Origin of the sequence: Bacillus sp. JJ1562, assembly GCF_036962705.1 — a bacterium.
Lineage (GTDB): Bacteria > Bacillota > Bacilli > Bacillales > Bacillaceae_L > Ferdinandcohnia.
Window position 1 is genome coordinate 1 of sequence record NZ_JBALOQ010000046.1, and the last position, 109982, is coordinate 109982.

General features: G+C 36.6%; 92 protein-coding genes, 4 pseudogenes and 1 riboswitch. Of the genes and pseudogenes, 73 read left to right on the plus strand and 23 right to left on the minus strand.

The window, feature by feature from the left end; translation table 11 throughout:
• Window positions 1-170: 170 nt before the first annotated feature.
• Both V7097_RS21705 and V7097_RS21710 read left to right on the plus strand, forming a co-directional pair.
• Window positions 171-1223, plus strand: a complete 1053-nt coding sequence (locus tag V7097_RS21705; RefSeq protein ID WP_335705723.1) for a DmpA family aminopeptidase — start codon at window positions 171-173, stop codon at window positions 1221-1223.
• An 11-nt stretch (window positions 1224-1234) separates the two neighbouring features.
• Window positions 1235-1936 carry a gamma-glutamyl-gamma-aminobutyrate hydrolase family protein gene (locus tag V7097_RS21710; RefSeq protein ID WP_335705724.1) on the plus strand — a complete coding sequence of 234 codons (702 nt, stop codon included), beginning with the start codon at window positions 1235-1237 and terminating at the stop codon, window positions 1934-1936.
• Between the two features lie 26 nt (window positions 1937-1962).
• Here the strand turns inward: V7097_RS21710 and V7097_RS21715 are convergent, their stop codons facing one another.
• The 3 genes from V7097_RS21715 to V7097_RS21725 form a co-directional block, all read right to left on the minus strand.
• Entirely contained in the window at window positions 1963-2286 is a 324-nt protein-coding gene (locus tag V7097_RS21715) for a hypothetical protein (protein ID WP_335705725.1), read from the minus strand.
• A gap of 135 nt (window positions 2287-2421) precedes the next feature.
• A complete protein-coding gene (locus tag V7097_RS21720; protein ID WP_335705726.1) occupies window positions 2422-3420 on the minus strand; it encodes an HAAS signaling domain-containing protein in 999 nt (332 codons plus the stop codon).
• Window positions 3407-3754 (minus strand): PadR family transcriptional regulator, encoded by a 348-nt coding sequence (locus tag V7097_RS21725; RefSeq protein WP_335705727.1) that lies wholly within the window; start codon window positions 3752-3754, stop codon window positions 3407-3409. The genes V7097_RS21720 and V7097_RS21725 overlap by 14 nt, the downstream gene beginning before the upstream one ends.
• Window positions 3755-3975: 221 nt before the next feature.
• Window positions 3976-4087, plus strand: a riboswitch (TPP riboswitch).
• Window positions 4088-4271: 184 nt separating this feature from the next.
• Between V7097_RS21725 and thiM the strand changes: the two genes are divergently transcribed.
• From thiM to thiD, 3 genes are read left to right on the plus strand one after another with little or no spacing between them, the layout of a single operon-like run.
• Entirely contained in the window at window positions 4272-5096 is an 825-nt protein-coding gene (gene thiM, locus V7097_RS21730; RefSeq protein WP_335705728.1) for a hydroxyethylthiazole kinase, read from the plus strand.
• Window positions 5083-5736 carry a thiamine phosphate synthase gene (gene thiE / locus V7097_RS21735; RefSeq protein ID WP_335705729.1) on the plus strand — a complete coding sequence of 218 codons (654 nt, stop codon included), beginning with the start codon at window positions 5083-5085 and terminating at the stop codon, window positions 5734-5736. The genes thiM and thiE overlap by 14 nt, the downstream gene beginning before the upstream one ends.
• Complete coding sequence (gene thiD / locus V7097_RS21740) at window positions 5736-6521, plus strand: bifunctional hydroxymethylpyrimidine kinase/phosphomethylpyrimidine kinase (protein WP_335705730.1); 786 nt, start codon at window positions 5736-5738, stop codon at window positions 6519-6521. Before thiE ends, thiD begins: the two co-directional genes overlap by 1 nt.
• 32 nt (window positions 6522-6553) lie before the next feature.
• Here thiD and V7097_RS21745 read toward each other — a convergent pair whose 3' ends face one another.
• Both V7097_RS21745 and V7097_RS21750 read right to left on the minus strand, forming a co-directional pair.
• Window positions 6554-7627 carry an NAD(P)H-dependent flavin oxidoreductase gene (locus tag V7097_RS21745; RefSeq protein ID WP_335705731.1) on the minus strand — a complete coding sequence of 358 codons (1074 nt, stop codon included), beginning with the start codon at window positions 7625-7627 and terminating at the stop codon, window positions 6554-6556.
• Between the two features lie 55 nt (window positions 7628-7682).
• Window positions 7683-8453 carry a class I SAM-dependent methyltransferase gene (locus V7097_RS21750; protein WP_335705732.1) on the minus strand — a complete coding sequence of 257 codons (771 nt, stop codon included), beginning with the start codon at window positions 8451-8453 and terminating at the stop codon, window positions 7683-7685.
• 356 nt (window positions 8454-8809) lie between these two features.
• Between V7097_RS21750 and V7097_RS21755 the strand changes: the two genes are divergently transcribed.
• On the plus strand, window positions 8810-9727 hold the full coding sequence (locus V7097_RS21755; RefSeq protein ID WP_335705733.1) for a ParA family protein: 918 nt from the start codon (window positions 8810-8812) through the stop codon (window positions 9725-9727).
• A 16-nt stretch (window positions 9728-9743) separates the two neighbouring features.
• Complete coding sequence (locus V7097_RS21760) at window positions 9744-10235, plus strand: hypothetical protein (protein WP_335705734.1); 492 nt, start codon at window positions 9744-9746, stop codon at window positions 10233-10235.
• A gap of 13 nt (window positions 10236-10248) precedes the next feature.
• Here the strand turns inward: V7097_RS21760 and V7097_RS21765 are convergent, their stop codons facing one another.
• On the minus strand, window positions 10249-11511 hold the full coding sequence (locus V7097_RS21765) for a HAMP domain-containing sensor histidine kinase (protein ID WP_335705735.1): 1263 nt from the start codon (window positions 11509-11511) through the stop codon (window positions 10249-10251).
• 321 nt (window positions 11512-11832) lie between these two features.
• On the opposite strand from V7097_RS21765, the gene V7097_RS21770 reads away from it, so the two are divergent.
• Entirely contained in the window at window positions 11833-12495 is a 663-nt protein-coding gene (locus V7097_RS21770) for an oxidoreductase (protein ID WP_335705736.1), read from the plus strand.
• Window positions 12496-12535: 40 nt separating this feature from the next.
• On the opposite strand, the gene trhO is transcribed toward V7097_RS21770, so the two are convergent.
• Both trhO and V7097_RS21780 read right to left on the minus strand, forming a co-directional pair.
• Window positions 12536-13459 carry an oxygen-dependent tRNA uridine(34) hydroxylase TrhO gene (trhO, locus tag V7097_RS21775; RefSeq protein ID WP_335705737.1) on the minus strand — a complete coding sequence of 308 codons (924 nt, stop codon included), beginning with the start codon at window positions 13457-13459 and terminating at the stop codon, window positions 12536-12538.
• 81 nt (window positions 13460-13540) lie between these two features.
• On the minus strand, window positions 13541-14782 hold the full coding sequence (locus V7097_RS21780) for a helix-turn-helix transcriptional regulator (protein ID WP_335705738.1): 1242 nt from the start codon (window positions 14780-14782) through the stop codon (window positions 13541-13543).
• A gap of 129 nt (window positions 14783-14911) precedes the next feature.
• Here V7097_RS21780 and V7097_RS21785 point away from each other — a divergent pair, with 129 nt between their 5' ends.
• The 6 genes from V7097_RS21785 (at window position 14912) to V7097_RS21810 (ending at window position 22422) form a co-directional block, all read left to right on the plus strand.
• Complete coding sequence (locus tag V7097_RS21785) at window positions 14912-16213, plus strand: MFS transporter (RefSeq protein WP_335705739.1); 1302 nt, start codon at window positions 14912-14914, stop codon at window positions 16211-16213.
• 261 nt (window positions 16214-16474) lie between these two features.
• Window positions 16475-17191, plus strand: coding sequence for a GTP pyrophosphokinase (locus tag V7097_RS21790; protein WP_335705740.1), 717 nt, complete (start codon window positions 16475-16477; stop codon window positions 17189-17191).
• Window positions 17192-17213: 22 nt separating this feature from the next.
• Window positions 17214-17816: a TetR/AcrR family transcriptional regulator gene (locus V7097_RS21795; RefSeq protein WP_335705741.1), complete on the plus strand. Its 603-nt coding sequence runs from the start codon at window positions 17214-17216 to the stop codon at window positions 17814-17816.
• Between the two features lie 111 nt (window positions 17817-17927).
• The gene (locus V7097_RS21800) at window positions 17928-18851 is read left to right on the plus strand and encodes a DMT family transporter (protein WP_335705742.1); all 924 of its coding nucleotides are present in this window, start codon (window positions 17928-17930) and stop codon (window positions 18849-18851) included.
• 236 nt (window positions 18852-19087) lie between these two features.
• Window positions 19088-19873, plus strand: a complete 786-nt coding sequence (locus tag V7097_RS21805; protein ID WP_335705743.1) for an SDR family oxidoreductase — start codon at window positions 19088-19090, stop codon at window positions 19871-19873.
• A gap of 326 nt (window positions 19874-20199) precedes the next feature.
• Window positions 20200-22422, plus strand: a complete 2223-nt coding sequence (locus V7097_RS21810) for a glycoside hydrolase family 3 protein (RefSeq protein WP_335705744.1) — start codon at window positions 20200-20202, stop codon at window positions 22420-22422.
• Window positions 22423-22597: 175 nt separating this feature from the next.
• Here V7097_RS21810 and V7097_RS21815 read toward each other — a convergent pair whose 3' ends face one another.
• The gene (locus V7097_RS21815) at window positions 22598-23359 is read right to left on the minus strand and encodes a SurA N-terminal domain-containing protein (protein ID WP_335705745.1); all 762 of its coding nucleotides are present in this window, start codon (window positions 23357-23359) and stop codon (window positions 22598-22600) included.
• Window positions 23360-23678: 319 nt separating this feature from the next.
• Between V7097_RS21815 and V7097_RS21820 the strand changes: the two genes are divergently transcribed.
• The 9 genes from V7097_RS21820 (at window position 23679) to V7097_RS21860 (ending at window position 31539) form a co-directional block, all read left to right on the plus strand.
• A complete protein-coding gene (locus tag V7097_RS21820) occupies window positions 23679-24347 on the plus strand; it encodes a DUF3995 domain-containing protein (RefSeq protein ID WP_335705746.1) in 669 nt (222 codons plus the stop codon).
• A 101-nt stretch (window positions 24348-24448) separates the two neighbouring features.
• The gene (locus V7097_RS21825) at window positions 24449-25123 is read left to right on the plus strand and encodes a response regulator transcription factor (RefSeq protein ID WP_335705747.1); all 675 of its coding nucleotides are present in this window, start codon (window positions 24449-24451) and stop codon (window positions 25121-25123) included.
• Window positions 25120-26478, plus strand: coding sequence for a sensor histidine kinase (locus V7097_RS21830; RefSeq protein WP_335705748.1), 1359 nt, complete (start codon window positions 25120-25122; stop codon window positions 26476-26478). The genes V7097_RS21825 and V7097_RS21830 overlap by 4 nt, the downstream gene beginning before the upstream one ends.
• 86 nt (window positions 26479-26564) lie before the next feature.
• Window positions 26565-27671 carry a hypothetical protein gene (locus V7097_RS21835; protein WP_335705749.1) on the plus strand — a complete coding sequence of 369 codons (1107 nt, stop codon included), beginning with the start codon at window positions 26565-26567 and terminating at the stop codon, window positions 27669-27671.
• Window positions 27672-27753: 82 nt separating this feature from the next.
• Window positions 27754-28065, plus strand: a complete 312-nt coding sequence (locus V7097_RS21840) for a hypothetical protein (protein ID WP_335705750.1) — start codon at window positions 27754-27756, stop codon at window positions 28063-28065.
• A gap of 172 nt (window positions 28066-28237) precedes the next feature.
• Complete coding sequence (locus tag V7097_RS21845; RefSeq protein WP_335705751.1) at window positions 28238-28807, plus strand: RNA polymerase sigma factor; 570 nt, start codon at window positions 28238-28240, stop codon at window positions 28805-28807.
• Window positions 28782-29585 (plus strand): hypothetical protein, encoded by an 804-nt coding sequence (locus V7097_RS21850; RefSeq protein WP_335705752.1) that lies wholly within the window; start codon window positions 28782-28784, stop codon window positions 29583-29585. The genes V7097_RS21845 and V7097_RS21850 overlap by 26 nt, the downstream gene beginning before the upstream one ends.
• On the plus strand, window positions 29569-30441 hold the full coding sequence (locus V7097_RS21855) for an ABC transporter ATP-binding protein (RefSeq protein WP_335705753.1): 873 nt from the start codon (window positions 29569-29571) through the stop codon (window positions 30439-30441). The genes V7097_RS21850 and V7097_RS21855 overlap by 17 nt, the downstream gene beginning before the upstream one ends.
• Entirely contained in the window at window positions 30442-31539 is a 1098-nt protein-coding gene (locus tag V7097_RS21860; protein ID WP_335705754.1) for a hypothetical protein, read from the plus strand.
• 85 nt (window positions 31540-31624) lie between these two features.
• Here V7097_RS21860 and V7097_RS21865 read toward each other — a convergent pair whose 3' ends face one another.
• A complete protein-coding gene (locus V7097_RS21865) occupies window positions 31625-32278 on the minus strand; it encodes a carboxymuconolactone decarboxylase family protein (protein WP_335705755.1) in 654 nt (217 codons plus the stop codon).
• 727 nt (window positions 32279-33005) lie between these two features.
• Between V7097_RS21865 and V7097_RS21870 the strand changes: the two genes are divergently transcribed.
• Window positions 33006-34571 carry an FAD-dependent oxidoreductase gene (locus V7097_RS21870; RefSeq protein ID WP_335705756.1) on the plus strand — a complete coding sequence of 522 codons (1566 nt, stop codon included), beginning with the start codon at window positions 33006-33008 and terminating at the stop codon, window positions 34569-34571.
• 512 nt (window positions 34572-35083) lie between these two features.
• Entirely contained in the window at window positions 35084-36721 is a 1638-nt protein-coding gene (locus tag V7097_RS21875; RefSeq protein WP_335705757.1) for a S8 family serine peptidase, read from the plus strand.
• 87 nt (window positions 36722-36808) lie between these two features.
• On the opposite strand, the gene V7097_RS21880 is transcribed toward V7097_RS21875, so the two are convergent.
• A complete protein-coding gene (locus V7097_RS21880) occupies window positions 36809-37705 on the minus strand; it encodes a M23 family metallopeptidase (protein ID WP_335705758.1) in 897 nt (298 codons plus the stop codon).
• A 370-nt stretch (window positions 37706-38075) separates the two neighbouring features.
• On the opposite strand from V7097_RS21880, the gene V7097_RS21885 reads away from it, so the two are divergent.
• From V7097_RS21885 to V7097_RS21895, 3 genes and pseudogenes are all read left to right on the plus strand, one after another.
• Window positions 38076-38276: a cold-shock protein gene (locus V7097_RS21885; RefSeq protein ID WP_335705759.1), complete on the plus strand. Its 201-nt coding sequence runs from the start codon at window positions 38076-38078 to the stop codon at window positions 38274-38276.
• A gap of 144 nt (window positions 38277-38420) precedes the next feature.
• A pseudogene (locus V7097_RS21890) lies at window positions 38421-39120 on the plus strand (polysaccharide deacetylase family protein).
• A 67-nt stretch (window positions 39121-39187) separates the two neighbouring features.
• Complete coding sequence (locus V7097_RS21895) at window positions 39188-39634, plus strand: DUF6376 family protein (protein WP_335705760.1); 447 nt, start codon at window positions 39188-39190, stop codon at window positions 39632-39634.
• A gap of 46 nt (window positions 39635-39680) precedes the next feature.
• On the opposite strand, the gene V7097_RS21900 is transcribed toward V7097_RS21895, so the two are convergent.
• Complete coding sequence (locus tag V7097_RS21900; RefSeq protein WP_438824270.1) at window positions 39681-41165, minus strand: aldehyde dehydrogenase family protein; 1485 nt, start codon at window positions 41163-41165, stop codon at window positions 39681-39683.
• A gap of 386 nt (window positions 41166-41551) precedes the next feature.
• On the opposite strand from V7097_RS21900, the gene V7097_RS21905 reads away from it, so the two are divergent.
• From V7097_RS21905 to V7097_RS21950, 10 genes are all read left to right on the plus strand, one after another.
• Window positions 41552-43681: a BglG family transcription antiterminator gene (locus V7097_RS21905; protein WP_335705761.1), complete on the plus strand. Its 2130-nt coding sequence runs from the start codon at window positions 41552-41554 to the stop codon at window positions 43679-43681.
• 26 nt (window positions 43682-43707) lie between these two features.
• Window positions 43708-44145 (plus strand): PTS sugar transporter subunit IIA, encoded by a 438-nt coding sequence (locus V7097_RS21910; protein WP_335705762.1) that lies wholly within the window; start codon window positions 43708-43710, stop codon window positions 44143-44145.
• A 1-nt stretch (window position 44146) separates the two neighbouring features.
• Complete coding sequence (locus tag V7097_RS21915) at window positions 44147-44413, plus strand: PTS sugar transporter subunit IIB (RefSeq protein ID WP_335705763.1); 267 nt, start codon at window positions 44147-44149, stop codon at window positions 44411-44413.
• Between the two features lie 24 nt (window positions 44414-44437).
• Window positions 44438-45733, plus strand: coding sequence for a PTS ascorbate transporter subunit IIC (locus V7097_RS21920; protein WP_335705764.1), 1296 nt, complete (start codon window positions 44438-44440; stop codon window positions 45731-45733).
• Between the two features lie 99 nt (window positions 45734-45832).
• The gene (locus V7097_RS21925; RefSeq protein WP_335705765.1) at window positions 45833-46825 is read left to right on the plus strand and encodes a phosphotriesterase family protein; all 993 of its coding nucleotides are present in this window, start codon (window positions 45833-45835) and stop codon (window positions 46823-46825) included.
• 13 nt (window positions 46826-46838) lie between these two features.
• Entirely contained in the window at window positions 46839-47588 is a 750-nt protein-coding gene (locus V7097_RS21930) for a creatininase family protein (RefSeq protein ID WP_335705766.1), read from the plus strand.
• A complete protein-coding gene (locus V7097_RS21935; protein ID WP_335705767.1) occupies window positions 47557-48282 on the plus strand; it encodes a KDGP aldolase in 726 nt (241 codons plus the stop codon). Before V7097_RS21930 ends, V7097_RS21935 begins: the two co-directional genes overlap by 32 nt.
• The gene (locus V7097_RS21940) at window positions 48283-49017 is read left to right on the plus strand and encodes an SIS domain-containing protein (RefSeq protein ID WP_335705768.1); all 735 of its coding nucleotides are present in this window, start codon (window positions 48283-48285) and stop codon (window positions 49015-49017) included.
• A 177-nt stretch (window positions 49018-49194) separates the two neighbouring features.
• Window positions 49195-49941, plus strand: a complete 747-nt coding sequence (locus tag V7097_RS21945; RefSeq protein WP_335705769.1) for a copper homeostasis protein CutC — start codon at window positions 49195-49197, stop codon at window positions 49939-49941.
• A 198-nt stretch (window positions 49942-50139) separates the two neighbouring features.
• Window positions 50140-50892 (plus strand): DUF6904 family protein, encoded by a 753-nt coding sequence (locus tag V7097_RS21950; RefSeq protein WP_335705770.1) that lies wholly within the window; start codon window positions 50140-50142, stop codon window positions 50890-50892.
• Window positions 50893-51010: 118 nt separating this feature from the next.
• Here the strand turns inward: V7097_RS21950 and V7097_RS21955 are convergent, their stop codons facing one another.
• Together V7097_RS21955 and V7097_RS21960 are read right to left on the minus strand one after the other, a co-directional pair.
• On the minus strand, window positions 51011-51895 hold the full coding sequence (locus V7097_RS21955; protein ID WP_335705771.1) for a hydroxymethylglutaryl-CoA lyase: 885 nt from the start codon (window positions 51893-51895) through the stop codon (window positions 51011-51013).
• On the minus strand, window positions 51888-52562 hold the full coding sequence (locus V7097_RS21960; protein WP_335705772.1) for a GntR family transcriptional regulator: 675 nt from the start codon (window positions 52560-52562) through the stop codon (window positions 51888-51890). Before V7097_RS21960 ends, V7097_RS21955 begins: the two co-directional genes overlap by 8 nt.
• 209 nt (window positions 52563-52771) lie before the next feature.
• Between V7097_RS21960 and V7097_RS21965 the strand changes: the two genes are divergently transcribed.
• The 6 genes from V7097_RS21965 (at window position 52772) to V7097_RS21990 (ending at window position 60142) form a co-directional block, all read left to right on the plus strand.
• Window positions 52772-53407 carry an isochorismatase family protein gene (locus V7097_RS21965; protein ID WP_335705773.1) on the plus strand — a complete coding sequence of 212 codons (636 nt, stop codon included), beginning with the start codon at window positions 52772-52774 and terminating at the stop codon, window positions 53405-53407.
• The gene (locus V7097_RS21970; protein WP_335705774.1) at window positions 53400-55448 is read left to right on the plus strand and encodes a hydantoinase/oxoprolinase family protein; all 2049 of its coding nucleotides are present in this window, start codon (window positions 53400-53402) and stop codon (window positions 55446-55448) included. Before V7097_RS21965 ends, V7097_RS21970 begins: the two co-directional genes overlap by 8 nt.
• A gap of 4 nt (window positions 55449-55452) precedes the next feature.
• Window positions 55453-57222 (plus strand): hydantoinase B/oxoprolinase family protein, encoded by a 1770-nt coding sequence (locus tag V7097_RS21975; RefSeq protein ID WP_335705775.1) that lies wholly within the window; start codon window positions 55453-55455, stop codon window positions 57220-57222.
• Between the two features lie 201 nt (window positions 57223-57423).
• Entirely contained in the window at window positions 57424-58632 is a 1209-nt protein-coding gene (locus tag V7097_RS21980; protein ID WP_335705776.1) for a CaiB/BaiF CoA transferase family protein, read from the plus strand.
• 322 nt (window positions 58633-58954) lie between these two features.
• Window positions 58955-59371: a nuclear transport factor 2 family protein gene (locus V7097_RS21985; protein WP_335705777.1), complete on the plus strand. Its 417-nt coding sequence runs from the start codon at window positions 58955-58957 to the stop codon at window positions 59369-59371.
• 15 nt (window positions 59372-59386) lie between these two features.
• Entirely contained in the window at window positions 59387-60142 is a 756-nt protein-coding gene (locus tag V7097_RS21990; RefSeq protein ID WP_335705778.1) for an aspartate/glutamate racemase family protein, read from the plus strand.
• Window positions 60143-60380: 238 nt separating this feature from the next.
• On the opposite strand, the gene V7097_RS21995 is transcribed toward V7097_RS21990, so the two are convergent.
• The gene (locus V7097_RS21995) at window positions 60381-61274 is read right to left on the minus strand and encodes a DUF4349 domain-containing protein (RefSeq protein WP_335705779.1); all 894 of its coding nucleotides are present in this window, start codon (window positions 61272-61274) and stop codon (window positions 60381-60383) included.
• A gap of 218 nt (window positions 61275-61492) precedes the next feature.
• Window positions 61493-61873, minus strand: coding sequence for a TIGR00366 family protein (locus V7097_RS22000; protein ID WP_335705780.1), 381 nt, complete (start codon window positions 61871-61873; stop codon window positions 61493-61495).
• Window positions 61874-61938: 65 nt separating this feature from the next.
• Here V7097_RS22000 and V7097_RS22005 point away from each other — a divergent pair, with 65 nt between their 5' ends.
• Both V7097_RS22005 and V7097_RS22010 read left to right on the plus strand, forming a co-directional pair.
• Window positions 61939-63324 carry an Nramp family divalent metal transporter gene (locus V7097_RS22005; RefSeq protein ID WP_335705781.1) on the plus strand — a complete coding sequence of 462 codons (1386 nt, stop codon included), beginning with the start codon at window positions 61939-61941 and terminating at the stop codon, window positions 63322-63324.
• A 41-nt stretch (window positions 63325-63365) separates the two neighbouring features.
• The gene (locus V7097_RS22010; protein WP_335705782.1) at window positions 63366-64613 is read left to right on the plus strand and encodes a lactate racemase domain-containing protein; all 1248 of its coding nucleotides are present in this window, start codon (window positions 63366-63368) and stop codon (window positions 64611-64613) included.
• A gap of 178 nt (window positions 64614-64791) precedes the next feature.
• Here V7097_RS22010 and V7097_RS22015 read toward each other — a convergent pair whose 3' ends face one another.
• The gene (locus V7097_RS22015) at window positions 64792-66108 is read right to left on the minus strand and encodes a short-chain fatty acid transporter (RefSeq protein ID WP_335705783.1); all 1317 of its coding nucleotides are present in this window, start codon (window positions 66106-66108) and stop codon (window positions 64792-64794) included.
• A 122-nt stretch (window positions 66109-66230) separates the two neighbouring features.
• On the opposite strand from V7097_RS22015, the pseudogene V7097_RS22020 reads away from it, so the two are divergent.
• Window positions 66231-66458: pseudogene (locus V7097_RS22020) on the plus strand (cupredoxin domain-containing protein); the annotation flags it as partial.
• 90 nt (window positions 66459-66548) lie between these two features.
• Here V7097_RS22020 and V7097_RS22025 read toward each other — a convergent pair.
• Complete coding sequence (locus V7097_RS22025; RefSeq protein ID WP_335705784.1) at window positions 66549-67949, minus strand: M28 family peptidase; 1401 nt, start codon at window positions 67947-67949, stop codon at window positions 66549-66551.
• Between the two features lie 257 nt (window positions 67950-68206).
• A complete protein-coding gene (locus V7097_RS22030; protein WP_335705785.1) occupies window positions 68207-68671 on the minus strand; it encodes a DUF2663 family protein in 465 nt (154 codons plus the stop codon).
• A 315-nt stretch (window positions 68672-68986) separates the two neighbouring features.
• Here V7097_RS22030 and V7097_RS22035 point away from each other — a divergent pair, with 315 nt between their 5' ends.
• The 9 genes from V7097_RS22035 to V7097_RS22075 all read left to right on the plus strand — a co-directional run bounded on the left by V7097_RS22035 (window position 68987) and on the right by V7097_RS22075 (window position 83038).
• Window positions 68987-69385, plus strand: coding sequence for a (deoxy)nucleoside triphosphate pyrophosphohydrolase (locus tag V7097_RS22035; RefSeq protein WP_335705786.1), 399 nt, complete (start codon window positions 68987-68989; stop codon window positions 69383-69385).
• A gap of 334 nt (window positions 69386-69719) precedes the next feature.
• On the plus strand, window positions 69720-70886 hold the full coding sequence (locus V7097_RS22040) for an iron-containing alcohol dehydrogenase (RefSeq protein WP_335705816.1): 1167 nt from the start codon (window positions 69720-69722) through the stop codon (window positions 70884-70886).
• 147 nt (window positions 70887-71033) lie between these two features.
• A complete protein-coding gene (locus V7097_RS22045; RefSeq protein WP_335705787.1) occupies window positions 71034-74189 on the plus strand; it encodes a DEAD/DEAH box helicase in 3156 nt (1051 codons plus the stop codon).
• A 335-nt stretch (window positions 74190-74524) separates the two neighbouring features.
• Window positions 74525-75217, plus strand: a complete 693-nt coding sequence (locus V7097_RS22050; protein WP_335705788.1) for a hypothetical protein — start codon at window positions 74525-74527, stop codon at window positions 75215-75217.
• A gap of 421 nt (window positions 75218-75638) precedes the next feature.
• Complete coding sequence (gene dpdA / locus V7097_RS22055) at window positions 75639-77708, plus strand: tRNA-guanine transglycosylase DpdA (RefSeq protein WP_335705789.1); 2070 nt, start codon at window positions 75639-75641, stop codon at window positions 77706-77708.
• 69 nt (window positions 77709-77777) lie between these two features.
• Window positions 77778-78584: a hypothetical protein gene (locus V7097_RS22060; protein WP_335705790.1), complete on the plus strand. Its 807-nt coding sequence runs from the start codon at window positions 77778-77780 to the stop codon at window positions 78582-78584.
• Between the two features lie 87 nt (window positions 78585-78671).
• Complete coding sequence (locus V7097_RS22065) at window positions 78672-79565, plus strand: tRNA-guanine transglycosylase (RefSeq protein ID WP_335705791.1); 894 nt, start codon at window positions 78672-78674, stop codon at window positions 79563-79565.
• Window positions 79566-80306 (plus strand): hypothetical protein, encoded by a 741-nt coding sequence (locus V7097_RS22070; RefSeq protein ID WP_335705792.1) that lies wholly within the window; start codon window positions 79566-79568, stop codon window positions 80304-80306. It begins immediately after the preceding gene.
• Window positions 80303-83038 (plus strand): hypothetical protein, encoded by a 2736-nt coding sequence (locus tag V7097_RS22075; RefSeq protein WP_335705793.1) that lies wholly within the window; start codon window positions 80303-80305, stop codon window positions 83036-83038. Before V7097_RS22070 ends, V7097_RS22075 begins: the two co-directional genes overlap by 4 nt.
• A 223-nt stretch (window positions 83039-83261) precedes the next feature.
• Here the strand turns inward: V7097_RS22075 and V7097_RS22080 are convergent.
• Window positions 83262-83815 (minus strand): annotated as a pseudogene (locus tag V7097_RS22080) (transposase); the annotation flags it as partial.
• 281 nt (window positions 83816-84096) lie between these two features.
• Between V7097_RS22080 and V7097_RS22085 the strand changes: the two are divergent.
• The 14 genes and pseudogenes from V7097_RS22085 (at window position 84097) to V7097_RS22150 (ending at window position 106455) form a co-directional block, all read left to right on the plus strand.
• Window positions 84097-87414 (plus strand): SNF2-related protein, encoded by a 3318-nt coding sequence (locus V7097_RS22085; RefSeq protein ID WP_335705794.1) that lies wholly within the window; start codon window positions 84097-84099, stop codon window positions 87412-87414.
• Entirely contained in the window at window positions 87407-89992 is a 2586-nt protein-coding gene (gene dpdF, locus V7097_RS22090; RefSeq protein ID WP_335705795.1) for a protein DpdF, read from the plus strand. Before V7097_RS22085 ends, dpdF begins: the two co-directional genes overlap by 8 nt.
• Window positions 89993-90178: 186 nt before the next feature.
• Complete coding sequence (locus V7097_RS22095) at window positions 90179-90892, plus strand: hypothetical protein (protein ID WP_335705796.1); 714 nt, start codon at window positions 90179-90181, stop codon at window positions 90890-90892.
• Window positions 90893-90897: 5 nt separating this feature from the next.
• A complete protein-coding gene (locus V7097_RS22100) occupies window positions 90898-94113 on the plus strand; it encodes a hypothetical protein (RefSeq protein ID WP_335705797.1) in 3216 nt (1071 codons plus the stop codon).
• Window positions 94100-94756: a hypothetical protein gene (locus V7097_RS22105; RefSeq protein WP_335705798.1), complete on the plus strand. Its 657-nt coding sequence runs from the start codon at window positions 94100-94102 to the stop codon at window positions 94754-94756. The genes V7097_RS22100 and V7097_RS22105 overlap by 14 nt, the downstream gene beginning before the upstream one ends.
• A 14-nt stretch (window positions 94757-94770) precedes the next feature.
• Window positions 94771-99237: a protein DpdJ gene (dpdJ, locus tag V7097_RS22110; protein WP_335705799.1), complete on the plus strand. Its 4467-nt coding sequence runs from the start codon at window positions 94771-94773 to the stop codon at window positions 99235-99237.
• Complete coding sequence (dpdK, locus tag V7097_RS22115; protein ID WP_335705800.1) at window positions 99230-99736, plus strand: phospholipase D-like domain-containing protein DpdK; 507 nt, start codon at window positions 99230-99232, stop codon at window positions 99734-99736. Before dpdJ ends, dpdK begins: the two co-directional genes overlap by 8 nt.
• Entirely contained in the window at window positions 99733-101982 is a 2250-nt protein-coding gene (gene dpdD, locus V7097_RS22120) for a protein DpdD (RefSeq protein WP_335705801.1), read from the plus strand. The genes dpdK and dpdD overlap by 4 nt, the downstream gene beginning before the upstream one ends.
• A 179-nt stretch (window positions 101983-102161) precedes the next feature.
• Window positions 102162-102830, plus strand: coding sequence for a 7-cyano-7-deazaguanine synthase QueC (queC, locus tag V7097_RS22125; RefSeq protein ID WP_335705802.1), 669 nt, complete (start codon window positions 102162-102164; stop codon window positions 102828-102830).
• Window positions 102830-103318: a 6-carboxytetrahydropterin synthase QueD gene (gene queD, locus V7097_RS22130; RefSeq protein WP_335705803.1), complete on the plus strand. Its 489-nt coding sequence runs from the start codon at window positions 102830-102832 to the stop codon at window positions 103316-103318. The genes queC and queD overlap by 1 nt, the downstream gene beginning before the upstream one ends.
• Window positions 103311-104039 (plus strand): 7-carboxy-7-deazaguanine synthase QueE, encoded by a 729-nt coding sequence (gene queE / locus V7097_RS22135; protein WP_335705804.1) that lies wholly within the window; start codon window positions 103311-103313, stop codon window positions 104037-104039. Before queD ends, queE begins: the two co-directional genes overlap by 8 nt.
• Before the next feature lie 45 nt (window positions 104040-104084).
• Window positions 104085-104651, plus strand: coding sequence for a GTP cyclohydrolase I FolE (gene folE, locus V7097_RS22140; RefSeq protein WP_335705805.1), 567 nt, complete (start codon window positions 104085-104087; stop codon window positions 104649-104651).
• 241 nt (window positions 104652-104892) lie between these two features.
• The gene (locus V7097_RS22145) at window positions 104893-105432 is read left to right on the plus strand and encodes a VUT family protein (protein ID WP_335705806.1); all 540 of its coding nucleotides are present in this window, start codon (window positions 104893-104895) and stop codon (window positions 105430-105432) included.
• 150 nt (window positions 105433-105582) lie between these two features.
• Window positions 105583-106455: pseudogene (locus tag V7097_RS22150) on the plus strand (phosphorothioated DNA-binding restriction endonuclease).
• Window positions 106456-106643: 188 nt separating this feature from the next.
• Here the strand turns inward: V7097_RS22150 and V7097_RS22155 are convergent.
• From V7097_RS22155 to V7097_RS22165, 3 genes are all read right to left on the minus strand, one after another.
• A complete protein-coding gene (locus V7097_RS22155) occupies window positions 106644-107630 on the minus strand; it encodes a DnaD domain protein (RefSeq protein ID WP_335705808.1) in 987 nt (328 codons plus the stop codon).
• Window positions 107631-107673: 43 nt separating this feature from the next.
• Entirely contained in the window at window positions 107674-108177 is a 504-nt protein-coding gene (locus V7097_RS22160) for a competence protein ComK (RefSeq protein ID WP_335705810.1), read from the minus strand.
• A 118-nt stretch (window positions 108178-108295) separates the two neighbouring features.
• On the minus strand, window positions 108296-108643 hold the full coding sequence (locus V7097_RS22165; RefSeq protein ID WP_335705811.1) for a helix-turn-helix domain-containing protein: 348 nt from the start codon (window positions 108641-108643) through the stop codon (window positions 108296-108298).
• 443 nt (window positions 108644-109086) lie between these two features.
• On the opposite strand from V7097_RS22165, the gene V7097_RS22170 reads away from it, so the two are divergent.
• The 3 genes from V7097_RS22170 (at window position 109087) to V7097_RS22180 (ending at window position 109805) form a co-directional block, all read left to right on the plus strand.
• Window positions 109087-109317, plus strand: a complete 231-nt coding sequence (locus tag V7097_RS22170) for a DUF1659 domain-containing protein (RefSeq protein ID WP_335705812.1) — start codon at window positions 109087-109089, stop codon at window positions 109315-109317.
• 36 nt (window positions 109318-109353) lie between these two features.
• A complete protein-coding gene (locus tag V7097_RS22175) occupies window positions 109354-109569 on the plus strand; it encodes a DUF2922 domain-containing protein (protein ID WP_335705813.1) in 216 nt (71 codons plus the stop codon).
• A gap of 65 nt (window positions 109570-109634) precedes the next feature.
• Window positions 109635-109805 (plus strand): YvrJ family protein, encoded by a 171-nt coding sequence (locus tag V7097_RS22180; RefSeq protein ID WP_335705814.1) that lies wholly within the window; start codon window positions 109635-109637, stop codon window positions 109803-109805.
• Window positions 109806-109982: the final 177 nt, after the last annotated feature.

The following is a 109982-nucleotide window of genomic DNA, read 5'->3' on the forward strand; positions in this document are numbered from 1 at the left end:
GGAAAAAGGGTAATGCAAAATGGTGATTTGTGCCTGATTGCTAGATTAAGGCGAAAAAAGGGTAAGGCAAAGTTGTGATGCGTATAAAAAAACATCCCCACCCCCATACTTTCTCCGCACATCTAGCCTATACTAATTATAAACACTAAATCGGAAAGGGTTTTTCAAACATGCAAAAAAGATTACGAGATTACGGGATAAAAATCGGTACCTTACCAACAGGGCCTTTCAACAAAATCACAGATGTAAAAGGTGTCAAAGTCGGCCACTCCACGATATCAAAAGGTGAAATCCAAACCGGTGTGACAGCAATCATCCCGCATGAACAAAATGTTTTTAACAATAAAGTGGTCGCTGCTTCATATGCTATGAATGGGTTCGGTAAGACGATGGGGACTCTTCAAATGGATGAGCTTGGTACGATTGAAACGCCGATTTTGCTGACAAATACTTTGAGTGTGGGAGTGGCTGCTGATCATCTTATCAGCTATATGCTCGAGCAAAATAAAGAAATCGGCGACACCACAGGAACTGTAAATCCTGTAATCGGCGAATGCAATGATATGTTTTTAAATAATATCCGTAAACAGTCCATCACGAGAAATCATGTTCGAGAAGCCCTAGCAAACGTGAATACCCATTTTGAGGAGGGGAGCATTGGCGCAGGGATGGGAATGAAGTGCTTTGGCCTTAAAGGAGGCATTGGCTCATCTTCTAGGATTCTTACATATCCGCATGGTAACTACACGCTAGGAGTATTGGTGCTCTCAAACTTTGGGGAAATTGATCAGTTTCGATTAAATGGAGTTCATGTAGGGCCAGTAATTAAATCCAAGCTTTCTGCAACAAGTCCAGATGGTGACAAAGGCTCCATCATGATTATTATCGCAACTGATTTACCCGTGACATCACGCCAATTAAAGCGAATTATCAAGCGTGCTTCAGTGGGACTTAGCAGAACAGGCTCTTTTATTGGAAATGGGAGTGGAGATATTTTCGTTGGCTTTTCAACCGCAAACAAAATCAGCCACGAAAACAACAATACATTACAGACATTCAAAGCAGTCCATGAAGATGACCTAGATCAAGCCTTCTTAGCAACGGCTGATGCAACAGAGGAAGCTATTTTACAGTCATTACTTACAGCAAAAACAACTACAGGTCGTAATGGAAACACACTTTATTCATTAGCTGATTTTATGGATGAGATTATTTTAAAATAAGGAGGATCCATATGAATAAACCGATTATTGGTGTTACGTCGCATGTTGAGTTGGATTATAAACATACTTTGTCGAATGATTATGTTCAAGCCGTCATTCAAGCCGGTGGAATTCCTGTTATTTTGCCAATTGGGATTGACGAGGATGTTTCACAGCTTGTTAGTAAAATAGATGGACTGCTTTTAACAGGAGGAGGAGATATTGATCCTTTTCTTTTCGGGGAGGAACCACATCCAAAGTTAGGGACGATTTCACCTGGACGGGATCACTTGGAACCCGCGATTATTCAAGAGATGCTTGCCGCGAATAAGCCAATCCTTGCGATTTGTCGGGGGATTCAGATCTTGAATATCGCAGTTGGTGGAGATATGTATCAGGATATTTATTCGCAGCATGAGACTACATTGCTTCAGCATTCTCAAAATGCAACAAGGCATTATCTTGCCCATTTTGTTAAAGCGAAGGAAGGAAGTTTACTTGCATCTATTGCCGGGACTACCGAGTTTAAGGTGAATACGTATCACCATCAGGCTGTTCGCAACGTGCCATACCCACTTGATGTGTCTGGAGTAGCTTCAGATGGAATAATCGAGGCAATTGAAAGTACTGGGCATTCTTTTGTGTTAGGGGTTCAATGGCATCCGGAAGGCTTGGCGGTTAATGGCGATGAGATTGCGAAGCGTATTTTTACTAGATTTGTAGAGAGTTGTTAAAAAAGGAGTTTAGCCTGGCTAAACTCCTATTTCCAGTACTCCAAATACTCAAAGTTGTCGGTAGGAACTTTTTTAATTACTTTGTTCGCTTCATTACGATAAACCTCATACTCACGGTAGATTTCGACTTTATTTCCGTTGACAACCTCTGTGTCAACGAACTGCATTTCCAATTCTGGAATTAGTCCCTCGATCACGTTTTTCTCTTCTGCATTTATAGTTACTTCTTCATCAGAAGAAAGACCAGAAACAGAAATGGCATTTTTGTATTCGAAGACATCATCCGCTTCAATAACACCGGTAACGAATATGATAAAAGCAATACCAATCGCAGCCAAAAATTTATTCAAAGTTACCAAACTCCTTTGTCCCATATCTACTACTCATCTATATGCACCCTGAAAAAAGATTAGGACAACTAATCATTAAGAAGGTTGTGGTAAAAATGAAGAACCAAGGGAACCGTCCCCTTGGTCCCTTGGTTCCTATCGAATGTTGGCTTTGCGAATCCCATCAAATATCGTGATGGCTGCTGAAACAATTATTGAAATGAGTACTGTAGCAATGAGCCATATTGTAAATTGATTATCAGTGATGCCAAATAAATCTGTCATATACGAGGTGAAATCTTGGTTTAAGATGTTAGGATTTATGAAGATTACGATGAATAAAATGGTTGAAAACACCTGAATGGTAGTATTGTAGATCACCATTCTTTTCGTCCATTGTCCTATGATTAGTTTATATAGGGCTAATGCTACTTCCAAACCGATTACAACTAGAACGATGGGCCAAAATGAAAGTAAAACCTCTTGATTTAAAGCGGGTGTTACAAATTCGAGACCATCATTTCCCCCTTCATAGATACCTAGAAGTTGGTTGGCATAAAAATAAAGGGTTGCCCAAATTGCTGTCCACAATAAAGCACCAAATACTTCACATTTTGAGATCTTCTTTTTCTTAGGGATATAGGCGATATATTTCAAATCATCAGGAGTCCATTTTTGTAGGCTGGTTGTTAGTGGCTGGTTATCTTTTCCTTTATCGATTCTTTCTATCATGGCAAACACAAGCGTGAACCAAAAGAAAGTTTGAATCGAAACCTCAATTATTTTCCAAATACCGAAGCCTATCAAGTCCAAAACTACATTAATGATGGCTTCCTCACCTTGATACCCGATAAAATATTCAGCAAACGTCGAGATGAGTGCAACTACTGCGGCAATCGGTAAAATCATTTTTAATAAGCTTACATACACGTCGAAATAACGTGGACCAATTAGATACATTGGCCGGTCTCGATAATTATTAGCCAATTTTACTGGGCTCCCTAATTTCTCTAGTGCAGTTTTTACATCTGCTTCATTATAGTCATCTGGCAACATATCCTCGATGGTTGAACGTAATTCAAGTGCGATATCGTCACGCATTTTTTCAGGTAGTCTTCTTGTAACCTCCTGAATGTAGATATCAATCAGATTCATAATCTTCCTCTCCCTCTAATAGTCTGTAAAGCTCTTTTGAATTTTGAATCCATTCCTTTTTTAGCTGTAAAAAGATTTCGAGCCCGTATTCACTTAACACATAGTACTTACGGGGTCTGCTTTCAGATGTGTCCCAGCTGCTCGTCACCAATTCCTGCTTTTCCAGGCGGCGAAGCAAGGGGTATAAGGTACTTTGGTCAATCGCAATTCCTGAACCCTCTAATAATTGAACAAGTGAATATCCATATTGAGGGGTTCGTAATTGACTTAATACCGCTAGTGTTAACGTTCCTCTTCTAAGCTCTGTCATTAATGAGTTTAATAAGTTACTCATTCACCCACCTCATTTTTTATTACTATATGTCATACAGTATTTGATTTATACTATGTATCGTACACTATTGTTGTGACGAAAGCAATAAAACTTTTTTGAACCGAGGGGGACGGTTCCCGCGGTACCTAAAAATGTGGGACCACCAGAACCGTCCCCTTGGTCCCACTAAACTTTTCAAAAAGAATGACAGATAAATTTGATGTGCTATAATAAAGTGAATTGAATAGTAACAGGGGGGCTCACACAATGTGGGCTGAGAGTAGGCGAAATGTAGCTTTGACCCTTAACCTGATTTGGATAATGCCAACGTAGGGAATGTGCGTAAGTATGAGTATTCATGCGGTATATCTTAATCAGGTATACCGCATTTTTTATTCAACAGGGCTTAAACCCTGTTGAATAAAAAAATGCCTCCGGCGGATGCCACAGATTTTTAAAGGAAAGTTTTCGAGGCAGGCTCGAAAAAATCTGGGCGCAAATCCGCCAAGGCGCATTTGATTATTTAGGAGGCTAATAGATGTTTGAGCAAATCATATCAAATGTAAGAAATAACACACCGCTTGTACATAATATTACAAATTATGTGACGGTGAATGACGTTGCAAATATTGTTCTTGCTTGTGGGGGATCCCCGATTATGGCGGATGATCCAAAGGAAGTGGAGGATATTACAAGCATTTGTAGCGCGCTTGTGATTAACATCGGGACATTAAATGAAAGAACGATCGAATCCATGATTTTAGCAGGAAAAGCTGCAAATAGATTGGGGCATCCTGTTGTTTTAGATCCAGTTGGAGCTGGTGCATCTAGATTAAGAACTGATACGGTTTATCGCCTTTTAAAAGAGGTTCAGTTTGCAGTTATTAGAGGTAATTTATCAGAAATAAAAACCGTACATGCCGGTAGTGGAAATACAAAAGGTGTTGATGCAGCAGCTGAAGATGTCATCAATGAAGGAAATCTCGATGAAATGGTTCAATTTGCGAAAGTGGTAAGTAAGCAAACAGGAGCTGTTATTGCGATCACGGGTGCCATTGATATCGTTGCAGATACGGAAGAAGCTTATGCAATCAGAAATGGTCATCAAATGATGTCCAAAATAACGGGGACAGGCTGCATGCTTTCATCCGTTGTTGCTGCTTTTTGTGGGGCAAATCCTCAGGAAATTTTAAAAAGTACGGCCGCTGCAGTGAGCGCGATGGGATATTGCGGTGAATTAGCTCATCAAAAAGTAGAAGAATTAAATGGTGGAACTTCATCATTTCGAACGTATTTGATTGATTCCATGAGCAAACTAGACTTTACATTACTTCAGGGTGGGATGAACATTGAAAATCGATAAAAATGCAATGCTATTATACGCAGTAACCGATCGTGCCTGGACAGGCAATCAATCTTTAGTTGAGCAAGTAGAAGCTGCACTAAAGGGTGGAATTACTTTTTTACAGCTCAGAGAAAAAAGTCTCGGATATGATGAATTTTTACAGGAAGCAATTGAATTAAAAAGGCTAACTGATTTCTATCATGTTCCATTTGTTATTAATGACAATGTCGAGATTGCGCGGGCTTGTGATGCAGATGGCGTGCATGTTGGTCAAGAGGACATGCCGGTTGAAAAAGTCCGAGAGTTGATTGGACCAGATAAAATTCTCGGTGTGTCTGCTCAAAATGTGGAGCAAGCTATTGCTGCTGAAAAAGCGGGAGCTGATTATCTCGGGATTGGTTCTGTATTTCCAACGAGCACCAAGTCCGATGCAGAGCCGATGACATTTGAAACAGTCCAAGAAATTTGCAGAAGCGTATCGATTCCAATTGTTGCAATCGGTGGAATTAATAAAGGGAATATTTTAGAGTTAGCCGGAAGTGGCGTAGACGGAGTAGCTGTTGTATCGGCGATCTTTGCACAGTCAGACATCACCGCTGCAACAACAAAATTAAAAGAACTTTCAACTGAAATGGTTAACAATAGGAGTGAAGGATAATGAAAAAGGTACTGACGATTGCTGGCTCTGACTGTAGTGGGGGAGCGGGGATTCAAGCGGATATTAAAACAATCACTGCCCATAAAATGTATGCAATGAGTGCTATCACGGCTCTCACTGCACAAAACACAACAGGTGTTTACGGGGTGCTTGATTCTTCGCCGGAATTTGTTGGCCAACAGCTTGATTGCATTATGACTGATATTTTTCCTGACAGTGTAAAAATAGGGATGGTGTCCTCACCAGAAATTATTCATAAAATCGTTGAGAAGCTAGAAGAATTTCAACCTCAAAATATTGTCTTGGACCCAGTTATGATTTCTACAAGTGGAAGTAGACTATTGACTGAATCGGCGATGGATGCTCTTATTACTAGATTATTTCCGCTTGCTACTATTATTACACCAAATCTTCACGAGGCCGAGGCGCTTTGTGGAATGGAGATTCACACGAAGGAAGACATGCAAGTGGCCGCCCAAAAATTGTCCGAAATGTATAAGGGGGGCATTTTAATCAAAGGAGGTCATCTTGAGGATACCGCGGATGATCTCTTATATAGCAATGGGGAATTCACATGGTTCCCAGGATCACGTATTGATAACCCGAATTCTCATGGCACAGGTTGTACGCTATCGTCAGCGATTGCTTGTAATTTAGCAGCAGGCTTGGATATAAAAACAAGTATTCAAGAAGCAAAACGATATATTACAGGAGCATTAGAAGCGGGACTTGACCTTGGAAAGGGAAGTGGACCGCTGAACCATTGCCATGCTTTAAAGAACTGAAAAAAAACGAAGCAGTGGATTTCAACAGAAATTCACTGCTTTAAATTTTTCGCTTCTAAAATGATCGATTCTATCAATGTTTTTGCACTTTGATTTTTCGATAACCTCGGACTTTGTCCAGACCAAAGGGACATGAAATCCTTGTTATTTTGTGAACCTGAAGCTATTCGGATATCCTGAGTAAGAGAGTTTTGAATCGGAAAATCCGGCAAATCTTTTTCATATTGCTGCATGTTAAAAATAAAGGGGTTGGCGAGTCCGCGTGCCCACTTACCAGAGAATGAACGGGTTATAACCGTTTCGTCTTCTGAAGCATTAAGGATCGCAAGTTTATGTACTTGATGTGCTCCACTTTCAATACAAGCTAAGAAAGCTGTTCCCATTTGAACAGCCTGTGCTCCTAAGCAAATGGAAGCCATTAATCCTCTAGCATCCATAATTCCACCAGCAGCAATAACTGGAATACTTACATTGTCAGCAACTTGTGGGATAAGTGACATTAACCCGACTAAGTTTTCCTGTTCTCCTTTGATAAAGCTTCCGCGATGACCACCAGCTTCACTGCCTTGAACGACTACCATATCCAGGCCTGCTTTTTCAACTTCGCTTGCTTCTTTAACGGTTGTTGCTGTTCCCATTAAAACGATATTATGTTGTTTTAATTCCGCGATTACGTTTTTGGAAGGAAGTCCAAATGTAAAGGAACAAATAGGGACCTTTTCTTCAACGACAACTTTGATTTGCTCAACATATTTTTCAAGAGCATGATGAAATGAGGGGATTTCATCATAATCTTTTGGAGATAAATTCAATTTTTCTCGAATCGGGTTAAGTAATTGATTAGCTGATTTAACTTCATCTTCTTTTGCCTCAAATTCAACTGGAACAAATAGATTGACCCCGAAAGGTTTGGTTGTTAATTGCTTGATTTCCCTAATTTGTTCTCGTAATTGGGTAGAAGTCATATAGCCTGCACCAATCATTCCTAAACCACCGGAATTTGAAACAGCAGCCACCAATTCTGAAGTTGTAACACCACCTGCCATTGGGGCTTGGATTATTGGATATTCGATTTTTATCAACTTTGTTACTTCATCCTTAAACAAAACTATCACCTCCTAATTGATATGAAAAAAGTGGAGGAATCCCTTCACTTTAATCCTAAAGTTTTGTTGCCTTTAGCACAACCGCTTCCCCTTGGAAGGATTTAAGTTTATTATTCTCGATTTGAATTCGAAACTTTTGTTTGATTTTTTCGGAAGCGTTTAGCATGTATTCGGTTAGTTCGTCCTTCTCGTGATCTGTCAAATGCATGCGGTCACACCAACTCTCAAATTCAAATGTTTTATCAAATCGATAGAGTTCTTGGATTTCAAAGTCCTCATTTTCTAACATTTGAAACCACTCGGACTTTTTCCAAGCACGAAAATGACTATAGTCTCTCTTTTTTTCAACTGTATTATAAAACTCATCAAATTCATCGTTCTCAGGAACCACATTATCATCTAACAAGAACTGTCCGCCTGTTTTTAAAACACGTGATACTTCACTTACAAATCTGTTAATATTAGGAAAATGGTGAGGTGCAATCCGGCAAGACACGATATCGAATGCTTTATCTGAGAATGGTAGTTTTTCAGCATCCCCTTCAACAAATTCAACGTTGGAATGACCATTACCTTTAATAAACTTTTCCGCAGCAGCTAACATTTCCGGTGTTAAATCGAAAGCTGTAACCTTTTTTACAAGGGGAGCGAGGGCATTCGCAGTATGACCACCACCAGTAGCAATGTCAAGTGCCAGTTCCGTTCCTTTAGCGTCAGCCAATGCAACTAATGTTTGTAAATCTCCACCTTTCCGATGACCTTCGCTAGTTACGTAGTTGTGAGCACTACGACCAAATTGCTTTTTAACATCATTTTTAATGTCCATCCTTTAACCCCCATTATGATTGATTACTTTTATCATATAGTAATATTTGATATTAGAAAATTATAAAAATTTTATAAATTTACATAAGCAAAAGTTATGACTCCTGAAATAAGAATATTTTCCGATTTCTCTAATAAATTTAACTATATTCAGCAGAAGTCCCTTACTTTTATAAGTGTTAATGAATGTAAAAAGAGTATACATTGAGTGGTGGATTAAAGCCTTGACTGAATATAGTTAAAGCCACCGGCGGAGACATGCGATTTTTAACTGAAATTTTTCGAGCAAGCCCGAAAAAATTTGGGCGCAAGTACGCCAAGGCGCATTTGATTGAATACTTCTGAGGGGGTCAGCATGTGGCTGAAGGAAAAAAGATTTTTGTTGGGAATTACAAAGGAGGAGTGGGCAAGACTACGAGTATTTATCAGATTGCTCTTCATCTAGCAGAGGCAAAAAAGAGGGTGCTCTTAATTGATTTAGATCCACAATGTTCGCTGAGTGAAATTTGTCTGACAAGAATTGATAGAAACCTTGAACAGCTTGAATTCAATGAAAGTCTAAATTTTGTCTATGATTTGTGGGAGCAATGTAAAGAATACCCATATTTAAAATATTCGATTGATACGACAAGTTTGATCAAACAAACTCCAGAACAAATCCACTTCATTCCATCTAATCTTTTTTATACAAATGGTGGCCTTGATCATATCGCTTCAAGATTAAGAGATGATTTTGAAGACCTTATTGTGCTCCAGCAATTTTTCCAGAGTACGGGGCTTGAATGTAAATATGACTATATATTATTTGATTGTCCACCAAGTAATAATGTGATAACCCAAGGGGCATTCCTTCTCTCGGATTACTATTTGATCCCGTCGATTATTCAAACAATGAGTACTCGCGGGGTAGTCCATTACACTAAATCGGTTGAACAGATTTATAACACTTATTGTATTGAACATAAAAAAGCACAGCTTGCTAAATTTTTATTTGGACCAAAACCAAAATTAATCGGGATATTTGAGACGCTGAAAAAAGCCAATGTCAACAATGTTCGAGCGATAATGGATTTAAAAGTGGAATTAAAAGAAGCTGATATTGATTCGGTACTCTCAGATTTGGAAGAAGGGAATTACTTTTTCAAAACGGTGATCAAACACATTGAGGGGATTGCACGCGATACAGCAGATGGTAAAAAACGTTCGGAATACGCAGAATTAACGGATGAAATTTTATTTTGTGTAGAACCAAATATTTTTAATAGTCTCTTATAAGTGGAGGATGAAATAGATGAGTACATTAACCTATAAAAAGGTCGCAGTTCATTTAGAAAAATTGAAAACAATCTATGAAACCCTTCAACTACCGAGAAAGGATTTAATAGAAATTGATAAAGCAATTGATATTTTTCATCTTCACGGTGATGTCTCAATTGAGGAAATAGGGATAAAAACTATGTCAGAAAAACCCTCCAATAATAAATCAAAACCAAAGTTTTCCGATATTGTTGATTCTTTATTTCAAGAAAATTACAGCGGTTTGGTCGGAACGAAATTAAATTTTGCTGAGTTTAGATCTGGAGAGATGATCATCGCTTATATTGATGATACCTCTAAAACAAAAGTTATGAAGGATGCTTCCGCAATAGATTTAAAGCTCCTGTATTGCCTACTTACCGAAGATAAACTTGAATTAAAAGGAACAAAAGATGAAGTTTACGAAGCCATTAAGCGGGATATTCGTGCTAAAAAGCGAGGAAAGGCATTTTTAGATTTTACATAAAATAACCCCACGTTTACGCGTGGGGCTCATTTATGGAAAGGACGGAAGGAAATTGAAAGGTGAATTCGGTTCCTTCTCCAATTGTACTTGTTACACGAATTGTGCCATTCATTGCTTTTACAATACTGTAGACGACCATCATGCCGAGACCGGTTCCTTTTGCTCCTTTTGTGGAGTAATAGGGCTCACCAAGCCGGTCAATCTGTTCCATCGTCATCCCCACACCTGTGTCTCTAATAACAATTGATACATCGGAACGGTCATATCTGGTTTCGACAAATAATTGACCCCCACCCGGCATGGCCTCAATTGCATTTTTTATGACATTAATAAAGCATTGGTGAAACTTCTGTCGGTCTCCTTCCATCGAGCCAATTAACGCAAAATTCGTAATCACTTCCACGGAGTGCTGATTCGCAGTTGGCCTTAAAATGGAAATGACCTGCTGCAATTCTCGCTTGATCTGAAGCGTTTCAACCGATTCTAATGACGGTTTTGAAAACGTCAAATAATCTTTAATAACCCTTTCAGCAGAACCTAATTCTTCTTTAATAATTAATAGGTACTCCTTTTGTTTATGGCGCGGGAGGGTATTTGACATTAACAACTGTACAAATCCCATTGCTGCTGTTAAAGGATTTCTAATTTCATGAGAAATCGCTGCTCCCAACTGTTCGACCGCATGAAGTTTTTCTGATTTTACAATTGTTTGTCGCATTTGGATATTATTGCGGACAAATTCGGTTAAGTAAGCTAATATACCTAAGCCAATCGGTGGAATAGTTAGGTAAGCAAACCAAGCATCAAAAGGATTGTCCGGTGGGTTTGAAATTTGTAGTGCAGCAGCTGTAAGAACGGATAAAATAAATGTGAAAAGTACCGATACACATATCCGTTTATTAGAACTTAACTTCCAAAAACACGGATAAACTTTCCATAAAATAACGGAAAGAGGAAGGTATAATAAGATTGTTGCAAAAAATCCCAGGTTTATCCCATAAAATCCTCTTATAACAATTACGGTCAAACATAAAATGGGACCAAGTCCTAGATAAAGACCTCCAATTAAAACTGGAATAAGACGAAGGTCAAAGTAGTAGGTTGGGGTTGGTTGATAGGAAAATATAAAGCAAACCAAAATAAGCATAACTAATCCTATGTACGCTTCACCTTTTGAAAGGGTAAGGTTTCTTTTTCGTTCAAACCATATTAAACCGATAAATAAAAGAATGATTAATAACGAAAGGTTAAACAAAATGTGCTTTGTAATTTCCATAATTCACCTTCGACAATGTAGTAGTAAGTTTTATAATTTATCAAATAGTTCGACAATATATGTTTCTATTATAATATAAATTCGACAACTTTGCTTATAATAAGTGAAAATTTTGGTAAGAAACTGAAAAATTAAAAAACTAAAGTGATTCTTATTTCCTATTTTTTGATTTCGAGCTTTTACCACCAAATGTACTATAAAAGATAAAAACGCATTTTAAAAGATAAAGTACATTTAGAGCAAGGGAATGCCAATTTTTAAAATAGAAGATATAATTGAGGGAAATAGATTAGTTTTTGTACGTGAAAGGAAGTAGGTAAAGTGGAAGGGAAATCAGCCTTAATAGCAGGGGCGACTGGGTTAATTGGGAATGAACTGCTTCATTTAATGTTAGAGGCACCTGAATATAAAAAGGTGTACGCCTTAGTTCGAAGACCACTTGGGTTGAATCATTCGAAGTTAACAGAGGTAGTCGTCGATTTTGATGGTCTTGATAAATATGAACATTATTTTGTTGTTGATGATGTGTTCGTATGTCTAGGTACTACCATCAAAAAGGCGAAGACACAGGAAGTGATGTATAAAATAGATGTGGATTATCCAGTTGAGATAGGTCGAATTGCGAGGGAAAGTGGTGCGAAGCATTATTTAGTGGTTAGTTCCATGAACGCGGATATAAATTCTAAAATCTTTTACTCAAGGATGAAAGGGGAACTCGAGGAAAAAGTTCAGAAACTCGGCTTCGAAAAACTTTCCATCTTCCGGCCATCCCTCCTTCTTGGGGACAGAAATGAATTTCGCCTAGGGGAAGAAATGGCTGCTATATTATTTAAAGTCTTAAAATATATATTCGTGGGGCCTTTTCGAAAATATAGAGCAAATGAAGGAAAAATAGTTGCAAAAGCAATGTACAAAGTGGCTCAGGAAAAAGTACAGGGGAAAGTAGTTTATGTCTCTGAGGAAATAGAAGAAATTGCAAGATAATGATAAAAAACTGCTCAGGTTTCGCTGAGCAGTTTGCCATTTACACTAACTGAAGTTCTTTTACATAACGGTTGTGAGGGTGATCTTTGCATTCTTGGCTGCAGGATCTGTAATGTTCGTGTTCACAGTCCTCGCAAAGTAGAAGATGCTTGTTGCACTCAGGGTTTCCACATTTCACATAACGTTCTTCTGGTTTTCCACAGTGATAACATTTTCCAACCACCGTTTCTTCACCAGTTCGATTGACCGGTACCGAAATTCGTTCATCAAATACATAGCATTTTCCATCCCATAGAGCACCTTTCGCCTCTGGGTCATATCCGTATGTGATAATCCCACCTTCAAGCTGCGAAACATCTTTAAATCCTTCATTCACAAGGAATCCTGAGAATTTTTCACAACGAATGCCGCCTGTACAATAGGTTAATATTTTCTTATCCTTGTGCTGACTTAAGTTTTCCTCCACCCATTTTGGCAGCTCACGAAAGGTCTCGATGTCTGGTCGAATCGCCCCTTTAAAATGGCCAAGATCGTATTCATACGTATTACGCGCATCGAGGATGATGACATCCTCTTGTTGCATCGTTTCTAGGAATTCCTTTGGAGAGAGATGTTTACCAGTGATTTCATTTGGGTTTAAATCCTTTTCAAGACTTAAATTAACAATCTCTGGTTTTACCTTAATTTTTAACTTTTTAAAAGCATGTCCTTCACTTTTTTCAATCTTAAATACCATATCCGAAAAACGAGTGTCGCTTCGCATATACTCGATGTATTTTTCTGTCTGCTCCACAGTACCTGAAACCGTACCATTAATTCCTTCAGTTGCAACAAGGATTCTACCGTTTAATCCAAGCCCAGAACATAATTCAAAATGGGCATCTCTAAAGGAAAGCGGGTCATTGATTTCGATGTATTTGTAATAAAGTAAAACTTGATAATCCAATTTTTTCACCTGTTTCATTAATGCTTTTTCATTAAGTATGATAACAAAAATTATGGTTAATGTTAAAGTGCTTTTTATTTCCTGAGATGAATCAGTGTATCAATCATGATTTTCAACGTTCAAAGCCTGGATTGCATGATAGGTTTCCTTACTCAATTCTTTAAAAGGAGAGTCAGGGAGATGATCAAATAAATCTACCGCTTTTTTTGCTGACGAAAGAGCTTCGTCTATTTTTCCGAGTTCAACTAAACATTGAGCCATATACGTTTCCTTTAAATAAAATTGTGACAAGTCAAAGGGATGGTGATGGTAGGAAGGAATTACCACTTTTTTAAAATAGCGAATTGCTTCCTCATAACGCTTTAGTCCTTTTAATGCCTTTCCTTTTTCAAGAGAAAACCATTCAATTAATTGATGTTGAGTAAACTCTGACTCATTTAAAAACTGATCAATGATCGTAAGGGCTGCGTGATAATCGTGCTTTATAACATTTAGAGATTCAATGTAAAAGAGTTTTGCTGTGATTTTTGATAATTTATCATCTGAAAACTCCGCATACTGCTCTAATTTGTTGAGGTAATAATCATATTGTTCCCATTCCTCTGCCATCATCGAATATGCAGCAGCAAGCCGATACAAATCATCAATTCGATAAAATGTTTTATTTTTTTGCGAGAAGGAAATGGCATCTTCCATGACTTTCTTAGCTGCTTCGGTATCACCTACAGCAAAATATATAATGGCCTCATTATAATCAAGGTCTAATCTTGAAAGTGGATCAATATATACATGATTTTTTTCAATTTCTTCTCGTTCCTGCAAAATGGTTTCCAATGATTTTTCATAGTCATGGTCAATAAAATAGGCCAGGCAGCGAAACGAGGCGATGCTAACTCTTTTTGTTGTGACATTCATTTGATCGTACAGGTTCGCTGCTTGCTTTAATGGTTGTTTCCAGTCACCTTTTTTTTCGAAATAAAGACTGTACCCGTATAGCTCCAGGAATCTTGCAGTTTCATACCCCTGGTTTAATTGGGGAACCACTGGCTCGATGAGAGTAAACAGCTTATGAAATTTTTCAGGGTGTTCTTCATAATCAAGTGAAAATAACCTTTCTGCCTCATCCAATACTTTCCTTAATTCATCATAATTCACTTCATTCAAAAGCTGCGACAACTCAATCTCTAGTCTTTCTGCAATATAAGTTAAACTCTCCATTGATGGATTTGCTTTGTTATTTTCAATTAGGCTCAGCATGCCCTTTGTTAGCTTTGTTCCTGCAAGCTCTTCTAGTGTTAATTTCTTTTGTTTGCGTAATTTACGGATGCGTTCACCAAGCATGTGAAATAGGCACTCTCCCTATTTTTAGTATTTTGTTTAATTATATTAAACTTTTTGTTGAAAAGGAAGTATAATGATGATATGATTTGTTTAATTAAATTAAACTTTCCCGATATTGGAGGAATTATCATGAATGAACAACAAAAGCTTAAAAGAGCGACGTATCATTTATTTACATTCACAATCAGTAAAATCATTTCCTCATTTGGCGCACAAGTATACGCATTTGCAATTAGCTTTTATATTCTTCAACTAACAGGCTCTGCAACGAGTTTCGCAACAAATCTGATTTGTAATTTATTGCCGAGGGCACTTGTCACACCGCTGGCTGGTTATGCAGCAGACAAATATTCTCGGAAAAAGATCGTCATTATCTCACAGCTTGTGACAACGCTAGCAATCGTTGGGCTTCTTGTAGTGAGCATGACGTACGGTCTATCACTGATTGCGATTTACACGACAACGGTTGTATTATCCATTGCATCTTCATTTACAGGTGTAACCTTTACGTCATCAGTTACTGGCTTGGTTGATGAAGATCGAATCCAAAGAGCGATGTCACTCAATCAGATTTCAATGTCGTTTGCAGCAATCGGTAGCCCAGCAGTTGGAGGACTATTATATGGGACTGTTTCAATGGAATTATTTTTAGGAATGTATATCGTAGCTTCTGTGATTGCAGTTATCTTGGAATCAACAATGAACTTCAATCTGTTCTCAAAACGCAAGGCCAAAGACGAACAAGAGCAGAAAGAAACAATGTGGCAAAGCATAAAAGCGGGAATTGGTTATCTAAAAACAAAACAGATTTTAATGACGATGATCTGGATTTCATTAATCATTAACTTCTTATTTGGCGCATTTGAGGTTGGTTACTCCTTCATCTTAATTGAAAAATTAAAACTAGCTTCACAACATTTCGGATTCACACAAGGGGCATTTGCGGTTGGAATGCTATTATTCTCGATTTATTTCTCGATTCGAAAAGAAGTGAAGTTTCCATTCCTTGTTTCAAAACGTGGAATCATTGGTTTAGGTGTAATCATGGGAGCGATGTCTGTACCATTAATGATCTCATTATCCTATTGGTCGGTGTTTGCATACTATTTTGTAGCGATGTTTACGTTCGGTTCGATGATTATCGTTGTCAATACACCAATTCAAGTTATGATGCAAAAAATGATTGATGATGACTTTAAAGGTCGAGTATTCTCTATTTTGGAATCTATGGCGGTTGCTTTAATGCCACTTGGGATGATTATTTTCGGATTGTTGTATGATATTCTTCCAGGTCAATACATTCTAATAGTATCAGCTATCGCTTTAATTGCAGTAACTCTCGTTTTAGCAAGACCGAGTGTCATGAGAAAAGCACACCCAGAATTAAATGAAAAGAAATCTGTTGTAGAGAAAACAAGCACTGCTATATAAAATCATTGGGCCTTTCTCAAAAAAATGGGGAAGGCTTTTGTGTGAACATAATGTGACAATGTGTCATAGATAATTGACTTGTGACACCGTGTCATTTAGAATTTAAATAGTGAGGTGACACGAGGTCATGTTAAAAGTTGAATCTAAAAGTGAACAAAACAAACTGAAACTACGCAAGCTTGCAAAAAAACTGCAAGAACTAGGTGTCAAGGCTTCAATCATCAAGAAACCGATAACTTCACAGTAAAAAGGAGACGAATGATGTCTGTAGGTATAAGAATTGATCAGCTAAAAGATATGAAGGTGGAGCTACTACGATTTATGATGTCGTATAAGTTTGCACTTGAAGAAATGATGACGAAAATCAATATTTTGAAGCAGGAATTTAAGTATATGCATGATTACAACCCAATCGAACACGTTTCATCTCGATTAAAATCGCCTGAAAGTATTTTAAATAAAGTCAACCGCAAAGGATATGACTATTCGATTGAGTCAATTAAAGAAAACATTCGTGATATTGCGGGAATTCGCATCACTTGCTCATACATCTCGGATATTTATAAAATCAGTGAAATGCTGCAACAACAAAAGGATATTACCGTAATTGAGTGCAGGGATTATATTAAAAACCCAAAGCCAAACGGGTATAAAAGCTTGCATCTAATAGTGCAAATCCCAATCTTCATGTCCGACCGTGAGGACCATGTCTGCGTTGAAATTCAAATCCGAACCATCGCAATGGATTTCTGGGCTAGCTTGGAACACAAAATTTACTACAAATACAATAAAGAAATCCCTCAGCATATGAAGGATGAATTAAAAGAAGCAGCCATAACAGCATCTCAATTAGATAAAAAAATGGAAAAGCTTCAGCAAGAAATGAACAAACTAAAAGAATCAGCGAAAGCAGACGACCACTATCAAAATGATGATAAAATCCTTCTTCCATACGATTTTCTATCATTAGTCAAATAGCAACGAAAAGGGAAGGGTGGAAATGCCTAAACTTACATTTTTTAATTTACCTGAGGATAAAAAACAAACTTTAATTGATGCGGCTAAAAAGGAATTTTCAAGTGTCCCTTTGTTTGACGCTTCGATTTCGAACATCATCAAAACTGCCGGAATCTCCCGCGGCAGCTTTTATCAATATTTTGAGGACAAGGAGGATGCCTTTTTCTTTTTATTAGGTGAGTTTGCCAAAGAAAAGAAGGAAGCGTTTCTTTACATGCTCGAAAAGGATGAAGGTGATATGTTTCAAACATTTATCGACTTTTTCGAACTGTTCTTAGAGGAAGATGAAAACCTGACATTCTTAAAAAATGCATTGCTTAACATGACCCATAAAATTGAGCAAACATTTGACAAAATGACGAGTGAACATGAAATCAATGAAAATTTTAAAGTGCTCTGCTCTCGGATTAACATGAGCAAACTGAATGTCTCAGACGAATTGGAGTTATTTCATGCTTTGCAAATCATTACATCGGTCATGCTACGCAATTTAATCCATACATTTGCTCATGATTTGCCTCGTGATATTGCATTGAAAAACTTTATGACGGAAATGAATTTATTGAAAAAAGGATTTGTCCGGTAGGAGACACGCGTTGTGCTCCTCCGGCCTTTTTCTTTTTTTGAGCCTTTTTTCAATAGAAATGAAGTATAATAGAATGCATTAAAGTATCGACATCAGATTGGATGGATGTGTGTGCAGAAACATTTTTTATACGGCATTTTGTTATTTGTGATGATGGCATGGGGGCTCAATATTGTCGCAATCAAAATATTGGTTGAAAACTTTCCTCCGTTTACCATTACCGGTCTACGAATTCTTGCAGCTGGCCTCGTGATATTTGTCTTTTTGTATGTAAAAAAGGACCTGCAAAAAATGAGCCTACATGAATTCGGGTATGTCGCACTGAGTGCCTTAACGGGAATATTTGGCCACCAAGCTCTACTATCCATCGGCTTGGTCAACACAAGTGCCACAAACGGCGCATCCATTCTAGCCTTAATACCGCTTGTTACCAATGTTTTAGCGGTACTATTCTTAAAAGCTAAAATGACTCTTTTAAAAATGTGTGGAGTGTTCTTTGGAATAACTGGCATTTACTTTATTTTGGTTCTTGGTGGAGGATCTTTTACGAAGCTATCAAGTGGTGATTTTTACATATTTTTATCGGTCATTGCGCAAGCACTAAGCTTCATTTTTATCCGAAAAGCATCCTATACATTGAGCCCTAAGACGATTACCTGTTATGCGTTATTAATGGGTGCTGGCTTTTTGGTCATGTTAAGCTTTGCCATAGAGAGTCAATCAATCCATAAAATTGGAGCTGCTCCTTCTTATGTGTGGGTGGTTTTCATTGCATCGGCCATTATCTCGACTGGAATCGGAAATCTGTGCTATAACTTTGCCATTTCGCAGCTTGGAGCAGGTGAGACTGCTATTTTCTTAAACCTCTCACCATTCTTTTCACTAATTGGATCTGTGTTATTTTTAAATGAAGCTTTCAAATTGATTCAGTTAGTTGGATTCATTTTAATTGTCATTGGTGTTTTATTAGGAACGCAAATTTTTGAACGAAAACCACGGGTTGATAAGCAAGTCGGGGTTTCCGTGTCGAAATAGATGAGTAGGGTCAGCTCTTTTTATTGGGGATGGCCTTTTTTCTGTAGGGCACAATTATTTTGAGTTAGGGCAGAATTACATGTACTTAGGTCGCAATTATTCGAGGTTAGGGAACAATTATTGGAGGATAGGGCACATATCTCCAGAGTTAGGGAACAATTATCCAAAGATTAACACAAAACGATAAAAGTGAGCTAATATTAAAGAATAGTCTCAATCTAAGGAGTGATATACCTATGGATTTAAATTTAAATGGAAAAACAGCCATTGTAGTGGCATCTAGTCAAGGACTCGGAAAAGCAATCGCGACCCAGCTTGTTAATGAAGGCGCAAATGTCATGCTCGCAAGTCGTAGTGAAGACAAATTAATAGCTGTCCAGGAAGAACTTATGGCAATCAACAAGGGCAAAGTTTCTTACCTTCAAACAGATATCACGAAAAACGAAGACATTGAAGCTTTAATAAAAAATACAGTAGATACGTTTGGAACAATTGATATTCTTATCAACAATGCAGGGGGGCCCCCAGCAGGAACATTTGATCAGTTAGATGATGAAGCTTGGCAGGGTGCATTTGAATTAAATCTATTAAGTTATATTCGAATGATTCGAGGAACTCTACCATATATGCAAAAAAATGGCGGAAAAATCATCAATATTGCATCTTCCTCTATCAAAATGCCACTTCCTGGTTTGATTCTTTCTAATACTTTTCGCCTAGGAATTGTAGGTTTATCAAAAACATTAGCTGATGAATTAGCACAACATAATATCCTAATTAATACAGTCGCACCTGGACGAATTGCAACAGACCGGGTGGCTCATTTGGATCAAGTGAATGCGGAAAAACTTGGAAAGCCGATTGAAGAAGTTGAACACATGTTCAAAGAAACAATCCCGTTAAAACGCTATGGTACACCTGAAGAATTCGCAAACTTCGTTACATTTTTAGTATCTGATGCTAACACCTATATGACCGGACAAGCCTACTTAGTTGACGGTGGAATGGTGAAGGCAATCTAAAAATTATGGCCTGTTTCCCAACGATAAAAGGGAGACAGGCTATTTTTTTGTTAAGCTAGCATGACTAAAGATATAGTGCTAAAGGACGGGTTGTTTTACTTGGATTTTGTCGAAATGGTCAAGAAGTATGAATTGTAAAAATAATCAGAAAGTATGATTTACTATATTTTTTCCCGGTGCTATTCTATTATCATTAAAGTATACTAATATATTTCACTAGCTACATAGTAAATACTTTAATTTGAAAGGGGTTACATCATAGAAAAAGGGGGATAGATGTCGAAACAGATTAATGATCATTTTTTGTAGAAGAAAGGGAGAGTATGATGGCGAAATCGTCCAAATGGAAAAAGATTATGATTGTATTCCTAGCTGTACTATTTTTCGTTCCTCTTGTCATTCCTCAGGTTAGTGCAAAAGGGAATGAAGCAGGAAAGAAAAATGAAATCATTAAGGAAGTAGAAACAAAAGCAAAAGAAATTTTAACGGTAGATGGCAAAGAATTTAAAGATTTAAATTCGAATGGACAACTAGATACATATGAAGACTGGAGACTACCAGTAGAAGATAGAGTAGAAGATTTACTAGAGCAAATGACGGTTGAAGAAAAAGCAGGTTTAATGCTAATATCCTCCCAGTTTATGCAAGGTGGTGGCTTTGGCGGAAGTAGATGCCCTGCGGAAGAGGGTACATTACTTTGTGAAACAGATACATGGAGTGAAACAAATATGTGGGCACAACCTGGTGACCCGAATTATGAATTTGATGCACCTGTATTAGACGCATCTGCAGCGACAAAAGGGATTCTTGAGCGAAATTTACGCTATTTCATCATTCGCGATAATCCAAAGGCTGATGTATTAGCACAATGGACCAATGAACTCCAAGAAGTAGCAGAAGGCTCAAGATTAGGAATTCCGGTTGTGATGACGTCTAATCCACGAAACCATATCAACAATAACTTGGCATTTGGGTTTGCGGAAGCAAGTGGAGTATTTTCAGTATGGCCGGGTGAACTTGGTTTAGCAGCTACAAGAGATGCTAAGTTGGTTAAGGAATTCGGTCAAATTGCTGCTAAAGAATGGAGAGCTTCTGGAATCCAGAAGGGCTACATGTACATGGCTGATATCATTACAGACCCAATCTGGGGAAGAACAAATGGAACATTTGGTGAACACCCAGAGCTTGCGGCAGATATGATTTATGCGATTGTGAAAGGCTATCAAGGAGATCAATTAAGCTCAACTAGTGTATCTTTAACAACAAAGCATTTCCCAGGTGGCGGAGCACGTGATGACGGTAAGGACCCACACTACTTAGATGGGAACTTTAATCCATATCCAACAGAGGGTAGCTTACTTAAGTACCATATCCCTCCGTTCAAAGCTGCTATTGAAGCAGGTACTACATCAATCATGCCTTATTATGCTTACCCAAGCAATGCAAATAGTGCAGCAGATCAACTAGGCACTGGTGAACCATTTGAAGAGGTTGGTTTTGCTTATAATAAAGCGATTATTGGCGACCTATTACGTGAACAGCTTGGATTCAAAGGTTATGTGAACACCGATACTGGAATCACAACAGCAATGCCTTGGGGTGTTGAAGACTTAACACGTGCTGAAAGATTTGGGTATGCATTAAAAGCAGGAGTTAATATATTCTCTGGCGAAGCGGATCCAACTTACTTAATCGATGCAATCAATGCAGATTCAGAATTAATCACATTTGTGGATGATTCAGTTAGATTTTTAGTCAAAGAAATGATGCAATTAGGCTTATTTGAAGACCCTTATGTGGATCCTGAAAATGCAGTTAAGGTTGCGTCTAACCCTGAATCTCAAAAGATTGCAGATGAAGCACATCGTAAATCAGTCGTTCTTTTACGTAATGACGAAAAACTACTTCCAATAAATAATGGTCAAATCAAGAAGGTTAAGCTTTATGTTGAAGTATTCACAAGAAATAATGCTGCAGGCAGTACTGATGCTTTAAGAGAAAAGATTGCAAACTATGATAAATCGATTCAGGTTGTAGATAATCTTGAAGATGCAACACATGCATTAGTTTGGGTACATCCAAACAATACAACTGCAAATCCTTCTATTAAATTAGGACCTGAAACAGGAATTGCAGATGTGAATCGCATCGTAGACATTCAAAAAACAGTTCCTACCATTACAGCGATTCACATGACTAATCCATGGTTAATTGATGAAATCGAGCCAAATGCAGCAGCTGTTATTAGCACATTTGGAGTAAAGGCTGAAGCTTTAGTAGATGTGATTCGTGGTAAATTTAATCCAACAGGAAAGCTTCCATTTACAGTTCCTGCTGACGAAGAGGCAGTGGCGAATGAAAATGGTGACATTCCTGGATATGAAGAAGACCCATCCTATGTATATAAAAACAAAGCTGGACATGAATACTGGTTTGGATTTGGACTTTCCTACAATCAAGGGAAAGCACCAGATCATTCAAAAGAAACAGGGAAACCTGACCATGCAGATGAAACTGGAAAACCAAATCATGCTGGGAAGAAAAATTAAAGAAATATAGAAAAAGAGGAAGGGTGACAGTTAACGAGTTCCAATACCTGTCGCAAACATAAAAAATGTAATGTAAAAAGACCATCAAATTATATCTGAATTTGATGGTCTTTTGTTATTAGTCAGGGACATCTGGCAACGACCCCATGAGCTGTTCATTTTTGTGTGTAACATCTTAAATCTTAATATCAATCTTCGCATTTTTCTTTAACTCTTCAACCTGCTGAGCGAGTTTTTCCTGCTGTTTTTCCTGTTGAAGAGATTGTTCGATTTGCGGTTTTATTTCTTCAAGCTTGGGAATTTCTTGTCCAGTACTCTTCCCCTGTTCCGCATATTGATCATACATTTTTTGAATTTCTTCATCGGTTATTTCACCAACCGGCATTTCTTTCTCAACGTACTGTCTAAGTTTAATATCGTCAGCTATTTGAGTTTCAAGTATTTGCATATCCATATTGGATTTTTCAAGAGCTGATTCGAATTCTTTTTCTGTTTTAAATTGTTTTTTTATTTCGTCCAGCTGCTTTTTAATATCTGCCTCTGAAGCTTTATAGTTTTTTTTATCTGCCTCTTGAAGAAGAAGAGTTTGTACGACTAAGCTGTCAATAGTTTGGTCTTTGATTTGCTTTGCAGCTTCTTTAGATGTGGGGTCTTGTCCCATTTCCTGCATTTGTACTTGTATAGTTGGTAAAGTGCTATTATAGGTGCTTCCTAGAATTTCTTTATCATTCACTATAGCAACAGTTTTCTTTTCATCTATTTGCTGTGCTTCTAATTTCTTTTGCATTTCTTCCATTTGCTTTTGCTGATCCTTCTGCTGATCGGTTTCCGTTGTTTTTGCTTTATCATTATTTTTAGCTTCTTCATTTCCTCCGCATGCTACTAAAACAACGGCCATTAGAGCGGTTATTAGTGTAAACATCATCATTTTTTTCATGGTCGATCTCCTTCCTTAAGCTAGAAGTATAATTTTCCCCTAAGAAAAATCATCTAGTGTGCATTATAAAGTTAATCGTACGAAAAAGAAACATTATGCGCTCTTTTTAATATTTATAACAGGATTGAAATATTTATAATATTAATGGCTGATTGTAAAAAGAAAACTCAAAAAAACATATAAAAAATTTAAACAGAACTTAAAGATGACCTCACTTTCATTTAACTTTCGATCATTAAAATGAATGTGAGGTTATTTGGGTTTAAAGAGAAAAGTGAAACCAAACAAAAATAGTACGGAAATGGTGGGATAAGCAGATATGCAAGAAGTAAATTTCAGTAAAAAACCTATTTTTGAACGTTTTGAACGCTTTACAAAATCGTCTGTATGGCCAGCATACATTGGCTGTTTTATTGCTTTTATATATGCGGTTTTCGTCCGATTTTATCATGCTGCTGGCGGCACGATTGGTATGACGGGGAAAATAAAAGATCCTGCACTATTTTACAAGGGAAGTTATATGGCAGGTCTTACCATCATGTTTTGTGGATTTGCTTTGATTGCGCTTATAAAGCCTTGGAGTAGGATTGTTCCGATAAAGATACCGTTGATTGGAGGCAGAAAAATTCATCCGCTTATTTTATTGACTCCCACTCTTTTAGGTACAGCCTTTTTACTTGCGCATGGAGTAAGTGGAATAATGACAAAAGTACTTCTGCTGGCAGGTTTCATTACAATGGATTTCCCTGGATTTGTTGAAGTAGATGTTCGTTCCCTAGCTTTATGGGACTTATTAGTCTATGAACCTATATTTTGCTTTTTAGGTATAATGGCTGGCTTGACTGCTGCTCATTATGCACAAGCCTCTGGGGTACAACAATCCACTTTTAGACGGGGTGCTATCCTTTATTTAAGCATAGTCTTTCTATTAACAACACTTTTCGCATCGTCTATCATTTTTGATTTCACTGATAAAATTAGTTTTTAAATGTCGATTGATTTAAAATAGTTTGATAAATTATTAGGATAGCATGGTAAAATTAGGTGGAATTTTCCTTTTTTTATCTAATGAGAGGAGTGACCTAGTATATGAAGTTAACGGTTTTGCATATAGAAGATGATCAAGAAATTGGATCATGGGTAAGTGAATTTTTAACAGAATGTGGATATGAAGTTATTTGGATAACATCTGGTCATGAGGCAATGAAGCATATGGAGCGGGTGGATCTCGTTATTTTGGATATTATGCTTCCTGGTTTAGATGGATATACAATCGGTCAGCGTCTAAAGCAGAAGTACCCGAATACGCCAGTCTTGATGTTATCGGCAAGAACTTCAATGGAAGATAAGTTACATGGACTCACTTTCGCGGATGATTATATAACAAAGCCCTACCATCCTGATGAGTTAGCGGCACGCATTCAAGTTTTAGTAAGGCGATTAGGAGTCGTTTCCCCAGAAATTATTCAGGTCATGCACTTGCATATAGATCAGAAGGCAAACCGTATTTTGAATACAAATACGAATGCAGACATCGTTTTGACGGGGAAACAATTTCATATATTTATGTATTTACTAGACCACATGAATCATATATTGACGAAAAAACAAATCTACGAAGCGGTTTGGGGTGATCCATATATTGAAGGGGATAAAACATTAATGGTCCACATCCGCCACTTGCGGGAAAAAATTGAGTTGGACGCAAGCAATCCGCAAATTATCGAAACAATCCGGGGGATTGGTTATAGGATGAGATCATGAATATCATTCAATCTTTAATGACAAGGTATTTGATTCTTATTTTATTTGCTTTAGTTCTTATTCCACTTATTCCAGCCATTTATTATTCTCCGCTCCTGTTCAATAAAGAATTGTACAATCCAGAAGAAATTGAAGAGATATGGAAACGAGAGGCAGCTGAATTAGATGGACATGAAGAGGAGGTCATTCATCACCGTCTTCAGTCTATAAAAAAGAAATATCCAAAGGCCGAGGTTTTCTGGATAAATGGAAGAGGCGAATCTAGATTTATCGGAAATCAGTCTTCCGCAATTCCTGAAAATTGGACATTTATCGATTCCCTTGTATTTATGGAGGAAAGTAAATTTCATGTGGATACTTTTTTACAGAACAAGGACCCTCAAAAAATATATACCATTACGGCGTTAATTGGAAATGATCCTAGGCAAGGGGTTATGGTTTTTCAAGTTCCGATCACTGATACAAATCTAGGCAGTATTTCTCTATACGAAGACTTTCCATTCTTGATATTTTTTATCTCCATTAGTGGAGCATTTCTATTAATCTCTTGGTTTTTCTTTTTTAATATACGCAAAAGGCTTGTTAAGCTTCAAATGGCGATGACCGAAACGGGTAATGAAGGCATTCCTGATGAAGTAGTGATTAGAAAAGTGGACGAGATTGGAAGGCTGGAAGGTTCTTTTAACGAAATGATTAACCAGTTGAAGAGTAGCCGAGAGAGGGAGAATGAGGAAGAAAATCTCAGAAAACAGCTGATCGCCAATATATCTCATGACCTACGAACACCTTTAACAGTCATGAGACAGCATGTATATTCCGTAAAGAAGTATCGAGCATCATCTGCAGAAATAGAATCACTTCAAATTGTTGAAAACAAACTAGATGATATGGATAAAATGATCAATAATCTACTTTCCTATAATCTGCTTTCAGCTGGTAAACACCCCATCGATATGCGCGATACGGATATATTGGATGAGGTTAGGAAAGTTATAGCGGAATGGTATCCTATATTTGAACAGTTAAGTTTTGAAATAGATATTGATTTACCGGAAAAATCGCTGATATGGAAGGTAGACCCTATTTGGTTTAAAAGTATTTTGGATAACTTAATACAAAATGTCATTCGACATGCTCGATCAGGGCATTATATTGGAATGCAAACAGTGGAACAGCATGGAGCAACCTTTATTGTTGTAAAGGACAAGGGTGCAGGCCTAGATAAAGAATCTGAAGATAAAGGGGCTGGAATTGGATTATCGATTGTTTCACTCATGGTTAAGGAAATGAACCTAGAGTGGGAGACTTCCACTTCTACAGAGGGAACCAGCCATTATTTGAGTATGAAAACTTAAACAATTCTTAAACTTGAAGTCACCTTAATGAACAGCTTTAAAGTTTATCCTTTTTATGAGTAACAAATAGAAAGGATTGTGTTCATATGGAGATTAGTACTCAAAAGGTAGATAATAATCGCGGGAGACTCATGACAAAATGGTATTCCTGGGTAGGTTATGCAGCGTGTTTTTGGTCAGTTCTTTATGGAATGATGCATTTTTACTGGTTACAAGGAGGCGAAGGCTATCCCTTTCATCATGAGCCAGAAATTGGAGTCTTTTCAGCCTTATTTACTTATCTGCCAATTCAAGCAGGCAGTTTGTTTTTTTGTGTTCTTTGTTTTCTCGGATTAATTGTTAGTTTAGCTATGAATCGTCCTTGGGGAAAAATGATTCCAAAATGGTTTATCATTATTTTTTCTTGGGCGTTTGCAGTTTTCTTGCTCCTTTTTATACCTGATTTCAGATTGATTGCGTCTATTGCTTATACATTTTTATTTATGTTTCCATTTAACTGGGAGGTATTGAATCAAATTATTTGCATAATTGGTGCATTATTGTGGATTTTTGCAGCTGTTTCTTATCAACGAAAGGTACGAAATGCATGCATGCACTGTGGAGGAAAAGAAAGTAGTCAGCCGTTTGTTTTAATCAGATGGGCAAAGTGGCTCACAATCATAGCTGCACTTGCTCCATTGCCATATGCAGTATCAAGAATTACCTGGGCATTAGGAATTCCTCTTGGTGTGGGGGATCAATTCTTAGAAGAAATGGTAAAAATGAACCCGATGGCTACTTTAACAGAATGGGTCTTTGCAGGGTTATGTTTTGGAGGAGGACTTTTAACATTAGGATTAATTCAAAAGTGGGGAGAAGTATTTCCACGATGGATTCCTTTTATTGGGGGCAAGAGTGTACCAGTTCTAATGGCTGTTATTCCGGCATCTATTATGGCGATCGCTTTGACATCAGCTGGTTTTATTTTTACCTTGGGCTTTTTCGCGCTAAAGTTACAATTCGTCCCAGCTGGAGGAATCCTGTTAAGTGAACTAGGAGGGACAATTGGACCGATGCTGACATGGATACCTTGGGGAGTAGCTCTAGGACTTGCTACTATTTCCTACTATTATCGTCGTCGTGGGCAATGTAAATATTGCATGAGAGATGAAAAACATGTCCGGCTCGGACTAAATGATAAAAAAGCTGAATAGTATGATACAAAGTATTCCGAAACTTTTCTCATTCTAATTCGTATGTAATGGTATGAGCAGTTTGGGGAAGGGGGGATGAACAGTGGTACGACACATAGCATTTGCGCTTCTGATTACTGTCGTTGAGGTAGTAATCCTGTTTGGGATTTCCCTTTATTTAGATGCAAATCTGTTAACTACCATGTTTTTCGGTTCTTGTTTCTTTATCCTATTCGCATTTCTAATGGGCTCCTCGGGTGATATCTTTACAAAAAACTCAGAGGTTGCCGTTTTTAATACATTTCTAGGAAGCTACAAACCAAGACATGAAAAAGCAATACTCAAGATAAGTCCATTTTTAACGGGATCACTCCTATGTCTGATTGTGTATTTAGTGATGGAGTATTTTATGTAGATAGAATCTGAACCCTAGCACCTGTCCAATTTTGGATGGGTGCTTTTTTGCGTTATCCAAACTTCCCTATTGCAAGCTTCAATTTCAATAAGGATAATTTAAGCAGAAACTTTTTTTACAATAAATAAATCCTTTTTTAAATCTTTTCGTCTTAATGAATGAGGTGATGAAAATGCCCGAGGATCAGGAACTAATTGAGGAAATCCTGCAAGGTAGTCAGGCAGCGATGGAGGTTTTGACAAGAAAGTACTATAAATCCATCTATGCCTTTGTTTATCGAAAAGTGGGAAACAAGGAAATGGCATATGATCTGACACAGGAAATTTTTATAAAAATGATGCAACGAATCAAGTCATATTCAAATAAAGGTAGCTTTAAAAGTTGGCTCTATACAATCGCCGTCAATCATTGTCGCGATTACTGGAGAAGTGCTGATTATAAGCAAAGCTCCAAGCAAACAGAGCTTCAGGAAACGATCAAAAGTGAAAAAAGTAATGTTCCCTACATATTTGAACGAAAGAAAACGAGGGAGCAGGTGAAGGCAGCGATTAATAGTCTACCAGATATACAACGGGAGGCCGTGATTCTGAAATACTATCATGACATGAAAATTCAGGAGATCGCGGATGTTACGAAAGCGAATGTATCGACTGTTAAATCAAGGCTGAAGCAGGGCTTAGGAAAACTAGCAGCAGCTTTAGAAAGAGGTGAGGGATATGAACAACAACAGACAAAACGATAATTTCGATGATGAGATTTTTGAATTGGAAAAGGAATTAGGAATGTCTCTCGATGAATTTGATGTGGAATTCCCAAGTGAAACTGAAATCATGATGACTATTGATGCGATGAGACCATATGCACCAACGAAAGAGAGCAAATGGGAAACAATTTTTGCCAGTATAACTACTGTATTAAAACATTCAACAAGAGAAGTCTTTTATTTCTCATCATTGTTCTGGGGTTTAAATCTTTTATTTTTACTACTCGGGGTATTATCTGTCCTTTTTTACAAAATAGACCCCTATATCATTATGCTGTATGTTGCACCACTCCCAACGATTATTGGGTTTATCGAGGTGATTAAGAGTAGTAATACCGAAATGGCTGAATTAGAGATGACATTTAAATTTAGCCTTCAGGAAATTATCCTATCTAGAATGGTAGTCGTAGGAGCCTTTAATGTCGCATTAAATGTCCTTTTAACCATTAGCTTAGCAATCCTTTTACCTGAGGTTATGATTGGAAAATTGCTTCTTTATTGGGCCACACCTTTTACTATCATTGCAGCGATCATGTTAGTTGTAGCCTCTAAGTATCGACAAGCATACAATTTTACCGGTGGACTTGTCCTTTGGACAGTAACTGTAGTGATAATGACAAAAAATGATGTCATCGAAAGAATCGAAACCATTTCAGGATTGGTTTATATTTTGATAACTATTGCTGCATCGATTTTTATCGTTGTAAAAATGATCAATATTTACAAAAGGGGTATTTCTTATGAATTTAACAATTGAGAATGTATCGAAAGTCTTTGATGATAAAAAGGCCCTGGACTCCATTCAATTAGAATTTACAACTGGAGTATACGGGATTTTAGGAGCAAATGGTTCAGGGAAGACAACATTAATGCGGATACTCGCCAGTGTGATGAAACCAAGCTCAGGAAGAGTTTTGCTAGATGGTCAGGATATAGCGGTGCTGGATTACCGGTATCGAGATGTCATCGGCTACTTGCCACAGCATGTTGGATTGTATAAAAATTTTACGGCTGAAAAATTTCTACTATATATTGCAACCTTAAAGGGGCTAACGAAGGAAGATGCCAAGGTGAAGGTTGCAGAAACATTGGATTTGGTTGGGCTAGCTGATCAAGCGAAGAAAAAAGTAGGGAAGTTTTCAGGGGGAATGAAGCGTCGTGTTGGCATTGCTCAGGCTTTGTTGAACGACCCGAAGATTTTAATCGTGGATGAGCCGACAGCGGGCCTTGACCCAAAAGAAAGAATCCGTTTCCGGAACCTTTTATCGCAAATCTCTACAAATCGAATTGTCCTGTTATCCACACATATTGTCTCAGATATTGAGTTCATAGCAAAGGAAGTGTTGATTTTAAAATCGGGTCATCTCGTCCAGAAGCAAACACCACAGCAGCTGTTAAAAGGAATCGAAGACAAAGTATGGTCGGTTACAGTTCAGAATGAGTCTGAGATTAAAAGATTCCAATCGATTTATAAGGTTGGCAATATCGCACGGGTCGGGGACAACTTCCAGCTTCGTATTTTGAGTGACGTCAAACCTCATTTAAGTGCTATACATGAACATCCAAACTTAGAGGATTTATATCTCTACTACTTTGATGAGGAGGTGGCATAAATGGAGTTGTTGAAATTTGAGTTATATAAAATTTTTAAGCAAAGAATGGTCTATATTGTATTTCTTCTATTGCTTGTGTTCTCGACGGGGTTTACATATTATCCTGGTGCTCATCAAGAGAAAGAATTGTATGAGCCATGGGAAGGGATGGTTACAGAGGATAAGCTCGAACTAGTTGCCAAGGAAAGCGAAGCATTAAATAAAAAAATAGAAAATTTGGATGAATTTGAGCTGTTAACGGATCAGGAATGGACAATTTACGGAATCTACGAAACGATTGCATTGGGGAATCAAGTAGAGACGAATGCCAAGGAGAAAATTAAAGAGCTTTCATCGGAAACTAAATATAATAGCGAACTTCAAATAGCCATGTTAATGGAAATTGACACATCTTATTTCGGCTATAATAAAGCGCCAGGAGAAATCATTGATTATGCGAGTTTCTTTTCGATTCTAATCACTGGAGCAATGCTGTTGGTTGGCCTTTCTACTATTTATACGCAGGATTATAGCAGTGGAGTAGATAATTATATTCTTAGCTCGAAAAAAGGTAGAAGTGCACTACTTCGAGCGAAAATTGGTGCAGCGTTAATTTACACGGTTCTGGTTGTCATTGGGTGGGAGATTTTCAATCTGGCGTGGAATTTTATCCAGTACGGTAATGGTGGCTGGGATACGTCAATTCAGTATATGTTTAAATACTATTTTTCACCTTATAGTTTCACAATGCTAGAGTACCATTTTCTTCAGCTTGGATTCCATTTGCTAGGAGCATGTAGTTTTGCCGTTATGATTGTTCTAATATCATCCGTTTGTAAAAATGCATTGGTTTCTCTTATCATCAATGGTGCGATTTTTGCCATACCATACTTATTAGTTGAAACACTTCAGCTCCCTAATTGGGTAGAGGATGTTTCCCAATTTTCCTTCCTCTATTTCATGAACGTCGAGCCATTTTTTGATGACTTTAAAACGATTAATCTGTTTGGAATGCCGGTTCTATATTCGATAGTCGGGGTTATTGTGATGCTAGGAATCGTCTTTGTTGTACCGTTGCTAACATCACGTATTGTGAAAAATAAAGAAGTAACGTCATGAATGTGATCACCTGTCCTGTGGGGGGCGGGTGATTTTCAATTACAAAAATAAGACCCCCAACGGTTGCTGGGGACCTTAAACCCAGTTATTCTTCAAAGCTTTGAATAAGGTTTGCTATATGGGCGTAAGCACCGCCTGCCCGAAGCGCAGCGGTTACCAAAATTGCTTCCGCAAGTTCCTCACTCGTTGCTCCTAGCTTCACCGCATTTTTTGAATGAACATCAATGCAGTATGGGCATTGAGTTGCGTTTGCAACAGCTACAGCTATGATTTCTTTAAACTTACTACTTAATTTTCCTTCTTTTGTTGCTGTAGCACTAAATGCTGCATATGATTTGAAACCGTCTGGGGCAAACTTGCCTAATTGGCCAAGATGTTTTAAATTTGAGCGGGCATAAAGTGTATCGGGAGCATCTTGATTTTTTGCATTATGTACATGCGTGCTATGGGTTACAGCTCCTCCTGCTTCAATTGCAGCTACAACAAATACAGCTTCGGTTAACTCTTCTAATGATGCACCAGCTTTTTTCGCACCTTTAGTATGTGCATCAATACAATAAGGACACTCTGTAACATGTGCAATCGCAACTGCAATAATTTCCTTTTCCTTCTTTGATAAGGCTCCTTCTTTCATAACTGCATCATCAAAAGCATTCATCGCTTTTAACTGTTCTGGCGCAAGGTCCTTAATTTTCGCAAAATGCTTTACATTTTCTTTCGGATAAAAGCTTGTGGACATAGGAGAACCCCCTTTTTTGATTCAAGTTAGTTTTACCATTAATTTTGGATAGCATTCTGGGTGAGGTTTTTTGTTACATGGGCGATTATTACTTTATATACTAAATCTAACTAATAAAACATCAGACCGTACATGATGATAGGTAAAACTGCGTATAAGAGTGACGGAATACCTCTTCATAGTTCCGATGAAGGGTAAAACAGTGATAAAAAAATACGGAAATCCATTTCATAGCCGTGATGAAGAGGAAAACTGCGCAGATGAGCGACCGAAATGCTCTTCATAGCCAAGATGAAGTCCCGAACGGAGTAAAGATGAGGCAGGAAGATCCTTCATAGGCTGGATGAAGACCCGAACGGAGAGATGGTGAAGCGGGAAAATCCTTCATATGCTGGATGAAGACCCGAACGGAGCGAAGGTGAGGCGGGAAAATCCTTCATAAGCTGGATGAAGTCCCGAATGGAGCGAAGATGAGGCAGGAAAGTTCTTCATAAGCTGGATGAAGTCTCGAACGAAGCGGAGATGTGGCGGGAAAATCCTTCATAACCTCGATGAAGTCCCGAACCAGGCCGGAATTAGAAAGCAAAGTCCTTCATTACAGACCCAATTATTAATCGACCACATTTTTTAATCTACCTACCACCAATTCCCACTCACTCATGTATGATACCCAAATTACTGGAAAACCTAATGGCAAAATTACTTATTTAGGAAATGAGGGTTTATTGTGGCAAATGAGAAAAAGCTTCCTGAGTCACCCGAGCCATTATGGAGAGTCGATGTTGACATTCCAGAATTTCCTCCGCTTGAGGAAGACATTGAAGTCGATGTTGTAATTGTAGGTGGGGGGATTACCGGTCTTACATCTGCTTATGTCTTAGTCAACGAGGGACTGAAGGTTGCGGTGTTAGAAGCGGATCAATTACTCAATGGGACATCAGGTCACACAACGGCCAAGGTTACCGCACAGCACGGGCTCATCTATGATGAATTCATCACAAATTTCGGGAGAAGCACGGCTAGACTTTACTATGAAGCAAACACAGATGCAATAAAATTTGTCGAGCGAACAGTTGAAGAGCACCAGATTGATTGTGATTTTAGTAAACAAGACGCAATCATTTATTCCACTACTGATGAGTACAAACAAAAGCTCGAAAAAGAAGCGCAAGCCTATGAAAAAATAGGAATTGATGGAGGTCTTGAAGACAGTATTCCTTTTAAAATTGATATCAAAAACGCACTTGTTATGAAAAATCAAGCCCAGTTCCATCCGGTCAAATATTTAGCACATCTTGTTCAAATCATTAAAGAAAAAGGTGGACTCATTTTTGAACATACTGTTGCAGTGAATGTAGAGACCGGGGAAAAGCCGACAGTGCTCACACGTGAGAATAAGCGAGTTAAAGCTGGTTTCGTCCTTGCTTGTTCTCATTTCCCATTTTATGAGGGAACAGGCCTTTATTCAGCAAAAATGAAAGCAACACGTTCATACATAGTTGCTACTAAAGTGAAGGAAAGTTTTCCTGGTGGTATGTATATTAGTGCAGATAAGCCAACCCGTTCGTTACGATCCGCTACAAAAAATGGTGAAGATTACGTCTTAATTGCAGGTGGCAGCCATCTAACGGGGGATCGAAATGACACAATGGAAGAATACAATGCATTAGGCACGTTTGGTGAACAGGTTTTTGAATTAGAGGATGTTCAATACCGTTGGTCGGCACAAGACCTCCAAACATTGGACAAAATCCCATATATCGGGGAACTAACAACTGGTGAACCAAATATTTTGGTAGCAACTGGTTTTCGTAAATGGGGCATGACAAACAGTACGGCTGCAGCATTATTATTTAGGGATATTATCCTAAAAAGAAACAACCCATATCGTGACATGTATTCGCCTGCTCGATTCTATGCTCATCCATCTCTGAAAAACTTCTTTGTGAACAATGCGAAAGTGGTCAAGCATTTAGTGCAAGGAAAAATGGAAATGCCCAAAAAAAATGTGGCTGACATTCTGAATGGGGAAGGTGCGGTCATTTCGATTGATGGACATCGAAAAGGAGCCTATAAAGACGAGAATGGTAAGCTCTACATCGTAGACACAACCTGCACCCATATAGGCTGTGAAGTCCATTGGAACAATGGTGAAAAATCATGGGACTGCCCTTGTCATGGATCAAGATTCTCCTATACGGGTGAGGTTCTAGAAGGTCCAGCAGAAAAGCCATTGCAGCAATATGATTACACAATGCTAGACAACCTTACATCAGAGGATTCTGGCTATTGATAGGACCATAGGGACGGTTCCTGTGGTTCCTCAAAAAATGGGAACCACGAGAACCGTCCCCGTGGTCCACAAATCAGGAGCTTCCCTTCGGAAGTTACCTGATTTTTTTAATTAACTCACCAAAGCGGTGAATGCATGTGAAAGACTTTGATACTAGTTGATTTAGATATTTTGGCTTGTTTAGATTTGTGGTGAAATAAACTTTATGGTTACAAATGACTGAATATTACAAATTATATTGACGGTCATAATTGAAAAATTGTAGAGTAATGGAGGGCAAAGAATATTTCAACTTTTACATTCATCAAACCTATTTTACAACTTCTCAACAATTCCTCAAAAAATGATTTTTTCGATTACATTTGTACCACTTTAAAACATGACAGTCAAAAGTAAACAAGTTTGTAAGTCTTGTTTGCTTTTTTAACTGTAGATACGATACATAGAAGGGAGAGTGCCGTTGACTAATACCATGTGCTTTATTTTACCAAACTAAAAATGGAGGTATGTGGATGAAGAAATTAGTTAATTTTTCAATTGTTCTTTTACTCGTATTAACCATGTTTGCGGGGGTATCCTTTGCAGATCAGCCAGACAATGTAGCAAAAGGGAACCTAGATTTTATTGAAGGTGAACTAATCGTTTCGGTTGAACCAAAACAAAAGGGAAGTGCCGATCTCACCATTCAAAGTGCAGATAGTGTAAAGGGACAGGAAGATGTGCTAAAAGCGAAAGGATTCTCAATCATTGATTCTCTCCATGTAGAAGATACTTCAGTCAAACCACTCCTTAGTAAAAATTTCAACAAACAAGTAGTCGACAAAATGGGCTTAGTCTATTTAGTTTCTTACTCCCCAGATCATTTCAATTCTAGTAATCTTGCAAAAAATGAATTGCGTAATGAGTTAATGAATCTTGGTTTCAAAGTAAGATATATTTCTGAAAACTATAAAATGATGGCAAGTGAAGGAACAGCGACGATTCAAGCCGTTCACCAAAATCAAAAATGGCATTACGACATGATTAAGGCGCCACAAGCCTGGACGGTTACGAATGGATCAGGTGCTGTTAAGGTTGCCGTGTTGGATACAGGCATTGACCACAACCATCCGAGTCTTGCTAATTTTGTGAACACTAGCTTAGGCAGAAGCTACGTTGGTGGAACAACGATGGATGTTCAAGGCCATGGAACTCACGTTGCAGGTACAATCGCGAGCTATGGCTCTGTATCTGGAGTAATGCAAAACGCAACCCTTATCCCGGTTAAGGTTTTAGGTGATAATGGATCGGGTTCATTATACGGAATCACCCAGGGAATTTTGTATGCCGCTGATATTGATGCAGATGTGATCAATATGTCATTAGGTGGCGGAGGGTATAACCAAGGTATGGATGAGGCAGTTCAAACAGCGACCGCACAGGGTACGATTGTCGTAGCTGCTTCTGGTAATGATGGGGCATCTAGTATTTCCTATCCTGCTGCGTACAGTAGTGTAATCGCGGTAGGATCCGTAACATCTAGTAGAACACGTTCAAGTTTTTCAAACTATGGTTCCGGCTTAGAGCTTATGGCACCAGGCTCAAATATTTATAGTACCTATCCAAATAGTCGCTATTCAACATTATCGGGAACATCTATGGCGACGCCACATGTTGCTGGGGTAGCGGGCTTAGTAAGAGCAGCCAATCCAAATATTTCAGTCTCACAAGCCAGACAAATTTTACGTGATACAGCACAAGCCGCAGGTAGCTTTACACAATACGGTTATGGAATTGTTGATGCCCATGCAGCAGTAGTTGCAGCCACAGGTGGCGGTGGAACTACACCTCCACCACCATCATCAACAGATACAGTCACAACAGTTTCTACGAACTACAGCTACTATTATCGTGGGGAAACAGTCTATATCACAAGCACTGTTAAAGACTCGAATGGGGCGGCGGTTGGAAATGCAACTGTGAATTATCAAATCACACGACCAAATGGTACAACAATCACATCAACAGCAACAACAAATTCATCTGGTGTCGCCACTTGGTCCATCGGAACAAACATTTCAACGGTGACTGGAGCGTATAAATTGGACGCTACCGCATCGAAAAGTGGTTATTCTAGTAGTAATGCATCTACTACGTTTAGAGTTTACTAGGAAATTCCGTTCCCTTGAAATAGGAAAAATAAATATCTCGCAATTCCTCAACATGCAAAAAAAGGCTCCAGTAGCCTTTTTTTGTTTTTATCGTACTAAACTGTTTTTCACTAAAAATCGCTCATTAAATGTAATCGGTACACCTCTCCCGTCTATTTCGGCGTGAATGTGTAAATGTGGTTCACTTGTATTCCCTGAGTTTCCTACTTTTCCGAGTTTTTGTCCTGTTTTTACTTTATCTCCTTCTGCCACAACAACGCTGCCTTTTTGCATATGGGCAATTAAAATAGTGGCATCATGGTGCTCACATAATAAAGTGACATGATTACCCTTAGTATTTTGTGGATCGGATTTAGGAGGAATAAGATCAGGTGAATTATTTTGCATGCTGACCACTTTTCCGTTACAAGGACTATACAGATCATCCTCATAAATTTTATATTTTCTAAGCTCCTCAGGATATAGCCCATTTGCTCGGGTTCCAATTGTATTTAATTTTATAATGTCTAAAGCATATTCCTGGCTGGGATGGGCTTGATGATAATTTAGCATTACATGATTTCCACCCTGTGCAACAAAGTAGGTACCATCCTTAAGTGGGAAAGTTAATTCAATTCCTTTTTCATCAACTGTATACCCTTTTACAATAAAAGCGTTTAAAGTACCGAAACTCAAAAAAATAACAACATAAATGCCGATTGAGAACTTTTGATTGAGAGTATATTTCGTCACAAACGGTAAATGACGTGCCTTCTTCCAAGAAAAAATGAATGCAACAATGAGGAGAATCAACCAAAGATAGCGTAAATAATATCCTATCCAACTCCAATCTGCTGATTGGAAGATCCAAAAGAATAGAACTGCAGTCAACAAGGAGTCCAACAACCATTCAAGTTTACTTTTAAAATTAACCTTCCATAGCATAATAATTAAGAAGGCAGGCATTACGATAAGCAAGCCAATAAAATAAAAGATTGGAAACACTATTTCTCATCCCCTATTGATTCATTTTTTTATATTGCTATATATAGCTTATTCTTTTATCAACATGAAATTCCATATTATTACATTTTATTAGATTAGAAGGTCAAATGCAATATTCCATTTTGGATTAGTCAAAAGTTGTATTCCGTAATCTGTGGATTAAAATTTGATGCTCTTTCTCTGGCACTAAAGTCACAAAAAACAATTTTACCAAAATTACTATTTGCTATTTATAATAATATCTGTTATTCTAAGTAAGAATTATCTTTGTTCTTTTTCAGATTAAGAATGTATTTTGTTTTTCGTCTAAGGTTTTTGAACAACAGATAGTAACACATGTGTGGATAATCACACTAGGAGGCAAATTATAATGGAACAAGGTAAAGTTAAGTGGTTTAATGCAGAAAAAGGTTTTGGATTCATCGAGCGTGAAGGTGGAGAAGACGTATTCGTACATTTCTCAGCAATCCAAGGCGACGGCTTCAAATCTTTAGACGAAGGTCAAAGTGTAACATTTGATGTAGAACAAGGACAACGTGGTCCTCAAGCATCTAACGTTCGTAAAGCTTAATAACAACCATTAACAGTAAAGGGGTGTACCGATTTCGGTACGCCTCTTTTTATGTTGGGGAACCAGAGGGACGGTTCCTGTGGTCCGATTTGGAACCACAAGAACCGTCCCCGTGGTCCCTAAAAATTTAAAAGGAAGTAAACGATGAAAAGAAAATTAGTGTTTAGTGGTCTCCGTAATTTTAATTGTTTTTCTTGTGTTATTTGGAACGTATAGGTTAATGAATTCTAGGTCATTTCAATTATTTGGAGGGCTCACACAGCAGGTTGAAACGGATCAAAAGGTGGTTGCACTAACTTTTGATGACGGACCGACTGAAAATGTGGATGAAATCCTTCCGCTATTGGAGAAATATGATGTGAAGGCCACCTTCTTTTTAATTGGACAAGATATGGAAAAATATCCGGAACAAGCTAAGAAAATTGTGGAAGCTGGGCATCAGGTTGGAAATCACACGTATTCTCATAACAGAATGATCTTCAAATCGTCTTCATTTATAAAGGAAGAAATAGAAAAAACGGACGAACTCATCCGTGAAGCGGGGTACGAGGGGGAAATTGATTTCCGTCCACCAAACAGTAAGAAACTTGTCGGACTACCTTATTATCTTTCTAAGCAAGGCAAAGATACGATAACGATGAACATTGAGCCAGATACGTATTACTCAACCACCCGGGACAGAGTAAAATATGTAAGAGAAACGATTCAACCTGGATCCATCATCTTGATGCATCCAATGTATGATGATATTGATAGAGTAGTAGAAGAAATCGAAGGAATTATCCAAACTCTTCAAAAAGAAGGATACACTTTCGTTACGGTAAATGAGCTCCAAAATTTGTAAGCAAAAAAATGAAACCTTTGTACGTTTTGAATCGTATAAAAGTTATGCCATAAACGGAGGGGATTTTTTGAAGAAACGTTTTTTAGCCTTTTCGCTAATTGGGTTGCTATTTTTAGGGGCTTGTTCCGTCCTTGACGATGTTAATAATACATTAACGTATGTGAATGAGGCAACAGATTATGTCAATGAGGTGAGTACCTTTGTTAACGAGGCTCCAACTCTAGCAGAACAGGCTGTTACTGATGAGCAGGCTCTAGCCGATCTCGAGACAATGCTTACGGGAATGCAGGATGATATGGGAACCTTCAACTCACTACAGCCACCAGGAATGGCTGCCGACCTTCATCAGCAAATCGTAGATTATAACCAACAAGCGGAAGAAGGCATTAACGTAATTTTAGATAATATCGAGAATGGACAAATTGATCCAGCTCTTTTTGAAAATAGTGAGGTATTTCAAACCTTACAGAACGTAACCAATACAATTGATCAAATCCAACAATTGGGCGAATGAAAAACGTGGCGCATCCTTATATAACGGGTGCGCCACTATTTTTAAATTAAAAAGGATATTTCCGATCCTTCGTTTGAACAGAAACCCATTTCGTAACGGTGTATTCTTCAACCACCCAAGGATTTCCAAATCTACCTAAACCACTTGCTTTATTACCGCCAAACGGGATGTTTGGTGAATCGTTAACTGTTTGGTCATTTAGATGTGTCATGCCACTGTCAATTTGCAATGCTAATTCTTCTCCACGGTCAAGATCGCTTGTAAAGATCGCCGAGCTCAATCCGTATTCAGTATCATTTGCTATTTCAATAGCATCTTCGTCCGTTTCAGCCTTAATAATAGTAGCAATTGGAGCAAATAATTCAGTTTGTGCTAGTTTGCTAGAGCGATTAACATCTATAAATACATATGGTGTTAAAACGTTGCCAATACGCTGACCCTCAAGGGCTAATGTTACTCCATCTTTTTTAGCATCTTCAATAGATGCAATTGCTTTTTCGAGCTGACGTTCATTGATAATCGGGCCAATAATCGTCTTTGGATCACGTTGGTCCCCATAAGGCACAGCTTTTGCTTTTTTTACAAATTTTTCAACAAACTCCTCATAGACATCCTTATGGACAATCATGCGGTTGATAATCATACAAATTTGTCCCTGATGAATGAACTTTCCGAAGATGGCGGCATTAACTGCCTGGTCAACATCAGCATCAGAAAGCACAACAAAAGGGCTGTTTCCACCTAATTCAAGTGCAACTCGCTTTAAATGCTGTCCCGCAATTCCACCAATATGACGACCTACCGCAGACGAACCGGTAAAGCTAATTAGTTTAGCATGCTTGTTAGTTAGCATGGCATCACCAATTTCATTAATATCCGTTAACACAACATTTAGTACACCCTTCGGAAGACCAGCATATTCAAAAGCTTTGGCAATAATTGAACCACCTGAGAGTCCAACCTGAATATCTGGTTTGTGAACAACACTGTTCCCTAGTGCAATAGCAGGTACAATCGCCCTCAATGATAGATTCAGAGGGAAATTAAAAGGGGATATGGTGGAAATAACCCCTAATGGTAACCTGTAAATATGGTTAAGCTTTTCTGGTGAACCAGGAATTTCCTTTACCTTATAGATTTCATCTGCATATTTAATAGATTCCTGTAAGATATCAAGCGCAAGATGATGTTCAATATTGCTTTTTAAAATACTTCCACCTGTTTCAAGATTAAGGATTTCTACGATTTCATCATGATTATTCTTTAAAAACTCAGCGGCCTTTTGAAGAACTTCTCGGCGTTGCTCGACAGTGGATTTAGCCCATTCTTTCTGTGCGTTTTTTGCCATTTCGAATGTCTCATCAACTTGAGCCTTCGTCGCCAACTTGACCGTTGTAATAACGGAGCGATCAAAAGGATTTAGAATATCATAGGTCTGGTCGCTATTTCCTTCAATCCACTCACCGTTAATAAAGCTTTTACTAGTATCCGCATTGATCAGACTATTCGTCAATTCTTTAAATTGCTGCATGTAAAGACCCCTTTCTTATAAAAAAATGATAACGTTTACATATGACTTTGAAGCAATTATATCAACTTTTAAAAATTTGAAAAGACTGTTGTTGCTCTATGTGGAACAAACTGTAATTTTAGGAAAATATGTTGAATAGTTCAATTGTCATACTGATTTATTCATTTTAACTTTCTGCTTTTAGTACTTTTCCTTTGATGAGATTAATGGATAAGATTTTTTTACAGTGAGTTTTAAGTAATTAGTCCAATTTTGCACATTGGTTTGGACATCATTTGGTCTCCACATTCGTAAATATAGGGGGTATAGTATAGACAAGAGGATGAAACATCCTATAAAAACTACTTTCTTGCACGAACTGTTAGTAGTGCAAAGGGGGTGCTAGCATGTCTTTAGATCAACGAAGTACGGCATTACTATCATATCTGCTGAATACTGGATCATTTGTACCATTAAAAGAAATAATGGAGAAATTCAAGATTTCGAGACGAACAGTTTATTATGATATCGAAAAGATAAATGGATGGCTTGAGGACAATAACTTAAAACCAGTAGGTCAGGTCAGAGGGTTAGGATTTGGTCTTGACCAGGAAACATCCAAGCATATACCGGAAAAGATTAAACTGGTCAAATCTTGGCAATATGAATACTCTGCAAAAGAAAGAAAAGGTTGGTTAGCCCTATATTTATTGGGAAGGGATTCTCCTTTATTTTTAGAGGATTTATCTGAAAAAGTACGAGTTAGTCGAAACACAACCATTGAAGATCTCAAGGTGCTAAAAGAAGAAATAGAGAGATTTCGCTTAACACTTGAATTCGAACGGAAGACGGGTTATCGAATCATTGGTCAAGAAGAAGATAAACGAAAAGCAATAGTTTATTATCTTTCGAATGTTCTTCCGAATGTGGGTTGGCAAACGATGTTGTCCAAAATCACAACAATGCTCAACTTAGCAGGTTCAAATATAGAAGATAGACTAAATCTTTTTGAGTTGGAACAATTGAAGGCGGTTCAGACAATTGTTGCAGAAAGTGAAACGGATCTTAATGTCCAATATACGGATGACTTCTTCTATAGCTTAACCTTTCGATTTATATTTTTTGGCAAACGATTAATGCAAGGAAAAGAAATAAGGATAGATGATATAGAAAAAGAGGTCTTGACTGAAACAAAAGAATATAAGGCAGCATGTAAAATCGCTCAGAAACTTTCGTATGTCTTTAATGTAGATTTTCCACATGATGAGGTACTATATATTACAAAACATTTGTTAAGTTCCAGGGTACAGTCTTCTCAAGGAGAATTTCAAGAAAGTGAAAATACAGAAACACATGTTTTAGCGAAAGTTGTACCTAAAATGGTTACCGATTTTCAGAAATATGCTTGTGTTTTTCTAAAGGAAAGAGACTTATTGGAAAGAAACTTACTATTGCATGTGAAGCCGTCCTTCTATCGGATAAAATATGGCCTTGAAGTCGAAAATCCTGTGGCTGAGCTTATGAAAGAAAAGTACCCAGATGTATTTTTATTGACAAAAAAAGTGATTCATCATTTAGAAAATGTAATTGGAAAAAATGTTAATGAAAATGAAATTGCTCTAATTGCCATGCATTTTGGCGGTTGGATGAGAAGAACAGGTGTAACTCCTGCTATTCGGAAAAAAATGCTGATTGTTTGTGCAAGTGGTGTCGGTACGTCGAAACTACTCGAACATCAACTGGAGGGACTTTTTTCTACAATTGATATTGTAGGAAGTGTATCCCTGCGTAATTATGAAATCAATGATTATGAAGTTGACTTTGTTGTTTCGACGACTCCACTAACAAAAAAAGATGTACCTGTTTTTGTGGTAAGTCCAATTCTTACAGAGGCAGAAAAGGAAAGTCTCTTAAAAAATGTAAACGCTTTGGTTGGAACAAATGTGATTGAGCAATCAACCTCTGTTGAAGGGTTAATGGAGATTATTAAAAAACATGCAACAATCAGGGATGAAGAGGATTTAGAAAGAGAAGTACGAAAATACTTCTCAAAGCATCAATCAAAGATCGTTGTATCCACAAAACCATCTTTACATCAATTGCTAACAAAGGATTACATTCAGATTAAAAAGGATGTTAAGGACTGGAAAGAAGCTATTAGAGTAGGAGCTATTCCTTTACTTGAAAAAGGTAATATAACCGAAGAATATATTCAATCTATGATAAACACGATTCTCCACTTAGGACCTTATATAGTAGTTGCTCCGAAAGTGGCAATCCCACACGCTAAACCAGAGAATGGTGTAAAAAAATTAGGAATGAGTATCCTTTGCTTAGAAAAAGGGGTTAAATTTTCAGAATCCGAAAAACATGAAGTAAATCTTCTTATTGTATTAGCAGCAATTGATGGGGAAACGCATCTTAAAGCATTGTCTCAACTTACAACAATGTTTTCTGAGCCAAAGAATGTTAATAAAATGGTTGAAGCAAAATCAATTGAAACCATTTTACAAACAATCGAAGCATATTCCATTTAATCCAAAAGACAAAGGAGAAATATTTCATGAAATTTTTAGAGGAAGGCCTTGTTGCGCTTGATGTATTTGCATCGTCGCCTGAGGACACAATCAAGCAAGCAGGGAATCTACTAGTAAATGAAAACGCTGTAGATGAATCATATGTTGAGGCGATGATTCAATCCTATAAGAAAAATGGTCCCTATTTTGTACTTGCACCAAGCATTGCCTTGCCGCATGCGAGGCCAGAAGATGGGGTAAACGAAGCATCTGTATCATTTATTCGGCTAAAGGATCCTATCGCATTTGGCAGTGAATTAAATGATCCAGTCAAGTTTGTATTTGCTTTAGGTGCATCATCAAGTGATGAACATCTTCAAATATTACAAAAGCTAATCATGCTTTTGAATGATCAAGAAAATGTCAAAAAATTAGAGGAAGCTACAAATTATCAACAAATAAAAAAAATTATCGGGGGAATGTAAAATGAAAATTTTATGTGTATGTGGTTTAGGTCAAGGAACTAGCTTAATTTTACGAATGAATGTTGAAACTGTGTTACGTGAACTAGGGTTGCAAGCAGATGTAGAAAATACGGATGTTTCAAGTGCTTCTAGTGAACGACCAGATTATATTATTACCAGTAACGAACTAGCACAATCATTAGATGGTCACTCTTCAAAAGTCATTATTGTGAATAACTACTTTGATATGAATGAAATTAAAACAGCTTTACAAAGTAATATCAACTAAAAACAAAAAATGGGGGAATAAGCAATGGAAGCAATTCAATGGATGGCGACCAATATATTTGGTGTACCTGCAATTTTGCTAGGATCTATTGTTTTACTTGGTTTACTTTTACAGAAGAAATCTACTAGTCAAACGATTAGTGGAACTTTTAAAGCAATGATTGGATTTTTAATAATCAATGCTGGTGCTGGGGTTATTGTAGGAGCGCTAACTGTATTCGAACCAATGTGGAAGGAAGTATTTGGACTAGAAACAAGCTCATTTGGAAACTTTTTAGGTCAAGAAGGATTTGGTACGAAATACGGTTCAGCTGTTACTCTTGCTATGTTTATCGGATTTATTATTAACGTATTACTTGCCCGTTTTACAAAATTCAAATACATCTATCTAACAGGACATATGATGTTCTGGACCACAATGATTTTTGCCGGAATTATTATTGATGCAGTCGGTGACGTTTCATTTTGGAAACTAGTAATCTTCTTATCCATCTTTATGGGAGTTTATTGGACATTCCAACCTGCAGTTGTACAGCCATTTATGCGTAAAGTAACAGGTAATGACAGTATTGCTTTGGGTCATACTTCTGCTGTCGTAGCCCTTTTAGCAGCATTACTTGGAAAAGTTCTAGGTAATAAGGAAAATGATTCAGAGAAAATTAAATTACCAAAAGGACTTGAATTTTTAAGGGATTCAAATGTAATTACAGCCTTAACAATGGGAATATTATTCTTCGTGGGTGCTGTCATTTTAATGACAAAAGGTACTCCTGGTGCAGATGAACTTATTGCACAATCGGGGGATCAAAACTTTATCATTTATTCTATTATTCAATCATTAACATTTGCTGGTGGTATTGCTGTTGTATTACTAGGGGTAAAAATGTTTATCGGTGAGATTGTACCCGCTTTCAACGGTATTGCAACAAAACTGGTTCCAGGTGCTAAACCAGCACTAGATTGCCCGGTCGTATTCACATTTGCACCGAACGCTGTAATCCTTGGTTTCTTAGGTGCATTTGCTGGGGCTTTAATCTGGTTGGTGATTTTAGGTAACGTAGTCGCATATGTGTTTGTCCCAACAATGATCGTATTATTCTTCCATGGAGCAACAGCGGGAGTATTTGGCAACGCAACTGGAGGAGTACGCGGAGCGCTTATCGGTGGTTTTGTAACAGCAACAGTAGTTGCGTGGGGACAATTTCTAACGGTTAAATTCCTAATAGATTCTACAATCCCAGATACTGCAATGTGGGCAGCAGACTCTGATATGTTTGTACTTGGTCCAATTGTAAAGGCAATCGCGCAGCTTTTATTCTAAATTGTATAAAACCGGCATGTATAAGCATGTCGGTTTTTTAAATCAATTACTTTGAACCTATTATTATATGTTTTTTTAAAAGTAGCAGGAGGGACTATCATGAGCTTTATTCGAACATTAAAAGGTGATATTAAACCAGAAGAACTAGGATTTACCTATTCACATGAGCATATTGTATGCAGACCAGATTACTGGGTTCAACGTGGTGTAGATGATTTGTTACTCGATGATAAGGAAAAATCAAAAAAGGATGTCGAAGATTTTAAACAGTATGGAGGAAAGACAATTGTTGACGCAACTGCTATCGATTATGGCCGGGATGTTCAAGCCGTAAAAGAAATCTCTGATGAAACAGGTGTTCAAATTATCGGAACAGCTGGTTTTAATAAAAGCTTTTTATGGGATGCAAGAATTAAGGAAGAGCTTAAACCTATTATCGGCGATTATGAGACATATGCCGAATGGATTGATAAGACGCCTATCAATAAGCTAACTGAATTTGTGATTCGTGAAGTGGAAGAAGGTCTTGAAGGTACCCCGTTTAGAGCAGGTCAAGTAAAGTTTGGTACAGGGTATAACCGTATTACTCCTTTAGAAGAAAAAACATTACGGGCTGTTGCAAGAGCCCATAATGAAACGAAAGCACCGGTACATTCACATACAGAGGCAGGAACGATGGGGCTAGAACAAATTGAGCTACTAAAAAGTGAGAATGTTAATCTCGAATACCTTAGTCTAGGCCATATGGATCGAAATCCAGATCCTTATTACCATGAGCAAATTGCAAAAGCTGGAGCGTACTTAAGCTTTGATGGAATTGCGAAGATCAAATATGCACCTGAAAGTACAAGAATTCAATGTATTTTAGATCTTGTAAAAAAAGGATATGAAAATCAAATTCTAGTAAGCGGAGATACCGCCAGAAAAACTTATTATAAACATTATGACTACGGATTAGGTCTCGAGTATATTATTGCGAAATGGGTTCCACGCTTCATCGATGATGCGAATCGCCAAGGCTTTGATGGAGAAAAACTAATCCATAAGTTTTTTGTTGAAAATCCAGCAAGATGTTTTTCTTTCAAGAAGTAAAGGGGGTACAACGATGCTTTTTCAAAACGAAAATTCTTTCGAGGTTAAAGAGAAGATCGAGCAAAGTAAAATTGCTATTTTGCCAATAGGTGCTGTAGAAGCCCACGGTCCACATCTTCCCCTTGGGACAGATAACTATTTAGCGGAGCGAGTGTCAGAAAGGGTAGCTGAAAGAACAGGAGCATTTATATTGCCTACTTTACCATATGGCCAAGTGTGGAGTTTGAAGAATTTCCCTGGCAGTATCAACATTAGTAATGAATCATTAATTTCACTATTAGTTGACATGGGAGTTAGTTTATATGAGCAAGGCTTTCGAGTGTTTGCAATGATAAATGGTCATTTAGGCAATGCGGTTGCTTTAAAAGAGGCTGCAAGAAAGTTATTTCAGCAATATCCAGATTTTAAAATTCTATATTTATTTTACCCTGGTACGAAAAAGGTGACAGAGGAAGTAAGAGAAACAAATTCCTCACATGCAACTTATTTTCATGCTTGTGAAATTGAGACCTCCTATATGCTCTACTTAGCTGAGGAGTTTGTTGATATGTCAAAAGCAATAACCGACATCCCGATTATTCCAGCGAGTGCAGATGTTACTCCAACACCATGGGAGGAATTTACAAACTCAGCTGTCCTGGGAGACGCAAAGCTTGCCACAAAAGAAAAAGGAATGAAAATTATAGATGTTGCCATCGATAACATGGTGAAATTGATAGAAGGTGCAAAAAATGAAATTAATGGAACTAAAGAAAATAGATAATTTTCTTATATTTAATTTTTTAACAAAGGATAAGCGAAATGCTAAGGAAATCATGGAAGCAGGTAAAGGATATATTGTGCCTGGAATTGTTTCATCGGACTTTGTGAGCATTGAGGACGGAGTTAAAAAGGTAAATGAGTTAAAGGAAGTAGCTGATGTGATAAGCATCGGTCTTGGAGAAAATGGGAACCCCGCAAACTGGGAAAAAGTGTTAAAAATAGCTGAAGGTTCCCAGCCTGGACATATCAATCAACCCTTTGTGAAGACGAGTTATTCAATTGGATACTTGAATTCAAAAGGAATAGATCAAGTGGTAAATGGATTAGTCGCTCCTTCAGGAAAAGTTGGGTTTGTTACACTTTCTACTGGAGTGGAAATGAGAGTTGAAGAATTAGTAGAACTAGCTCTGGGAATGGGAATCGAATCTATTAAATTTATGCCCCTAAAAGGGAAAACACATCTTGAGGAGTTAGTTTATCTATGTAAAGTCGCAGCAGATAAAGGATTAAAGGCTGTTGAGCCAGCGGGTGGCATCTCCTCTGAAAATATTGTAGATATTGTAAATGCAGTACGTCCTATTGGAATTCCTGTATTTATGCCACATGTGTTCGGTTCAACAATTGATAAGGAAACGGGAAGAACAATCCCAGAAGAGGTTGAAAAAATCATTAAATTGGTAATGGAGGATGAATAAATGCTTACACAATTTTTTGACAAAGTAAAAGATAGATTAAATGTTGTAGAAAACACTGAGAAGGAAAATCTACAAAAAGCAGCAGAAAAGGTAGCAGAATCGATTCAAAACGGAGGGATCATTCAATTATTTGGATGTGGGCATTCCCATATATTAACAGAGGAAGTGTTTTACCGTGCAGGTGGGCTTGTGCCTATTAAACCTATTTTCATAGAACCACTCATGCTGCATGAAGGTGCCCTACGTTCTTCACAACTAGAAAGACAGAATGATTATGTTGGAGAATTTCTTAAGGATCAGGAAATCCAACCACAGGATGTCGTATTTGTATTATCAACTTCAGGTAGAAACCCGGTTCCAGTCGATGTTGCTAACGATGCAAAAGCGAAGGGTGCCTATGTGATTGGAATTACATCTTTAGAATATTCCCAAAGTCAGCCATCAAGACACAAGAGTGGAAAGCATTTGTATAATTCCGTCGATTTAGTTATTAACAATCATTCTGTTAAAGGAGATGCTATTCTTTCATATGAAAAGGTACCAATCCCATTTGCACCTACTTCAACAGTTGTCGGATCTGTTTTGTTAAATGCTATTTTTGCGGAAGCAATTAAAATCATGGCAGATAATGGATTTGAGCCACCAGTTTTCCTAAGCGGTAACATTGATGGTGCAGATGAACATAATCAAGAGGTAATCAAAAAATATCAAGTAAGGATACCTTTATTGTCATAATAGCAATTAATCGTTTATGAGTTTACGAAGATTAATTACGATAATTGAATGAAATATCATAAGAGCTTAGGGGAGTTTCTCCTAGGTTCTTGTTTTACCTTATTAAAATGCTGGGGTTCATCATTTAATTTAGAATAAATTAGTAGGAAAAATCAAATTGAATTGGGGGATTTAAATATGAATAGAATTGCTGAAATATGTTGTGGTAGTTTGGAGGATGCCCTAATTGCAAAGGAAGCTGGTGCTAATCGAATAGAGCTTAATAATGCTATGTTCCTACTTGGATTAACTCCTTCCATAGGGACAATCAAGGAAGTAATATTAAATTGCAATATACCTATCGTTGTAATGGTGAGACCGCGCCCAGGTGGATTTTTTTATAATGATTTCGAATTCAAAACGATGCTATCGGATATAGAAGCTATTCTGGACTTAAATATTGAAGGTATCACCTTTGGTTGCCTAGATGAGGATTGTGAAATAGATCTAAAAAAGAACAAAATAATAGTAGACATGATTCATAAAAAAAATAAGGAGGCTGTATTTCATAGGGCATTTGATTGTGTAAACGATCCTTATAAGTCTATTGAGGAATTAATTGACTTGGGGATAAAGAGAGTTTTAACAAGTGGATTAACATCAACGGCGTTAGAGGGTTCGGAATTAATAGCAGATTTACAGTATAAATATGGGGATAAAATTGAGATATTGGCCGGTGGTGGTGTCAATAAATCTAATGCCTCAAATTTAATTAATAAAACCGGTGTTCTACAATACCATAGTTCATGTAAGGGCTGGAGGCATGATCCAACTACTGTTGGTAATGTTTCATTTGCTTTCGCAGAACATCCCCATCAAGCCGATTATAATGTAGTGGATCCTATTGTAGCCACTGAATTCGTAAAGGCAATAAAGAATTTATAAAACCAGTTATGGATATGTTTGTAAAATAAAGACGGTGAAGGAAAATCACCATTCGAGCTTTTTCTGGTTTTTCGGGTGGTCCTAGGGAGGAAGGATCAATCTTTGAAAAAAATCCTAATGCTGAATTACCGTGAAGTTGTCGACTATCAACCCTTAAGTTAAAATAAAAGGTATTCCAACAATAAAGAGGTAGATAGAATGATATTTCTCGAAAATACACCCAATTTAACTGGAGTTTCGGTATATGGGGATCAATTTGATTTAGATAAATTGTACGAATCCCTACATACGATTGTTGGGGAAGAGGGAGAATATCCTGCTTATGAAAGTGCGCGTTTACGCGTGTTAGGGGTATGCTATGAAATTCGTCACGCAATAATGGGCGATAGAAAAATTAGTTTAATCGACAATGGGATGACACCAGAAATAATGAAATTTCATTCCCTTATCGCACCGAAACATAATGCCTATTTAGGCTTTAACGTCCTTTGGCCGGAGCTATTGTTTGTAACGATGGCATTAAATGATTTTGTTAAGCTCCATGCCAGAAAGGTTTCAAAAGGTAATTACTATGAAACCCTTGATCATCGTGCAATCTGGGATTCTTCAATCGCGTCTGTTCGAAGTTTTCAAGCTGCAATAGCAACTCACCTGTTGAATTCGATACCCGAAACATCACATATCCGAATCCTAAGATTAATGAATCCAACTTATACTACATTTGGTTCCTATGCAACGCAATATTTAGACAAACTCAACGGTAAATTCATTAGGATGACAAAAGAAAAACGTGAAAAAAGCATTACCGTTATGGCAAAACGAATTGCTGAACAAGGGGAAGACTACCAGAGTGTAAAGTCTGATGTGCTAGAAGCTGCGAGAGAATATAACTGCTCAATTACCGAAATACAACCAATAAAAGATGAGTATCCCGACGATTTTGATTGGTAACCAGGAGGAAAACGTGTCCAAACAACTCTAGGTAGTCGGTGGAAATGCACGTCCTAAAAAACTATTAAAAGGGAAAATCCCATAATAGGATTTTCCCTCACGCAAGCTATTTAATCTACTACGCAATCCCAGCCTTCATCAGCATTCCATCAAGTGAGCGTTCCATTTGTTGTTCCATCCATAATGCAGTCTGAATTAGACCTTCTAGATTAGCAGTGGTTTCAATTCCCATTCTTTCAAACATATTGATCATATCTTCCGTACATACGTTTCCAACAGCTTTAGGGGCAAATGGACATCCTCCAAGACCAGCAATTGACGAATCAAAACGGCGGATTCCAGCCTGGTAGCCTGCCAAAACATTCGCTAGTCCAAGACCTCTAGTGTTATGAAAATGTAGTCCTAGCTCGATATCATTCTTGAATTCTTTTTTAAAGGTCTTTACAACGTCAATAACTTGTGAGGGATTTGCAAGCCCTGTAGTGTCTGCCAATGTTATTCCCGTAGCCCCCGTAGATACAAATGCTTCTGCAACTTTCAATAAATTCGCAACAGGTACTTCCCCTGCAAATGGACAACCGAAGGACGTGCCTAATACACCGACAACAGTTTTATTTGATGAAACGCCTTCGGAAATTACTTTTACCAACTCTTCAACTGACTGTGCCACAGTTCGTTTCACATTTTTAAAATTAAATTCATCACTTGTTGCAGTTACAACATGAAGTGCATCAACATTCGTTAGCAAGGCGCGTTCAAGTCCGGAGCGGCTGAGTACAAGACCTGCATAACTAACACCATCGATCCTTGGAACTTGCTTCAAAACTTCTTCTGCATCTGCCATCTGCGGTACTATTTTTGGATTTACAAAGGAAACTGCCTCAATTGTTTTAATTCCACTTTTAATAAGCTTTTCAATAAGTTGGACTTTTTGATTTGTTGATAATAATTTTTTTTCATTCTGGAGACCATCACGAGGACCGACTTCAACTATATCAATCATATGTTTCTCCTTTCGACAATTCTTCTTTAATATCATCTAAATGCTTTAACACATGATCCCTACCAAGATAAATATGCTCCTGCATGGCAATTTTTGCTCTTTCAGATTCTCGGTTTTGAATAGCTTGTAAGATTGTTTTATGGACTTCGAGTGAACGTTTCATCTCATTCGTGTCGTACCAGTAAAATGAGCGAAAAACTAAAGGCACAACAACGACCTTTGAAATATGAAAGCGGAGATGTTCATTTCGTGATGCTTTTAAAATAGCTTCGTGAAACTCTTGGTTCACCTTAACAATCTCATATACTCTTGAAATACCGGGTTTACCTGCCTGTAAATCAATGATCTCTCCATATTTGATATTTGCTCCGATCATTTTCTGGACATCCATATCATTGCGATAATACGCTGCCTGACCGGCTGCATAACTTTCTAATAATGCTCGTAAATCATAGATTTGTTGAATATCCTTTTTGGTAAAGTTGCGAACAATTACGCCTCTTTTTAATGGAGTAATTAATCCATCCGATTCGAGTTGTTTAATAGCTTCGCGGATGGGTGTTCTACTTATATTTAATTCCTTTGCTAAAGATTCTTCGGTCAGTCTTTTCCCAGGTTCATATTTTCCTGTAATGATTGCGTCTTTGATATATGTTAATGGATCCATTAAAAACACCTCGTATTCATTGTATACAAATAATGATTCAGATTCAATTGATGATTCTGATAATTTTAAAATTTGCTTAAAAACCAAGAAAATTTAGATGAAAATCCAGCTTTAAAAACTATTTTTTGTATTATTAGAAAATTCTGTTGATTCTTTGTATACAATGGTGATAATATATTTATAGTTGTAGAAATTGAAAGGAGGATAACATGGGAAAAGAGCAATTTAAGGGTTTCGGAAAACAATCAGGTATGGGAAAGAAACCTGCAATTATCGTGGTCGATTTTATGAAAGGGTTTACAAATGTAGAATGTGCCCTTGGATCTAACTTAGATGACGAAGTTAAGGCTACAAAAGAGCTTCTGGATATTGCTAGACAAAATGAAATTCCAATTATCTTTACCACTGTTTGCTATGAACCACATTATAAAGATGGTGCTTATTTTATTGAAAAGGTCCCAGCTTTAAAGGTTTTAACGCAAGGCAGTGTGTGGGCTGAGATTGACGAAAGACTTGAAAGGAGGGAAGACAAAGAAGCACTCATTGTAAAGAAGTTTGCAAGTTCATTTTTTGGTACAAATTTAGCCTCAATATTAGCCTATGAAAATATAGATACTACTATAATAACTGGTTGTACGACTTCTGGATGCGTACGAGCAACTGCAGTGGATGCTCTTCAACATGGTTATCGTGTAGTAATCCCGGAGGAGTGTGTAGGCGACCGATCCCAAAATGCACATGAAGCTAATCTATACGATATCCAAACGAAATACGGGGACGTTGTCAGCGTTGAATCTGTTAAAAATTATTTATTAAATGTGAGAGGGGATATAAGCCATGTATAGAGTCGCAGTCGATGTAGGAGGAACATTTACAGATATTGTCCTGCAAAATGAGGAAACTGGTGAGATTTTCGGTACAAAGACGCCTTCGACAACTCAAGATCAATCAATCGGTCTAATAAATGGGATTAAAAAAATATGTGAGGAAAGTAATGTTGATATTTCCGAAATTCGTTCTATTATCCACGGAACAACAGTTGCAACGAACGCTGTGTTGGAAGGAAAGGGCTCTAAGGTTGGTTTAATCACCACCGAGGGTTTTGAACAAATTTTACATGTGGCTCGCTCTTGGACACCTGCTCCAATTAGTGCCTGGATGGGTTTTCTTAAGCCGGATCCACTTGCAGATTTAATCTATACACGCGGGGCAAAAGAAAGAATGACCGCAACTGGTGATGTCTATACTGAACTAGATAGAGAAGATATACACAATAAAATCTCAGACCTCTACAAACAAGGTGTAGAAAGTTTAACAATTAGTCTATTAAACTCATATGCCAATCCACTACATGAACTTCAAATAAAAGAAATCGCTGAATCAATTAATCCTGATATACCTGTTACAATTTCACATGATATTTTACCTGAGTTTAGAGAATACGAAAGAACATTAACAACAGTAATGAATTCTTACGTTCGTCCTCCAATGCAGCGTTATCTAAATAATATTTTAACAAAAATTCAAGCAGAAGAAATTAATAGCCGTGTAAGCATTGTTCGTTCCGATGGGGGATTAATGAGCGTTCCTGCAGCATCATCAAGACCAGTACATACAATGCTTTCTGGACCTTCTGGTGGAGTTACTGCATCGGCAATGATTGGGGTGCAAACGGGTTACAGAAATGTTATTTCCTTTGATATGGGAGGAACTTCAACAGATGTGTCATTAACTTATGACGGAAATCCAAGAGTCTCGAGAGAAACAAAAGTCGGTGTATTCCCAGTGAAAGCTCCGTCTCTAGAGGTAGTAAGTATTGGAGCGGGAGGCGGTTCAATCGCACATGTTCCATTAACAGGAGCCCTACGTGTCGGCCCACAAAGTGCGGGTTCTGAACCAGGACCAGCTTGTTATGATCGTGGTGGAGAAGAACCAACAGTTACGGATGCAAATGTGGTCTTGGGATATTTACCACCGAGTCTAGTAGGCGGAGAAATGAAATTAAGTGTTGATAATGCAAAGGCTGCAGTTAGAAAAATAGCTGAAAAACTTGATGTAGATATATATAAAGCTGCAAAAGGAATCTACGATATTGTAAATGAAAATATGTACGGTGCCACTCGTGTTGTGTCTGTAGAAAAGGGCTATGATCCAAGAGCGTTTTCGCTATTAGCATTGGGCGGTGCTGGTCCATTACATGCAAATGCAATCGGTAAATTGTCCGGAAGTTTCCCGATTATCGTACCTCCAACACCCGGAGTGCTTTCGGCATTAGGGTTTTTACAATCTGTGATTCGTAATGAGTACTCAAAAACATTCATTCATACTTTGAGCCAGTTAGATTCGCAAACACTAGTTTCCGAGATTACTACTCTTGGAGATGAATGTAATGACTGGCTAGGACAAGAAAATGTTGCAGAATCAGATCGTACTATTAAATACGAGGTCGATGTTCGTTATTATCGTCAAGGACATGAAATTCCTATCGTGATACAGCTTAGTGACATTATTGAGAATGGATTAGTTTCTATTAAAAATCGATTTGACCAAATTCATGAGCAAGCATACGGTTTTAAGATGGAAGCAGAAGTCGAAATTGTAAATATTCGTGCGGTTGCCATTGGTAAAGTAAATTCACCTGAGCTACCTATTAATGAAGTGGGGAATGAAGACGCTACCCATGCAATTATAGATCCGAACCATCAGGCATATTTTGATGGTCAGTTTGTGAAAACGCCAATTTACGACCGTAATCTATTAAAACGAAATAATAAAATTGTTGGTCCGGCAATCGTTACACAAAAGGACAGCACAACCTTAGTTTTACCTGGAAATATCGCTGAAGTCGATGAACATATGAATCTTTTAATTAAAGAGGAGGTATAAGTTTATGGCGGTTGATTCAATTACAGTTGATATTATTGAAAATGCTCTTAAGAATATCAAAGAGGAGATGGACGTAACGTTATTCCGCTCCGCAATGTCTCCTGTTATCCGTGAACAACACGATTGTTTTCCGATGATTACTGACCCGGAAGGTAGAATGGTGGTTGGGAACTTTGGATCTCACGTTCCTGAAGTCGTTAACCAGTTTCCAGAAGGGATTTTTGAAGGAGATGTTATTTTTGTAAGTGACCCATATAGCTGTGGTGGCTCTATATCCCATGTAAATGACTGGATGATTATTTTACCTATCTTTAACAAAGGTGAGTTATTAGGGTATTCATCGATGTTTGGACACGTGATGGATGTCGGTGGACCTGTTCCGTCAAGTATGCCAGTTACAGCAACTACAATTTTTGGAGAGGGAGTACGCTTCCCGCCTGTTAAGCTCTTTGATAAAGGTGTATTAAATGATGCAATTATTAAAATTGTAAAAGCAAATACTAGAACGCCAATGGAGAACTATAGTGATTTAATGGCGATTGTGGCTTCGTGTCGCACAGCTGAAAAACGTGTGAAGGAACTTTGTGATCGATTTGGGGTAGAAGATTATTTATCTGCACTAGATGCCTTATTAGCACGTACCAACAAAATGATGCGCCAGCTTATTCAAAACTTCCTTCCTACTGAAAAAGTTTCATTTGAAGATTATATTGACGATGATGGATTAGGAAATGGTCCGTTTAAAATGAAGCTAACGATTTGGCGCGAAGGTGACAATGCCTATTTTGACTGGACTGGAACAGATAAACAATCACCTGGTCCAATCAATTATTACCTAAGTGAGCCGATGTTTAAGATGTTTATTGGATCCTTTTTAATCTCGGTATTTGACCCAGCAATTAATTTTAATGATGGTTTTTATGATGTTCTTCATATTGAAACACCTGAAGGCTGCTTAATGAGACCAAAGTCACCTGCCGCATTAGGCTGTCGAACACATGCACTTAGCCGCTTGTTTGATGTATTAAGTGGTGCGCTTTCCCTGAATACACCAGAAAACAGTCCAGCAGCTGGATATGGAACAAGTCCATATTTCATCTACTCTGGCTATGATGAAGAGGGACGTTATTTCAATCTAATGGAAGTGATGTATGGAGGACTTCCAGGACGACCAATTGGAGACGGATTAGATGGTCATTCATGGTGGCCAGCATTCGTTAATATACCGACAGAATACTTAGAAACCTATTATCCTTTAATGGTGAATTCTTATAAAACTGGGACGGATTCAGGTGGTGCTGGATTACATCGCGGCGGGAACTGTAACGAAAAATTATACACTTGTCTTGCTGATGGAACAGTCTCAATTCATGACGATCGTTCAAAACTACAACCTTGGGGAATTAATGGTGGGGAACCAGGATCATCCTCTTCAAAAATGTTAATTAAGAAAAATGGTGTAAAAATTCCTATAGCTTCCAAGGTTGATAATGTTGTGGTGGAAAAAGGCGACCAAATTCTTTTTATCACTGGCGGTAGTGGTGGTTGGGGAGATCCACTCGAACGCGATGTTGAAAAAGTACAATTAGAAGTTAGACGTGGTTTGGTTTCAAAAGAAAAAGCATTAAATTCATATGGTGTCTTTTTAACGGATGAATTTAATGTTGATTACGTTGGAACAGAGGAAGCTCGTGCGAAAATAAGACAAGAAAGAGGACAGCTAGAGGCCTTTAGTTTTGGGAATCGTGATAAAGTCGTGAATTCAATCCTTTAAGGGATAGAACATTACAGGCATCCTTTGTGGTTTTTTAGTAAAGCTGCCTGTATTTTTACACAAATCTTTAATTGTATACAATCAACTGAAAAGATCAAATAAAGAGCTAGGTTACTACCGTGAAATAGGTGTTGTTGTATACGAAAAAATATATTAACTCTGAATACAACTACAATTTACATAACTTCAGGAGGGAATCATATGTCAAAAGAAGATGAAAAATTACCTTTAGATGGAGTACGCGTTTTAGAACTTGGAACACTTTTGGCTGGTCCTTTTTCTGGTCGCCTCCTTGCAGACTTTGGTGCGGAAGTAATAAAAATTGAGCCACCTGATAAAGCGGATCCAATGCGTCAATGGGGTAAACAAAAAGATGACCATGGTCTTTGGTGGCCAATTCAATCTAGAAATAAGAAATCGATCACATTAAATCTACGTATAGAAGAAGGTCAAAAAGTATTTAAAGATCTTGTGAAGGATGCAGACATCATCATTGAAAACTTTAGACCTGGCACGATGGAAAAATGGAGTTTATCCTATGAAACTCTATCAGAAATCAATCCAGGAATTATTATGATGAGAACATCTGGATATGGACAAACAGGTCCGTACAAAAGTCGTGCCGGATTTGGTAGTGTAGGAGAAGCGATGGGTGGACTTCGATATGTGACGGGATTCCCTGATCGTGCACCATCACGAATTGGAATATCAATTGGTGATACACTAGCTGCATTGTTTGCCACGATTGGTTGTTTAACTGCACTTCATGAAAGAGTAAACTCTGGTAAAGGTCAAGTTGTAGATACTGCAATCTATGAATCTGTTTTCTCGGTTATGGAAAGCATTATCCCAGATTATTTATTAGCGGGTTATGTTCGTGAAAGAATGGGGAACATCCTGCCAGGTGTTGCACCATCGAATATCTATATATCTATGGATGGAACGTATATCGTAATTGGTGCCAATTCTGATGGTGTTTTTAAACGTCTCTGTGAGGCTATGGGGCAACCAGAGTTGTTTGACAACCCGAAATATTCGAATCATCATGCTAGAAGTGACAACATGACAGAATTAGATAACCTCATTGAGGAATGGACAAAAACACTTCATTCCAGAGAGTTACTAGAGGTATTAGGAGAGAAGGGTGTGCCATCAGGTCCAATCTATTCAGCCAAAGATATACTTGAAGATCCTCAATATGAAGCGCGAGATATGATAGTGAAGGTTGATCATCCAGAACTAGGAGAGTTTCCAATGCCAGGAATCGTTCCGAAGCTAAGTCGAACACCAGGTCAAATAAAACATGCTGGCCCAGAAAAAATGGGAAAACATAATGAAGAGATTTATGGTGGAATGCTTGGTTACAGTGATGAATATATCAGGGAACTAAAAGAAAAGAAAGTGATTTAATAAGAAAAACAATTAAACTATTTCATTTATGTTTTTCTATAACATGGATAGGGAATAGGTTGCTTTTGTATACAAAGTGGTACATTTAAGCTGAAATAGAAGTCTACTATACGAGCTTTATTTTAAACAAAAAAAGAAAATGTTCTAGTATTCGAAATAACATTCACAATTCTGTTATTCAAGTGTTTCTTCTTCTTGTCGCAGTCCTCTTTTAGGTTGTTTGCAGGTCTTTATAAGACTTGTTTTCAATATGATTTGTAGATGATCTTTAACCTCTACAAATCAACAAAATATTATTTAAAAATAAGGGAGGAAAAGTAACATGAGTAATCAGACAGAAGTTAGAGGGAAAGAGTTTTATGTAAAAGCGGTGGAAGAAAGCTATTTTGGAAACGTAGATGCAAGAAATCTCGAAGCGATATTAGAAAACTTCCGTGAGGATGCTGTCTTTACGATTCAATCAGCACATTCTGTTCATAAAGGAAGAGATACAGAAATCCGCCAAATGTATATCGATTTATTTAAGAACTATGAACCAAAAATGATCCATAAAGATTTCCGCCATGTAGTGGATGTTGAAAATAATTGTGTATCTTCCCAATTTAATGTTGAATTAATTCCAACAGCTGGAGGACCGGAAATTTTTTTAACAAACTGTAATTTCTTCTATTTAGATGAGAACGGTAAGTTTAAAGAAGTTTATGTGTATATGAGTGATGGCCAAAACGTATTAGGTTAATAAAAGGTACTACTGATGACGAAAAAAATTAAGATTATTGTACCTATCCCTGTCGATGAGAATGGTGTGAAAAACCGTAGAGAACAGTTGCCAGATGAACTAATTAGACCTGGGTATGATGTGGAGTTCGTATCTGTTAAAAATGGTGCAGCACTTGGGGACAGCTATTATGACACAATGCTCATGGATATGTTCGTTTTTGAAGCGGGTCTTAAAGCACAAGAAGAGGGATTTGATGCGGTTTGCATAGATACTGTTAGTGATTCGGGTTTATATGCATTGCGTTCAAGGTTAGATATCCCTGTGTTTGGTCCGGGACAAATAGCTTTTCACGTAGCCTGTATGCTTGGTCACAAATTTTCTGTGATCACAATGTGGGACGAATGGTTCCATCTTTACAAAAAAACGTTAACAGAATATGGATTACAGCATAAACTTGCCTCAATGCGTTCCATTAATACAAGGCCAGACCTTTCCGAATTATTGGCGGGAAAAGAAGAAATAATCTTCGAAAAGCTTGAGCGAGAATCCATAAAAGCGATTAACGAAGATGGTGCAGATGTCATCGTTCTTGGCTCGACAACTATGCATCAATCTTATGAATACTTAAAAGAGCGTCTTCCGGTACCTGTACTAAACCCCGGACTAGTCATGTATAAGTACTGTGAAGTCTTTCTTGAACTAGGTTTAGGACATAGTAAAAAGGCATTCCCGTCACCAGAAATACGAAATGATGATCAGATTTTCAGCCGTCTTGTTGCACAAAAATAATATTATAGTTTGAGATGACCCCTAGTATCTTAGTGATACTAGGTTTTTTTACTTCTCCTACTAAATAAATGAGTAAAGGGATAATGATTCAATCATCTAATGGTTTTAGATAAGCAACTCGAAAAAGACTAGTTCACAACTTCTGTTACTATTTGTTCAATCCAAAGGGGGCACCTTAAAAAAGATGCTGTCCCCGTTTCGTTTTTCTTCATATTGTCTCTGTACATATAGTGTGGACCTATTCTTGTCTTTTCTTTTTTCTAAGGATGAACCATACAATTAAAATAATAGCGATTGGAATAATGATTGGTGATAATCCAACAACGAATACTACAACACCCGATAAAAAGGAAATGATCCCATTAATCGTATCGACAAATAGACTTTTTGCTTTTTGCCACGTATTTAAGGAACTGTTGTCCTTGATAGAATCAATTTTAACTAATTGCTCTTCTAGATGAATCGTAACAGTTGAATAATCAACATTATTTTTTAAAAAGTTCATTCTTCCTAAAATCTGTTCTTTCTCTTCTTGGACCTTTGCAAGATCATTTGATATTTTTAAAAGGTCCTCTGTTTTCTCAGCTTGATCCATTAAAGTTAGCAGCCTTTTTTCCACTGCCTCTTTTGCCTTTAATCGTGATTCAAGGTCCACAAATTCCTCTGTTACATCGTTACCCGATATACTTTTCTCTACTACTTTTATACTGTTTTTATCTATATCATTTATATAGGGTTGGAAATGTGACTGTGGTATTTTAATAATAATGGTGCCATTAATCGATTCAGTTCCATTATCGTATGTCGATGATTCCACGACATATCCACCAAGATCAATTGCCTTTTGTTGAATTTCCGCTTCCACTGAACGAAATTCTTTTACTTGTATGGACAGATTTGCATTGTAAATAAACATGCGGTCATTTTCAATGCTATCGCTTCCATTATTTTTATGATCTGTAGCTGTTTGATTATCCATTATTTCTTTTTCGCTTACGCCTTGATTCATTTCTGTACGCGGCCCATCCATAGTGGGGCGATCTGCTTTGCTTTCTGAACTTTGGTTACTACACCCAGTTAATAATAATAGAAGCAATACGAGTGATTTTAAGAAAAGATTGCCTCTCCTCATCCATACTCCCCCTTAGGTCTTTACCTATTAGACGGATAATAAAAAAATTTGTTTCATTTGGATAACAGATTGATTAGGAGGTTTGTATATTAATCCTTCCTTTACAAAAATAAAATACAAAATGACCTTGCAACTACATTTCACAAGGCCATTTCATTATTAGTAAAGTGCTTTAAATACCTTGAAAAACAAAAGAAGCTGGGGATAACAAGCCCTTTTTAATACACAAAATAAATCAAAATTGAAGTCACAATCCCAATCCAAATTGCTAGCAAGATACAATACCCCATAATATGGCGAATGTGGAGACCGACGATACTTAAGATTGGTAATGCCCAGAATTGTTGGATGACAACAGTTGGGGAATTAGATATAAAACAGGCGCATCTCTTTGTAAAATGAGTGCGCCTCTTTTTTAAATCTATAATTCGAAAAATATATAATAAAAGTAATATTTTCAATAATTGAACTTTACAGATATTGATAGACGCTGATATGATGAATATTAAATACTTTATTCTAGTAAAGGTATTTATAAGTAGGATTTGTTGGATCCGGGAGAATGAGGAGGGGGTATTAATAATATTGAACGATAGCATCGAAAATACATATTAAAAATTAAGAGTTTAATAATAACAAACTTTAGAAAAAAGAGGGGAAATCAATGAGTAATTTCGAGAATAATAATCTTCCACTTAATTCAGGAACAAGTGCTCAGACTAATGTTCAGCAGAAAGGTTTAGTTTCTAAGTTAAAGTGGGTAGGTCCTGGGCTTATCGTCGCTTCTGCAGCTGTTGGAAGTGGAGAGATTATTAATGCTACACGTCTAGGTGCGATAGCTGGCTTTGCGGTTTTATGGGTTCTTGTTTGGGGTATTTTCCTTAAAGGGTTTATTCAGCAGGAAATCGGTAGATATACGTTGATGACAAAGAAAACGATAACTGAAGGATTTGCGGATATTCCTGGGCCAAAAATAAAAGGGAAGTCATGGTTCTTATGGGTATTTCTAATTTTATTAGCGCTAGTTGTTTTGGTAATTATTGCGGGTATCGGTGGTGCAGTGGGTGGAACTTTACATGTTTTATTTCCAGCCATTTCGGCATCAACATGGGGAGTAATTGCTAATATCTGTTATCTCCCAATACTCTTGAGTGGAATATTTCTTCCAAAATTAAATGTTTACGCAGTAGTAGAGAAAATCATGATGCTGATTGTTATTGGTTTGACATTATTCATGGTTTACATAGCATTCATCGCCATTCCTCAAAGTGAACAATTCTCTTATTCGATTGTAGACCTGTTTAAAGGAATGACTTTTAGTCTTCCTGAGGGATCTGTACTTATTTCTTTAGCAGTCTTAGGTAGTGTAGGTGCTGGTATCGAGTTAATTTACTACTCAACATGGATTTTAAGTAAGGGCTATGTAAACAATGCTCACATTGAAGATAGCAATGAAGCAAAGAAGCACGAACGTATTAAGTTTTGGTTTAGTGTTCTTAAATTGGATACATGGATAGGTACAACAGTCACGTTTATTGTTACATTAGCCTTCTTTATCACAGGAACTGTAGTACTTGGAGCCGCTGGTGAAGTACCAGATGGAGTGAATGTAGTAGAAAAAATTTCCGTCGTCTTTACAGATGTACTAGGGCCAGGGTATTTTGTTGTATTTATGATTGGGGCTCTAGCTGGGTTAGCTACAACTGCACTAGGAATTGCCGATGGTACTGCAAGAATGGTAATTGATCTTAGAAATGAATTTACTAAAAAGGAAACGACTACAACTAGTTTTAACAAATTATATACTGTTTCCGTTGTGGCAGTCATATTTGCATGGATCATTTTTTATATGTTCATTAGTGCACCTACGTTTCTAATTACGATAGGAACTGCAGCACTTAGTTTAATGTTCCCATTATATGGTGTTGCATTACTTTATCTAAATAGACAGGTACCAGAGCAGTATAGGATGCACTGGATAATCAAAGTAATTCTTGTCATATGTTTTATTCTGTTTACATCGCTTTGGTTTGTTGGAGAATTATTTTAAATAATAGGGTTTGAACTTCTTGTAGAAAAAGGACTGATAAAATGAACTCTTATCCTAAAATGGTAAAAATAAGACAAACATTTAATAACAATAAAATTGAGAATATAGTAGATGAAATAACTCGTGAATTAAGCCAAGAACATATAAAAGCAAAAATTCATCCTGGTGCAAAAATTGCCATTGCTGTTGGAAGTCGCGGTATAGCAAATCTAAAAGATGTTGTGAAAACCGTTGTAAATCATATTAAGGAATTAGGCGGGGAGCCTTTTCTTGTACCGGCAATGGGAAGTCATGGTGGGGCAACATCTGAAGGTCAGAAAAAAATTCTTCTCGACTATGGGTTATCGCCTGAAAATATAGGTGCTCCTATCTATTCTTCGATGGAAGTAGTTCAAATTGGCACCGTTGGAGATCATATTCCTGTGTATTTTGACCGGAATGCATCAGAAGCAGACGCTATTATTGTAATCAATCGGGTGAAACCACATACCAATTTTAAAAGTGATATTGAGAGTGGAGTTATCAAAATGTTGACAGTTGGTCTGGGTAAGCAAAAGGGTGCGGAGGTCATTCATAGTCATGGAATCTATGGACTTAAGAATCTAATTCCTGAAATGGGAAAACTGATTATCGAAAAAATGCCCATTGCATTCGGCTTAGCCTTAGTTGAAAATGCTTATGACGAACTAACGATAATTAAAACAATTCCTGCAGAGGACCTAATAGAAGTTGAAAAAAAACTTCTAGTAAAAGCAAAAAGTTTAATGCCAAGTCTTCCGTCCAATGAAATTGATATCTTATTAGTTGATGAAATGGGAAAAAATATCAGTGGGACCGGGATGGATCCGAACATTATTGGACGAATTTATGTACGTGGTCAGGAAGAACCTAAACATCCAGATATTAAGTATATTGGGGTATTTGATCTAACTCCTGAATCCCATGGAAATGCGATAGGAATTGGATACGCTGATTTAACCACACAGCAATTAGTAGATAATATCGATTTAAATTATACGTATATGAATACAATTACATCTGTATTTCCAACTCTTGCGAAAATACCAATTACTCTACAAACAGAACGGGAACTAGTAGATGTCGCTATTCAATTTTTGCAGACTGTTCAAATGGATGACCTGCTCATTGTACGAATACGTAACACATTATCACTAGATGAGTTAGAGGTTTCCGAGGCATTATGGGAAAAAATTAAGGACAATCAAAACTTTGAGCAAATCGGACCTCCTTATGAAATGAAGTTTAATAATCAGGGGGAGCTTCAGTGAATGAAGTACGGTACCTGTAACCACCCGAAAATTCTTGTTTCATACGAACTGGTTCACAAGAAGCAGTAATCTATACAAGGAATAAGACCTTGCGATCCTTTGCGTGCGCAAGGTCTTTTTAGGTTCATATTGATATTGTAATAAATGAAATTTTTCTGACTAAACCTCTCCGGCAGACCTAATACACAAAATAAATCAATATCGAAGTCACAATCCCAATCCAAATTGCTAGCAAGATACAATACCCCATAATATGGCGAATGTGGAGACCGACGATACTTAAGATTGGCAATGCCCAGAATGGTTGAATGAGATTTGTCCACGCATCTCCCCATCCGACTACCATTGCAATAACGCCCGGATTTACTCCTAGCTCCATTCCAGCCGGAACTGAGAGCGGTCCTTGAAGTGCCCATTGACCACCACCAGATGGTGCTAGCATGTTGACAACTCCAGCAGTCCAATAGGTGAAGACCCCAAATGACTCAGTACTTGAAACTGAGGTCATACCTTTAATAATTATATCTGCAAGCCCAGAGCTTCCAAGGAGTGCGATGATTCCGGCATAAAAAGGAAATTGGAGAATGATAGGTGAAATGGAACCAGCTGCTTCCTGAAATGCTTTACCGTATTGACTAAGTGAACGGTGAAAAATCAAACCTAGTGATAAAAACAAAATATTAATAAGATTTAAATTTATATCAGTTCCGTTTGCAAATTGTAAAACCGTATAAATAACACCAACTAATCCAATTAAAATTCCTAGTATAGGAGTATTTTCTAAGACAAGGGCGGGTGTATTTTGATCAGTGACTTCAGTTCTAACAGTCTGTTGATCCTTTTCTTTTGGGGTATATGGAATGATATTCTTTGTAGGAGCCATTAATAGAATGAAAATGGACATGGTGATAACTAGTGTTAGAAGGATAATGACGGTACCTGGATGAAAAATTGTTTCAGAGGTTGGGATGACCCCCATTACATCGGCTAGAAAATGGTTTTCCGTTGCGATCGTTAATCCAATAGAACTCGAAAGTCCAGCTGAGTATAGCGCGGTGGGTGCATAAGCGCATGCAACTAACAATGGGAAATGGGCATTTTGATTTCGTTTTCCAACCTCCCGAGCGACGATGGCTCCCACGATTACAGCCAATCCCCAGTTAATATAATAGGCAGCGGACGTGATTAAGAATGTGAAAAGGTAGGCTTTTTTTGCAGTGTTAGCTTTAGCTGAGATTGCCTCTAAGCCTCTCCGAATAAAAGGGACCGAAGCAAGTACCATCCCGGTCATAAGCAAAAGCACCATCTGCATCGTAAAAGCTAGATAAGTCCAAAATCCATCCCCATACGACGTAAACAAATTCATTGGATCAGCAGGAGTCGTAAAAAAGGCCAAGACAAACACAAACAAAGTCATCAACACAGCAATAACAAACGCATCTGGCAAATACCGCTGAATCACACGCGAAAAACGTTCTGACACTCTGTTTAACAATTTTTTCCCCTCCTTTTTACTACCAAAGGTATGAGGGGGAAGGTTCTATTATGACAGGTGTATAAGAGGATAAAAATAATAGGAAAGAAGACCTAACGATAAGGGGGAATCTCGTTACTCAGCTAAAGAATACGATTGAGGTTGAGATGAACGATGATTACTTTAATCCAAAAGCCATTACAATTCCCAGTGGAAGTAAGTCGACGTTCGTTTTAAAAAATAAAGAGAAGAAAGAGCATACCTTCATAGTTGAAAAACTATGTATTGATGTCGAATTCCAGCCAGGAGAAGAAAAAACGATTACCGTGAAAACCGAGAAGCCTGGTACATATGAATTGATATGCCGGTAAAATGTTAAGGAAGGAATGGTTGGAGAAGTAATCGTTAACTAACAAGCAGGACCAAATGGACCTGCTTGTTGTTTAATGAGTATATATTTCTTACTTTAAAAACTGCTCATGATATAACTCAGGATCTGCTTTAACTTTAGGTCCTTTTTTAGGCTTTGGTCCCATATTGTCAAAACGGGCTTGATCATAGATTGCAGAACCTACGATTTCAGCAACATCTTGGAGTTTTTCTTTACTAATTTTGTCTAGTGAATCTTCTGGTGTATGATACCAAGGCTCTGATGGACTATGAATAAATAATGCAGCTGCGATTCCAGCTTCTGCAAATGGAACATGGTCACTTCTACCACCAGCATATATTGAAGTAGGCTCCCCATTCAGTCTAGTACTTGATGCTTGGGCAAGCTCAGTTACTAGATTTGGTTTACCATCAAGTGTTGCCATTGCTAAATTACCTGCATCACGACTTCCTACCATATCTAAATTAAAATTTGCAATAATACGGTTGAGTTCGTCCTCTGATAGGTTTGCCACATAATGTGCAGAACCAATTAGCCCAAGCTCCTCAGCACCAAACGTTATGAAACGAATTTCTGTATCTGTAGGTATGTCTTTAAATACACGGGCTAACTCAAGTGTCATAGCTGTGCCCGATGCATCGTCATTTGCTCCAGGTGCACCTGCCACGGAATCATGGTGCGACCCAACAACAATTACATCATTTGTATCTTTCTTCTTATTAGTTGGCTTCTTTGTCGCAATTACATTATGGGAAATGCTCTCACCAGCTCTTGCACCTTCAATCTGAAGGGATGTATGAAGAACCTCTCCACTTACTAGTGCTTCATAAAGTGTATCACCTTCTGCTTTCGTTAAAGAAACAGCAGGCACATACTTATCATTCGCTTCTCCAAGAGTTCCATTTAAAGCCCCTGAAGTATTGTTGAAAATAATAACACCTAAAGCACCTTTTTCAGCGGCATTTAACACTTTCTCTGCAAACGAGATCTCGCCACGCTTAATTAGAGCAATTTTTCCAGTAAGGTCAGTGTCTTGAAGTTCCGCAACTGTCCCTAATCCAGCATAGACAAGTTCCCCTGATACATCCCCATTTACTGTGTATGTGAAGGAACTTGGGAGGAGGGTACCGTCATAGCCATTTACCGAAAGTTCGATTGAACTAGGGGGTGTATAGCCGTAGAAGGTAAACGGTTGAATTTCAGTTTCATATCCGTAGGATTCGAATTGTTCTTTTATGTATTGAACAGCATTATGTTCTGCTTCAGTCCCCGCGACACGTGGTGTTTCAGAAAGGTGTGCAATGTTGTTATAAATATTATCTACATTAAGTTGATTAATCACCTTGTGATCAAAGAACTTCTCCTTCTGAGATTGCGTCACTTCGATTGGTTTTGCGAATACTGCAGGTGTTGCAATGGCCCCAAATGCGAGAGTTGTGGTAAGTCCAAACGATATAACTAGTTTTTTCATGAAAATGCCTCCTCTTACTAGATTAATAGTATACGATAAAGTTTATATCATTTGGAAAATTCTGATAAGTGAACTTGTCCTTAGAAAAACATAGGTCGAAACTCATGTTTCCAATGAATAACGATGCAACCGGGACAATTCTCCTGTGAGGAAAATACTTCCAAAAGCGAAGAGGATATATTGAGGTGTGGGTATTGTCCACAAAAGGCTGCCTACCCAATCGGCTAAAGCGTAGGGGTAAGCAGCCTTTCTTATATCTATTTCGTTTTATGATTTATTTTTATATCATGTTTTTTCACATATTTATAGATTTCTTGATTTGTTTTATCATCATATTTTTTCACCCATTCCTTATTAGATAAATCAACAATTTCATTTCGTAGGGAGTGGTACTCATCTTTCGCTTTTTCTTTTAAATCAAAGGTAAATTTTGAAGTGAAGTATAAGACTGCCCCAAAAAATAAATCCCTAGCTATATTTTTATTAGTAAACAGCAAATCCAAAATTACAAAATTACCAAATGCATATGGGGTGTATAAGAAATACTTAATAATTGAGTAGAAGGCATATCCAATAAACGTATACAAGAAAAATCTATGCATGGTTTTTTTTCTATTATGCTTTTCGTTAAATTCAAGTAATCGATCCAGTGAATCTCCATCAGCCCTTGATATACTAGTTCCTTCCTGATGCCAAGGTGCGGCAAAACTATTATCTGCCATTGTAATCCCCCTTACATGAACTTTAATTCATCCATAATTCTATTCGTTTGGTATATATTATTTTTTGTTCAGTGGGAATATGACAAGCTTAATGTGAAATGCTTGTATTAGCAGGATTTTTTGATGCATATATGGAAATTATCTACTAATAGTGAAAATTGTCGAAGTAAAAACATATTAAAACAGGGGATTCATGAGGAGGTTATTTCTCAAAAGTTAATATATGATTTTGTAATACTTGTTTCTATTGCATTTGTAGAACATCTTCATCAAGAGTATCCAGATAAATTTGAGTGGTAAAAATAGGAGGATAGCATGTCAAAACATATATATGTAGTAGGCGCAGTTTTCGTTGAAAATGAAAAAATCTTATGTGTTCAAAGAGGACCAAACAATATACTTGCACTAAAATGGGAGTTCCCAGGTGGAAAAATCGAAAAGGGCGAATCACCCGAAGAAGCACTTCGACGTGAAATAGAAGAAGAACTGCTATGTGAAATCGAAGTCGGTTCCCAGATAGATGAAACCGTCCATGAATATGATTTTGGCATCGTTCACCTATCAACCTATTCATGTAAATTAATAGAAGGAACACCGACACTAACAGAACATGTGGCCCTACAATGGCTGACACCCGAAGAACTGCCCAGCTTGGATTGGGCTCCGGCGGATATACCTACGATTCAAAAGTTAATGATTAGGTTAAATAACTAAATATCTCTTAACTAATTAGCTCTAGTAGGAATTGTTGTTAATTTATGGATGAATATAATTAAAGCCTCCTCAAGCGAGGAAGGTAGATTAAATTATAAAATAGTCGATTACTACACGGTAACACTCTCTAACAGTTTTTCGGCGAGCGTTATTTCTTTTTCCCAGAGCTTAAACAAGTAGTCTTTAATAATAAATGTTGAATAACATTATTAATAGGATAGGAAATATGATGATGGAAGTAGTCCAACCAATCATAGCAAGCAGAAGATAAAAGTTTATCGTAACTATGGAGGGAAGTTATGAATTCAATATCAAGTGTTTATATGCTTAAACTATTTTTTATGGTATTGATTCCTTTAAACAACTAGGGGTTGAAACAAGGAAACTAGGAACCAGAGCTCTTATCATAAGTGATAAGGTTATGGAGGATCTTGGTTATGTTGAAGAATGCAAAATGATTTTACATGAAGAAGAGATTATACATTCAACCTATTTAGGTATTGATTCCGAACCGACAGATATTTTCGTAAATGAAGCACTCGAAATTTTTAAGCAAAATAATTGTGACGTCATTATTGCATTAGGTGGAGGCAGCTGTATTGACACTGGAAAAGCTGTTGCGGTAATTGCAACAAATGGGGGAGATATTAGTGATTTTATGGGGAATAAAAAAATGGCTGATAAGAAGGCTATTCCTCTAATTGCAATTCCTACCACTGCAGGTACTGGCTCTGAAGCAACAGATGTTACAGTAATAACCAATACAAGAAATGATGTAAAAATGATGATTAAACAACCGATGTTTTTACCCGAAGTAGCTATTGTTGATCCTAAACTCACACTCTCTTCTCCAAAACATATCACTTCAGCAACTGGGGTCGATGCCCTAACTCACGCCATAGAAGCATACATTTCAAGACGTTCACATCCATTTACAGACACACTTGCTTTATCCGCAATCAAATTGATTTACGATAATATTGAAGAAGTATATAAGAATGGAAATAATATAGTAGCAAGAGAAAAAATGTCTTTAGGAGCCTTAAAGGCTGGTATAGCATTTTCAAATGCATCTGTTTGTTTAGTCCATGGAATGTCAAGACCCATAGGTGCTATATTTCATGTCCCGCACGGAGTATCAAATGCAATGTTGCTACCGGCAATATTGGAATATAGTAAATCGGATTGCATTGTTCGATTAGCTAGTATCGGGCTGTTTATTAAACCAGAGTTAAGTGGTTATTCTAATGAGGAAATAGCAAATAATGTTTTACAAGAAATAAAGAAACTTTGTTTGAATTTGAATATCCCTAACATGAAGGAGTGGGGGATAGAAAAACAAGAATTAGATAAAGTAGTTGGAAAAATGGCCAAAGACGCTCTTGCAAGCGGCAGCCCTTCAAACAATCCAAGAATCCCTACTGAAAAAGAAATTATTGAATTATACCAACTTTGTTTTGATTATGATATGAGTGAAGGTATAAATGAACCCATAATGTAATCCCCCAAAAACTAGTTCACAACTTCTGAACTAGTTTTTTTATTTTAAATCACTACTTCGATATTACTTTCTTAGGTAAAAAGAAGGATTTTTCGACACGGGAATGGAAACTATTTAACAATAGATAATAATTTATGAGGTGACTCCATGCTTAAGCAAGGGATATACGAAGAAATTATTTCGCAAAAATTAAAAAAGGATCTGGCTAATCTTGATCTAGAAAAATACGATATTGGCAAGGAACCGATTGATACAGAAGAGGCTAGAAAGCTTCTTTCCTCATACATATCTACGGTGACAAGAAGAGCTCTCAAATTTGTGAGGGATAACCAAAATGATGATAGACAGGCATTACTTGATCAAATTCGGACCTGTAATGAAATCATCACTGTTCTAAGTGAGAGTCTTGACGAAGACGAGTTTCGAAGTCTGAAAATCGAGGAAGAAGGTGAAGTGTTAACTTCCATCTATACGAAGATGAATTCGATTCGAAGTATCCGTAAAGGGGAGGTCATTCGACCAGTAACCCCTATTTCGCAAAGTTCACTATTTACAGGATCAAACTATGAGCCAAACATGCTAGGCGAATTGAAAAAGGAGATCCTGACGGCAGATTCTATTGATATGCTTGTTTCTTTTATTAAATGGAGCGGGCTCAGAATCCTGATTAACGAATTGAAGGAATTCACAGAGCAGCCGGGTAAAAAACTTCGCGTCATAACTACATCATACATGGAAGCTAGTGATTACAAGGCAATTTATGAGCTAAGTCAATTGCCTAATACCGAAGTCGCAATTTCCTATGATGTCGACCGAACTAGACTACACGCAAAGGCGTATTTGTTTAAAAGAGAGACAGGATTTAGTACAGCTTATATTGGTTCTTCAAATATCTCAAATCCAGCCCTCACATCAGGCTTGGAATGGAATATTAAGGTTACGGAAAAAGATTCATTTGATATCGTGAAAAAATTTGAGGCCACCTTTGAAAGCTATTGGAACGACCATGAATTTGTGCCGTTCAATAAAGATAAACAGGAGGACCAAGACCGACTTAAAGTAGCACTATCAAAATCGAAAATGCAAAGCCAAAGTAATCTACCCATTCTTTTTGATATCCAACCCTATTTGTATCAGAAGGAAATTCTTGAAAAGTTACAGGTTGAGAGAGAAGTATTCGGTCGACATCGAAACCTACTTGTCGCAGCAACGGGTGTCGGAAAGACTGTTATTTCAGCATTTGACTATAAGCGTTTCAAAGCTAAAAATAAACACTCGGCGAAGCTATTATTTGTTGCACATCGTGAGGAAATTTTAAAACAAAGCTTAGATACATTTCGAGTAATTTTAAAGGATCCTAATTTCGGAGACCTTTTAGTTGGGAATAACCACCCTAGCTCATTGGATCATCTATTTGTCAGCATCCAGAGCTTTAACAGTAGAGAGCTTTATAAACATACAACCAGTGATTATTACGACTTTATTATTGTCGATGAGTTCCACCATGCGGCTGCGGAGTCCTATCAAAAGCTATTAAATCATTATCAGCCGAAAATCTTACTTGGACTCACGGCTACCCCGGAAAGAATGGACGGAAAGGATATACTAACGTATTTTGAGGACACAATTTCAGCCGAAATGAGATTGACCGAAGCAATTAATCGAAAGCTTCTAAGTCCGTTTCAATACTTTTGTGTGACAGATACCGTTGATCTTTCGAAGCTAAAGTGGAGCCGGAAAGGTTACGAAATTAAGGAGCTTGAGAATGTCTATACCTCGAATACGATTCGAAGCAATCAAATCGTAAAAAGCCTTTATAAATATGTTACCGATATCGATGAGGTAAAGGGGCTTGGTTTCTGTGTGTCGATTGAGCATGCAAAATATATGGCTGAGTTTTTCAATAAGGCCGGAATTCCATCAGTTGCATTATATGGAAATGTTGATTCAAAGGTAAGAAGAGATGCTCAGGATCGGTTAGTAAACGGAGAAATTAAATTTATCTTTGTTGTCGATTTATACAATGAAGGAATCGATATACCTGAGGTGAACACGATATTATTTTTACGTCCAACTGAGTCCTTAACGGTTTTCCTCCAGCAATTGGGTCGTGGGTTGAGACTTGCTGACGGAAAGGAATGCCTAACTGTACTTGACTTTGTAGGACAAGCCCACAAGAACTATAACTTTGAAGAAAAGTTCCGATCATTAATCGGAAAAACAAAGCATTCCGTATCCTATTATGTTGAAAATGGCTTTTTGAATGTTCCAAAAGGAAGCTTCATTCAACTAGAAAAACAAGCCAAAGAATACATTTTAAGAAATATTAAATCAAGCGGCCATACACGTGGAAACCTTGTTGCAAAGATGAAGTATTTTGAGCAAGACACAGGTGACCACTTAACCCTAAGTAACTTTCTAAAGCACCATCACATGTCCATTTATGATTTATATGGCAGAAACCGCAATCGGAGTTTTACAAGAATGATGGTAGAAGCAGGACTGAAGGATGATTTCCATTGGGAGCATGAGACCTTCGTGACAAGCCGTTTACAGAATTTATTTTTCTTGAATTCAAGTACGTTGTTAAAATTCCTGCTTCGTTATATTGAAGAGGGTGGTGTTCGAAATGAAGAAGAACGCATCATGCTAAACATGTTCTTTTATTCCTTTTACAAAGCATATCCAGAAAAAGAAGGATTATCGACAATTGAGGATGGAATTGCAAAAATATTATCGAATCACGATTTCCGTGAAGAAATACGTGAAATCTTACACTATCAATTCAACTCAATCGAAACAATGGAGATCAAGAATGACTTCTCATTTATTACGCCACTGCGTGTACATTGCAGCTATTCAACAGCTCAAGTAATGGCTGCACTGGAATATTATAATGAAGAAAAAACACCAGCATTCCGTGAAGGCGTTAAGTACTTTCAAGATAAAAGTTTAGACATTTTCTTTATCACATTAAATAAGTCAGAAAAAGATTTCTCGCCGTCCACATTGTATGAAGACTATGCGATTAACGAAAAGCTTTTCCACTGGCAAACACAAAGCAAAGTAGCGGAACACAGCCCTACGGCACAACGCTACATTCATCACAGAGAAAACAATCATCAAATCGCACTTTTCGTCAGGGAATACAAACAAGAAAACGGCCATACCGCACCATTTGTATTTCTCGGAACAACCGACTATGTAAAGCACGAAGGAAATAAACCAATGAGTTTTGTATGGAGGCTAAGGGAGGAAATGCCTTCGTTTTTGGTTAGTAAGGCGAATAAGAATGTGTTGTGACTATATAAGTAAAATGGTCTGAAAATATTAACTGCAAAAAATGCAGGACTTACTTTATGTTTCGTCTTAAACATTCACCTTTAAAAAATAGCATCAAAATTAAAGTCAAGTCGCTGTGTTAATAATCATTAATTATGAAAAGCAGTCTTATGACGTTTACAAATTTAGGTCATTTATAAATTCAGTAAATATGTATTACCACTGTACTTACTAAAAAGAAAAAACTACTTAAACCTTTTCCAATTATTTTTAAATAAATAATAGTAGAAATCCTATAAAAATAAAACAAGAGAGGTAAAAAATGGTTCTGTAATTTAGCTAGAGGGAGGTAAAGAATGTCGGACTTTGTAAACAATATAGCGGGTGCTGAGAATAAAATAGTTGATAGATATGTACATTATTTCGAGAAAGGGTATGGTTACTCGGGTAGTAACTTATTATTTAAGGATGGAACAACTTTTGTTTCAGTAGATAATTTTGGTAAAGTTGATATTGGTATTGATGAAAATTCTAAGGATGATAATTTTTTTTGTAAACCATCGAGGTTGGAACTTAAAGGAAAGTTTGTAAAATTTGTTTATACAATTGTAAGTTCACATAGAGGAGAATATGGGTGTGCATATGTTAAATTTACAGATGGTTCCTCTGCTTTCTTTCAATTGTGGGGGGATGAAATAGAAGAAGAGACCATAGATGATATCGATATAAATGGCGATCATGAGATGACATTTATTGAACTTGTGTTAGGTGTATCTGAAATTAAGTTTGTTAAGCAGGATTTGTTTGAAAAAACATTAAAGTTGATCCTATCTGATGCATACTGTGACGAAATGGCTGTGTATGTAAAAATTTCTTCAAGTCAATTAGATTTGGACAATTCTTCAAAAATAAATTCAATTAATTCGTTTATGATATACGAAAAGGGACATGGTTTTCAAATTATAGAATCTGATATTAGTGCTGATGGATTTGAATGCTGGTTAATTGAAAAAATAAATGAATTCATGAAATATAATTTAATTGACTAAAGTTGGCTCTTTGTATCAAGGGGAGCCTTCGGACGGGTTATGTACTTTTTTGTGGAAAATATATAAGATGTAAGTTAATTGCTTTATTAATAAAAGGTTAATGGATTAACGACCATATTAGGGATTAATTAAAAACAATAGAAAGTTTTATCAATCTAGAGTTCGTTGGTTTATTCTACACGCTTATTGAAATATCGAATGATGATGTTGTAGTCAATTAGCTATGATATAAACTACGATTATGGATTCTTCCAACAGAAATTCATACTTTGGCATTTTAATAATGTTTCGATACAAAAAGTGAAAACCAAAAGCTTAGAAGTTGTGTTGGAAACTTTGTCGAAATTAAGATATAATTTATATCTATTAATCATTTAAGAACGTAGGTTCTTTTTTGGGAGGGGAAACAATGCTTCGAACATTGGTTATAACCTCATGTACTGGGGAAAAGGTATTTAAGCCTGAAAATCAGCTAATACAAAGTGATTTTATTGAAAAAAAACAAATAGATAAAAAAGAAGCAATGCTTCATGAGTATAAGGCAACAGCTGGAAAAATGTATACGGGTATGCAGCATGTTAGACTTATGGAGGGGGTTGAATCATTAAGGTCACACTATGGAAGAGATATCGTAGATGTGAGCATTCTATCTGCGGGCTATGGCTTGATTGATGAAGAGAGGGTAATTGTGCCATATGAAGTTACCTTCAATAATATGAATGCGAAACAAGTAATTGATTGGTCAAATTTTCTAGATATTAATCGTAGTGTTTCAGATATGATTAAAGGATATGATCTGGTTTTCTTTTTATTAGGGGATAAATATCTAAAATCGGTTCAATTGCCTTTACCAGAGACGACTCCGGGACAAAAGTTGATCTTTTTAGCAAGTAAAACTAGCAAGTCGGCAATCCCAAATTACGAACCCTATCATTTTGTTGAGGTAGGGCAAGAAGATGCGAAAGAGTTTAGTTATGGATTGATTGCATTAAAAGGGTATTTATTCAAACTTCTTACAAATGAATTGAATAATGATATAAGTTTACTAGATGAAATTCACAAGAATCCTCAACTAATTTTAGAAGTGTTAGAAAAATATCGCATAAAGAAAAATAATTCTGAGCAATTGGAGTTTTTTCCTTTTGATAATAAAGAAGTAATGAAAGAAACGGAAAAAAAAACTGTGCTTAATAATGAAGAGAAGAAAGTGGCCCCAATTAAAAAGAAAAAAATTGGAACAATTTTAAAGACTGATATAGTATCTAAAAACTATCAGAATTTTGGCATAAAATATTTTATGCCAGAAAATGATGATCGCGTTGATCCAAATTTTGATTTTATTGCAGAAACTCATACGGAAAATCGTGACCCTCACATGGATGATGTTTACTCACATGAAATTTATCCTACGCCAAATTACGATGGCTTACTGGTCTCTAAAATGGTTGTTGATGCCTCTAAGAATAAGAGAGACAAAGTAATGGCAACTGGCGGTATTCATAATTTTACTAGGATCCCATCTGGTTTTCCTATTTTAGGTGACTGTGGTGCATATAGCTATAAAGATGCATATGAACCTCCATATGAAACAGATGAAATTTTAGATTACTATGAGATACTAGGCTTTGATATTGGTGTATCCATTGACCATTTAATTTTACAGGAACACGCAGTGGATCCTGATGAACGAAAAAGAAGACTTTCTATAACCGAATTAAATGCAGAAAATTTTATTAAGGGTCATTATGAAGGGAACTACACCTTCAAACCTTCAGGAATTGCACAGGGCTGGGATGCACAAACCTATGTTAAATCTGTCAGAAACTTAATTGATATGGGTTATCAGCATATTTCATTAGGGGGACTTGCTTATTCCTCTACAGAAGAAATATATGAAATCTTAAAAAATATAGCTCCAATTCTTCCTGAATATATGGAAGTTCACTTGTTTGGAGCTGCACGGTTAGAACCGATTAATGTGTTTCATCAATTAGGAGTAACGTCATTTGATTCAACAAGTTATTTACGACAAGCTTGGATGAGTGCAAGAAATAATTACTTTTCACTTGATGGGAATAAATATGGTGCAATTCGAGTTCCGCAAGCTACTGAAAGTAGCCCTAAAATTAAAAAACTACTCAATCAAGGAATTGGGACATTAAAAGAATATCAAGAACTTGAAGCGAAATCTATGAAAGCTTTACGGTTGTTTGATAAGGGGCTTTTAAGCTTAGAAGAGACATTGAATACGGTGATGGCATATGATGAAAAATTCAATGATGAGAAAAAAGCAGTAAAGCAAAGAGAATTGTATCAAAGAACACTTGAAGATACCCCTTGGAAAAAATGTGAGTGCAAGATATGCCGAGAAGTAGGCATCGAGGTAATTATTTTTAGAGGAAATAATCGTAACAGACGTAGAGGTTTCCATAATACCTATGTTTTTTATAAACAATTGAATGATATCAAAAAATCAGGGTTGAAGATTTAATGTCTTCAGCCCCTTTTTGATAATAATAAATATATAAATCATTAAAATAAAGTTGTTAGGGAGTTGAACATGAATTCATTTAAAATATACAATTCGAAAAAATTAGCAAGAAAAAACAATATTCTTTATCTAGCAACTGCAACCTTAAAAGAGATAAAGGAATGGGAATTACAAACTTCCACTTTTCCAACAAAAGAAGAAGTTGTAAACATATATACTAAAAATATCAAGATTATAAAAGAAAAAGAAGGTAACTATGATTTAGAAGTACAAAATGGATTTTTATTAACGGCTTTGCCCAACTTAGAACCAGAGGATGAACTACCGGTATTAATAAATAATAGTTCCCAAATATCGATCGTTATTAATGCTCTTTTACAAATTGAAGCTTTTAAGAAGTTTGTTGAATTAAAGAGCGATAAAATTAGCAATAATTCAACAAAAATTATGACAGTAAAGACATTAGAAACACTTGTACTATATTTATTTGAAAACTTTACTATTGAAGAGGTAATGAGCTTTTTAAACGAATTTGTTACATATGTAGAGAAAGTAATAGGTTACTATGAGATTTTTAGATTCTATAGCGTAAAGCATGTAAAGAACCTCAAACGAACATCGATTATTCATTCCACATTTTCATGGTATATCATTTTTAGATTCTTTGTTGAAAATTATCAATATCAGGTTTATAAAACAGTTAATATACCTAAACTAGATTTGGATGTTAAAGTGGGAAGTTGGAAGGGAAACTTATTTGAAAAAAGTAACCCTATTTGGAATCATGTATACAGCGGGAGAAGGAAATTTTATCCGACTAAGGAGAATTTAGAAACAACGTATAAGGTTTGGATAGATTATCAAAAAAGTCTCTGAATAAGAGGCTTTTTTAATATACTATTCAAAATATTAATGATATAATCACATTATCACGTAGAGTCACGTGAGAAAGGAGACGATGAAATGGATTTTTATATAAGTTGGTCACATAGCGATGCTATCTTTTGTGAGTACTTTGATAATTGCTGCATGCTTATATCAGCTGTCCCTGATAATAAGAATGGAATCAGAAAGTTTAGGAAAAACCCTAAGAAACTAATTATTGATTCCGGCGCCCTTTTTTATTCGAAAAATCCTGGAAAGTACAAATTAAGGGATATATTAGATACGCAATTTTACATCATAGATTCTGCCCCACTGGATATGCCCATTCAACTTGTCCACCTAGATGAACCTCTTCTTGAAAAACGAACACTCTCAGATAAGTTTTCAGCGGTTGAAAAAACTCTCTTTAATGCTTACGAATATGTTAATTTACTTCAAAAATATGATCCACCTCCCAATGTTTCATTAATGGGAGTTATTCAAGGATATGATTTTCCAAGTATAACTTTTAGTATTCATGAACTTAAGAAATTAGGGTTTGAACGCTTTGGTCTTGGATCGATGTTGGCAAGAAGTCCAGCAGAACAAATAGATTATATTAATTTTGTGACAGATATAGTATCTGCAAAAAATTTACATATCTTTGGGGTTACAGGTATAAATCAAATGAAAGAAATGGCAAAACTTAAATTGGCTTCTTTTGATTCGAGTAGGCCAACAATGGTCGCTGCATTTCATCAAGTATTCTATAGTGAGCCTTTCCGAACGTTTTTAATTTCTGAATCAAATGTTACAAGAAATCAGCAGAGGATAGAAAAACCATTGGAATGTGAATGCCCAGTTTGTATTAATAATCCTGAAGATATCCTAAATATCAGCCATCGAGATTATATGAAATTGCGTTCTATTCATAATTATTATCACCTTGCAAAAACAATTGAAGCAATAAAGCAAATTGAAGGAGTGATGTAAGTGTCGTTATTTCAAATTTGTTATGGACCTGAAATCGGTGCTATTTTAAATACCGTACAAAAGTATCCTGGGATACAAAAAAATAACCTAATTAAAAATTATCAATATCAACCTGAAGGGAATACTTCATCACTGGTGGAAAGTGTATTAAATTTCTTAATAAATTTAAATTTTATTGATGTCGACAAGGAAAAGAGCATATGGCCCCTAGTGAATGACGCAAAAGTAACTGAACTTACCTTAGTAAAACGATTAAATGAAATTGCCGATAATAATCCAGATCCAACGGATCCAAACTATGTATTTTCTACAATGTATTTTCATTTATTTGTTAAACCAAATCGAATGTATATAAAAGATTTATATTATGAAACAAATTTGGTATTTGATAAGTTGGCAATTAGTCAGGAAAAGGTTAATGCATGGAAGCGAATTATGGAACATATTGGATTAGGGTATAGAGTGTATGGTGGGTTTTACGCACTCCCTCATCCAAAACTTTTTAAAAGTATTGTTGAAGAAGTAGAAGAGTGGGATGGGTCTTTGCAATTATTCTTTGAAGAAATGATACATCCGATTATCCCTTGCATCTCAAATGGTACTGTTTTTAAGGGGGTATTATATTGTGTTTTGGAATTGGGGCAAAAAGGTGTCTTGGAATTATCAAAGAAACAAGATTTGCCATACCTGTCCTATGGAGATAATGGACTGAATTGGGTAACAATGGGAGGTAAGCAATGATGATACCATGTTTATCAACTAAAAGCATTAATAATTTGTTTGGAACTGCCGATGAAAGGTACAATTATTCAAGAGAATTTTTTAGAAATACCCACTTTCCACAAACGTTAAATCGTTATTATAGAAACCAGTTAGTTGAAACTATCAATGAAAGCGGTTTCCTTAAAGAATTAGAAGAAGAGAAAGGATTTGGAAATCGAGTATACTTAATATTTGGGTCAACAGGATCAGGAAAGTCGGAATTGTTATGTTGGTTAAAGGACCAGTGGAGAATTGAAAAAACAAGGCCAATAATTAGAATATCAAGGAATGAATTAAACCCACAAATCTTGGTAAAAAAATGTATTAAAACAATTGGTATTGAGTTGGGTGATCTAATTATTGATGAGAATAAATGGGATTTATTACTAACGAAGCCTGTTACGATAATAAATCAAATAGTTTGGACAACAATGTCCGAGTTGTTTGATAGCGATGATTTAATTGTACCTGCAACGATGTTACTTCGTCCTGTTATTGAAAAAAACATATTAGCTTTTACTAAGCAAGTTGAAAAAGGGAAAATTTCTAAGCCGCTTGAAATTATCACAAAAGAAGAATATGATGCACTGCTTGATAGCACAACATTAAAATTGGATGTCAATTATTATAAGTTCCGTAATTCGTTGTTAAAAAAATTAGATCAGTTTCTGTTTCAAGGGACTGACATAAAGGAGATATTTAAAAGATTATCTAATGTTTTAACAGAACAAAAGATAAGACCAGTTTTGTTAATTGATGATTTAGTCCAATCAATTAATCTATACGCGGCAGACTTGTTAGACTATTTTATAACTTTAGAAGAAGGAAGTTGGGATGTAGTTATAGGATTAACCCCTGGTGTAGAGCAAGCCCATGATTTTGATAGTGAATTAAAAAGTAGAATAAAAAACTTGGATACAATTGATGATCGCGTAAAAAAATTATGGTTATCAGATGAATCAGGTTCAAACTTTTTCACACTTGATAAAAGTCAAGCTCAAACTTATATAACAAAATATTTAGTGGGTTTAAAAGGATTAAATGGATTTTCATGTTCAAAAAGTTGTCCAAACGCTGATTATTGTGGAGAACTTTTAGGGAATAATTCCGAAGAAGGCTTGAATCTTTTACCTTTTAATAAACCACTTATAAATAGAATATACGATGGGATTCCTAAAGGTAAGGGGACACTTCGATATTTGATTCTAAATTCTAGGGAAATATTGCAATTTCTAATCAAGGGAGATGCCAAAAAAGCAGCTAAACTATCACATTTTTTAAATCGAGATGTATTTGTTGATCATCATGACAAACTAATAAAGATTTTAGGCGAAATGTACGCAATGCATAATGAAGATAAACATACAGTTTTCTCTTCTTTGCTAAAACACTTTAAATCTGATTCTGAAGATGTTGTTGTGGATCTTAGGAAACTACAATACGATTCTGAAGTTCCAATTGAAAAACATTTTGTTCTTAATAGGAATGTAGTAGCAGAGCATATTCGAGATTGGATAGAGGGTATAAAAGTAAAAGAGCAATTATTGGAGCCAGTTAGATCTGGAGTAGCAACGATTGTTCATGAAATTGTAAAAGGAATTTACATTACAAAAGAACATACTTCTAGATCTGTTAAATCGACAGCCACTATACAGAGAGCAGAGGTTGTAAATAGATATAAATATCCAATTTCGTTTTCTCATAAAGATAACACACAGATTTTTATCGATAAGGATATAAACCTAATACAAGTTGCCAATTTTCAACAGTTAAAAATGCAAGATCGTAGTGAGATGTTTCAAAAAATCGCAAATGATAAAAATATTGCAGATTGGATATATCAAACTGAAAAACTTAAGGAGGAATGGAAAATTGATTTAGAAGAGAGTATTGGTTATGACATGGCAACTTTTGCTTATTACTTTAAAAAATTTATTAATGATATAAATATGCTTGGTCAAAGTGAATGGACCTCTTCAATCAAGAGTCCTATAAAGGAAGAATGGATTGAACTAGCCGAAAATTTATTCCTAGACTGGTTTAGTCTTCGAGATAATATTATAGACTTTAATAAGCTGGATAAATTAAGTCATTCAGAGGATTTTATAAAATGGTTTCTTAATTTTAATCCAACAAAGGAATTGAGCAAGTACCAAATAATGAACAAATCATTAAATTTATTTTTAGTTGATATACGAAGTGAGATAGAACAATATATAGACTCTTTGCAACAACTAGTAATTCAAAAAGCTAATGAGATTAGATTACTTCAGAAACATATTGAAAACATATCTATTCCTCAACATGTAAACTTAATTGATACCTTCGTAAATAAAGTATCATTTTCATTGGAAGATATAATTAATATAAATGAAATAGTTTCCTGGTTTTCAAACGAAGACAATAAAGAATTCGTTACAAGAGTCCAACAAGAAATTACTTATTTAGAGAATATGGAAAAATTCCTACCGTTAGTAATTCCAAAAAGTGATTTACAAGAGCAATTTCTAGATATACCGATGATGGAAGAATATTTTATGAAAAACTTAAATGTCCGGAGTCAAGTTAGGAAACATTTGTTGAGATTACTTGAGACGGGACAAACTCAACTTCCGAGGAAACAATGGAAGGGAATTCTCCGAGATATGGAAGAATTTAGTCCAGATTTCTTTGAGTTAGTTAATGTAAGTATTAACATGCGGAAAAGCTAGCATTACGCTAGCTTTCAGAGTGTCGACAAAAGGCATTTGGGAATTCTCTTATTCCAAAATGTCTTTTATTTTTTTTATCAAAAATGGCCATTATTTTTGAGTAGCTACTGTCCCAGCTTGCATATCATTTATGCAAGCTCTGTACCAGTCCATGTCCAATTTGCTAGTTTCATTAAATTTATTGCAGCAATTTGTAATTTCCTAATAGAAAATGGTATTATTCCTGTTCTTCCTTATGATTTAGCTCATCGTGAAGCTTCGCTTCATAGCGCGAGCTTCCTTTCGTACTACTTTCTTCTCAAATTTACGTTTATTCTCACTCGCTTTTACATGCGTTGAATCAATAAATACATGATCAGCGCTTAATAAGTCCTTATCTGTAATCTCTTTTAAAATACGGTGGAAGATCTGTTCAAATAAATCTGTATCCTTAAAACGACGTTCATAATTTTTACCGAAGGTAGAAAAATGGGGAACTTTTGTGTGAAAACCAAAACCCAAAAACCAAAGGTAAGCCACATTCGTTTCAATTTCCGTGATTGTTTGCCTCATTGAACGTATCCCAAATACATACTGAATAAATGTCATTTTAATCAGCACAACTGGATCAATACTTGGACGGCCTAAAGTTGAATAAAGGTTTTCAACCTATGGGTATATGAAGGAGAAATCAATAGCTGCTTCAAGCTTTCTCACAAGATGATCTTGCGGTACGACTTGATTCAATGTAATCATTTCCAATTGTTCTCTATCTAAGTTATTATTTCTCGACATCATTTTCCCATCACCCCTAGTATTCTCTACTAATATTGTAAATTAAAAATACTATAGGCAAACTCGAAATTTTTCGAGTTTGTCTACAGTCTGAAAGCTAGCATTACGCTAGTTTTTTATATTTTAAGCAATAATAATTTTGTGAAATACGAATATTATTCGTTCATTAACTTATTATGGGAATAAAAAAATAATTCAAGATTTCAAATAAGACTTTTTTACTAAACTAATATATAATCATGTTATATATGCTTACAGAATTTGTAATAAGGTGTTGATGGTGAGTGATAGAACAGTATCAACTGGGGATGTATGTTAGATGTAACATCGATAAAGAATATCCTGACATTCCTAGAAGATTTGCAATGGGTCAAATTGATCAAATTAATCTGAAGACTGAAGAAGTTATAGTGCAGTTTTATAGTTTAGATAAACAATTCGATTATTTCACACTTTACGAAGTCCCTAAAAGGGAGACATTTCATATTACTCAGGTTGAACACGTTAAAGTACTATCCGAAACCATTTCTTTAGTAAAAATAAATAATTACGATGGGAAGATTATTGATTTTTCCCATGAAGATGAATCGGGCAGATACTGTTACTATGTAGAGTCAATTATTGAGAAGGAAAAGGTCATAAACGTATTCTCCGAAGCACAACTAGTAGTGTCATTTAATCGTGCAGATACTGACCCTAAAAAACAACTTATGAATTATGAGTTAAATAATCCAAAATGGTATTTGAAACGTGAGATTGTAACAGATTCCCTTCATACATTGAAAAATGCTACTTTTGGATTTGATACTTTAGTTGGGTCACGAGTTTTTTTATTAAAACATCAAGTAGATACAATTGTCCGAGCAATTTCAGAAAGGCCTTGTCGGTTCATGCTTGCCGATGAAGTAGGTCTTGGCAAAACAATTGAAGCTATTGTGATTATGAAAGGGTTACAAAAACGTTCAGGAGAAATGCGAATTTTGATAATTACTCCTGAATCTTTGCTTTATCAATGGAAAAATGAGCTATCATATAAGTTTTGGACCGATTTCCATGTTTTTGAGGAAGAATCAAGTAACAGAGATCATCCATTTGTATTATTTCCACTAGAAAAGGTAATTACACCAACTGGCTCCCGCATAATGTCAGATGATTGGGATCTCGTCATTGTAGATGAAACGCACCGTTTGCTTTTTTTAGAAGAAGAATATAAGAAGTTACTACAGGTAAGTCAAAGAGTGGAAAATCTCTTATTATTGAGTGCAACTCCAATTCAGTCACGTCCTAACGAATTTTTAAAGTTGGTTCGATTGCTTGAGCCTACAAAGTATTTAGGGATGTCCGAAGACTTTTTTGATGAGTTGTTAGAAAAGCAAGCTTATATTAGACGTCGAGTATATCAAATGATGCAGGACCTACCAGAATACCTTGAAGATGAACTAGCAGAAGACTTTCTTGATGATCTTGAAAAAATTTCAAGAAGGCTGAAAGATGAAAATTTCGATGAAATTATTGACATGATTGATCCTGATTCAGATGATCAGGGCTTAGAGCAAGTTAAATTTGCTCTAGCCTATTTAGCAGAAAATTACCAAATCGAGCGAAAAGTAATTCGACATAGACGAAAAGAACTAGAAAAACAACTTCCAAAACGATTGAAAGAAGTCATCTATTTTCAAATGCAAGGGTCAGATATGCTGTATTATGAGTCAGATGTGAATGAAATGTTGGTCACTTATTTAGATTTTATAAATAGAAATGGGTATGACACTAGATTAACTGGTGACTTCCATCGTTTATTTCTCTCAAGTATGTACAGTTCGCCTTGGGCTTTAGAATCAATTATTACAAAGAGAATTGAAGTATTACAGACTAAAGGAATAACAGATAAGCGTGAACAATTCAAACCGCTCGTTTCTTTACCTGCGTCTGAGGATGAAGAAACATATCTGTATGACTTAATGGGGATCAATGAAAGGTGGAAGAAGGCAGCAGAATCAGAGTTTGAGAATATGGAAGCCCTCTACGATGATCCAGACTTAATTAATGGAAGATTAATGCATGCGTTAGATTATTTAACCGAAAACACCGAAAACGAAAAGGTTGTTATTTTTTCACAATGGAAAGAAACGATTGTACAATTTGAAAGGGTATTAAAAGCACGTTTTGGAAATGAAGCAGTACGAAGTTTCTATCATGGTAAAAGTGATGAAGAATTACAGCAGGCTGTAGATGATTTCCAAAGCAATCAAACTTGTCGATTTATGGTTTGTGATCCACTCGGTGGTGAAGGCCGAAATTTCCAAATGGCTGAATTCCTAGTCCATCTTGACTTACCGTGGTCACCTACAGATATTGAACAACGTATCGGGCGTCTTGACCGACTAAATCGAGACAAAGATGTTCTTTCTGTTGTGTTCTGTACTGAAGAAACGATTGAAGAAGATTTGTATCGATTATGGGATGAAGGTTTAAATGTCTTCGATGAGTCTTTAAGTGGCATCGAGATTGCATTATATGAAATTCAAAAATCAATCAATGATGCAATCACATCAGATTTGCATTTAGGGCTTAAAAATAAGTTAAATGAAATTAATACAAGTCTCAATAAGATGAGAGAAAAAGTAGAAGAAGAACGATTCTTTGATGTGGCAAGGCAACTCGACCAGTCTGTCGAACAACAATTATTGCATTTAATTGATAGATTTGATGAAAATGATGGTGGGGTTCTTGCTTCAACCATGATGGCTTGGGCTTATATGTGTGGGTTACATGGTGTTTCAGTTGAACAAGGTACTGCGATGATGTATTCTAAAAAATCATTTAACTTCAAGTCCATGAATAACGCCCAATATTTTGTACCAGATTTAGAAGAAGCACGTAAGCGCTCTTTAAGATCACATGAATTACGGGGTACATTTATACGAAAGAACGCGATTTCCAGGGAAGATTTAATGTTCTTTGCACCAGGGGATCTATTATTTGATTCTATTGTAAATAACGCGTATGAACTTTCAGCGGGTCGTTCGACAGGCATTGAACTAAAGATGGATGGCGTGAGTTGGGAAGGTATTGTGTTTACATGGTCCATTTCAATGAACGCAAAACCACTTATTAAAATGGGAGAATCTATAGATCATCTTTATCATGCTCAAGGTTATCTACCTCTTCAACATTTTAAAACCATTGAAAAAGTGGGTGGAGATGATATTGATGAAAGAAAAATCCATTCATTACTGTCAAGACAACTACCTGATAAATTTATTCGTCATTTAGGAAAGAGATCAGAAGGTTCCACCAAGAAATTCATGGAAGAGTATCCAAGGCATATTTGGGAAAATATGATCGATATATGTTATAACAGTAGTAGAGATAAAGTAAATGAGTTCTTCAAATCTGAAGTGCAAATTGAACAAGCCCGTGAAGATTTCAAGCGAAAAATTAATTCATTAAAAGCATCAAATCTTTATTATGGATACAGTGATGATGAAAACATAAAGTACCTTTCCTCCATTTTTGATGCTGTTCTAGAGGGAATTGAAAATCCAGTTTTCCGCTTAGAATCAATAGCATTTTTAAGGATGGTGAACGTGCGTGGATAAAATATATGACCTGACTCAAAAGGTCTTGCTTGAAGAAATCGATGTTGTCGATGGAATTGAAAAATTGAATAACCTTTTAAAAGATGCAACGATTAAGATGCAATCTAAAACAAGTTGCGTAAAACGTTTGTTTCGTTGTATCAAAGACATCCAAAATCAATCTGTTGAAACATCAATTTTCGACTTAGCAGGTCACCTGCGCCAGTTCATCCTTATGTTTCAGTCGAAGGTTCATGTGTCAGACACATTACGCGAGCAATTAAAAGACATTGGTGAAGAAGTAGGCTTGTATGTTAGGTTAGACGGAGAGATTGACGTTCATACACATTTCCCTGTTGATTTTCCACATTTCTCAAAAATTCAAGAGATTTATCATTTACCTGAAAGAAGAATCGTGAATCCTCCGACTGGAGATGGAATTCTCTATAATATGGCAGGTTTTTCAAACTATCGCTCAACAGCTCAAAAGGTGATGGTGAATTCTTGTTTGAACATGGAAGAAGGCGAAACTCTCCTTTCTTGTTTACCAACTGGTGGCGGAAAGAGCTTGGTCTTTTTATTACCATCATTTTTTGAAACAGAAGGTGGACAACTTCTGGGCTCTATAAGGGAAACAGTAGGAACGACGATCGTTGTGGTACCTACTGTTTCATTAGCGATTGACCAAAAAATGTCAGCTAGGAAACTATTTAAAGACGCACTAGAAGAGAAATATTTACCACAAGCATATTATGGTGATTTAGCAGCTGAAGAAAAAAAAATGATTTTTGAAGCTTTACAGGATGGGTCTCTTCCAATTTTATTTACTTCACCTGAATCGATTGTCAATGGATCATTAGCCAAAGAATTATTAAATGCAGCTTACAAAGGGAATATTACTAGATTTGTAATTGATGAGGCTCATATTGTACTAGATTGGGGAAGTAATTTTAGAACGGATTTCCAATTATTAACGGTTTTTCAAAAGAAACTACTACAAGCTACAAAAGGAAAGCTAAAAACGGTTCTTTTATCTGCAACATTAACAGATGCAGCTACAAATCTGTTAAAACAACTATTTTGCCATAATGATAAATTCACAGAAATACGTGGTGATGAACTTCGCATTGAACCGACTTTCTTTGTTGATGAAAGCAAAACACTAACTGAGCGTTATAACAAAATTACGAAGATCATTCCATTTCTTCCAAGACCGATTATCATTTATTTGTCAGTTAAAGAAGACGCAAAAGTGTGGAAACAAAAGTTAAATAAGAAAGGCTACAAAAGTGTTGCAATTTTTAATGGAGACACAGTTGATACAGAACGGGAACGAATCATTCGCGAATGGAATAATGATGAGATCGATATCATTGTTGCGACATCTGCATTCGGAATGGGAGTAGACAAAGGGGATATCAGAACGGTTATCCATTGTTGTCTTCCCGAAAGTGTGAATCGTTTTTACCAAGAGGTTGGTCGAGGTGGACGTGATGGATTTGCCTCTATTAGTCTATTAAGCTATGTTTACAAAGAAGATACTGCGATACAGGATAATCTAACATCAAAAGCTGTGTTAACGACTGAAATGATCTGGAAACGTTGGAACGCGATGTATATCCGTAGAGAATCTACCGATGTTGGAGATGAATTTTGGCTCCATATGAAATCTCAACACGAAGGGTTAACGGGTACGTCAGGAAAAAGTAATGGATCTTGGAACGAAGCCGTTTGCTTAATGCTTGCTAGACATGGTGTCATAGAAATTGTGGATTCAGTTCTTGAAAAAGGCGAAATTACTAGAAAACTACTAGTTAAAGTCCTTAATTTCTCCATTGTGAATGATGAAAAGAGATTAACGACGACAATCCAACCTGAACGTGATAAGGAAAGGGATAGAGTTAACAAAGACTATAAACAAATGAGAAAACTTGTTCGAAAATGTAAGGATGAATGCTTCTCAGAATTTTTTGTTGAAACATATCCTTATGCAGTAGAAGCTTGTGGTGGATGTCCAGCATGCTTTGAAACAAGAGAAGACATAACGTATTATCCACCTAAGCTAAGAATTCCATCTCGTTATCAGTATGTTCAAAAACAAGCCACATTATCAGGAATTTTAGAAGAACAATCAGGTGGCTATCAAGAAATGATACTCAAAACAAATCAAAACGATTGGCATCAAGAACTTGTTCAGGAAGTAGTGGAACAATTAATTGAAAGCAATGTATCGACAATTGTGCTTCCTGAAGGAGAGTCAATCAATATTACGGATATTGTAAAATCGTCTCCTGGATTGGGTTCGTCTCAATATACGTTCCTAACACATGAGGAGTTAAAGAGTTTTCCGATTGAATCTCTTAAGGGCTCTGTCGCTATTTTCTATCAAGAAGATGAGCGGGTAAATGATTCTCTATACCAATGGTCAAGAAAGTTTGCGGAAATGAACCCTGTTGCGAACGTTGTTCATGTGACTGCTCCAGATATTTATCTATTTACAGAAGGAAAAACATTAGATAACCTCATCGACTATATGGCAATTGATCTAAAAGAATTCCTTGAAAGACAAGAAGATGTCTTTACTTTAGAAATGTTTTAAAGATTTGTCCTTAGGTTAATTTGTTGGTAAAGTTAACCTGAGGACTTTTATACGTTGTTGAATAGGAGAAGGTGAACAAACATGCCCTTTGATAACAATTTGAAAAATATGCAAACCCCTGGGAGGGTGCACGCGCTGTGCAAACTTCTACTACTAGAATCTTACAATCAAAAGAAATTATTGGAATTGTTACAACCAGATTCAGATAAATTGCAGGCAAAAGATGTGTTTAAATTAGCACGTTATGGTGGTTTAGTACATATAGGAAATGATGATCAAGTGCACTTACAAGTACCTGAAAGTGAAGTGACTGATAATAAGAGGTTCGAACATTACATAGCGAAGTTAGCGTTTGAGAAGGAAGAGTTTATATTTGGAAGGTTCACTGCCTGGGTCATGACTAGAGCAGAAAAAGTAATGAATGAAACGAATAAAGACCTTGCAGAACGTTTCTTCAATGAAGTGTCGAGAAAATATACAAATACGCAAGAATACAATGCAACAAATATTACTGGATGGTTCACTTGGGCTAATTACTTTGGATTGGGTCATTCGTTCAACAGTAAATTTGTCGTCAATCCTGCTAATCGAATTCGAAGAGAGATTGAATTTGACGAGGAATTACCTAGAGGAGAATTTATTCGTTTCAAAGAGTTTATGAAATGGCTTGCGAAAGCGTGTCCAGAATTAGATGGAGGAAAACTAAACCTTGAGTTTAATGATCAATTTCAAAGTAGCCAGCAACTTTCATTTGCTCTTTCATTAGCACTTAGAACATTACATGATCTAGGCATCATTACGTTAAAACATACAAGAGATGTAGAAGATATCTGGTATTTGTATGAAGTCCACACTCATGTAATTCCGAATCAAGTAACCGATATTATGGTGAAAGGTTGATAAAGATGGATATTAAACAATATAGAAGAAAATTATCAGAAGTATTCCAAATCAATGCGATAACGGTCGAAAAAGATTACTTCATGTTAACACATAAACCATTTAAAAATATTAGGATGCATAGTAAGAGTTTGTTTTTAAATGGAGAGGAACACCTTCACGAGAATAAACTTTATAACATCATCATGTCTAATCGGGACCTTCATCAATTTCATGTTGTAAAAGGGGATAACGGTTCAGGTAAATCCCATCTTATACGTTGGATTAAAGAGCATTATGAAGAAGAGGCTCAAGACGAGGCTGTTATTTTTATATCTAGAATGCAGAGCACATTAAAGGGTGCCATCCAACAGATTATTCATTCTGAAGTCATTCGCAACCATGAAACATCAGATCGACTAAAGAAGTTGATTGAAGCAAATGAGCACTTAGATAACAAGCATTTAAAGAATCTAATTCTTGCTCATTTCATGGTAGCCGTACGTGAAGATGACGATACACATGAAATTAAGCTTCGTCAAAGTAAGCGTAATAGCCTCTATGACTTCCTGGCTAGTCAAGAAACACAAGAATTGTTATTAAGAGATGATGGTCCAATTGATCGAATTCAAAAGAAGCTAGCACCAAGTGCTAATAATGCAGTCATGAATGATGTAGATCCTCACTTCATTCCAGAAGATTTTCACCTTACTTCAGCACAAGCCCAACAACTAAAGCGAACTGATTTGAGTAGAAAAGCGCTAAAGTTTATTGGTGATATTCAAGATGCCAGCCATGCAGAAGAGCAAGAGGAAGTTGAGGAATATCGTAAAGAGGTTGCTGCATACTTAAATCAATTTCTTGATAAAGTCATCCAAGAATGTCTAAGCCTTAGAGGAACGGACCTAAAAGATATTTTCTTATTGCTACGTCAAGAACTGAAAAAAGAAGGCAAAAATCTCACCTTATTCATTGAAGATATTACATCCTTTACCGGAGTAGATAAAGACTTAGTGGAAGTATTAATCAGTGACCATAAAGAAAACCCTTCACTGTGTCGATTGATTTCCATCGTAGGGATTACAAATGGTTATTATAATACATCTTTACCTGGAAACATTAAGGATCGTATCACAAGCCATATCGAAATTGACCATGTTGTTATTCAGGATAAGGACGAGGCAGCAGAACTTGCAGCTCGGTATATCAATGCCGTCTATTTAGAAGATGAACAAATTGATGAATGGAGAAATAGTGGATATCGCCAAGATGAGTTTCCTGTTGCCACTGTTTTCAACAAACATATATGGGCTAATTTTAAAATTGAAAGTGGTGTGGAACTATCCATTTTTCCATTTACAAAGGAAGCACTCTGGAATTTTTATACGAGCTTGGATCCACAAACACCACGAAATTTTCTTCAAACAGTATTATTACAATATATTCAAAAATACACAGTAGATGGACCGAACGGCCTGTTCCCACCACCAATCGGAAAGGTTATTGAAGATTTTAAAAGGGTGCCGAATTGGAAGGATCCAAGTACAGACCGTCTCTTGAAAAATAAGGTTCAAGCCGGTTTAAAAGAACAATATGAGACCCTTTTCCGAATCTGGGGAAATGGAACTATGCAGGAGCAAGTCATCGAAGGGAAGAATGTTGTAGGTGGATTAGAGGATGATGTATTCAAGGCATTCGGCTTACAACCTGTATCAGGCATTCAAGCGCCTACAGGTGGAACAACTAAAATTACTCCACCAACGCCAACACCGACGACTCCATCAACTGGTCTAGGCAACAATCCTATGACGACTGTTCCGACTGGAAAAAAGCCATCAGTAGATGAACCAAAAAAACCAACGATTAAGGTTGAGCCAGTTACACCACCTATCGAACCAACGACTATTCCACCAGTGAACACTCAGTTAGAGGAGGCAATGGGAGAAATAGAGAAATGGTCAAAAGGAAGCCCATTAAATAATAACTGGATGATTACAGATCTAATAAATATTATCCGGGATTATATTCATTGGGATTTGGAAGGAATCTCGGCACTTATTGTAAAAGACTTCTTAACGAATAATTTCGTATTAATTGAAGGCCAACCAAAAAATGTTAGGATTAATGAACAAAATGCACTAAAATTCAAGCGAAATGATGAACTTCGATATGCATTGGAGGCACTGGCATCATACAGATTTGAAGGGAATAAAAGTTGGGAGTTTGATAACTCGTATATGGCCCTGTTGTCATTACATACATGGCTTGAAACTGTTAAAGAAGACATTCTCGCCTTTTTAAGAAAGCCTTATGATTATGATGGCGTCAAATGGGAAATGAAGAAATTTTTAATTTCAGCTGAGTTTTATACGACAGCTTTATTAAATGGTTTTTCGGGAACTGAGGAATCAGCCGATGACATTTATCTTCAGTTATTGAAAGACAAGGAAAGCGGAAAAGCTAATGGTCATAGTAAATCTTGGTCCTCAATTACCAATCATTTAAAAAATGAACATACAGACTTGTTTAGAAGATACTTTAATGTGCTTCAAGGAGATGTAAAATTAGCAGGAAGTTCATCCGTGACTTTTTACTATGATGCATACGAGATCATCAAGACTATCAATCATTTGAAATCAATTGATTTTGATGTCCAAATTGATAAAATACCAGCTGGTCGTACAAATAGTTGGTACATTTCTGCTACGATTACGAGTGCTATTCGTTCACGCATCACGACAGTCATTGAAGATGAAGCAAAACAATCGATGAGCTCCGTTGTTAAGGTGAACGAGTTATTAGGTGAAGAAGTATCAGAAGATGTCCTAGTAAAAACAGTTAATGAAATGAAGAGTTTTCTTGATTATTTAAAGGAAATGAAAGAGCCATTTCATCATGCAACATATGAAAGCTTGTACAAAAATATTTTTGACTACGGAGAACTCTCTAATAAGATGACTCTGCTTCAATCACTAAATGAACCGAAATCGATGGCAGAGAAACTCATTTTGATGTCAAATAATCCAGCTCTTCAAGTACAACCTTTTTATTATATTTTAGAGCAATTTAATATCCTTATTGAGAAGATGGATTCAACGCTTACTTCTGATATTGATCGATTAAAGAAAGAATTAGAAGCATTCACCGACAATCCACTTGATGAGGTAAAACAAGAATTAATGACCATAAAAAAGGCCTTAATGGAATTGGATGAAAGGAGCGTTGCTCATGTTGTTAAATAAAATTTCAAAAGTCCGTGAAACATTAGTTGAATACAAACAACTTGATACAAAACATCAACAGGCTCGTCGAGTAAGCAACCTTTCCCAATTTGCAAAGGGTGAATTGAATAAATGTAAAGTCATACTAGGAAATTATCTTGCACTCCATAAAATGAATGGCGATCTCTTTCCTAAAAGGAATATGTCATTTGTTCTAAGACAACTAGAAGAATTAAGTAAGGGTGGTTTGGAGAAGGTTAATAAGGATGAAATATTAGCATTCTCCCGTCCATTTAAAACACTTGATGATGAATTGAAAATGAGTTGGATCAACTACGTCCACAATAAAAATCAAGATACGATTCGCTTGCTTAAACAAATGAAAAACATTGTGAGCAATCCACAAGAAATTGATCAGTTGGTTAGTGAATTAACGAAATTTGAGAATAGGTGGCCAATCACGACAAATCTTGTGAATCGATACGATGAACTCCATGACAGCGCGAAAAAGATTATTTCAGATATGAAAGCTAGTGAAGGAATTCAAGAATTCATCGGTAAAGTTGCAGCAAATCAAGCGACATTAGACGATTTATCAGATGAAGTGATTTTGTGGCTTCGCCAGCAGCAGTTAACAAACAAGTTAGTGATTAAATTCAAGTAAGGAGCAATTCATGAATGAAGAAGCGAACTGATTTTGATATTCTTGCTGAAGAAATCTTAACGCAGATTGAGATAAAGGAAAACCAGTTACTTGAATGGGGATTTATTGGAGGTGGAATTGATGCAAAAGAGGAAATCCGTTCTCTTTTGCGTCAACCACCTACTTCTCTTTTAACTGAATTAATAGAAAAGCTTGAAGTGACTGAAGAACAAACGGATGCATTATTAACAAATCTCCTTGAACGCAAATTATTATTTGAATTAAAAGGTAAAAACTCAACCTTATATCGTTCACGATTTGCTGAGACAATTCGAATGATGTATCTTCTAAAACAACGATTTTCACCAGAGGATTGGCAGTCTGCAAAAAACTTAGTAAGTAATATTAAACCAATGCTGTCATATCGAAAATATCCACGACGAGATATTCCTCTACATGAGATTAATGAAAAATTAGACGGTGTATTCGGGGTCTCTTCTGTACATAGAAAAGTAATTTCTACATTACTTAGGGATGGAGAATTTCTTCTCTCTCAATTCCAAATGGATTCTTTATCTCGCATCCTTGCTTCTTCCCGAAGTAAATATGATACGGGAACGGTTGTAGGAGCGGGAACAGGATCTGGGAAAACAAAATCATTTTACATACCTGCGTTTGCTACATTAATTGATACGATGACAAAGGATCAAACCGATTGGACAAAAATCATTGGTCTATATCCACGTGTTGAATTATTAAAAGATCAATACAGGGAAGCTGTTTCAGAGATTTTAAGTTTAAATGCACTTTGTGAAGAATTAGGAATTCGTCCACTTACAATTGGGGGGCTTTTTGGGGACACTCCGAAAGTTGCTGCTGATGTTCATTCTCACAAAGACAGAAAGTGGGAGAAAATCGAGGGTGGTTATGAATCACCATTTTTCTCCTGTCCAAAATGTTCGCAATCCATGGTTTGGAAAGAAGCGGATGTTGAAAAAGGCATTGAACGACTTGTTTGTTCAGACCATGAGTGTGATACGGTCATTGGACAAGAAAATATCGTACTAACAAGAGATCGAATGAATGTATCTCCACCTGATATTATCTTTACAACAACAGAAATGATTAATAAAAAACTCCCGAATTCAAATGAAAATACACTATTTGGTATTTACGCGAACCGACCACCAAAGTTCGTACTATTGGATGAAGTTCATGTGTATGAGGGGATAACAGGTGCACATGTTGCATTTCTTCTGAGAAGAATGAAACATCTAATTAAACAAAAACATCCGAATCAAGGGATACAATTTGTGGGGCTCTCCGCAACATTGTCTAATCCGAGTTCGTTCTTTTCACAGTTGGTTGGAATCGAAGAAAAATACATTGAATACATCACACCACTGGAAAAAGATTTAGTCTCAGAAGGTGTAGAGTATAATTTAGTAGTTCGTGGCGACCCGTTCTCTGCCGCTTCCTTATTGTCTACATCTGTGCAAACAGCCATGCTTTTAGGGAGAATGTTGGACCCGATTGATCATGATCTTTCGGTAGGCGCATTTGGCTCCAAATTATTTGGTTTTACGGATAAATTAGATGTGATAAACAGATGGTTTCACATTGAAATTGACGCAGAGAAGATTAAGACATTAAGCAAGCTTCGTGACTTAAATGAAGTTAATAGAACAAAACCAACGAAACAGGCTTTGTTGCAACAATATGCGGCAGGTCAAATTTGGCTTGCTCCGACGGAAATTGATAAACGGGCATTGATAACCCCAATGGAAGTCGATCTAACTTCCTCTCAATACAAAGGAGTAAGTGAAAAAGCAAAACTGGTTATTGCAACAAGTACGTTAGAAGTTGGATATAATGATCCGAAAGTTGGTGGAGTGATCCAGCATAAAGCTCCGCGTAATTTAGCCTCTTTTTTACAACGAAAAGGGCGTGCTGGACGTGTAAGAGGGATGAGGCCATGGATGGTTGTCGTTTCATCTGCATATGGGCGTGATCGCTTTGTATATGACTTCCCAGAATTATATTTTCAACCAAACTTGAATGAAATGTACTTACCAATCCAAAATTCGAATGTAATCCGGATACAGATGGTATTTACATTCATGGAATGGTTAATGGACCGTTTCTTCAAACATGGAAAAAGCTTAGATATTCGCTATAAATTAAGCGCTGCTGGTCAAAGTGGATATCCAGGAGATCGTGAACTCATCGTATCTCTTGTTAGAGATGTACTGGAAGGAAACGATCAAGATTTAATGGGATATTGGCAAAAATCTTTACAAGTAGAGGAAGACACATTAAGACGAATCGCATGGAGCGAACCTCGTTCCTTCTTTTTTGACGTATTGCCAACATTATATACGCAATTAAAAGAAAATTTTTCGTTTATCCCGAAAGAAAATCAATCACATGAACCTTTTGTTGGATATATTCCAAGGACATTATTCTCATCACTTGATATTTCAGAACTTGCCATTCATGTCCCTGATTCAAATAAGGTGATCCATCAACCACTTGTCCAAGGAATGATGGAATTTGCCCCTGGCAATGTTTCAAAGCGTTATGTGAGAGCATATAAAATCAATGAAGCTCATTGGCTGCCTGTAAATGAAGACAATAATGTCGACGTAAATTCGGAAGTGATGACTTCTCGTCACGTTGAAACGATCGAACGAAACAATACGCCTGTTAAAGTGTTTGAACCGATTTCCATCCACTTAGAGTCGATTCCATATGACATATCAGATCGATCAACTGGAAAGTATATTTGGAACTTGGATCTAAAACCAATTCAAAATACATCACAAAATAAAGTAGAATTTCCAAAGCAAAGTTCATTGAATTCACTTTTTGAACAAGTGGAGTATTTTACAAGTGATGAACATAACACGGTAAAAATGACTAGGTACGCGTTATATAGTGAAGGTGTTAAAAAGACAAGTAAGGGGCAAGAGACGCCGTATGTTTCCCAGTTTCTAAACAATGGAGAAACATGTGCCATTGGCTTCCAAAGCTATGTTGATGCGATAAGGTTCGATGTTGTAGAAGTGGATCCAGAACAATTATTGCATTCACCAATGTCCGAACAAATCATCTCAGTTTCAAAAATTGCCTTTTATAACTACTTGTTAATAAAAGACGAGAATATTTCTGGACCATTAAATGTATTTTTACGTGAATGGATGGCACAAATCGTCTTATCTTCAGTCACAGCGATTAGTATCAGTCAAAATATGTCCCTAAAAGATGCGATTTCTAGATACAAAGAGGACTTAGTCGCGATTTCAAAAAGAACGCTTGAAGCAATCTTTCATTCAACAATTGTGTCAGATGATGAAAATTCGTCAAACGATCCAAAAGTGAAGAAAAAACTACAAGGGATTATTGAAGATGAAGCAATCATGGAAAGATTACTCGTTCATTTAGAAAAGCTTGAAGGTGATTTGCGCTCGAATGAAACATTCTTGCAATGGATGAGGTTAACAATTGTTGACTCCATTGCTGCTGCGATTAAAGCAACTTTAGAAGACATGCTACCTGATGTAAATACAGAAGATACGAATGTAGATGTTGTCGGAAACAGTGTATGGATTTCCGAGACCGAATCTGGTGGTTTAGGTATCATTACAAAAATTGTTTCATCATTAAAACATAGCACTTCTTTATTTGAGGAGCTAGTGTCTAGTAATATCAATTCTTGTCAAAGAAATTCGATTGCGACTTCAATTCAATTGGTTTTACAACATATTGAAGAAGAAAACCTATCTTCTTTGATAGGAAAAATCCGTCAAGAGCAACGAGTTGAAAACCAACAAGTGTATTTAACAGAGCTGCAATCGGTGCTCGACCAGTTAGGAATACCGCCGAAACGAGATTTGATCATGAGTTTGTCTAACAAACTTTTTAGAAGTAATCGTTCAAACAAAACAGATGTGTTTATGAAAGAAATTCATGAGTTTTGGAAGCAGGAGGAAGAGCGACTACAATTTCAAATTTCACCGAATGTCTTTTCTGTAGCAAGTCTACGTCGAGACGAAATAAAAGAAAGATTAAATGAAGTGATGAGAGAGGTTAATCTAAACTTTACGTCCAATACTCAAGCCTTTTTATTTATGGAATCGTTTTTATTGCATACTTGTCATGATTCTTGTCCAGAATGCTTGAATTTATATAGTCCATTTCAATCATTCTTCAAGCCATCTAGGCTGTTATTGCAGGCAATGTTTAAGCCAACACATGAAATTCATCAGTATCCGAGCAACAACTTTTTTGAAGAGGCTACAAAATCACTTGAATCTGCAAATCGCATACGAGTCATTGTGCCAAAATCGGAAAAGGAGTCTTTTCAAGGAGAACTGTTCCGTCTTTTCCATACGCCAATTGAATTCAAATTCCAATTGTATTATCCATTCTTAGAAAGAGTGACGAATAGCGGGGACAAGTGGTATTATGACGTCAGCATTCGGGAGGTTTCGTATGTCTAGTAGAATTATTCGTTCATTTGGGGGAAGTCATGTTCTAAGAGACTACTTAGTGTCCTTGTTTGTCGCAGAAGCGATGAATCCAAGTAAAGAGTTATACTTGATTTCTCCCTTCTTAAGCAATTCACCCATTATCGAAAATAAACATGATCAATATACGGATGTATTTCCGTTAATCAAGTCCAAGACGATTTATTTATCAGATATCCTGACAACTCTCGCTTGGAAGGGGATGTCAGTTCGAATTATTTGTGACAATGAGCGTGAAGAGACAAAACCATTAATCCATGCACTTCGTGATCAAGTGGAGTTTCGTAAATTAGCACAAAATCACGACAAAGGCCTTGTCACCAATAATGTGTATGTTCATGGTTCAATGAATTTCACATATAGTGGCATATATGTAAACAAAGAGAGTATACGGACGTCGAATAGTAACTCTGAGATTAATGAAGCACTCATCGCATTTCGTCAACGTTGGGAGGAATCAGAAATAATATGAAAACCTCAATATTTGAATTCCTTCAACATTTACTAAAGTTAAGTGGTCCAATATACAAAGTAACGGAAATGAGTAACGAATTCTTTGTGAATCATCCCGTTTTTCAAGAAATGATTAACCGTTTATCAAAGGGAGAAAGTGCGGTTATCCCATTCAAAGGAAAGAATGAGACATTCTGGCTCTTTCTACAAGGGGATGAACAATCCTTAATCGTTGATTATTCTTCTATGAAGAAATTCATCATTCCTTATTGTGTAGATGTGTCAAACGAGAAACGATTTTTTGTAAAAGAGGCATCAGAACTTGGCAAAATAGGTAGTGAGTTGTTTACAAATGGCTATTTCATGTTTAAGTCTACCCAAGGCAATGAGGCGAAAGTATGGGATGGGTTAAAACTATGGCTTTCTGTACACAAGCGAAAACCAAGAATCAAATGGGAAGAATCGATTGTCAATGCCTATACGTTACGAAGTAAGTTTCGTAATCATGTCGAAATGATGGAGTGGGGACAAGCTGAACAGACATTAGATGTCATTCGCGAAGGTCACTACGTATCTGATGAAAATTACTTATTTCTAACCGTTGAATTATTAGTTGCCCAAAAGAAATGGAAAGAAATTTGGTTTTGGACAGAGTTTGATGCAATCTCTGGATTACACCGAATTCCGAAAGATGTAAAAGAAGCACTATTGTCCGCCTTTTATTTTGTCATGTTAGCTCAATCAGATGTAAATGGCGATTTTCAATCTAGTTTTGAAATATTTAAAGCAAATCGGTACCGACTCAGTTCTTTATTAGATACCCATCTCGGAATGGAAGAAGACCATATTTACCGCATTTTTGCGTACGAATCACTAGTTGAGAACAATCATGAAAAACTTCTATATATAAAAGAGCAAGTGACAGATGAAACGTCACTAGAACTTATTGCGTTTCTTGAGACGAAGTTTAAAAAAGAAGAAAAACCAGATGAAGTCATTCCACCAGAAGAACAATCTGCAGAGTTCCTTAAGAATGGTCAATTGGATGATGCATACCTTTCGATTAAAGATTGTACTCTTTCAAAGGAAAAAGTAAGAATTATGAGTGCAATTGGTTTCTTTACAGGATCGAATGACATTCAAAAAGTGGCCTATGAATTATTACTCTCATTATCAGAGGCTGAACAAAATGAGTTAGCAGAAGATGTTCAAACGAATGCGTATTTAACATTTATTAAGATGGCAAATGAAGGCACTCGTAACAAATCACAAGAAGAAGTTCAGGAAGATATTGAGTACACATGGAATCATTGGTTCCGACAAGTAGTTGAAGTTGACGCTGACTCAATAGATCCTTTATTTGAACTGTTGTATGACCAAGAAAAGCTCCCGGCATTTGTTTGGACACCATCAATGGTAAGTGAGCTAGGAAATCAGGTTGTCGAAATTGCCTTAACCTCCATTGATAGTAAGAAAAAGTTGCTTCTAAGTGAGGGAGTTTCAACCTTTATTTCTGAACTCGTTCGCGATGATAAATTCCCAAGGGAAATGGCAATCGAAGTCTATGGGTACTCCGTAGAGTTATTATTGCTACATAGTAAGAGAAATTCAATCAATTCAAATCATTTAAATCGATTAATTGAAGGTCTATTGATGATGGATATTGAGGGGATTACAAAATATTGGGAGTGGACGAAACAGTGGTATGATATGACACCTATGAAGGTGATGATACCACATCTAATATTTACCCTTGAATTATTCTATGATTACGGACATTCTCTTGAGGAACTAAAACATCTGTGGGATCAATGGACATCTACACTATTATCAGGATTATCTACGTTATCAGATATTGAAATTCGGGATTGGTATAATATTGGAGAGGTTATTCGCGGTGAAGAATACTTACTGAACTCAATGAGGGAATTTATTGAGAAGGATGCTGAGGAATTTGATCCACTTGCAATGGCAGCAGGGTCCACAATTGTGATCTTTACACTTAGAGAAAGTTCAGCACGCCGTGCAGCTGAACAAGTCTCTGCCCGCAACCCGAATTTAAAGGTTACGATTAATGTGGATACAAGTCTTACGACACAAGCGAAGACCTTAGCTAGTAATTCTGATATTGTTGTTTTAGTTACAACAGCAATGAAACATGCATTATATTATGGCATTACCCCATATCTCAAAAAGGATCCTGTCTATCCAAAATCTTCTGGGACTTCAAGTATCATTTCGGAATTAGAGAGGTATTTTGCATAAATTTTCAAATGCTGTTCGTGTATGACTTTGTCGAAATATGTGTTAAAATAATAAATATCGAATACAAACCCGTTTGTAAAAACGGTAGAGGTTCTAGCACCCCTCATTAAAAAAACTAAGATAAATCAGTACTTCTATCTTGGGGTACTGTTTTTTCTTTTTGAAAGGAGTTTTTTTGAATGTTAAAAGATGAAAAGGCGATTGTGGTATTTAGTGGTGGACAGGATAGTACAACGTGTTTATTCTGGGCCTTAAAAACGTTCAAAGAAGTTGAGGTTGTAACTTTTAACTATAATCAAAGACATAAGTTAGAAATCGATTGTGCAATTGCAATTGCAGAAGAGTTAAAAGTTAAACATCATTTGTTAGATATGCAACTGTTAAATCAACTTGCGCCAAATGCGTTGACTAGAAATGATATTGAAATTAAAGAAGGAGAAGATGGTGAATTACCATCTACTTTTGTTCCAGGTCGTAATCTGATATTTTTATCATTTGCTGCTGTTTTAGCAAGTCAAGTAGGTGCCAAACACATAATTACAGGTGTCTGTGAAACTGATTTTAGTGGGTATCCAGATTGCAGAGATGCTTTTGTAAAGTCTCTTAATGTCTCCATTAATTTATCAATGGACAAACAATTTGTTATCCATACTCCATTAATGTGGCTAGACAAGGCAGAAACCTGGAAACTTGCTGATGAATTAAATGTTCTAGATTATGTGCGCGAAAAAACCTTAACTTGTTACGAAGGAGTAATAGGTGATGGTTGTGGAAAGTGCCCAGCATGTAAGTTAAGAAAACAGGGTTTAGAAAAATATCTTAGATCAAAAGAAGGAGCTGAGTCATAATGGGATCAGACTTTTTTGGTTTTAGAATAGTAGAAAATCTGCAAAAAATGGACCAAGATATAAAAAAAAATGAACTTAAATACCATAAAAAGCGCGTGCTTGTGAGCAAGGAATTTACCTTTGATGCAGCTCATCACCTACATTGCTATGAGGGAAAATGTAAGAATCTACACGGACACACGTATAAGGTTGTTTTTGGGATTAGCGGCTTTTTAGATGAAATTGGACTTGTTATAGATTTTGGGGATATCAAAGAAATTTGGAAAAACGAAATAGAAATTTACCTTGATCATCGATATTTAAACGAAACCCTACCAAATATGAATACAACTGCTGAAAATATGGTTGTATGGATTTATGAAAAAATGAACGAGTCATTAAGAAATGGTTTGAAAAAAGATCAAGATGTAAGAGTTGAATTTGTTCGTTTATATGAAACTCCTACAAGTTTTGCAGAAGCTAGACGGGGGTGGATGGAAGTTGAGTAAAGTTCCGGTAATAGAAATTTTTGGCCCAACAATTCAGGGCGAAGGAATGGTAATTGGTCAAAAAACCATGTTTGTTCGTACGGCGGGTTGTGATTATTCTTGTTCTTGGTGTGATTCTGCATTTACTTGGGATGGTACCGGTAAAGATTTAATCAAACAAATGGATTCCGAAGAAATTTGGCAAGAGCTTGTTTCCCTTGGTGGTGACGGCTTTTCTTTTGTTACGATATCTGGTGGCAATCCAGCTTTATTAAAAAATTTAAATTACTTGGTATGCCTTTTAAAAGAGAAAAATATTAAAATTGGTCTTGAAACACAGGGCAGTAAATGGCAGGATTGGTTTTTAGAAATTGATGAATTAACAATATCACCTAAACCACCAAGTTCAGGTATGATAACAGATTTTGATGTATTAGATATGATTATTAATAGACTCAATGTCCAAGAGTCAAATAAGAATACTAGCTTGAAAGTTGTAGTGTTCGATGATGAGGATTATAACTATGCAAAAAAAGTACATCTTCGTTATCCGGATGTTCCATTCTTCCTACAAGTAGGAAATGAAGATAACAAAATAGTTGATAACCAACTTCTTATCGAGCAGTTATTGCAAAAATATGAATGGCTTATAGATAAGACTATGTTAGACAATGAATTTAGGAATGTAAAAGTATTACCGCAACTCCATACCTATATTTGGGGAAATAAACGTGGTGTGTAAGAAAGTTAAATAGCTTATTGTAGTTAACAGGTAGGGGGAAACAATGTGTCAAACGTTAATCGCGCTCAAATTGAAGAAGCAGTACGTTTAATATTAGAAGCGGTGGGGGAGGATCCAAATAGGGAAGGTCTTATTGACACTCCTAAACGTGTTGCAAAAATGTATGAAGAAGTGTTTTCAGGATTAACGATTGATCCAAAGAAATACTTAGAAACAATTTTTAACGAAGATCATGAAGAACTTGTTTTAGTGAAGGATATCCCATTTTACTCTATGTGCGAGCATCATCTAGTACCCTTTTATGGAATAGCGCATGTGGCCTATATTCCTAAAAACGGACGAGTAGCAGGATTAAGTAAACTTGCTCGAGCAGTTGAAGTAGTTTCTCGTAGACCTCAACTTCAAGAAAGAATAACTTCAACTGTTGCAGATACTATCATGGAAACAATAGAACCGCATGGTGTTATGGTTGTAGTTGAAGCAGAACATATGTGTATGACAATGCGTGGCGTTAAAAAACCTGGCGCAAAAACTATTACTTCAGCAGTTCGAGGAGTATTAGTTAACGATAGTAATGCACGTTCAGAAATATTAAGCTATATAAATAATTAAAATAAAAGTCTTAAACTCGTTAACTTAGTTAGTCTACTAATATGAAAAACCTGATCTTGGCCAGAATATCCCTTTCTATTTACCTTACTAAAGTCCATTTGTGGATTTTGATTCTATTATTTAAAAAATATTTTACAATTCTATCGAATAAGTGTATTATTGATTTAAGAACATATGTTCTTTAGTACTTGTTGGAATGAAAGGTTATATTCCATAAAATCCAAAGATTGAGGTGATTGATGTGAGAATCCTATTTTATTTATTATCAATTATTACTGCAAATGTAGTTACTGCAGCATTTGAACCTTTGAAACTTGGTGTTTTTATAGTACCAATGGGTACACTCTTAATCGGTGCAACTTTTATTTTTAGGGACTTTGTTCAGAATCGATATGGTAGAAAGTTGACTTATTTATTTATAGGAATTGCTCTTTTATTATCAGCGGTTGTATCTTATTTATTAGGAGATACACTACTTATCGTTTTTGCTTCTGCCATTTCCTTTGCACTTGCAGAAACCACAGACACTGAAATATATACTCGACTTAAGTTGCCAATGAGTTTGAGAGTATTTTATAGTGGGTTAGTTGGCGGACTACTAGATTCAGCAGTCTTTGTTATCATAGGATTAAGCCCTCTAGGTGCTAATATGCTGCCATGGGAGGCTGTTCCAGCGGCTATTATTGGGCAGGTATTGGTTAAAACAATTATTCAAGGAATTGGTGCTCTTATACTTCATCAGATTAATAATTCAACTGATAAGAAAATATTGTCAAATTAATTGGGAAAAGGCTGATTTTTTTAAAATGATCAGTCTTTTTTTATTTGTACGGGTAAGAAATAATAATAAAATTAAAGGGATATGAAGATTATTTATAGAATAGCTTTAAATACATTTTATAAATTCTCTTAATCGAAATGAGTGTAAGTAATGAAACAGGTAGAGCTTATAAATAAAATAGAAAACCTATCGATATGGAAAAAAGGCGGTCAACGTGCTCCGCATAAACCATTATGAATATTGTTAGCATTAGGTGAGTTCCAATCAAAGAAATCCAATATGTTTCTTTATGAAGAATTTAAGCCCAAGTTGACTCAATTATTGGTTGATTTTGGACCAATTCGCAAATCTTATCATCCTGAAGAACCATTTGTAAGATTGACCAGAGATGGAATATGGCAACTAAGTAAAGAAGTAAATAAAAGTGATCCCTCTAACAAGATATTGTTACAGAATGAAATTAAAGGTGGATTTACACACGAAGTAGTCAATCTATTAAATATGGATCCATCACTGCTATCTAAGATAGCCCAAATAATTTTGGATAAACATTTTCCGGATACAATCCATGAAGATATTTTAACTGCTGTAGGATTAGATTTAGAATATAGTTCTAAGAGAAAACGAGATCCAAAATTTAGAGAAAGAATATTAAGAGCTTATGGCTACAGTTGTGCTGTATGCGGATTTAACGTACGTTTAGCACATACATTAGATGGAGTAGAGGCTGCTCATATTAAATGGCATCAAGCAGGAGGACCAGATTCCGAGAACAATGGAATCGCGCTATGTTCACTTCACCATAAATTATTTGATAGAGGAGTTTTCACAATATCGGATAACAGGCAAATGATTGTATCCCAGGAAGCGCATGGTACTCATGGTTTTGAAGAATGGTTAATGAAATATCATGGTGAAGTAATACGAGAACCAATCCAATCCTTCTACAATCCAGATACTGCTTATCTAGGGTGGCATATACGGGAGGTTTTCCGGGGACCGGAAAGATATGTTATTAATTAATCTAATCCGATTGCTGAAAACGCTCCCCATTGTCTCCAGAATTTCTAATTATCACCTATCGCAATGCTTTTTAACTTTAAAAAAACTAAACAAATGTTTGTGCAACCATGGAAAAAATAGACAATGAAATAGCACTACATCAACAAAATTATCTTTTGTGAACAAAAATTAGCGATCAAGTGCTTTTTCTAACAGTAAGCCTTAAGCCGTTCCTCAAACAATCTTTTCTTAGCTTCAAATTCCGAATCAAAAACCGGTTTTTCTGGCTGGTAGTCATCCTTGAGCCACTCCGGAATGTATTCTTTTCGGACTGGTTTTCTATAGGTTTGCTGCTGCTTTTGTCTTTGGTATGAATGGTGCGCACACTGTATTTCATTAATAGTTCGGTATCCCTTGCTACACCAATCTTTAAGTACCGCCTCCACATAGTTCCATCGGTTCGATCCATTTTCTAAAGCAAGTTTCATTGCCTCTATGACTAGTTCACTAGATAATTCCGTACACCATGATTTAATTATTTTCGCATAATAGTTTCCGATTTTTCCAAACCCATTTTGTTCAAAAAATTGAAACGCATCTTTTTCGTCTTCTGTTTCAAATGCGTGTTTTGATGAAGAAGAAGTCTCTGATGTATTCTCTGATGTAATCTCTGTAGTAATCTTTGGTATTGCTCTGCTCATATTGGACACATCGACTGCCCAAGTTGAACACATCATCTGTTCATTCTGAGTAGATGGGCTGTCCATTTTGAGCACATCGTCTGCTCCATTTGGACACATCGATTCTTCATGGTCGGGTTGGGGGATTTCGGACTTTACTTCTACGTCTTGCTGCAATTCATTATCATCCGCTTTTAGTTCGTCTACTTTTTCATAATTGATTGAGTACCATTTTGTGTGATCCATTTTCATTTTGTTGAAATTCCCGGAAGTGAGAAAGCCGTTCTTTTCTAACTTCGAAATGGCCCTCCTAATCGTACTTTTTGAGATCTGGATTTGCTTCGCTAATTCATCATACGTGATATATACCCATTTTCGTTCTTGTCGGATATTTTTGCTGCGTTGAAGCCAGTAATGAATCTGTTGGAGAACTACGCTTTCACTTCTTCCAATCTTCTTTGCTAGCGTTGGTAGAAGAGGTATAGGGCTTTCATTAAGTAGTAATCTTTCGTTCATTTGTGGTTGCCATCCTTTTTGCGATATTTTTTCGGGGTTTGTTTTATATTCCAATTAGTGAATGCGCTTGCAATTGTTCCGGTGTTGAATATTGTAAAATGCACATTGCAGTACGCTGGTATTGTTTTTGCAAAACATAATAAGATTCATTCATGGAAAGTGTTTGATTATTTTTAAAATGAATAATGGATTGATTGGTTGGACTTTGTATCTTTGGATGAGTAATTGTTTTGATTTGGTGGAAGAAAATCCAGTTGCACTCAAACGTGGTTGGAGAATGAGTGGGGAATGCGAAGATCTTTCTTCGAGGGTTAATCGGTATTGGTACCTTTTGAATTGCACCAGTTAAATGGATAACAGCCTTTCGTCTACCTTCATAGGAAGCACCACCTTCTAAGCAGGCTGCTTTAATCATTTGCAAAGGTGTTTGTCTAACAAGAATTCTGTTTTCTCCTTCAAGGACAATAGCTGAATATTCAAATTCAGCAACGGACAAAATTGCCATTGTTTGAAGATTAATTTCATATTCATTTAGAATTTGTGGCATGAGGTTCTCTCCTTTATGGGGTTGTTTTTCGGGGATTTTATTTTGATAAAGCATATTGGTCATAAGATGATATATTCTAGGATGTAAAGTGGTAGAAATTCAAAATGTAAGGTATTACTTATCTTTGGGATCGAAGATGATCAATGGACTCAATTAGCGCTTTGTTAATTTTCAATAATTCCTTCTGTACCTCGATTGGTTGATCTTCTAGCATGTCTACGAATGATAAAAGAATTTGTTGCCTTTTTACAAGATTCACAATTTCATAGTTTGTAAATAGCTGTTCAAGTGATATTTCTAGAGCCTGGCAAATTCTTTCTAAAACTTCTAGTGAAGCTTTTGTTTTTGCGCGCTCAATTTCTCCTACATAATTCTCTGTAATGTTAACCCGTTTAGCAAGTTCTTGCTGCGTAAGATTTCTCTCCATTCGATACTTTCGTACCCTTTGACCTACCATCTCAAACATAAAATCACCTCTAGAAATAGTAAATCTTAGAAATGAAAAAATGTACACAAACTATCAGATGGATTTTTTATTGTAATACCAACTAATAGTTTGGTTTTTGTGACAAATGTTTGAACTTTTTTCTTTTTATCTACTTAATTGCCAGTTTTGTTTGGTCTTTTTGATAGAATGACTACTCGCTTTAAGATCTTTTATCGATTCGTCATACGATACGTCCACGACTCGTCACACTATACGTATACGACTCGTTATACGACACGTGGACAAAAAGAAAAAGAAAAAGAAAATAAAAAACAACAAGATCTTTATCCAAATATGGAGAATGATCTAAAAAGGATGTTCCCTCAGAGTTATTGGTTCATTTCTTTTTTAAAAAAATCATATTGGATGCCCCATTTAACCCCTTACCTCTCTATAACATAGGTGTAAAGGAGGTGAGGGACATGGCAGCAACACAGGATATTCAACGTACACAGTTACGCTTTGTATTTGAAAACGGGATTGATGACAAAGGAAAGATGACATACAAAAACAAAAACTACAACAACATCAACCCAGTTGTATCAGCTAATGAATTGTATTCAGTAGCCATTGCAATTGAAAAGCTTCAAACACTACAACTTGTTAGCTTCGAGCGCAATAACAGCTATTCATTAGCTGGTGATGGCAAGTAAGATTGAAACCAATTTTAAGGAAAGGGGGAATAAAAAGTGGCAAAAACACTAGAAATGCAATTTATCAATGAGGATGGAAAAACTGCAACAGTTTCCATTGAAAATCCGATCGAACCGGTTGACGCAGTGGCGGTTTCCGCTGCGATGGATCTCATCGTATCAACAAATGTGTTCCTAACATCTGGCGGTCCGATTATCGAGAAAAAAGGCGCACGTCTTGTCGAGCGTAATGTTGAATCATTGGAATTTTAATGAGATCGGGCCAACTCTCTTCTAGGGAGTTGGCTCTACTTTTTTTAAAGGAAGGAGGAGTCTTGGTGGAGCAGCTAATGCCTTTTATTCAAGAGGTGGGCTTTCCTGTTGTCGTGACATTCTATCTATTGCATCGGATTGAAACAAAGCTTGATAGTGTCATTGACTCGATTCAAATGCTGCCACAAAGCATGAAGGCCGACCCACCTTATGAACCGAAGAAAAATATCTTATAAGTACGAAGACACCTGGCGAATTACGTCAGGTGTTTTTTATAGATAAAACCATTATTTGAGAACTATAAGGGCTTTTTAAAAGGGTAATTTTAATGTAGTTTAAGGTGTGAAAAATCAAAAGTGCTTTATTGGGAAAAGAATATGAAAACTCACCAATTTGAAGTGAACCAAAAAAGT

What these genes read in the sequence shown, in the direction of transcription:
- V7097_RS21705 (WP_335705723.1), top strand. Translation starts at nt 171, where the DNA reads ATGCAAAAAAGATTACGAGATTACGGGATAAAAATCGGTACCTTACCA.
- V7097_RS21710 (WP_335705724.1), top strand. Translation starts at nt 1,235, where the DNA reads ATGAATAAACCGATTATTGGTGTTACGTCGCATGTTGAGTTGGATTAT.
- V7097_RS21720 (WP_335705726.1), bottom strand. Translation starts at nt 3,420, where the DNA reads ATGAATCTGATTGATATCTACATTCAGGAGGTTACAAGAAGACTACCT.
- V7097_RS21725 (WP_335705727.1), bottom strand. Translation starts at nt 3,754, where the DNA reads ATGAGTAACTTATTAAACTCATTAATGACAGAGCTTAGAAGAGGAACG.
- thiM (WP_335705728.1), top strand. Translation starts at nt 4,272, where the DNA reads ATGTTTGAGCAAATCATATCAAATGTAAGAAATAACACACCGCTTGTA.
- thiD (WP_335705730.1), top strand. Translation starts at nt 5,736, where the DNA reads ATGAAAAAGGTACTGACGATTGCTGGCTCTGACTGTAGTGGGGGAGCG.
- V7097_RS21750 (WP_335705732.1), bottom strand. Translation starts at nt 8,453, where the DNA reads ATGGACATTAAAAATGATGTTAAAAAGCAATTTGGTCGTAGTGCTCAC.
- V7097_RS21760 (WP_335705734.1), top strand. Translation starts at nt 9,744, where the DNA reads ATGAGTACATTAACCTATAAAAAGGTCGCAGTTCATTTAGAAAAATTG.
- V7097_RS21765 (WP_335705735.1), bottom strand. Translation starts at nt 11,511, where the DNA reads ATGGAAATTACAAAGCACATTTTGTTTAACCTTTCGTTATTAATCATT.
- trhO (WP_335705737.1), bottom strand. Translation starts at nt 13,459, where the DNA reads ATGAAACAGGTGAAAAAATTGGATTATCAAGTTTTACTTTATTACAAA.
- V7097_RS21780 (WP_335705738.1), bottom strand. Translation starts at nt 14,782, where the DNA reads ATGCTTGGTGAACGCATCCGTAAATTACGCAAACAAAAGAAATTAACA.
- V7097_RS21785 (WP_335705739.1), top strand. Translation starts at nt 14,912, where the DNA reads ATGAATGAACAACAAAAGCTTAAAAGAGCGACGTATCATTTATTTACA.
- V7097_RS21790 (WP_335705740.1), top strand. Translation starts at nt 16,475, where the DNA reads ATGTCTGTAGGTATAAGAATTGATCAGCTAAAAGATATGAAGGTGGAG.
- V7097_RS21795 (WP_335705741.1), top strand. Translation starts at nt 17,214, where the DNA reads ATGCCTAAACTTACATTTTTTAATTTACCTGAGGATAAAAAACAAACT.
- V7097_RS21805 (WP_335705743.1), top strand. Translation starts at nt 19,088, where the DNA reads ATGGATTTAAATTTAAATGGAAAAACAGCCATTGTAGTGGCATCTAGT.
- V7097_RS21810 (WP_335705744.1), top strand. Translation starts at nt 20,200, where the DNA reads ATGGCGAAATCGTCCAAATGGAAAAAGATTATGATTGTATTCCTAGCT.
- V7097_RS21815 (WP_335705745.1), bottom strand. Translation starts at nt 23,359, where the DNA reads ATGAAAAAAATGATGATGTTTACACTAATAACCGCTCTAATGGCCGTT.
- V7097_RS21820 (WP_335705746.1), top strand. Translation starts at nt 23,679, where the DNA reads ATGCAAGAAGTAAATTTCAGTAAAAAACCTATTTTTGAACGTTTTGAA.
- V7097_RS21825 (WP_335705747.1), top strand. Translation starts at nt 24,449, where the DNA reads ATGAAGTTAACGGTTTTGCATATAGAAGATGATCAAGAAATTGGATCA.
- V7097_RS21830 (WP_335705748.1), top strand. Translation starts at nt 25,120, where the DNA reads ATGAATATCATTCAATCTTTAATGACAAGGTATTTGATTCTTATTTTA.
- V7097_RS21835 (WP_335705749.1), top strand. Translation starts at nt 26,565, where the DNA reads ATGGAGATTAGTACTCAAAAGGTAGATAATAATCGCGGGAGACTCATG.
- V7097_RS21845 (WP_335705751.1), top strand. Translation starts at nt 28,238, where the DNA reads ATGCCCGAGGATCAGGAACTAATTGAGGAAATCCTGCAAGGTAGTCAG.
- V7097_RS21850 (WP_335705752.1), top strand. Translation starts at nt 28,782, where the DNA reads ATGAACAACAACAGACAAAACGATAATTTCGATGATGAGATTTTTGAA.
- V7097_RS21855 (WP_335705753.1), top strand. Translation starts at nt 29,569, where the DNA reads ATGAATTTAACAATTGAGAATGTATCGAAAGTCTTTGATGATAAAAAG.
- V7097_RS21860 (WP_335705754.1), top strand. Translation starts at nt 30,442, where the DNA reads ATGGAGTTGTTGAAATTTGAGTTATATAAAATTTTTAAGCAAAGAATG.
- V7097_RS21865 (WP_335705755.1), bottom strand. Translation starts at nt 32,278, where the DNA reads ATGTCCACAAGCTTTTATCCGAAAGAAAATGTAAAGCATTTTGCGAAA.
- V7097_RS21875 (WP_335705757.1), top strand. Translation starts at nt 35,084, where the DNA reads ATGAAGAAATTAGTTAATTTTTCAATTGTTCTTTTACTCGTATTAACC.
- V7097_RS21885 (WP_335705759.1), top strand. Translation starts at nt 38,076, where the DNA reads ATGGAACAAGGTAAAGTTAAGTGGTTTAATGCAGAAAAAGGTTTTGGA.
- V7097_RS21900 (WP_438824270.1), bottom strand. Translation starts at nt 41,165, where the DNA reads ATGCAGCAATTTAAAGAATTGACGAATAGTCTGATCAATGCGGATACT.
- V7097_RS21905 (WP_335705761.1), top strand. Translation starts at nt 41,552, where the DNA reads ATGTCTTTAGATCAACGAAGTACGGCATTACTATCATATCTGCTGAAT.
- V7097_RS21910 (WP_335705762.1), top strand. Translation starts at nt 43,708, where the DNA reads ATGAAATTTTTAGAGGAAGGCCTTGTTGCGCTTGATGTATTTGCATCG.
- V7097_RS21915 (WP_335705763.1), top strand. Translation starts at nt 44,147, where the DNA reads ATGAAAATTTTATGTGTATGTGGTTTAGGTCAAGGAACTAGCTTAATT.
- V7097_RS21920 (WP_335705764.1), top strand. Translation starts at nt 44,438, where the DNA reads ATGGAAGCAATTCAATGGATGGCGACCAATATATTTGGTGTACCTGCA.
- V7097_RS21925 (WP_335705765.1), top strand. Translation starts at nt 45,833, where the DNA reads ATGAGCTTTATTCGAACATTAAAAGGTGATATTAAACCAGAAGAACTA.
- V7097_RS21930 (WP_335705766.1), top strand. Translation starts at nt 46,839, where the DNA reads ATGCTTTTTCAAAACGAAAATTCTTTCGAGGTTAAAGAGAAGATCGAG.
- V7097_RS21935 (WP_335705767.1), top strand. Translation starts at nt 47,557, where the DNA reads ATGAAATTAATGGAACTAAAGAAAATAGATAATTTTCTTATATTTAAT.
- V7097_RS21940 (WP_335705768.1), top strand. Translation starts at nt 48,283, where the DNA reads ATGCTTACACAATTTTTTGACAAAGTAAAAGATAGATTAAATGTTGTA.
- V7097_RS21945 (WP_335705769.1), top strand. Translation starts at nt 49,195, where the DNA reads ATGAATAGAATTGCTGAAATATGTTGTGGTAGTTTGGAGGATGCCCTA.
- V7097_RS21950 (WP_335705770.1), top strand. Translation starts at nt 50,140, where the DNA reads ATGATATTTCTCGAAAATACACCCAATTTAACTGGAGTTTCGGTATAT.
- V7097_RS21955 (WP_335705771.1), bottom strand. Translation starts at nt 51,895, where the DNA reads ATGATTGATATAGTTGAAGTCGGTCCTCGTGATGGTCTCCAGAATGAA.
- V7097_RS21960 (WP_335705772.1), bottom strand. Translation starts at nt 52,562, where the DNA reads ATGGATCCATTAACATATATCAAAGACGCAATCATTACAGGAAAATAT.
- V7097_RS21965 (WP_335705773.1), top strand. Translation starts at nt 52,772, where the DNA reads ATGGGAAAAGAGCAATTTAAGGGTTTCGGAAAACAATCAGGTATGGGA.
- V7097_RS21970 (WP_335705774.1), top strand. Translation starts at nt 53,400, where the DNA reads ATGTATAGAGTCGCAGTCGATGTAGGAGGAACATTTACAGATATTGTC.
- V7097_RS21975 (WP_335705775.1), top strand. Translation starts at nt 55,453, where the DNA reads ATGGCGGTTGATTCAATTACAGTTGATATTATTGAAAATGCTCTTAAG.
- V7097_RS21980 (WP_335705776.1), top strand. Translation starts at nt 57,424, where the DNA reads ATGTCAAAAGAAGATGAAAAATTACCTTTAGATGGAGTACGCGTTTTA.
- V7097_RS21985 (WP_335705777.1), top strand. Translation starts at nt 58,955, where the DNA reads ATGAGTAATCAGACAGAAGTTAGAGGGAAAGAGTTTTATGTAAAAGCG.
- V7097_RS21990 (WP_335705778.1), top strand. Translation starts at nt 59,387, where the DNA reads ATGACGAAAAAAATTAAGATTATTGTACCTATCCCTGTCGATGAGAAT.
- V7097_RS21995 (WP_335705779.1), bottom strand. Translation starts at nt 61,274, where the DNA reads ATGAGGAGAGGCAATCTTTTCTTAAAATCACTCGTATTGCTTCTATTA.
- V7097_RS22000 (WP_335705780.1), bottom strand. Translation starts at nt 61,873, where the DNA reads ATGCTATCGTTCAATATTATTAATACCCCCTCCTCATTCTCCCGGATC.
- V7097_RS22005 (WP_335705781.1), top strand. Translation starts at nt 61,939, where the DNA reads ATGAGTAATTTCGAGAATAATAATCTTCCACTTAATTCAGGAACAAGT.
- V7097_RS22010 (WP_335705782.1), top strand. Translation starts at nt 63,366, where the DNA reads ATGAACTCTTATCCTAAAATGGTAAAAATAAGACAAACATTTAATAAC.
- V7097_RS22025 (WP_335705784.1), bottom strand. Translation starts at nt 67,949, where the DNA reads ATGAAAAAACTAGTTATATCGTTTGGACTTACCACAACTCTCGCATTT.
- V7097_RS22030 (WP_335705785.1), bottom strand. Translation starts at nt 68,671, where the DNA reads ATGGCAGATAATAGTTTTGCCGCACCTTGGCATCAGGAAGGAACTAGT.
- V7097_RS22035 (WP_335705786.1), top strand. Translation starts at nt 68,987, where the DNA reads ATGTCAAAACATATATATGTAGTAGGCGCAGTTTTCGTTGAAAATGAA.
- V7097_RS22045 (WP_335705787.1), top strand. Translation starts at nt 71,034, where the DNA reads ATGCTTAAGCAAGGGATATACGAAGAAATTATTTCGCAAAAATTAAAA.
- V7097_RS22050 (WP_335705788.1), top strand. Translation starts at nt 74,525, where the DNA reads ATGTCGGACTTTGTAAACAATATAGCGGGTGCTGAGAATAAAATAGTT.
- V7097_RS22060 (WP_335705790.1), top strand. Translation starts at nt 77,778, where the DNA reads ATGAATTCATTTAAAATATACAATTCGAAAAAATTAGCAAGAAAAAAC.
- V7097_RS22065 (WP_335705791.1), top strand. Translation starts at nt 78,672, where the DNA reads ATGGATTTTTATATAAGTTGGTCACATAGCGATGCTATCTTTTGTGAG.
- V7097_RS22075 (WP_335705793.1), top strand. Translation starts at nt 80,303, where the DNA reads ATGATGATACCATGTTTATCAACTAAAAGCATTAATAATTTGTTTGGA.
- V7097_RS22100 (WP_335705797.1), top strand. Translation starts at nt 90,898, where the DNA reads ATGGATATTAAACAATATAGAAGAAAATTATCAGAAGTATTCCAAATC.
- V7097_RS22105 (WP_335705798.1), top strand. Translation starts at nt 94,100, where the DNA reads ATGTTGTTAAATAAAATTTCAAAAGTCCGTGAAACATTAGTTGAATAC.
- dpdJ (WP_335705799.1), top strand. Translation starts at nt 94,771, where the DNA reads ATGAAGAAGCGAACTGATTTTGATATTCTTGCTGAAGAAATCTTAACG.
- dpdK (WP_335705800.1), top strand. Translation starts at nt 99,230, where the DNA reads ATGTCTAGTAGAATTATTCGTTCATTTGGGGGAAGTCATGTTCTAAGA.
- dpdD (WP_335705801.1), top strand. Translation starts at nt 99,733, where the DNA reads ATGAAAACCTCAATATTTGAATTCCTTCAACATTTACTAAAGTTAAGT.
- queC (WP_335705802.1), top strand. Translation starts at nt 102,162, where the DNA reads ATGTTAAAAGATGAAAAGGCGATTGTGGTATTTAGTGGTGGACAGGAT.
- queD (WP_335705803.1), top strand. Translation starts at nt 102,830, where the DNA reads ATGGGATCAGACTTTTTTGGTTTTAGAATAGTAGAAAATCTGCAAAAA.
- V7097_RS22155 (WP_335705808.1), bottom strand. Translation starts at nt 107,630, where the DNA reads ATGAACGAAAGATTACTACTTAATGAAAGCCCTATACCTCTTCTACCA.
- V7097_RS22160 (WP_335705810.1), bottom strand. Translation starts at nt 108,177, where the DNA reads ATGCCACAAATTCTAAATGAATATGAAATTAATCTTCAAACAATGGCA.
- V7097_RS22165 (WP_335705811.1), bottom strand. Translation starts at nt 108,643, where the DNA reads ATGTTTGAGATGGTAGGTCAAAGGGTACGAAAGTATCGAATGGAGAGA.
- V7097_RS22170 (WP_335705812.1), top strand. Translation starts at nt 109,087, where the DNA reads ATGGCAGCAACACAGGATATTCAACGTACACAGTTACGCTTTGTATTT.